Annotated in this window: 93 protein-coding genes, 2 tRNA genes, 1 other RNA gene and 9 pseudogenes (1 of these 105 cut by a window edge); 62 read left to right on the forward strand and 43 right to left on the reverse strand. The window is 60.5% G+C overall.

Annotated elements, in window-relative coordinates; translation table 11 throughout:
• A protein-coding gene (locus tag NVV94_RS03355) for a flavin reductase family protein (RefSeq protein ID WP_258445841.1) crosses the window boundary here: on the reverse strand, window positions 1-515 show its 5' portion. 1 nt of this gene lie to the left of the window's left edge; 515 of the gene's 516 nt are visible here — the first part of the coding sequence; the start codon lies at window positions 513-515; the stop codon is cut by the window's left edge — 2 of its three bases fall inside, at window positions 1-2.
• 221 nt (window positions 516-736) lie between these two features.
• Here NVV94_RS03355 and NVV94_RS03360 point away from each other — a divergent pair, with 221 nt between their 5' ends.
• From NVV94_RS03360 to NVV94_RS03425, 14 genes are all read left to right on the forward strand, one after another.
• Window positions 737-1,921: a flavin-dependent monooxygenase gene (locus NVV94_RS03360; protein ID WP_258445842.1), complete on the forward strand. Its 1,185-nt coding sequence runs from the start codon at window positions 737-739 to the stop codon at window positions 1,919-1,921.
• A 150-nt stretch (window positions 1,922-2,071) separates the two neighbouring features.
• Window positions 2,072-3,199: an LLM class flavin-dependent oxidoreductase gene (locus NVV94_RS03365; protein WP_258445843.1), complete on the forward strand. Its 1,128-nt coding sequence runs from the start codon at window positions 2,072-2,074 to the stop codon at window positions 3,197-3,199.
• A 613-nt stretch (window positions 3,200-3,812) separates the two neighbouring features.
• Window positions 3,813-4,397: a hypothetical protein gene (locus NVV94_RS03370; protein ID WP_258445844.1), complete on the forward strand. Its 585-nt coding sequence runs from the start codon at window positions 3,813-3,815 to the stop codon at window positions 4,395-4,397.
• Between the two features lie 95 nt (window positions 4,398-4,492).
• On the forward strand, window positions 4,493-4,882 hold the full coding sequence (locus tag NVV94_RS03375; protein WP_258445845.1) for a hypothetical protein: 390 nt from the start codon (window positions 4,493-4,495) through the stop codon (window positions 4,880-4,882).
• 416 nt (window positions 4,883-5,298) lie between these two features.
• The gene (locus tag NVV94_RS03380) at window positions 5,299-6,198 is read left to right on the forward strand and encodes a VOC family protein (RefSeq protein WP_258445846.1); all 900 of its coding nucleotides are present in this window, start codon (window positions 5,299-5,301) and stop codon (window positions 6,196-6,198) included.
• Window positions 6,199-6,209: 11 nt separating this feature from the next.
• Window positions 6,210-7,091: a CoA transferase subunit A gene (locus tag NVV94_RS03385; protein ID WP_258445847.1), complete on the forward strand. Its 882-nt coding sequence runs from the start codon at window positions 6,210-6,212 to the stop codon at window positions 7,089-7,091.
• Window positions 7,092-7,103: 12 nt separating this feature from the next.
• The gene (locus NVV94_RS03390; RefSeq protein WP_258445848.1) at window positions 7,104-7,907 is read left to right on the forward strand and encodes a CoA-transferase subunit beta; all 804 of its coding nucleotides are present in this window, start codon (window positions 7,104-7,106) and stop codon (window positions 7,905-7,907) included.
• A gap of 40 nt (window positions 7,908-7,947) precedes the next feature.
• Entirely contained in the window at window positions 7,948-8,820 is an 873-nt protein-coding gene (locus NVV94_RS03395) for an enoyl-CoA hydratase (protein WP_258445849.1), read from the forward strand.
• 2 nt (window positions 8,821-8,822) lie between these two features.
• Entirely contained in the window at window positions 8,823-9,890 is a 1,068-nt protein-coding gene (locus tag NVV94_RS03400; protein WP_258447610.1) for a nitronate monooxygenase family protein, read from the forward strand.
• A gap of 11 nt (window positions 9,891-9,901) precedes the next feature.
• On the forward strand, window positions 9,902-10,657 hold the full coding sequence (locus tag NVV94_RS03405) for an enoyl-CoA hydratase family protein (protein WP_258445850.1): 756 nt from the start codon (window positions 9,902-9,904) through the stop codon (window positions 10,655-10,657).
• Window positions 10,658-10,667: 10 nt separating this feature from the next.
• Window positions 10,668-11,834, forward strand: a complete 1,167-nt coding sequence (locus tag NVV94_RS03410) for an acyl-CoA dehydrogenase family protein (RefSeq protein ID WP_258447611.1) — start codon at window positions 10,668-10,670, stop codon at window positions 11,832-11,834.
• 10 nt (window positions 11,835-11,844) lie between these two features.
• Window positions 11,845-12,900 (forward strand): acyl-CoA dehydrogenase family protein, encoded by a 1,056-nt coding sequence (locus NVV94_RS03415; RefSeq protein WP_258445851.1) that lies wholly within the window; start codon window positions 11,845-11,847, stop codon window positions 12,898-12,900.
• A 25-nt stretch (window positions 12,901-12,925) separates the two neighbouring features.
• The gene (locus tag NVV94_RS03420; protein WP_258445852.1) at window positions 12,926-14,074 is read left to right on the forward strand and encodes an acetyl-CoA C-acetyltransferase; all 1,149 of its coding nucleotides are present in this window, start codon (window positions 12,926-12,928) and stop codon (window positions 14,072-14,074) included.
• A 55-nt stretch (window positions 14,075-14,129) separates the two neighbouring features.
• Entirely contained in the window at window positions 14,130-15,005 is an 876-nt protein-coding gene (locus NVV94_RS03425; RefSeq protein WP_258445853.1) for an SDR family oxidoreductase, read from the forward strand.
• A 72-nt stretch (window positions 15,006-15,077) separates the two neighbouring features.
• On the opposite strand, the gene NVV94_RS03430 is transcribed toward NVV94_RS03425, so the two are convergent.
• From NVV94_RS03430 to NVV94_RS03500, 15 genes and pseudogenes are all read right to left on the reverse strand, one after another.
• The gene (locus NVV94_RS03430; protein WP_258445854.1) at window positions 15,078-16,658 is read right to left on the reverse strand and encodes a hypothetical protein; all 1,581 of its coding nucleotides are present in this window, start codon (window positions 16,656-16,658) and stop codon (window positions 15,078-15,080) included.
• Between the two features lie 252 nt (window positions 16,659-16,910).
• Window positions 16,911-17,114, reverse strand: a pseudogene (locus NVV94_RS03435) (IS30 family transposase); the annotation flags it as partial.
• A 258-nt stretch (window positions 17,115-17,372) separates the two neighbouring features.
• On the reverse strand, window positions 17,373-17,651 hold the full coding sequence (locus NVV94_RS03440) for a hypothetical protein (protein WP_258445855.1): 279 nt from the start codon (window positions 17,649-17,651) through the stop codon (window positions 17,373-17,375).
• A 111-nt stretch (window positions 17,652-17,762) separates the two neighbouring features.
• A pseudogene (locus NVV94_RS03445) lies at window positions 17,763-17,966 on the reverse strand (transposase); the annotation flags it as partial.
• Between the two features lie 154 nt (window positions 17,967-18,120).
• The gene (locus tag NVV94_RS03450; RefSeq protein WP_258445856.1) at window positions 18,121-18,402 is read right to left on the reverse strand and encodes a hypothetical protein; all 282 of its coding nucleotides are present in this window, start codon (window positions 18,400-18,402) and stop codon (window positions 18,121-18,123) included.
• A 1-nt stretch (window position 18,403) separates the two neighbouring features.
• Window positions 18,404-25,744 (reverse strand): DUF637 domain-containing protein, encoded by a 7,341-nt coding sequence (locus NVV94_RS03455; RefSeq protein WP_258445857.1) that lies wholly within the window; start codon window positions 25,742-25,744, stop codon window positions 18,404-18,406.
• Window positions 25,745-25,767: 23 nt separating this feature from the next.
• Window positions 25,768-27,480 (reverse strand): ShlB/FhaC/HecB family hemolysin secretion/activation protein, encoded by a 1,713-nt coding sequence (locus NVV94_RS03460; protein WP_258445858.1) that lies wholly within the window; start codon window positions 27,478-27,480, stop codon window positions 25,768-25,770.
• A gap of 685 nt (window positions 27,481-28,165) precedes the next feature.
• Window positions 28,166-29,317, reverse strand: coding sequence for an acyl-CoA dehydrogenase family protein (locus tag NVV94_RS03465; RefSeq protein WP_258445859.1), 1,152 nt, complete (start codon window positions 29,315-29,317; stop codon window positions 28,166-28,168).
• Between the two features lie 18 nt (window positions 29,318-29,335).
• On the reverse strand, window positions 29,336-30,424 hold the full coding sequence (locus tag NVV94_RS03470) for an enoyl-CoA hydratase/isomerase family protein (RefSeq protein WP_258445860.1): 1,089 nt from the start codon (window positions 30,422-30,424) through the stop codon (window positions 29,336-29,338).
• 2 nt (window positions 30,425-30,426) lie between these two features.
• Entirely contained in the window at window positions 30,427-31,317 is an 891-nt protein-coding gene (gene mmsB, locus NVV94_RS03475; protein WP_258445861.1) for a 3-hydroxyisobutyrate dehydrogenase, read from the reverse strand.
• Between the two features lie 90 nt (window positions 31,318-31,407).
• Entirely contained in the window at window positions 31,408-32,916 is a 1,509-nt protein-coding gene (locus tag NVV94_RS03480; RefSeq protein ID WP_258445862.1) for a CoA-acylating methylmalonate-semialdehyde dehydrogenase, read from the reverse strand.
• 82 nt (window positions 32,917-32,998) lie between these two features.
• Window positions 32,999-34,711: an AMP-binding protein gene (locus NVV94_RS03485; protein ID WP_309304279.1), complete on the reverse strand. Its 1,713-nt coding sequence runs from the start codon at window positions 34,709-34,711 to the stop codon at window positions 32,999-33,001.
• Between the two features lie 219 nt (window positions 34,712-34,930).
• Window positions 34,931-36,181 (reverse strand): OprD family porin, encoded by a 1,251-nt coding sequence (locus tag NVV94_RS03490; RefSeq protein WP_258445863.1) that lies wholly within the window; start codon window positions 36,179-36,181, stop codon window positions 34,931-34,933.
• 176 nt (window positions 36,182-36,357) lie between these two features.
• Window positions 36,358-38,007 (reverse strand): cation acetate symporter, encoded by a 1,650-nt coding sequence (locus NVV94_RS03495; RefSeq protein ID WP_258445864.1) that lies wholly within the window; start codon window positions 38,005-38,007, stop codon window positions 36,358-36,360.
• A complete protein-coding gene (locus NVV94_RS03500) occupies window positions 38,004-38,333 on the reverse strand; it encodes a DUF485 domain-containing protein (RefSeq protein WP_258445865.1) in 330 nt (109 codons plus the stop codon). The genes NVV94_RS03495 and NVV94_RS03500 overlap by 4 nt, the downstream gene beginning before the upstream one ends.
• A 405-nt stretch (window positions 38,334-38,738) precedes the next feature.
• On the opposite strand from NVV94_RS03500, the gene NVV94_RS03505 reads away from it, so the two are divergent.
• On the forward strand, window positions 38,739-39,695 hold the full coding sequence (locus tag NVV94_RS03505) for a LysR family transcriptional regulator (RefSeq protein ID WP_258445866.1): 957 nt from the start codon (window positions 38,739-38,741) through the stop codon (window positions 39,693-39,695).
• Window positions 39,696-39,964: 269 nt separating this feature from the next.
• Here NVV94_RS03505 and NVV94_RS03510 read toward each other — a convergent pair whose 3' ends face one another.
• From NVV94_RS03510 to NVV94_RS03525, 4 genes and pseudogenes are all read right to left on the reverse strand, one after another.
• The gene (locus NVV94_RS03510) at window positions 39,965-40,306 is read right to left on the reverse strand and encodes a type II toxin-antitoxin system RelE/ParE family toxin (protein WP_258445867.1); all 342 of its coding nucleotides are present in this window, start codon (window positions 40,304-40,306) and stop codon (window positions 39,965-39,967) included.
• Window positions 40,306-40,581, reverse strand: coding sequence for a type II toxin-antitoxin system Phd/YefM family antitoxin (locus NVV94_RS03515; RefSeq protein ID WP_258445868.1), 276 nt, complete (start codon window positions 40,579-40,581; stop codon window positions 40,306-40,308). The genes NVV94_RS03510 and NVV94_RS03515 overlap by 1 nt, the downstream gene beginning before the upstream one ends.
• 49 nt (window positions 40,582-40,630) lie before the next feature.
• On the reverse strand, window positions 40,631-40,807 hold the full coding sequence (locus NVV94_RS03520; protein ID WP_258445869.1) for a DUF2220 domain-containing protein: 177 nt from the start codon (window positions 40,805-40,807) through the stop codon (window positions 40,631-40,633).
• A gap of 14 nt (window positions 40,808-40,821) precedes the next feature.
• Window positions 40,822-41,099: pseudogene (locus tag NVV94_RS03525) on the reverse strand (Arm DNA-binding domain-containing protein); the annotation flags it as partial.
• 591 nt (window positions 41,100-41,690) lie between these two features.
• Here NVV94_RS03525 and NVV94_RS03530 point away from each other — a divergent pair.
• Window positions 41,691-43,121: an amino acid permease gene (locus NVV94_RS03530; RefSeq protein ID WP_258445870.1), complete on the forward strand. Its 1,431-nt coding sequence runs from the start codon at window positions 41,691-41,693 to the stop codon at window positions 43,119-43,121.
• A 539-nt stretch (window positions 43,122-43,660) separates the two neighbouring features.
• On the opposite strand, the gene NVV94_RS03535 is transcribed toward NVV94_RS03530, so the two are convergent.
• Entirely contained in the window at window positions 43,661-45,388 is a 1,728-nt protein-coding gene (locus tag NVV94_RS03535; RefSeq protein ID WP_258445871.1) for a cobaltochelatase CobT-related protein, read from the reverse strand.
• A gap of 20 nt (window positions 45,389-45,408) precedes the next feature.
• Entirely contained in the window at window positions 45,409-46,389 is a 981-nt protein-coding gene (locus NVV94_RS03540; protein WP_258445872.1) for a MoxR family ATPase, read from the reverse strand.
• Window positions 46,390-46,605: 216 nt separating this feature from the next.
• Here NVV94_RS03540 and NVV94_RS03545 point away from each other — a divergent pair, with 216 nt between their 5' ends.
• Window positions 46,606-46,854 (forward strand): hypothetical protein, encoded by a 249-nt coding sequence (locus NVV94_RS03545; RefSeq protein WP_258445873.1) that lies wholly within the window; start codon window positions 46,606-46,608, stop codon window positions 46,852-46,854.
• Between the two features lie 132 nt (window positions 46,855-46,986).
• On the opposite strand, the pseudogene NVV94_RS03550 reads toward NVV94_RS03545, so the two are convergent.
• The 4 genes and pseudogenes from NVV94_RS03550 to thiS form a co-directional block, all read right to left on the reverse strand.
• Window positions 46,987-47,607: pseudogene (locus NVV94_RS03550) on the reverse strand (alanine--glyoxylate aminotransferase family protein); the annotation flags it as partial.
• Window positions 47,606-49,270, reverse strand: a complete 1,665-nt coding sequence (locus NVV94_RS03555; RefSeq protein ID WP_258445875.1) for a GMC family oxidoreductase — start codon at window positions 49,268-49,270, stop codon at window positions 47,606-47,608. The pseudogene NVV94_RS03550 and the gene NVV94_RS03555, both read right to left, overlap by 2 nt.
• A 254-nt stretch (window positions 49,271-49,524) precedes the next feature.
• The gene (locus tag NVV94_RS03560) at window positions 49,525-50,322 is read right to left on the reverse strand and encodes a thiazole synthase (protein ID WP_258445876.1); all 798 of its coding nucleotides are present in this window, start codon (window positions 50,320-50,322) and stop codon (window positions 49,525-49,527) included.
• Window positions 50,323-50,361: 39 nt separating this feature from the next.
• The gene (gene thiS, locus NVV94_RS03565; RefSeq protein WP_258447613.1) at window positions 50,362-50,562 is read right to left on the reverse strand and encodes a sulfur carrier protein ThiS; all 201 of its coding nucleotides are present in this window, start codon (window positions 50,560-50,562) and stop codon (window positions 50,362-50,364) included.
• A 299-nt stretch (window positions 50,563-50,861) separates the two neighbouring features.
• Here thiS and NVV94_RS03570 point away from each other — a divergent pair, with 299 nt between their 5' ends.
• From NVV94_RS03570 to NVV94_RS03610, 9 genes and pseudogenes are all read left to right on the forward strand, one after another.
• Entirely contained in the window at window positions 50,862-52,250 is a 1,389-nt protein-coding gene (locus tag NVV94_RS03570; RefSeq protein WP_258445877.1) for an aspartate aminotransferase family protein, read from the forward strand.
• Between the two features lie 234 nt (window positions 52,251-52,484).
• Window positions 52,485-53,951 carry a PLP-dependent aminotransferase family protein gene (locus NVV94_RS03575; RefSeq protein WP_258445878.1) on the forward strand — a complete coding sequence of 489 codons (1,467 nt, stop codon included), beginning with the start codon at window positions 52,485-52,487 and terminating at the stop codon, window positions 53,949-53,951.
• Between the two features lie 437 nt (window positions 53,952-54,388).
• The gene (locus tag NVV94_RS03580) at window positions 54,389-54,610 is read left to right on the forward strand and encodes a hypothetical protein (RefSeq protein WP_258445879.1); all 222 of its coding nucleotides are present in this window, start codon (window positions 54,389-54,391) and stop codon (window positions 54,608-54,610) included.
• Between the two features lie 57 nt (window positions 54,611-54,667).
• Window positions 54,668-56,428 (forward strand): sulfoacetaldehyde acetyltransferase, encoded by a 1,761-nt coding sequence (xsc, locus tag NVV94_RS03585; RefSeq protein WP_258445880.1) that lies wholly within the window; start codon window positions 54,668-54,670, stop codon window positions 56,426-56,428.
• A 146-nt stretch (window positions 56,429-56,574) separates the two neighbouring features.
• Entirely contained in the window at window positions 56,575-57,528 is a 954-nt protein-coding gene (locus tag NVV94_RS03590; protein ID WP_258445881.1) for a bifunctional enoyl-CoA hydratase/phosphate acetyltransferase, read from the forward strand.
• A 28-nt stretch (window positions 57,529-57,556) separates the two neighbouring features.
• Entirely contained in the window at window positions 57,557-57,856 is a 300-nt protein-coding gene (locus NVV94_RS03595; protein ID WP_258445882.1) for a DUF6506 family protein, read from the forward strand.
• Window positions 57,857-58,014: 158 nt separating this feature from the next.
• Window positions 58,015-58,826 (forward strand): annotated as a pseudogene (locus NVV94_RS03600) (transposase); the annotation flags it as partial.
• A pseudogene (locus tag NVV94_RS03605) lies at window positions 58,825-60,075 on the forward strand (reverse transcriptase domain-containing protein); the annotation flags it as partial. The pseudogenes NVV94_RS03600 and NVV94_RS03605, both read left to right, overlap by 2 nt.
• A 73-nt stretch (window positions 60,076-60,148) precedes the next feature.
• A pseudogene (locus tag NVV94_RS03610) lies at window positions 60,149-60,766 on the forward strand (transposase); the annotation flags it as partial.
• 69 nt (window positions 60,767-60,835) lie between these two features.
• Here NVV94_RS03610 and NVV94_RS03615 read toward each other — a convergent pair.
• Window positions 60,836-61,519: a hypothetical protein gene (locus tag NVV94_RS03615; protein WP_258445883.1), complete on the reverse strand. Its 684-nt coding sequence runs from the start codon at window positions 61,517-61,519 to the stop codon at window positions 60,836-60,838.
• A 281-nt stretch (window positions 61,520-61,800) separates the two neighbouring features.
• Between NVV94_RS03615 and NVV94_RS03620 the strand changes: the two genes are divergently transcribed.
• Together NVV94_RS03620 and NVV94_RS03625 are read left to right on the forward strand one after the other, a co-directional pair.
• The gene (locus tag NVV94_RS03620) at window positions 61,801-62,871 is read left to right on the forward strand and encodes a YeiH family protein (RefSeq protein WP_258445884.1); all 1,071 of its coding nucleotides are present in this window, start codon (window positions 61,801-61,803) and stop codon (window positions 62,869-62,871) included.
• A 104-nt stretch (window positions 62,872-62,975) separates the two neighbouring features.
• On the forward strand, window positions 62,976-63,749 hold the full coding sequence (locus NVV94_RS03625; protein WP_258445885.1) for a sulfite exporter TauE/SafE family protein: 774 nt from the start codon (window positions 62,976-62,978) through the stop codon (window positions 63,747-63,749).
• Window positions 63,750-63,830: 81 nt separating this feature from the next.
• Here the strand turns inward: NVV94_RS03625 and NVV94_RS03630 are convergent, their stop codons facing one another.
• Both NVV94_RS03630 and NVV94_RS03635 read right to left on the reverse strand, forming a co-directional pair.
• Window positions 63,831-64,478, reverse strand: a complete 648-nt coding sequence (locus NVV94_RS03630) for a c-type cytochrome (protein WP_258445886.1) — start codon at window positions 64,476-64,478, stop codon at window positions 63,831-63,833.
• A gap of 10 nt (window positions 64,479-64,488) precedes the next feature.
• Window positions 64,489-65,748, reverse strand: a complete 1,260-nt coding sequence (locus NVV94_RS03635) for a molybdopterin-dependent oxidoreductase (RefSeq protein ID WP_258445887.1) — start codon at window positions 65,746-65,748, stop codon at window positions 64,489-64,491.
• 600 nt (window positions 65,749-66,348) lie between these two features.
• Here NVV94_RS03635 and NVV94_RS26800 point away from each other — a divergent pair.
• The 4 genes and pseudogenes from NVV94_RS26800 to NVV94_RS03650 form a co-directional block, all read left to right on the forward strand.
• Window positions 66,349-66,468 (forward strand): annotated as a pseudogene (locus tag NVV94_RS26800) (epoxide hydrolase N-terminal domain-containing protein); the annotation flags it as partial.
• Window positions 66,469-66,540: 72 nt separating this feature from the next.
• Window positions 66,541-67,302: an alpha/beta fold hydrolase gene (locus NVV94_RS03640; RefSeq protein ID WP_258445888.1), complete on the forward strand. Its 762-nt coding sequence runs from the start codon at window positions 66,541-66,543 to the stop codon at window positions 67,300-67,302.
• 23 nt (window positions 67,303-67,325) lie between these two features.
• Window positions 67,326-68,545, forward strand: a protein-coding gene (locus tag NVV94_RS03645; protein WP_408733446.1) for an IS3 family transposase whose coding sequence is annotated in 2 segments (ribosomal slippage) — window positions 67,326-67,671 and window positions 67,671-68,545 — 1,221 coding nt in all. Because the reading frame shifts where the segments join, the coding sequence is not laid out codon by codon here.
• A gap of 344 nt (window positions 68,546-68,889) precedes the next feature.
• Complete coding sequence (locus NVV94_RS03650; RefSeq protein ID WP_258445889.1) at window positions 68,890-69,330, forward strand: pyridoxamine 5'-phosphate oxidase family protein; 441 nt, start codon at window positions 68,890-68,892, stop codon at window positions 69,328-69,330.
• Between the two features lie 286 nt (window positions 69,331-69,616).
• Here the strand turns inward: NVV94_RS03650 and NVV94_RS03655 are convergent, their stop codons facing one another.
• Window positions 69,617-70,276: a TetR/AcrR family transcriptional regulator gene (locus NVV94_RS03655; RefSeq protein ID WP_258445890.1), complete on the reverse strand. Its 660-nt coding sequence runs from the start codon at window positions 70,274-70,276 to the stop codon at window positions 69,617-69,619.
• A gap of 92 nt (window positions 70,277-70,368) precedes the next feature.
• Between NVV94_RS03655 and NVV94_RS03660 the strand changes: the two genes are divergently transcribed.
• Window positions 70,369-71,004 (forward strand): NAD(P)H-dependent oxidoreductase, encoded by a 636-nt coding sequence (locus NVV94_RS03660; protein WP_258445891.1) that lies wholly within the window; start codon window positions 70,369-70,371, stop codon window positions 71,002-71,004.
• Between the two features lie 480 nt (window positions 71,005-71,484).
• Here NVV94_RS03660 and NVV94_RS26805 read toward each other — a convergent pair whose 3' ends face one another.
• Window positions 71,485-71,862, reverse strand: a complete 378-nt coding sequence (locus tag NVV94_RS26805) for a DUF3987 domain-containing protein (RefSeq protein ID WP_408733447.1) — start codon at window positions 71,860-71,862, stop codon at window positions 71,485-71,487.
• A gap of 196 nt (window positions 71,863-72,058) precedes the next feature.
• On the opposite strand from NVV94_RS26805, the pseudogene istA reads away from it, so the two are divergent.
• Together istA and istB are read left to right on the forward strand one after the other, a co-directional pair.
• Window positions 72,059-73,574, forward strand: a pseudogene (gene istA / locus NVV94_RS03665) (IS21 family transposase).
• 20 nt (window positions 73,575-73,594) lie between these two features.
• Window positions 73,595-74,350 carry an IS21-like element ISPsy14 family helper ATPase IstB gene (gene istB / locus NVV94_RS03670; protein WP_258445892.1) on the forward strand — a complete coding sequence of 252 codons (756 nt, stop codon included), beginning with the start codon at window positions 73,595-73,597 and terminating at the stop codon, window positions 74,348-74,350.
• A gap of 337 nt (window positions 74,351-74,687) precedes the next feature.
• Here the strand turns inward: istB and NVV94_RS03675 are convergent, their stop codons facing one another.
• The 8 genes from NVV94_RS03675 to NVV94_RS03710 form a co-directional block, all read right to left on the reverse strand.
• Entirely contained in the window at window positions 74,688-74,936 is a 249-nt protein-coding gene (locus tag NVV94_RS03675; RefSeq protein ID WP_258445893.1) for an AlpA family transcriptional regulator, read from the reverse strand.
• 236 nt (window positions 74,937-75,172) lie between these two features.
• Window positions 75,173-75,563, reverse strand: a transfer-messenger RNA (tmRNA) gene (gene ssrA / locus NVV94_RS03680).
• Between the two features lie 86 nt (window positions 75,564-75,649).
• Entirely contained in the window at window positions 75,650-75,925 is a 276-nt protein-coding gene (locus NVV94_RS03685) for a hypothetical protein (protein WP_258445894.1), read from the reverse strand.
• A gap of 47 nt (window positions 75,926-75,972) precedes the next feature.
• Window positions 75,973-78,783 carry an FAD-binding and (Fe-S)-binding domain-containing protein gene (locus NVV94_RS03690; protein WP_258445895.1) on the reverse strand — a complete coding sequence of 937 codons (2,811 nt, stop codon included), beginning with the start codon at window positions 78,781-78,783 and terminating at the stop codon, window positions 75,973-75,975.
• Entirely contained in the window at window positions 78,780-79,451 is a 672-nt protein-coding gene (locus tag NVV94_RS03695; protein ID WP_258445896.1) for a lactate utilization protein C, read from the reverse strand. Before NVV94_RS03695 ends, NVV94_RS03690 begins: the two co-directional genes overlap by 4 nt.
• Window positions 79,448-80,905, reverse strand: coding sequence for a LutB/LldF family L-lactate oxidation iron-sulfur protein (locus NVV94_RS03700; RefSeq protein WP_258445897.1), 1,458 nt, complete (start codon window positions 80,903-80,905; stop codon window positions 79,448-79,450). Before NVV94_RS03700 ends, NVV94_RS03695 begins: the two co-directional genes overlap by 4 nt.
• On the reverse strand, window positions 80,902-81,726 hold the full coding sequence (locus NVV94_RS03705) for a (Fe-S)-binding protein (RefSeq protein ID WP_258445899.1): 825 nt from the start codon (window positions 81,724-81,726) through the stop codon (window positions 80,902-80,904). The genes NVV94_RS03700 and NVV94_RS03705 overlap by 4 nt, the downstream gene beginning before the upstream one ends.
• A gap of 150 nt (window positions 81,727-81,876) precedes the next feature.
• The gene (locus tag NVV94_RS03710; RefSeq protein ID WP_258445900.1) at window positions 81,877-83,565 is read right to left on the reverse strand and encodes a lactate permease LctP family transporter; all 1,689 of its coding nucleotides are present in this window, start codon (window positions 83,563-83,565) and stop codon (window positions 81,877-81,879) included.
• Window positions 83,566-83,815: 250 nt separating this feature from the next.
• Here NVV94_RS03710 and NVV94_RS03715 point away from each other — a divergent pair, with 250 nt between their 5' ends.
• On the forward strand, window positions 83,816-84,583 hold the full coding sequence (locus NVV94_RS03715; RefSeq protein WP_258445901.1) for an FCD domain-containing protein: 768 nt from the start codon (window positions 83,816-83,818) through the stop codon (window positions 84,581-84,583).
• A gap of 132 nt (window positions 84,584-84,715) precedes the next feature.
• Here NVV94_RS03715 and smpB read toward each other — a convergent pair whose 3' ends face one another.
• Window positions 84,716-85,198 carry an SsrA-binding protein SmpB gene (smpB, locus tag NVV94_RS03720; RefSeq protein WP_258445902.1) on the reverse strand — a complete coding sequence of 161 codons (483 nt, stop codon included), beginning with the start codon at window positions 85,196-85,198 and terminating at the stop codon, window positions 84,716-84,718.
• Window positions 85,199-85,375: 177 nt separating this feature from the next.
• Here smpB and NVV94_RS03725 point away from each other — a divergent pair, with 177 nt between their 5' ends.
• Window positions 85,376-85,810, forward strand: a complete 435-nt coding sequence (locus NVV94_RS03725) for a type II toxin-antitoxin system RatA family toxin (RefSeq protein WP_258445903.1) — start codon at window positions 85,376-85,378, stop codon at window positions 85,808-85,810.
• Window positions 85,803-86,117 carry an RnfH family protein gene (locus NVV94_RS03730; protein WP_258445905.1) on the forward strand — a complete coding sequence of 105 codons (315 nt, stop codon included), beginning with the start codon at window positions 85,803-85,805 and terminating at the stop codon, window positions 86,115-86,117. Before NVV94_RS03725 ends, NVV94_RS03730 begins: the two co-directional genes overlap by 8 nt.
• A 49-nt stretch (window positions 86,118-86,166) precedes the next feature.
• Here the strand turns inward: NVV94_RS03730 and NVV94_RS03735 are convergent, their stop codons facing one another.
• Window positions 86,167-86,706 carry an outer membrane protein assembly factor BamE gene (locus NVV94_RS03735; RefSeq protein WP_258445906.1) on the reverse strand — a complete coding sequence of 180 codons (540 nt, stop codon included), beginning with the start codon at window positions 86,704-86,706 and terminating at the stop codon, window positions 86,167-86,169.
• Window positions 86,707-86,803: 97 nt separating this feature from the next.
• Between NVV94_RS03735 and fur the strand changes: the two genes are divergently transcribed.
• Window positions 86,804-87,208, forward strand: a complete 405-nt coding sequence (gene fur / locus NVV94_RS03740) for a ferric iron uptake transcriptional regulator (protein ID WP_258445907.1) — start codon at window positions 86,804-86,806, stop codon at window positions 87,206-87,208.
• A 64-nt stretch (window positions 87,209-87,272) separates the two neighbouring features.
• Here the strand turns inward: fur and recN are convergent, their stop codons facing one another.
• Entirely contained in the window at window positions 87,273-88,949 is a 1,677-nt protein-coding gene (gene recN, locus NVV94_RS03745) for a DNA repair protein RecN (protein ID WP_258445908.1), read from the reverse strand.
• A 228-nt stretch (window positions 88,950-89,177) separates the two neighbouring features.
• On the opposite strand from recN, the gene grpE reads away from it, so the two are divergent.
• The 8 genes from grpE (at window position 89,178) to NVV94_RS03785 (ending at window position 99,552) form a co-directional block, all read left to right on the forward strand.
• Window positions 89,178-89,747, forward strand: coding sequence for a nucleotide exchange factor GrpE (grpE, locus tag NVV94_RS03750; protein WP_258445909.1), 570 nt, complete (start codon window positions 89,178-89,180; stop codon window positions 89,745-89,747).
• Window positions 89,748-89,848: 101 nt separating this feature from the next.
• Window positions 89,849-91,765, forward strand: coding sequence for a molecular chaperone DnaK (gene dnaK, locus NVV94_RS03755; RefSeq protein WP_258445910.1), 1,917 nt, complete (start codon window positions 89,849-89,851; stop codon window positions 91,763-91,765).
• A 192-nt stretch (window positions 91,766-91,957) separates the two neighbouring features.
• Window positions 91,958-93,082 (forward strand): molecular chaperone DnaJ, encoded by a 1,125-nt coding sequence (gene dnaJ / locus NVV94_RS03760; RefSeq protein WP_258445911.1) that lies wholly within the window; start codon window positions 91,958-91,960, stop codon window positions 93,080-93,082.
• A 13-nt stretch (window positions 93,083-93,095) separates the two neighbouring features.
• Window positions 93,096-93,899, forward strand: coding sequence for a 4-hydroxy-tetrahydrodipicolinate reductase (gene dapB / locus NVV94_RS03765; RefSeq protein WP_258445912.1), 804 nt, complete (start codon window positions 93,096-93,098; stop codon window positions 93,897-93,899).
• Between the two features lie 267 nt (window positions 93,900-94,166).
• A complete protein-coding gene (gene carA / locus NVV94_RS03770; RefSeq protein WP_258445913.1) occupies window positions 94,167-95,303 on the forward strand; it encodes a glutamine-hydrolyzing carbamoyl-phosphate synthase small subunit in 1,137 nt (378 codons plus the stop codon).
• A gap of 130 nt (window positions 95,304-95,433) precedes the next feature.
• Entirely contained in the window at window positions 95,434-98,655 is a 3,222-nt protein-coding gene (gene carB, locus NVV94_RS03775; RefSeq protein WP_258445914.1) for a carbamoyl-phosphate synthase large subunit, read from the forward strand.
• Window positions 98,652-99,128 carry a transcription elongation factor GreA gene (greA, locus tag NVV94_RS03780; protein ID WP_258445915.1) on the forward strand — a complete coding sequence of 159 codons (477 nt, stop codon included), beginning with the start codon at window positions 98,652-98,654 and terminating at the stop codon, window positions 99,126-99,128. Before carB ends, greA begins: the two co-directional genes overlap by 4 nt.
• 28 nt (window positions 99,129-99,156) lie before the next feature.
• Window positions 99,157-99,552: an MFS transporter gene (locus NVV94_RS03785; RefSeq protein WP_258445916.1), complete on the forward strand. Its 396-nt coding sequence runs from the start codon at window positions 99,157-99,159 to the stop codon at window positions 99,550-99,552.
• Between the two features lie 12 nt (window positions 99,553-99,564).
• Here NVV94_RS03785 and yhbY read toward each other — a convergent pair whose 3' ends face one another.
• Complete coding sequence (gene yhbY, locus NVV94_RS03790; protein WP_258445917.1) at window positions 99,565-99,873, reverse strand: ribosome assembly RNA-binding protein YhbY; 309 nt, start codon at window positions 99,871-99,873, stop codon at window positions 99,565-99,567.
• 100 nt (window positions 99,874-99,973) lie between these two features.
• Here yhbY and rlmE point away from each other — a divergent pair, with 100 nt between their 5' ends.
• From rlmE to pnp, 15 genes are all read left to right on the forward strand, one after another.
• On the forward strand, window positions 99,974-100,597 hold the full coding sequence (gene rlmE, locus NVV94_RS03795; protein WP_258445918.1) for a 23S rRNA (uridine(2552)-2'-O)-methyltransferase RlmE: 624 nt from the start codon (window positions 99,974-99,976) through the stop codon (window positions 100,595-100,597).
• 210 nt (window positions 100,598-100,807) lie between these two features.
• Entirely contained in the window at window positions 100,808-102,715 is a 1,908-nt protein-coding gene (gene ftsH / locus NVV94_RS03800; RefSeq protein WP_258447614.1) for an ATP-dependent zinc metalloprotease FtsH, read from the forward strand.
• Window positions 102,716-102,723: 8 nt separating this feature from the next.
• On the forward strand, window positions 102,724-103,575 hold the full coding sequence (gene folP / locus NVV94_RS03805) for a dihydropteroate synthase (protein ID WP_258445919.1): 852 nt from the start codon (window positions 102,724-102,726) through the stop codon (window positions 103,573-103,575).
• Window positions 103,576-103,591: 16 nt separating this feature from the next.
• A complete protein-coding gene (gene glmM, locus NVV94_RS03810) occupies window positions 103,592-104,929 on the forward strand; it encodes a phosphoglucosamine mutase (RefSeq protein ID WP_258445920.1) in 1,338 nt (445 codons plus the stop codon).
• Between the two features lie 66 nt (window positions 104,930-104,995).
• A complete protein-coding gene (gene tpiA, locus NVV94_RS03815; RefSeq protein WP_258445922.1) occupies window positions 104,996-105,751 on the forward strand; it encodes a triose-phosphate isomerase in 756 nt (251 codons plus the stop codon).
• Window positions 105,752-105,755: 4 nt separating this feature from the next.
• The gene (gene secG / locus NVV94_RS03820; protein ID WP_258447615.1) at window positions 105,756-106,139 is read left to right on the forward strand and encodes a preprotein translocase subunit SecG; all 384 of its coding nucleotides are present in this window, start codon (window positions 105,756-105,758) and stop codon (window positions 106,137-106,139) included.
• A gap of 36 nt (window positions 106,140-106,175) precedes the next feature.
• Window positions 106,176-106,261: transfer RNA gene (locus tag NVV94_RS03825), tRNA-Leu, on the forward strand.
• Between the two features lie 95 nt (window positions 106,262-106,356).
• Window positions 106,357-106,433 (forward strand) — tRNA-Met (locus NVV94_RS03830).
• A 141-nt stretch (window positions 106,434-106,574) separates the two neighbouring features.
• On the forward strand, window positions 106,575-107,033 hold the full coding sequence (gene rimP / locus NVV94_RS03835) for a ribosome maturation factor RimP (protein WP_166364506.1): 459 nt from the start codon (window positions 106,575-106,577) through the stop codon (window positions 107,031-107,033).
• Between the two features lie 59 nt (window positions 107,034-107,092).
• A complete protein-coding gene (gene nusA, locus NVV94_RS03840) occupies window positions 107,093-108,574 on the forward strand; it encodes a transcription termination factor NusA (protein WP_258445923.1) in 1,482 nt (493 codons plus the stop codon).
• 27 nt (window positions 108,575-108,601) lie between these two features.
• Window positions 108,602-111,106 carry a translation initiation factor IF-2 gene (infB, locus tag NVV94_RS03845; protein ID WP_258445924.1) on the forward strand — a complete coding sequence of 835 codons (2,505 nt, stop codon included), beginning with the start codon at window positions 108,602-108,604 and terminating at the stop codon, window positions 111,104-111,106.
• A gap of 122 nt (window positions 111,107-111,228) precedes the next feature.
• Entirely contained in the window at window positions 111,229-111,630 is a 402-nt protein-coding gene (gene rbfA, locus NVV94_RS03850) for a 30S ribosome-binding factor RbfA (protein ID WP_258445925.1), read from the forward strand.
• A 3-nt stretch (window positions 111,631-111,633) separates the two neighbouring features.
• Complete coding sequence (gene truB, locus NVV94_RS03855) at window positions 111,634-112,551, forward strand: tRNA pseudouridine(55) synthase TruB (RefSeq protein ID WP_258445926.1); 918 nt, start codon at window positions 111,634-111,636, stop codon at window positions 112,549-112,551.
• A 139-nt stretch (window positions 112,552-112,690) separates the two neighbouring features.
• Entirely contained in the window at window positions 112,691-112,960 is a 270-nt protein-coding gene (rpsO, locus tag NVV94_RS03860) for a 30S ribosomal protein S15 (RefSeq protein WP_258445927.1), read from the forward strand.
• A gap of 252 nt (window positions 112,961-113,212) precedes the next feature.
• Entirely contained in the window at window positions 113,213-115,318 is a 2,106-nt protein-coding gene (pnp, locus tag NVV94_RS03865) for a polyribonucleotide nucleotidyltransferase (RefSeq protein WP_258445928.1), read from the forward strand.
• Window positions 115,319-115,343 lie beyond the last annotated feature (25 nt).

Genomic DNA, 115,343 nt, shown 5'->3' on the forward strand with positions numbered 1-115,343 from the left:
TAGCCGGCTGCTGCGAGAGAGGGGGCGGGTGCAGCGGTCGTGGTGTAACTGCCGTCGAGATAGACCAGTGGGGTAATGGTGGCGCTGGTGTGAATCTGCAGGATGCGACCGATGAAGACAGTGTGGGTGCCGTAGCTGAACTGGCCGTCCTGGCGGCAGAGGATCGCCGACTGGGCGTCGCCCAGATACGGAATGCCTTGGGCACTGGTCAGCCAGTTGCCGCGGCCGAAGCGTGCCTCGCCCTTGATTGCGCCGCTGCACAGGTGCGCCAGGTCCTGTTGCTCGAGCCCAAGGATGTTCACGCAGAAGTCTGCACCGGCCTCGAGGGCGGCATGCGGCGAAGCGGTCTTGTTCACGCAGATCAGCAGCGATGGCGGCTCGGTGCTCAGCGAGTCGACCGCCGTGGCCGCCATGGCGAAACGCTCGGTGCCGTTGCTGGTGCTGATTATGGTGACTGACTTGGCCAGGCGGCGCATGGCCTGGAGCATGTCGGCTTTCAGATTGACGTCATTCATCGCACGGCCCTCTCGTTGTGCATGGAGTGGGATGAATTCTTGCAATGACGTCCAGCGGCAACATCGTCCGAGGGGACTAGTCGCCCCTCACAAGGGCACGCATGGTCCGTTTGAGGGATGTTCGCGCGTGCGTGCGTTGCTTGAATGCCGAGGTGGAGGCGAGCGCCGCCCCCGCTGCACGCGCGCCCCGGCGGACGGGGTGAACAGAGGAGAACAACAATATGCTCAACCAGGACCTGATTCGCCAGCGTCTGAGCCAACGTGCCCGCGAGCTGGTGCCGATCTTGCGTGAACGCGCCCCGCATGCCGCCCAGCTTGGTCAGCTATCGCCAGAGACAATTCGCGATTTCCAGGAAGCCGGTTTCTTCCGCATCCTCCAGCCGTCGCGCTGGGAGGGCTATGAACTGGAGCCCAAGGATTTCTTCGACGTCCAGATGACCCTGGCCGAAGGCTGCATGTCCTCGGCATGGGTGCTCGGGGTGGTGGCCATCCACAACTGGCAGCTCGCGCTGTTCGATGATCGCGCCGCCCAGGATGTCTGGGGTGACGATTCAAGCGTGCTGATTTCTTCCTCCTATATGCCGGTGGGCAAGGTCGAGCGGGTCGAAGGGGGCTTCAAGCTGAGCGGGCGTTGGGGTTTCTCCTCCGGCAGCAAGCATTGCGACTGGGTGTTCCTTGGTGCAATGGTGCCGCCAGAAGAGGCGGGCGGTGCACCGGATTATCGGACTTTCCTGGTGCCGCGCAGCGATTACCAGATTCTCGATAACTGGAACGTGATGGGCCTGGAGGCCACCGGCTCCCACGACATCCTGGTAGAAAACGCTTTTGTGCCCGAATACCGCACGCACCGCTCCCTGGACGGCTTCATGCAGAACAGTCCGGGCAACGCGGTGAACACCGCGCCGCTGTTCCGCCTGCCATTTGGTCAGATATTCGTGCGGGCGGTGTCGTCTTCGGCCATCGGTGCCCTGCAAGGCGCGGTCGATCAGTTCGTGGAGCACAACCGCGCCCGCGTCGGCGTCAACGATGGCCGCAAGATGCTTCAGGACCCGGCCGCGCAGACCGTGCTGGCCAACGCCATGGTCTGCGTCGATGAGTGCAAGACCGTATTGCACCGCAATTTCGCCCTGATGCTGCAACGCGCACAAAGCGGCGAGCCGTTGAGCATGCCGGAGCGGGTGAAGATGCGTTACGACTCGTCGCTGGTCGTCGACAAGTGCGCCAAGGCGGTCGCCGACCTGATGTTCAACAGCGGCGCCTCGACGATTTTCCGTAGCCACGCAATCAACCGCGCCTTCCGCGACATTCATACCGGCCGCGCGCATGTCGCCAACAACCCGGCCAAGTACGCCTGGAATCTGGGTGGTGTGAGCATGGGTCAGGACAGCAGCGACTTTTTCCTCTGAACCCAGGGCGGCGCCGCCAATGTGCGGCGTTGCTACCAAAACCAGCTAGTCCGTTTGCGTGATTCGAGCGCCCCGGCGATCCCCGAGCATGGTGGCAAGGCGTAGGTCTCAGGCGCCGACTGCGCATTCAATACAGAACAAGGATCAACCATGAAATTCTCATTGATTTACGAAGCCCAGACGGTGGACTCCAGTCGCGAAGGCGACCGCCGGATTTTCGATGACACCGTCGAGCAGGCCGTGCTTGCCGACAAGCTTGGCTTCGACACCTTCTGGTGCGTGGAGCACACCGCGCTGAGCAATTACTCGCACATGTCCGCGCCGGAAACCATGCTGGCCTTCGTCGCCGGCAAGACCGAGCGCATCGGCATCGGCCACGGCGTGGTCTGCCTGCCACCGGCAATGAACCATCCGGTGAAGGTGGCTGAGCGCATCGCCACCCTCGACCTGCTGTCCAAGGGCCGTGTGCACTTCGGCGTCGGCAAGGGCGGAACTCAACAGGAAGCCGGCACCTTCGGCTATGACCTGGCGACCCTGCAGCCGCAGATCGACGAAATGATGTACCTGATCCCGAAAATGTTCGTGCAGGACGAGATCGAGCACCACGGCGATTTTGTGCAGATCCCCAAGCGCCCGATCCATCCAAAGCCTTACCAGGACCCGCACCCGCCGATGTACCTGGCGTGCACCAACACCGAATCGCTGAAAAACGCCGGCGGTCGCGGCATGGGCGCCCTGGTGCTGGGCTTCGGTGGCCCGGAAGAAATCGCCAAAAAGGTCGAGGTGTACCACGAGGCCTGGGATAACCGTGACGAGAAGAAGCAGGTGGGCTTCCGTCCCAACCGCCACATCGCGGCCCTGTGCCCGGCGATCGTGCTCGATGACAACGCAGAAGCGCGGCGCATCGGTATCCGTGGCCAGCGCTACTTCATGGAGTCGCTGGGCTACTGGTACGGCGGTGGCGAGCGTCCGGACCCGGAGAAGTGGAAAGACGACACCTTCGTCGATGGCAACGGCCAGAGCGTGATCAAGTCACGCTTCGCCTCCGAAGAAGTCAGCGTCGACTTCTCCGACCCGACCATGGCCATGATGAACCCCAACCATGCCTACGGCACGGTCGAGGATTGCATCGGTTATGTGCAGCGTCTTGTGGATGCCGGGGCCGATGAGATCCTGTTCATCTGCCAGATGGGCACCGTGCCGCAGTGGGCGCAGTTGGAGACCCTGAAGAATATTGGCGAGAAGGTGATTCCTTACTTCCGTAATCAGCAGAAATAATGATTGAAGGCCCTTTGGGCCTTATCGCTGGCAAGCCAACTCCCACAGGTATTGCGTTTGGCATAAACCTCTGTGGGAGCGGGCTTGCCCGCGATCGAGTGCGAAGCACTCGCCATGCCACGCAAACGGGCCTTCATGGCCCGTTTTACGTTTCTCTCAGATATCCGTTTACATCCGTCAGATGGGGCTTTGCCACATTGGTCTCGCCCATGGTCCCGAACGATTATGAGTCATTCGTGAAGTCTGGCCGGTTTCGCGTCTGAACTTCGTGTAGTCCATTTCCCAAAGATGCAGCAGGGGGCTGCACCCCTAGCTCCTCCTTTGCACACTGGTCGCCCAACGATTCAATGAAGGTCCATACCTTGGCAGGGGAGTGCACTCAGTGGTGCAGAGGAGTTGCTAAGGGAACTTGCGGAGTAAATATTTTGGATTCTTTCTATCGGCACTACTTGGCTGAAAAAAATCATCCCATTGAAGATGATACTTTGGAGAAGGCGCTTGAAAGTTTTGAGGGGCGGCGCTGAAGTTTTCTTCGGATTTTATAAATGATGCAAAGCAGCGAGACAACTACAATCGCAACGTCAAGAGGGTTAAGGCTGAAGTTCTGGCTCAAGTGAAGTCTGGCAATGTTTCGGTGAAAGAGGCGGCGGAGCACTGCTACGAAATGCGAAACAAGATTATGGCTGAGGTGAGAGCGAAGACATCAAGGAGTGGAGTAGCCATCACGGAGCGAAAAAAGGTTGTCTCTCCTGCGCTAGAGCAATTGCTGGATGAGAAAGCTATCAAGAAATTTGGTAGAAGATTTGTTGAGCTTGGTGCTGAGCAGAAAAATTCAATTCACTATGAAATTGTTGAGTCTTCAGCCAGGCCGAACACTAAATATAATACGCTCAATAAAACGTTAAGGGTAACAGGTAAGGTGCTAATAGTAGTCACTATCACGTATGCCGTATACGACATCGCTAATGCTGAGAACAAGGCAAAAGAAGCTATAAAGCAGGGAGCTGTAATCGGCGGAGGGATAGCAGGGACGATCGCGGCGAATGCTGCAGTTTTAACGGTATGCGGGCCAGCAGCTCCGGTGTGTACGATTGCACTGCTGCTCGCTGGTGGTGCCTCGGCTGGCTGGCTCACATCAAAAGTATTGGATTCTTTTAATGATGAATTAGAGGAGTTTACTAAGTGGCAGGTTAAATAGCGGGAGTAGGGGTGGGTGTAGGCGGAGTAAAGTATTTTTAAATGGATAATGCAGGTTGGTTTATAAGGTGTGGAGGTGATTTTTAAGGGGGGGGTATGGATAATTCAATGTTGTTGGTGGTTTTGAAGTTGTCCTTGGTTTTTGGACCTTTATTTGTTAGTTTTATAGGGGTTGGTGTTAATTGCTATATTGCATGTCGTGATTTGGATGTGATACTTAATAATTTTAAGAATAGCTATGTCATAACCTCCTGCGGAGGTATGTGGGAGGGTGGTTCATTTTTTGCGCGCTGCATGTTGACTGCTATGATTTCCGGGGGGGTACTTTGGCCTAACAAACATATTCGTAATGGGTCGCTAGATCCAGAGGAGCTCGCTCGTTTGCCGGTCTCAATAAAGCTGCGCATGAAGTGGTCGGTAGGGCTCATGTTTTTCGGTCTTGCATGGCTGTTCGTTGTTGCTGTTATTGTTGAGTTTTTCAAATAGCTGGTCAGGGTATGCATGGTTGCCGTGCCGCAGTGGGCGCAGTTGGAGACGCTGAAGAAAATTCGCGAGAAGGTGATTTGTTACCTCCGCAAGAAGCAAGGCTGATCCAGCGGGCACCGTAAACCCTGTAGCCGCTGCCGAAGGCTGCGCTGGAGTCCCGCAGGGGCTCCTCAGCGATCTCAAGATCTTGCGCCTGCTTCGCACGCGAGCGCAGCCTTCGGCAGCGGCTACAGGGGTTATCTGCAATTCGAAACGGGCCTGTGATGGCCCGTTTTTACATTCCCCCAACCACCCATTCCCGCTAGTCCCATTGGACGATGTTGGCCCTGCCCAAACCCGCTTAAATCCCTCTCCATAAGGCCTCCCCGGCATTTGCCACGGGGCGGCTCGGCCTGTTCAAAGCGAGGAGTGCATCCATGGATATCCGTGGTCTGGGTTACGTCACCCTGTTATCCAGCGACCTGGCGCAGTGGCGCCATTACGCAAGCCAGGTGCTGGGCATGATGGTCATTGCCGGAGCCGACGAGCAAGAGCGGCTGTTCCTGAAAATGGACGACCGTGCCTACCGCATTCTGGTAGAGAAAAGTGACCGCGACGGCTTCGGTTCCTGCGGTTGGGAAGTGGCCGGCAAGGCTGCTTTCGAACAGGCCATCGCGGACCTGCAACAGGCCGATGTGCGGGTCGAGCGCGGTACGGCGGCGCAAGCCGGAATTCGTAAGGTCCAGGAGCTGGCCCATTTCAGCGACCCGGACGGCAATCGCCACGAGCTGTTCTGGGGCCCGCAGCAGGACTTCAGTCGCTTCGTATCTCCTGTCGGGGTCAAGGGCTTCGTCACCAACGAGCTGGGCATGGGCCATGTGGTATTGCCGGCACCAAGCTTCGAGCGTTGCCGAGATTTCTACGAGCAGGTGCTGGGCTTCGGCCTCTCGGACCTGATGAAAGTTCGTTTCACGCCGGACCCGGCAGAGCCGGAAAAGCGCATCCATTTTCTGCACTGCAATAACGGCCGGCACCATTCGCTGGCGATCTTCGAGTGCCCGATGCCGCACGGCTGCGTGCACATGATGGTCGAGGTCAACGCATTGGACGAGGTCGGCCGTGCGCTGGATCGCATGCACGCCAACGGCGTCAAGCTGTCGGCCACCCTTGGCCAGCACACCAACGATCAGATGGTTTCGTTCTACATGAAGACCCCTTCCGGGTTTGACCTGGAATACGGCTGCGACGGCCTGGTGGTCGACTGGAACCAGCACACCCCCTTCGAAAGCACCGTGGTCAGCCATTGGGGCCACGACTTCAGTGTCGGTCGCCAATGAGGATGATGAGTATGGACAAGCGAATGACCACGGCCGAGATGGTCGGCCAATTGCGCGATGGCATGACCATCGGCATCGGTGGCTGGGGCCCGCGGCGCAAGCCCATGGCCCTGATCCGCGAGATTCTGCGTTCGGATCTGAAGGACCTCACAGTCGTCGCCTACGGCGGTGCAGACGTCGGCATGCTCTGCGCTGCCGGCAAGGTGAAGAAACTGGTGTTCGCCTTTGTTTCCCTGGACTTCATCCCGCTGGAGCCGTATTTCCGCAAGGCCAGGCAGGAAGCGGCGATCGAAGTGATGGAAATCGACGAAGGCATGCTCCTGCTCGGCCTGCGCGCCGCCGCCATGGGCGTGCCGTTCATTCCGACCGCCGTGGGCCTTGGCACCGATGTATTGCGCCACAACCCGCAGATCAAGCTGATCGCCTCGCCCTACGCCGACGGCAAGGACTGGGTGGCCATGCCGGCGCTCAAGCTCGACGCCGCCTTGATCCACGTCGACCGTGCCGATGTGCGCGGGGTCTGCCAGATCACCGGGCCCGACCATTACATGGATGACCTGTTCGTAAGGGCCGCCGAGCGCAGCTATGTGACCTGCGACGAACTGGTCGACAGCGACTATTTCCACAGCGCCCCCGAACGTGCCCGCCAGGTGTACTGGGAGCGCAACCTGACCACTGCCGTGGCCCACGTGCCGGGCGGTGCGCATCCGTCTTCCTGTGCGCCGCTGTATGGCTTCGATGTGCCGCACTTCAAGGCCTACAACGCCTCGTCCCAGGCGCCGGAAGGTTGGCAGGCCTACGCCCTGCAATATGTCGACTGCACGCATGAACAGTACCTGGAAAAGGTCGGCGGCCTGGTTGCCATCCGCCAGCTTCCCCTGCCGGTTTTCTAAGCGAGTTTTGATATGACGACGCCTGCAACGACTTACAGCCTCGCCGAACTGATGATCTGCGCTGCCTCCGAGGCCTGGCGCGACGATGGTGAGGTGCTGGCCACCGGCATCGGGGTGATCCCGCGCCTGGCCGCTTCGCTGAGCATGCTCAGCAGCAACCCGCGATTGCTGATGACCGACTCCGAAGCCTACATGGTCGCCGAACCGGTGCCCCTTGGCGCGCGCAATGGCTATCAGCCCAAGCGTGACAGCTGGATGGGCTTCTCACGGATCTTCGACAACGTCTGGGGCGGCAAGCGTCATGCCCTGGTCGGCCCGACCCAGATTGACCGCTTCGGCCAGGCCAACATCTCCTGCATCGGCGACTACGCCAAGCCCAAGGCGCAAATGCTCGGGGTGCGAGGTTTTCCTGGCAACTCGATCAGCCACGCCAACTCCTTTTTCGTGCCCGGCCATAACCGTCGAGTCTTCGTCGACGGTGAGGTCGATATGGTCGCCTCGGTCGGCTACAACCCGGCGCGCCTGGCACGTGGCTGGTCGCTGGACGAGATCGATATCCGCCTGATCGTCACCGACCTGTGCGTACTGGATTTCCAGGGGCCGGACCGGCAGATGCGGATTCGCTCGCTGCACCCGGGCGTGACCGTGGCCCAGGTGCAGGACAACACCGGTTTCGCCCTGCATGTAGCGCAGGACTGCCCGACCACGCCAGCGCCGAGCGCAGAGCAATTGCAACTGATCCAGCGCCTGGACCCGCACAACCTGCGTGCCAGCCAGCTCAAAGACAACCCACCGGGCCAGCGCAACGCGCGTTGACGGTCGCCTGGGCAGTCCCGCCTTGCCGGAGAAACAACCGATGAGTGAGCAGAACAATAACGATGAGGCCGAGGTGGTGCTGTACGAAGTGCGTGGCGAGGTTGCCCTCGTCACCATGAACCGCCCCGGCTACCACAACGCGCAGAACTCGCGGATGACCTACGCACTGGACGCGGCCTTTCGCCGGGCCTGCGATGACGACGAGGTAAAGGTCATCGTCCTGCGCGGCGCCGGCAGGCATTTCTCTGCCGGACATGACATCGGCACGCCGGGCCGCGATGTGAACCAGTCGTTCGACCGCGCAAGCCTGTGGTACGACCATGTCGGCAAGCCCGGCGGCGAGTTTCTCTATGCCCGCGAGCAGGAGGTCTACCTGGGCATGTGCCGGCGCTGGCGGGAAATGCCCAAGCCGACCATCGCCATGGTCCAGGGCGCCTGCATCGCCGGTGGCTTGATGCTGGCCTGGGTCTGCGACTTGATCATTGCCAGCGAGGACGCCTACTTCGCCGACCCGGTGGTGCGCATGGGTATCCCCGGCGTCGAATATTTCGCTCACGTGCATGAACTGAACCCGCGCATCGCCAAGGAATTCCTCTTCCTCGGTGAGCGCATGCCGGCGCCACGGGCCTACCAGATGGGCATGCTCAACCGCGTCGTGCCCCGCGATACGCTGGAGCAGGAAACCCTGGCGATCGCCGGGCGCATTGCGCAGATGCCGCGCCTTGGCCTGCAATTGAGCAAGCAAGCGGTCAACAACGCCGAAGACTTGATGGGCAAGCGCGCGACCATGGACATGGTGTTCGGCCTGCATCACTTCGCCCATGCCCACAATGAGCTGGTCTCCGGCGACCGGCTGGGCGGCTACGACGCCAAGGCCATGGCCAGTTCGCAACGCAAGCAGGGTGAGGCATGAGCATGACTGTCTCTCTCAACACGCGACTGACCGAACTGCTGGGCTGCCGCTATCCGATCATCCAGACTGCGATGGGCTGGGTTGCCGATCCGAAACTGGTGGCGGCCACGGGAAATGCCGGAGGCTTCGGCTTCCTTGCCGGGGCAACTATCGAGCCCCATCGGATGGAAGCAGCAATCCTGGAAACCAGACGCCTGACCGAACAACCCTTCGGCGTGAATTTCCATATGTACCAGGCCAATGCCGGCGACATCGTCGAACTTGTCTTGCGTCATAGAGTCAGGGCGGTCAGTTACAGCCGTTCGCCCGGCAAGCAGATGATCGCTCGCCTCAAGGATGCCGGGGTGGTCTGCATTCCCACCGTCGGAGCACTGAAACACGCACAGAAGGCAGTGGAAATGGGCGCCGATGCCGTCACCGTGCAAGGTGGCGAAGGCGGTGGCCATACAGGCTCGGTGCCGACGTCGCTGCTGCTCGATCAAGTGGTCAAGTCGGTGTCGGTGCCGGTGGTCGCAGCCGGCGGCTTCAAGGACGGCAATGGCCTGGTCTCGGCCCTGGCCTTTGGCGCCGAAGGCATTGCCATGGGCACGCGGTTTTTGATGTGCGCCGACAGCCCGGTGCCGTCGGCCACCCTGGCGCGGTACCTGGCGGTCAAGGACCCGGCCGCGATCATCATCAGCCGAGCCATCGACGGCATGCCGCAACGGATGATCCGCAACGAATTATTGAACCAACTGGAAGCCAGCGGTGGCCTCAAGCGCCTGCTGCTGGCGTTCAGAAGTGGCCTGGCCTACCGCCGCCACAGCGGCATGAGCCTCGCGCAGCTGATCGCCAGCGCGCTGAAAATGCGCAGCAGCGGCGAGCTGACGGCCGCGCAAAGCATCATGGCCGCCAACGCGCCAATGGTGATTCAGAAGGCCATGGTCGATGGGCTTCCTGCAGAGGGCGTACTGCCTGCAGGGCAGATCGCCGCGAGCATCGACAGCTTGCCCAGCTGCGCCGAATTGATTGAACAGATCGTCCGCGACGCCGAAGCGCGCCTGGGCGAGTTGTGCCGTCGTATGTCGTGAAGGGGAAAGACATGAAACCATTTAGCGTCAGTATCGATAACGGCGTCGCGGAGCTGGTGTTCAATCGCCCGCCGGTCAACGCATTCAACTGCCAGGGTTGGGCCGATATCGCCAGCAGCATCGAAGAACTCGGCCGCGATGCCAACGTCCGGGTCATCGTTATCCGCGCCGAAGGGCGTGGCTTCTGTGCCGGGGTCGATATCAAGGAACTGGCCGCCGACGGCAACCTGATCGTCGCGGTGAACAAGGGTAACTACGACAGCTTCAAGGCCATTCACCGCAATCCGAAGCCGGTGATCGTTGCCGTGCACGGTTTCGTCCTGGGTGGCGGCATTGGTATCTGCGGCGCCGCTGACATTGTCGTTGCCTCCGAATGCGCAAGCTTCGGTGTGCCGGAAGTGGACCGCGGCGCCATGGGCGGCGGTGCTCACCTGCAGCGCTTGTTCCCGGTACAGAAGGTCCGCCACATGTACTTCACCGGCGAGATGATCGACGCCGCCGAAGCCTATCGCCTGGGCGCGGTCGAGCGTGTGGTCAAGCGCGAAGAACTGCGTGACGCCGCCCTGCAGATCGCCCAAAAGATCGCTGCCAAGAGCCCGGCCATGATCAGCCTGGCCAAGGAAGCACTGACCGGCATCGAAGACGGCAATCTGGAAGACAAATACCGCTGGGAGCAGGGCTTCACCCTCGAAGCCTACCGCTCGCTGGACTCTCAGGAAGCACGCGACTCGTTCGTCGAGAAACGCGATGCCAACTTCAACGGCTGAAGGCACCCCCATGGACCTGACTTATACCCCGGCCCAGCAGGCCTTGCGCGCCGAAGCGCGGGCCTGGCTTGCGGCCAATGTACCGGCGCAACCGCTGCAATCATTCGACACTGAACAAGGCTTTGCCGAACATCGCGCCTGGGAGGCCAAGCTCAACGAAGGACGTTGGGGCATGGTGACCTGGCCCACCGAACTCGGTGGGCGTGGTTGCGACCTGATCGAGTGGCTGATCTTCGAGGAAGAATACTATCGCGCCGGCGCCCCGGCGCGGGTCAACCAGAACGGCATCTTCCTGCTCGGCCCCACCCTGATGGAATACGGCACCGAAGCGCAGAAAGCCCGCTTTCTGCCGCGTATGGCAACGGGTGCCGACATCTGGGCCCAGGGCTGGTCCGAGCCGGGCGCCGGTTCCGATATGGCGGCTATCCGCTCCAAGGCCGAAAGGGTAGGTGATCACTATGTGATCAACGGCCAGAAGACCTGGTCGACTCGTGCCGTGTGGGCAGACTGGGTGTTCGGGATCTTTCGCACCGACCCCAACTCCCAGCGCCATCATGGCCTGACCTTCATCCTGGTGCCGCTCGATACCCCCGGTATCACGGTGCGGCCGATCCCGCAGCTCAACGGCCTGCCGGGCTTTGCCGAGATTTTCTTCGACGATGTGAAAGTGCCGGTGGAAAACGCCCTGGGTGGCGAAGGCATGGGTTGGCATGTGGCGATGTCCACCGCTGGATTCGAGCGCGGCTTGCTGCTGCGTTCGCCGGCGCGCTTCCAGGAAACCGCACGGCGCCTGGTGCAGCTGTATCAGGACAACCGCGAGCAGGCTGACCGCGACCCGGTCATTGGCGAGGCGGTGATGCGCGCCTGGCTGGATGCCGAAGCCTACACACTGGCCACCTACATGACCGCCTCGCAACTGGTGCAGGGCGGGAAGATTGGGCCGGAGTCCTCGACCAACAAGATCTTCTGGTCGGAACTTGACCAGCGCATGCACGACACCGCGCTGAGCATTCTCGGCCTGCGCGGCGAGCTGCTGCCCGAAGCACCGGCGGCCGGCGACGTCGGCCACTGGCTGGACGGTTTCCTGTTTGCCCAGGCCGGGCCGATCTACGCCGGCACCAACGAGATCCAGCGCAACATCATCGCCGAACGCATGCTCGGCATGCCACGGGCCTGAGGAACAGACCATGGACTTTAGTTTCAGCCGCGACCAATTGCTGTTCCAGGATAACGTGCGCAGCTTTCTGATCAACGAAGTCACTCCCGAGCGCATTCGCGAAATGTGGCTCAGCGACACAGGCCGTAGTGACGCGTTGTGGGGCCAGCTGGTGGAGCTGGGCCTGAGCGCGATGACCGTCCCTGAAGGCGACGGCGGCATGGGCATGAATGAGCTGGACTTTATCCTGCTCGCCCAGGAGTGCGGCTATGCCGGCCTGCCCGAGCCGCTGGTCGAGACCATGCTGATCGGTGTGCCGATGCTCGCAGGGCTCGAAGAACAGCACGCTGCGCTCAAGCAACAATGGCTGGCGCGAGTTGCCGAAGGCCGTGCGCGGTTGGCGGTTGCCGAGCCGGGTAACCCGCTGGTCAGCGATGCCCATGTCGCCGATTTGCTGTTATTGGCCCACGGTGACGAGGTGCATGCGGTGGAGCGCAGCGCCGTACAGCTGACCCGCAACTTGTCGGTAGACCCTAGCCGTCAGCTGTTCCAAGTGCAGTGGACGCCAAGCGCCGCCACCTGCGTGGCAACCGGCGAGCACGGCCGCCGCTTGTGGGCCGGTGCCTTCAACCGTGGCGCTCTGGGCAGTGCCGCGCAGCTGCTGGGCCTGGCCAAACGCATGGTAGACCTGGCGGTGGATTACACCTTCGAGCGCAAGCAGTTCGGCAAGCCCGTCGGATCGTTCCAGGCGGTCAAACACCTGATGGCCAATGTCGCGGTGCAGATCGAATTCGCCAAGGGGCCACTGTACCGCGCAGCTTATGCGGTGGCCGGGAATCTGGCAGAGCAGGCGGTGCAGGTTTCCCACGCCAAGCTGGCCAGCGCGGAAGCAGCGCTGCTGGCGGCCAAGAATGCCATCCAGGCCCACGGTGCCATGGGATACACCTGGGAAGTCGATCTGCACCTGTTCATGAAGCGCGCTTGGGCCCTGGACAAGGCCTGGGGTGATCGCGGCCGGCACAAGGCGCGCATCCGCGCCGCGCTGTTCGAAGGCAACCCGGCCCTCGGCGCCGGTTCGACTTTCTGACTCAATTACTTTCCCGAGGTAGACCATGCCTGAAGCTTACATTGTCGACGCCCTGCGCACGCCCACCGGGCGGCGCAAGGGCGGCCTGAGCCAGATTCACGCCGCCGACCTGGGGGCGCACGTCCTGCGTGCTCTGGTCGAGCGCAATGGCATTTCAGATGAAGACTACGACGACGTGATCTTCGGCTGCGTCGACACCATCGGTCCACTGGCCGGTGACATCGCCCGCACCAGTTGGCTGGCCGCCGGCCTGTCGCAGTCGGTGCCCGGCACCACCATCGACCGCCAGTGCGGTTCGTCCCAGCAGGCGGTGCACTTTGCCGCGCAGGCGGTGATGAGCGGCACTCAGGATGTGGTAATCGCCGGTGGCGTGCAGACCATGACGCAGATCCCGATTTCCTCGGCCATGACCGCCGCCGAACCCTTGGGCTTCAGCGACCCGTTCACCGGTTCCCAGGGTTGGGTCCAGCGTTATGGCGCGCAGCCGCCCACCCAGTTCCGCTCGGCGCAGATGATTGCCGAAAAGTGGGGCCTGTCGCGCGCCGATCTGGAGGTCTACTCACTGGAGTCCCATCAGCGTGCCCTGCGCGCCATCGAGCAAGGCCGCTTCGCACGCGAGATCGTGCCGCTGGCCGGTGTCGAGCATGACGAAACGCCGCGTCAGACCAGCCTGGCGAAGATGGCCGAGCTCGAGTTCCTGTTCGGTTGTGACCGGGTTACCGCAGCTGTTTCCAGCCAGACCTGCGACGCTGCCAGCGCCATGCTGATCGTGTCCGAAGCAGCGCTCAAACGCTACGGGCTGACGCCACGGGCGCGCATCCATCACCTGAGCGTGCGCGCCGAAGACCCGATCTGGATGCTTACCGCGCCGATCCCGGCCACGGCCTACGCGCTCAAGCGTGCCGGCATGAAACTCGACGATATCGACCGCGTAGAGATCAACGAAGCCTTCGCCTCGGTAGCCATGGCCTGGCTCAAGGAGACCGGCTACCCGCACGAGCAAACCAACGTCAATGGCGGTGCGATTGCTCTCGGCCATCCGCTCGGGGCCACAGGTACCCGACTGATGTGCAGCCTGCTGCATGAACTGGAGCGTAGCGGTGGTCGCTATGGCATGCAGACCATGTGCGAAGGCGGCGGGCAGGCCAACGTGACCATTATCGAGCGCTTGTGAGCTTCGCTCCGAGGCGAGTGCGCAAGCCAGAAAAACAAGTAACTGGAGAACGACAATGCAGATCTGCGAGAACCGCGTAGTGATCATCACCGGCGCCGGTGGCGGTTTGGGTCGCGCCTACGCGCTGGCCTTCGCGGCCGAAGGCGCCAAGATCGTGGTCAACGATATCAACAGTGAAGCGGCGCTGGCCGTGGTCGCTGAAATCCAGGGACAGGGCGGTGTGGCGGTTGCCAACAGCAACGACATCACCCGCTACGACGATGCCGCGCTGATCGTGCGCCAGGCCATCGAGACCTTCGGTGACCTGAATGTGGTGGTCAACAACGCCGGCATCTGCCGCGACCGCATGTTCGCCAGCCTCACCGAAGCCGATTGGGATTCGGTCATGGCCGTGCACCTCAAGGGCCATTTCTGCATCGCCAGCCATGCCGCGCGCTACTGGCGCGAGCAGGCCAAGGGCGGTGCCAAGCTGAGTGCGCGCATCATCAACACCAGCTCCGGGGCCGGCTTGCAGGGTTCCATCGGCCAGTCCAACTATGCCGCCGCCAAGGGTGGTATTGCGGCCCTGACGTTGGTGCAGGCCGCTGAACTGGGCCGCTACGGGATTACCGTCAACGCCCTGGCCCCGGCCGCACGCACCGGGATGACCGAGCAGGTTTTCGCCGATGCGATGAAAAAGCCGGAGGAGGGTTTCGACTACTTCGCCCCGGAAAACGTCGCGCCGCTGGTGGTCTGGCTGGGCTCGGAGGCTTCCCAGGCGGTCAATGGGCAGATGTTCGAGGTCGAAGGTGGCAAGTTGTCGATTGCCGATGGCTGGCGTCGAGGGCCGGAGCTGGACAACCAGGGGCGCTGGGCGGTGGGCGAGGTCGGTGCGGCTGTGGAGCAGCTGATGGCTCGGGCGGTCCCTGCGCAGAAAGTCTATGGCAGTTGATTGAAGTTTTTCGCCGGTATGGCGAGCCGCGCCGCCCGTGAGGGCAGCGCGGCTTTTTACTTTTACCCGGGGCTACTTTTCAGTCAGGCGTGGCTGTTCGCTCGCAGCGTTTGCGCCTTTGTCCCAGAGCGCGACCAGGCCACCGAAGGTGCCGACATAGGCAGTGCCATCCGGCGCCAGGGTGATGGGCGACCAATTATTGTCAAAGGCCTGGCCCACGCCGCTCAGGGCCTTGAATTGGGTTTTGCCGCTTTCGAAGTCCAGCGCCATCAGGTACCAGGCGTTCTCGCCTTCGGGCTGCGGCTCGTAGGTGTAGAAGTAGACCAGGCCGTTGGCCACCGACAGCTTGGGCACCACCGACGGCGAACGCTCGGCCGACTGCCAGACAAGGTCACACCCCGATTCGTCTTCGCGGATGTCGACACGGCTGATGCCCCCGCTGACCGCCTGCCAGTCCTTCTGCGCGAAGGCGCTGGTATAGCCGTGGTTGTTCTCGAGAATGATCGAGCGACCCCAGCCGATCGCTGAGTTGTCGGTCGCCGAGGCGCCTTTGCCGAACACCGGTATCTTGCAGATCAGACGGTCACCGGCAAAATTCTGCTCGCGACGATAGACCAGCAGGTTGATGCGCTCGTCGCTGTTGTCGGTGATGGTCACGTAGCGGCTGCCGAGCAGGGTCGGGGTGGTGCCGCTACCCTGATTGATGGCCCCGACCTTGCGCGCGGTACCCCGGTCGTAGGCTTCGCGCCAGCCTTGCACCGGCTTGCCGTCGGCATCGGCGGCGAAGCGGTACATGGCGTGGTCGGACACCAGATAGACGCCGTCGGCGGCGACCGACAGGCCATTCTGGATTTCTTCGCCGACCAATTGGCTGCCCTGGACCTGACCGGTGTGCGGGTTCAGCGTGCCGATGCGGCCACGCCGGGTTATCCACCAGATCAAGCCCTGGTGATCGGGCATGACCCCGGTGATGGGGTCGCACTCGCCTTTTGGAAACCAGGCGGTAGGGCGTGCGCAGTCGTGCGGGACCTTGTCGCTGAGGTCCCAGCTGTCGACTTCTTCGAAGACCCAGCGGCCTGTGCTGTCCTGGCGATGAGCGATGCGCTGGATGTGCTGTTCGGCATCGGCGATGACCACGCGATCCTGCTCATCAACATAGAAATAGGCGCCGGAGGTGTCGGCCATGATCTTGTCCGGGTCCAGGGTAATCAACGCATGGAAGGTGGACGGTCGCGGCGGCAGCGGGTAGCGCGCCAGCAGCTTGAGGGTGCGTGGCTCGAGCAACTGCAGCTCGAACTGCATCAGGTTGGCACACAGCACCACCAACCGGCCTTGGCTATCGAACGTGTGAATCGGACACATGCCGCCCGGCTTGCGGCTGCCGTCGCGGCTGTTCACCTGCATTTCCCGCCCCAGTGGCCCTGGGCCCGGGTGCGAGTCGGAGCTATAGCCATCGGCGTGCATGTAGCTGCTGCCGTTGGCGGCCATATACGGATTGGCGGGAATCGCACCGGTTAGCGGGTGGGCCGTGGCGGCGGCACCGATCAGCGCGGGTGCATTGCTCTCACTGGCCAGCGGCACGGGGTCATGCGGTTCGGAACAGGCGCTGAGCACGCCGAGCAGGGGCAGGGCAATCAGGAGTGGAGCACGCATCGAGGCCTCGCGATTTTATTGCTGGAAGGTTGTACGCAATACGCAATAAGCCGCAGCCGTGCCGTGCGGGCATCGGCTATTTGGACTAGCCATGCCAGGGCTTGGTGATGCCGGTGGGCGCTGTGTAAAAATCGGACGGCCTGCATGGGGAGGGCATCTTGTTTTTGTGTGGTGCAATTCAAGCTGCCGACCCATGCAGGTCACTTCAATTCCTATATTCTTGGGCAGTTGCATAAGCCGAGTGCAACACGGTTAATGAATTGAAGACGGCGCAGCATGATGGGTACTCATCACTTCTGTAATAACTTCAATTGGGCACTCGAAGCCAAAGCGTTTGTGAGGGCGCATATTGAGTTCGTATGCGATGGCGTCCAGCACCTCCTGACTGTGTATCGACAGGTCCGTGCCTTTGGGCAAGTACTGGCGAATCAAGTCATTGATACTCTCATTGCTGCCGCAAACCACCTTCAGTGTGTTTTCATACAATCTGCCCAGCTGATCTTCCCCCTCCAGTGCTGACCTACTTCCACCAAATACATAATTACCTTTTTCCAGATCATGACGCTTTAAACCTAGCCAAGCCTTGAGAAATCGTGGTCTGTCCCCTATTTCCTCTATTTCCTTGTCCCCTATTTCCTAATTATAGCGGGCAGATCACGACTGACCGACATTAAAAAACCGTGATCTGTCCCGATTACTATCTAATTTCAAATTTTATATATCTAAAAAAAACACAACTACATATAAAAATAACGCAAAACCGGCCAGCGCTGCTCGCCATTCGGGGTTTGCATCCTTACTCAGCCCTCCAGGAGCTATAGCAACCCTTCCACCTCTTAAATAATTATAAACACCCTGAGCAAACCATAGCTGGACCATCAGAATAGTAAAAAACCTTTTCCAACTCCCATCATATCGAGCAAAGCAATTCACCAAAGAAGCAAGAGCCAACGCCCCCCCCAAGAAAAAATCTATATTTATATAAAAAACCATTCATTTAATCCGCCTTAAATATTTCACCTGCCTTATCGACTAGTGTATCCCAAACACCCGCAACTCCCAAAACATTAGTAATGGCGGTTGCAGGAGCTGAGTGCAACACAGTTATTGAGTTGAAGGCGGCGCAGCATGATACATATCCATCACTTCTGTAATCACTTCAATCGAGCACTTGAAGCCGAAGCGTTTGCGAGGGCGAATATTGAGTTCGTATGCGATGGCGTCCAGCACGTCCTGACTGTGTATTGACAGATCCGTGCCTTTGGGCAAGTACTGGCGAATCAAGTCATTGATATTCTCATTGCTGCCGCAAACCACCTTCAGTGTGTTTTCATACAATCTGCCCAGCTGATCTTCCCCCTCCAGTGCTGACCAATTTCCGCCAAATACATAGTTACCATTAACAAACGCTTATATCTGAAAATATTTCCCTCGACATATAATGCTTGAAGCCAAATAAAATTTAGAATTCCAAAAAAAAGACTACCAGATAAACCAGTAAGGCGACACTTGCCAATATAGCCCGCCATACTGGATCTGCATCCTTCTCTAGCCCGCCCGGACCAATAGATACTCTTCCCCCTTTTAAATATCCGTAGATAGCCTGAGCAAACCACAACTGCACCACTAAAACAGTAAAGAACTTCTTCCAATCTCCACCGAATCTATAGAAGCAACTTGCCAGAGAAGCAGCAATCAGCACCCCGCCAAGAAAATTACTATACTTATGCAAAGCCTTGATCATATCAATCCGCCTTAAGCAGTTCTTTGGAACTATCGAAAAGTTTATTCCATGCCCCTGAAACACCCAATGCATTCGACACTTTTAAAGCATCACCTGCTGACATTCCTCTGGCAATGGCATAACGCTCAAATCCATCACTTAATATAGCGGTAGTTGACACCTTAGCAAGATCGCTTTTTAAATACCCGGATAGAAATGATGCAATTGTCGAACCACTCGACATCCCTGCAGATACCCCTCCAGTAGTGACGATTGCCCCTGCACTCAAAGCAGTTCCAAGATCCTCAATCATCTTTGTATCTGCGGCTTTAATCCAGCGCAGAGTGTTCGCATCACCGAAATCAATATTTGCACCTGTTGCTATACACTCGGCATTTCCACAAGACAGGAACCGGGGGCTATAAAAAACTCCTTCGATAGCAACGGGCACTCTGTAGCCACCATTTTCGTCCAAAGGATAGCCTGTCAGTCGATCCCTATTGCCAGTACCATTCTGAGCATATTTCGACCAGTCAGGCTGAGTTAGTGATGAAAAACCAGTCTCTGCCTCAAGAGTCCAAGTGTACGCATCGGTGCTCTGTTTTATATAGGCAATAATCTCTTTGTCTGCATCATTGAGGTTCTGAACAAAATTATTATCGCCCAAGGATATCCAATTACCATCATGGTCATAGATGCCTTCAGACTTAACCACCATATCGGTAGCTGGTGTAATATTCGTGCCCTTTATAGAAGATAGTCGGAGCTGTGCCGCTATTTCTTCGATGCTATATTTCCCGCCGCTCTCCTCAGCTAACTTGCGAGCCAATGCCTTCTCATCTGAGTGCAACTGTCTATTATAACGCTCGGCATTCCCCGCAATCCAACTTCCAGTCGCAGGGTCCCCGCCGCCAAGGGATCCAGCAAGAATACCGATTATCTGCGCTGCACCAACCTTGAATTGATCATCCGTGGCAAACCGCGCATCCAGGTATTTGCCCAGCGCATCAGTTGTGGCCTGCGTCAGGCCTTCGGTCGCAGCGCCTGCCAGAGCGCCCGTCGTGAAGTCCCCACCCTTCGCAGCCGACAGCGCACCACCCAGCAGTGCATGCATCAGGATTTTTGAAGCCGTACCTGGATCAACTTTCAAGTACTCGGCCAGATCACCCACTTGCTTGTTACCAAACGCAGCCGCTAAATCGAGCCCCTCCGATACCAGCGCAGTGCCCAGGTTATCCTTCAGGCTCCCGCCGTTGATGGCGGTGTTGATTCCCCCCGAAACCAGTACATGCGCACCGCTCCGCAATACGTTCTGACTGACGGTGTTCCAGTCCAACAGGCTCGATGAGAAGCCGGGATTATTGATTCCATTGCCATTGAGGATCAGCGCACCGTTCGTTTGCCAGCCCGAAACGTAACTGTCCAGGCCGTTCAAGGCGTACCCCGTCGCCCATTGAGTGGCATACCCTTTGATTGCATCACTACTGGTTGCAGCTTTGAAGCCCGCGCCAATGTCGCCGCCACCGTTGATCGTGCCCACCACGAAATTGCTGACGAGGGCTCCGCTCAAGGGACCAATGACCATACTGGCCACAATCGCAATGATGAGTGCCGGCGCGGCACCTAATCCTGAGTTTTCATATTTCCAGCTGTCGTGCACCTCTTTCACCAGACGCCAATCCACTTGGCCGTTCGCCTCGGCTTGCTTGATCCAGGCCAGTTGAGGCTCGGCCTCAACCATTGCATCAATCGCTTGGCTCACCGTCTGCTGATTGATTTCCTTTACATCTATCGTGACCTTGCCCGCAGCGCGAATCGCTAACTGCCCTTGCGCAAACATCTCTGTTTGTCGCAGCGTTTCATCGGTGCTGCCAATTCCCTTGGCACTGTTCCAAGCGAGGTCGCCCTTACTCTTCTCATGACTCTCCTGACGCAGATCCTTCACCCCCTCAAAGGTGATACTGCCGCCACTCTCCATGGTCAGGTCCTGGCCACTCTCCAGCTTCGCCACCTGGTAGCGCTGATCACCGCCACTCACGAGGGTCAGGTCACCGCCGCTCTTGATCTCGCTGCCGACATGGGTGAGTTGGGTGACTTCGTCGCGCTGGGTTTGCTTGCTGCCCCAGCCGCCGTTTTTCTGCAGGTCGTACAGCGTGTAGTCGCTGTTCTGTTCGGCGAGCAGGTTCAGGTGGTTGCCGGTGTAGATGTAAGCCTCGTCACCGGCGCTGATGTGGCTGGCGATCAGGGTGGTGTCGCGGCCAGCGATGCTGAGCACGCTGCCGCCCGCGCTGAATTGCGCGGCCTGCTGGCGGGTGTGGTTGTCTTCTTCGTGGAGGCGTTTCTTGCCGTCCTTGCTGCGGGTTTCGACGTTGTGTTCGTCGCCGGCGGACGCCAGGGTGATGTCGCGGGCCGCACTGGCGTTCAGGTCGCCTTCGGCCGTGGCGCGGCTGGCGACGAGGTTCAGGTCGCGGCCGGCTTCCAGGCTGAGGTTGCCGCCGCTGGTGACGCTGGAGCCGAGGTTTTTCACCTCCGTGGTGATGCTGTAGCGGTGGCCGCCGTTCTCGCTGGTGTGGGTCTCGCTGGCGTCGGTGACCGCCAGCAGGTTGAGGTCACGGCCGGCCGTTAGGCTGGCGTCGCCAGCGCTGCTGATCTGGCTGAGGTGTTTCAGGTCGCGGCCGGCACTCATCCGCAATTGGTCGCCGGCGCTGATCCGGCCGCCCGCGTCCACCAGGGTGCGCATCCCGGCGCCCTGGCTGACCTGGATGGCGCTGCGGTCGTTGATGATGTCGCCCTTGAGCGCGGTCAGGCTGACCTGGTTGGCGCGGATCTCGCCGGCCATGGCGTTGCGGATCGTGTCTTGCGCCAGCAGCGTGAGGCGTTCGTTGGCTTCGCTCAGGCCGCCCTGGAACAGGCTGCCGCCGGCGATGGCGCTAAGGTCATGGCTGGCGCGCAGGGTGCCGACGGTGGTCAGGTCGCCGCCGGCGATCAGGTTGAGGTCGCGGCCCTGGATCAGGCTGCCGCCACGCACGTTGCGCGATTCGGCCTGGGCCAGGTACAGCACCGGGGCCAGGACCTTCTGCCCCTCCACCACGCGCGCTTCCATCCAGACGATGTCGTGGGTCAGGGCCGCGACCTGTTCGGCGCTCAGGCTGACCCCCACGCTGAGGTTCAGGGCGCGCTTGCTGGCCAGGGCGTTGTCCATCAGGTAGCGGTACTGTTCGTCATCGCTGGTCAGGCCGGCGGCGAGGAAGCGCTGGCCGGTCCGGGCCAGCACGGCGTCGCGGATCAGGCGGGTTTCATAGTGGCCGTTGCCGAGGCGGCGCCAGGCAGCGTCGCTGTTGAAGTTGAGCTTGCCCAGCAGGTAGTCGGAACTCATGAAGTTCGGCAGCTGGGTGAAGCTCGGGTTGGTTTCGATCAGGTAACGGCCTTGCGGGCTCGGGTTGCGAACGAACAGACCGTATTCGCCCCTGGGCAGGCGGAAGCTCGACAAGGCGGTCGGGTCGATAGCGGCAAAGGGCACGCCGCTGAAGTCCACGGGCACGAAGCTGACCTGAATCGCGCCATCGGCGTCGACCCGTTCGATGCGCTGTACGTCCTTGGGCGCCTGGGCAGTGGTGCCGCTGCTCTGTTTGTTGAGGGTGATGTTGAGGCCGCCGACCTTCGCGCCGGTCTGGTCGTTGCCCAGCGTTCCGGTCAGCTGGGCATAGGTGTTGTCGTGCAGGGTGCCGTTCTGGAGGGTCTCGGCGACGTTCAGGTTGACACGCCCACCGGCCTGCAACGTGGCGGCGTAGACGGTGTTGCCGTTCTCGTTCCAGGTGGTGACATCGCTCATCAGGCTGAACAACGGCCCCTCGGAGCGTGCGACCAGTTCCTCGAAGCGGGCCTCGTCGAATTGGCCGGCGGCGACGGCGGCGTTGAAGGCCGGGACGTCGACGTACTCCATCTGGTCCCAGTCGGCGGTGGGGATTCTGCCCGGCGTACCGATTTCCACGATGTGGGTGCCGGAGCGCGAAGCGGCACCCTGGTTGAGCAGGCGGGTGGCGCTGATGTCGAGATTGCCGTTGGCGGCCAGTAGGCTGTAGCGGTTCTCGACGCGCCCGGCCTGGATGGAAAGGTTGCCGCCGGCGACCAGGCGCGAGGAGGGCGAGTCGGCGAGCACTTGCTCATCGAAGACTCTGGTGATGGTGATCAAGCCGCGCTTGAACGAGTCGTGCCCGCCGCAGTGCTGGCCACACACCCAACTCAAGGTGGCGCCCCCCAACCCTTTGCGGATCTGAAAGTCGGCCTTGGCGTTCTCCAGGCTCATGGCCTTGAGGTCCATGTTCCCTTCGCTTTCGAGGGTGCCGGACAGGTTGCTGAAGGATGCCGCCTGGCCGCCATCGAGGGCCGCAAAGCTGAGGTCGCCGCGGCTGTAGATATCGCCGTAGTCGTTGCTCAGGCTGTTGCCACGCAGCGCCATCGCCCCGCCACTGAACAGCAGGGTGTCTGCCGCATTGTTGATGCCGTTCGCCGCACTGAGGCTGACCTGGCCCAGCGCGCCGAGCGTGCCGCGATTGTCGATGCGCAGTGCCGACGCCGTGAGGTTGCGGTTGGCGACCAGTCGACCGAGGTTGTCCAGGTTGCCGCGCAGCGTCAGTTGGGTGTCGCCGGCGCTGGCCAGCCGACCATTGTTCTGGCTGAGGTTGTTGGCATTGACGGTCAGTTGCTGTTGCGCCGAAATCAGGCCGCTGTTGACCAGGTCCCCGCCAAGGGTAACGGCGAGGTTGCCGTCACTGAGCAGTTCGCCGGCGTTGCTCAGGCTGGCGGCGTTCACGTTCAAGCCGGTGGCGCTGGCGATGCGCTCGCCGACGCCCAGGGCGAGTGCCTGGCTGCTGGTGTAGGTCAACGCCCCATTGAGCTGCCAGCGCCCGACGCGGTTGACACTGCCCACCGTCCAGTTGCCGCTGCCCAGGCCAATAAGGCTGCCCTGGCTGCCTGCCAGGCTGGCAAGGTTCAGGCTGAACAGCCCTTGCCCGGCGTGCTGGGCCCGCCCGGCGATGTTGTTCAACTGACGGGCCTTGAGGTTGAACGCACGGCTGCCGATGTCGATCTTGCCGCCCTGGTTGTTCAGGTCACCGAGCAACTCGATCCGGCTCAAGTCGCCAGCCAGCGCCCGAACCTGGCCCCCGGCGCTGTTGTCGAGACTGCCACCGGTCAGTACCAGTTTATTGCCGGCTTCGATCAATCCGCCCTGATTGAGTACCCGGGTACCGGCAGCGAGCACCAGATCATTGCCACTGAGTTCACCACCGGCACGGTTATCCAGGGTCGAGCCGTCGAAGGTGATGCGGGTCTTGCCGAAGATCTTGCCGGCCTGGTTGGTCAGCCTGGCAATGGTCAGCTTGAGCTCACCCACCACGCTGGAGATCAGCCCGGCCTTGCCATCCAGGGCGCTGTTTTGCACGTCGCCGGCATGTACCGTGAGGCTGTCGCCCTGAAGCGTGCCGCCCTGGTTTTCCAGGGTGCCGGCGCCGAGTTCAAGTTCGGCGTGACCGCCGTTGGCCAGCATGAAGCCGTTCTGGTTCTGCACGGTGCTGCCGGTGATGAGCAAGCCGTCAGCGCCGGCGTTGATCTGGCCCTGGTTGCGGTTGTCGACAGTATCGGCCTGGATGTCCACGCGCTTGCCGCGCAGGGTGCCGCCCTGGTTGAGCAGCGCTTTGCCGGTCAACGTCAGTTGGGTTTTAGCCTGGACCTTGCCGTTGGCATTTTCGAGTTTTTCGGCGGCCTGGAGTCTGGCCTGGCCCTTGCCTGCCGCGATCAAGCCCGCCTGGTTGCCGATCTGGTCTGCCATGATGTCCAGGCTGTCGGCAATGATCGTGCCGTTGGCGTTGTTCAGCTCGCGGGCCACCAGCTTGAAGCTGCCATCGGCCACTTCAATGCGCCCCTGACGGTTGTCGAGGCTGTCGAGCGAAACGTCGGCGGCCTGGCCATCGCCAAAGCGAATCAAGCCCTGCAGGTTGATGACTGCCGGGGTGTTGAGCACCAGGCTGGTTTCGCCACGAATGCGTGCAGCCGGGCCCTGGTTGACCAACCTGGCTGCACGCAGGTGCACGGCATTGGCCTGGAGTACGCCGGCCTGGTTGTCGAGCAGCGGCCCGGCCTGCACCTGCAGCGTGCGGCTGGCGACAATGCTGCCGCTGTTGCTCAATGCCTGGCTGTCTAGCGTGACATCGCCGCTGGCGTTGCGGCTGTTGTCGGCATTGACGCCTGCCTCGATGACGCCCTGGTTGGTCAATTGGCCCTTGGCGGTCAGGACGACCTTGTCCCTGGCCACCAGGCTCTGCCGGTTGACCAGTTCCGCGGCGGTTTGCACGTGCAGTTGCGTCCCGGCATAGACCGGCCCCCGGGCATCGAGGCTGGCAGCCTTGACGTCGATGGCCGTGCTGGCACTGACCTTGGCCAGGGTCAACTTGCCGTTGGCATCGATCTGAATGTCCCCGGCACTGGCGGCCAGGTTGCCGTCCAGCTTCACACCGACACCGTGTTCGGTGCCCACCAGGCGGATCGCACCGACATGCATCCCGCCCAGGGCCGAGCTGTCGATGGCCAGGTGCGGCTTGGCGCTGCCGTCTTCGGCACGGGCGATTACGCTGAGGTTATCGGCACCGACGTCATTGCGCCCGGTGATGACGTTGAGCTTTTTCGCATAGAGATCAGCGTTGATTCTGGCGCTGCGGGTGATCAGGTCGAACTGGTCGATCTTGCTCGCATCGAGCCCGGCACCTTCGATGGCGATGTCGCCGCCATCCACTGCAAAGCGGTCCAGCCGGCCGTTGTCGATGATCGGTTTGCCCGTGCTCAAGGTCACCCGTGGCGTGTTGATGAAGCCACAGCCATTGCAGGTGATGCCGTGAGGGTTGGCGACGATGACCCGCGCCGCTTGCCCCGCGACTTCGGTGTAGCCGTTGAGCTGGCTGCGGTTGCTGCCGGTGACTTCGTTGAGGATCGTCGCCGCTGCCTGGCCCCTGAGGTTGGGGTTGCCGAGGATGATGCCGCCCAGCTCCGTCGCCTGGGTGCGGGCGGTGGCGTTGTTGAGGATCAGCCCATTGGCACCGACGTTGTAGTCCTGGAACTGGTTGTGCGAAAGCCCGCTGGCATTGGGCGCGGCGATGTTGACGATGGGGACGCCATTGGCAGCCTGGTCGATCCCGGTGCCCGGCCCGCTGATCGCGATAGCTTCGGCCTGCACCAGCAACGGCTGCCAGAACATGGCATTGGCCAGGATCAGCGCGATACCGCGCTTGGGCATTCCCCAAAAGCGTTCACGCGAAACAAGGGCCGCCGAAGGTTGGCGTGCCAGGAAGGCAAATTGACGGGCGTCCATGTCAAAGTCTCGAAACGTGGGGCTTAAAGAAAGAAATCCAGGCGGAAATAGATAGGCGCTTCGCGCTCGGTCAGTGCATCCGGCCGTTCCAGAGAGTGGGCAAAGGTCACGCTGGCGGCCAGGTAGCGGCCACGGGCGAACAGCTCCAGCGAGTTGCTGGAAACCCGGCCATGCTGGTCGCCGTTGTAGCGGTCGCCGCGAATCACACCCTGGTCGTAACCGAGGCTGCTGCCGTATTCGGCCAGTACCGGGCGCAGCCAGTCCCAGGTCACGGGGCGGGCCCAGCGCAGTTCGTTGCGCCAGTAGCCGCCGCTGTCCCCGGACAGTGCCTGGTCCTTGTAACCGCGCACCGAGGCTTGCCCGCCCAGGCTTATGCGCTGCGGGCTGTAGAGCACGTCTTCGCTGCGCTGGCCGGTGGCCAGGCTGGTGAAGCCGAAGGACTCGCCCAGCAGCTGAAAGCTTTGCAGGTAGCTGAGGGTGGCGGTGTACTTGCGATAGCGCGCAGTCGCCTTACCGGGGCCCGGATGACCATCGCCCTGGGCATCGAAGGCGCCGATGCCGTTCTGCAGACCCAGGTCAAGGTTGACGAAGGCATTGCCGATACGCCGACCGTGGTTGATGCCGAACTGGGCTTCGCTGATCCGGTTGCTGCTCAGGCGCAGCCGGTTTTGCTCAACGAAGTTGTTGGTGCGCAGCCAGGACAGCCCGGCGTTGAGCGCGGTTTTGCTGACGGCATCGCGATGGATCACCCGCTCGGCCTGCAGCTGGTGATTCTGGCTGTCGCCGGTCTGTTTGAAGTCAAAGCCGTTGGCCTGGGCCAGGGAGCGGTACTCGCTTTGGCTGTAGGTGTAATTGAAGTTCCACCAGCCCCAGGGCAGGTTGTAATACAGCAGGGCATTGTTGGAGCCATGCTGATGGTCGCTCTGGGCATCATGCCCGCCGCGCATTACCAGCTGATCGGCCAACCCCAGCGGGCTGTCCCAGTCCAGGCCAGCGCCCCACTGCTGCTCGCCGGTGCTCTGCTGGCCGCCGTTGCTGCGCGACAGCGAGGCGCGCCAGGGCTTTTGCGCGGCGTTCTTGACCCGCACATTGCTGCCGCCGACGGCGTCACCGGGGGTCAATTCCACCTGTGCCTTGTTGGACGGCAGGCGGTTGAGCTGGTCCACCAGTTGCTCGATCTCGCGCAGGTTGAGCAGCTCGCCCGTGCGGCCGGGAAAACTCATCGCCAGTTCCCGGGCCGACAGGCCACTGCCCTCGGCCCCCTCAAGGCGCTCGAGTTTGCCTTCGACCACCCGCACGCTCAGCTGACCGCTGGACAGCTCCTGCGGCGGCAGGTAGGCGCGGCTGGTCACCAGGCCTTTGGCAATGTAGTGATCGGTGATGACCTTGAGCAGTTCGTTGAGCTGGGCAACCTCCAGGCATTGCCCGGCATAGGGCCGGGTCAGGCGCTCACGGGCAGCGGGTTGCAGACTGTCGGCGCCCTTGAGCTCGATGGTCTTGATCAAAAGACAGTCGGTGTTGATGGGCGCGGCAGGTGCACTGGGGGCCGATGCCTTGCCGGGCAGCTCCTTGAGCTCTTCGAGTCGGCGCTGCTGCTCCTCGAGCAGGCGGTTCTGCCGGTCGCGGATCAGGTCCTGATCACCGGGTGTCGGCGCGGCCGCCACGTGGCTGATTGCCCCGAAAAATAGCACGGACACCCACACACTCACCCTCGTCCCTGGGCCGAGTAACGCCATGATCAATCCTTGGAAATATCCGCAAGAGGAAAAAAGAGGCGCGATATTGATGTGCCATTATTGCGGCGTCAATTTGCCGTCTTCCGATCGGCGTGCAGGAATTCTCCGAGAGTGGTCAGGCGTGAAGCCTGCGTGAGAAATTGGAGTGACGTTATCAGCGCTAACCGGCCCGGGCCAAAACGATCTAAAAAAGCCCGCCCGCCGCGTCGGACTTTTGCTAAAGTAAAGGTGTAGGTGAAGACGCAGACTGATGCGCAAGAAGGATAGCGAGGAAGCGAGGGGCACGTTCCTTAGGGTGCACGGCCAGATTGATTCAGGCCCCGATAGCCGTGTGAAGCAGAAGAACACAGGTTCTTCCTGTCAGAAGCCCAGTAAACCTTGTAAGCCGGAAACCAGCACCGGCCACCTACACCTGAACTCTCCCCAAAGCCCGCCCAGTGCGGGCTTTCTTATTTGTGCAATGCCTACTCCTGCTTTGCTCCTTGTAATGTCGAAACCCATTCGTTGGCCACAAAGTGGACCGACGGCAGGGTGGTGCTTGAACGTCAAGGACCGAGGGTTCCTCAAACATCATAAGGACCCAGTCGACCTTGCAGAGATTAACGATGAGAAGAGAAAGAAAAGTCGGCATTGCTGAAAATGATGCGGGCCAGCCGGACGCAGCGGGCGCGTCCGGCCGGAGGGCTCAGAGCACGTAGTGGACCAGCTCGCGGGCGATCAGCAGGCGCTGGACCTCGCTGGAGCCTTCGTAGATCTGAGTGATGCGCGCGTCGCGGTAGTAACGCTCCACCGGGTAATCCTCCAGATAGCCGTAGCCGCCATGGATTTGCATGGCACTGGAGCACACGCGCTCGGCCATTTCCGAGGCGAACAGCTTGGCCTGGGAGGCTTCTGACAGGCACGGTTGCCCGGCGCTTTTCAGGCGTGCGGCATGCAGTACCAGCAGGCGGGTGGCGTTGAGCCGGGTGTGCATGTCGGCGAGCAGGTTGGACACGCTCTGGTGCTCGATGATCGGCTTGCCGAACTGGACGCGCTCGCGGGCATAGCCGAGGGCGGCCTCGAAGGCGGCGCGGGCGATGCCCAGGGCCTGGGCGGCGATGCCGATGCGGCCGCCTTCCAGGTTGGACAGGGCAATGGCCAGGCCCTTGCCGCGTTCGCCCAGCAGGTTGGCCTCGGGGATGGTGCAGTTGTTCAGGGTCACCGCGCAGGTATCGGAGGCCTTGATGCCCATCTTGTGTTCGCTGCGGTCGACCACGAATCCGGGATTGTCGGTCGGCACCAGGAAGGCCGACAGGCCCTTCTTGCCCAGCTCCGGGTCGGTGACGGCGAAGACGATGGCCAGTTTGGCGCGCTTGCCGTTGCTGACGAACTGCTTGGCGCCGTTGAGTACCCACTGGCCGTCGCGCAGCTCGGCGCGGGTGCGCAGGTTGTGCGCTTCGGAGCCGGCCTGGGGCTCGGTCAGGCAGAAGCAGCCGATCGCTTGGCCACTGGCCAGAAGCGGCAACCAGCTGTCTTGCTGCGCGGGGGTGCCGTATTTCAGCAAGGGGCCGCAGCCCACTGAGTTGTGGATGCTCATCAGCGCACCGAGGGCACCGTCGCCGGCGGAGATTTCTTCCACCGCCAGGGCGTAGGCCACATAGTCGGTGTAGCTGCCGCCCCAGGTGTCCGGTACCACCATGCCCAGCAGGCCCAGCTCGCCCATCTGCGCCACCACGGCATCATCGATCCAGCCGGCCTTCTCCCAGGCCTGTGCATGCGGGCCGACTTCGCTGCGGGCGAAGTCGCGCGCCATGTCGCGGATCATGCGTTGTTCTTCGGTCAATTCGATATCGTGCATTGCGGAGTCTCCTGCCGATCAGGCGGTGCGTACGGGCTTGCCGGAGGCGGGGCGAAAGTCGTTGAAGAAGGCCTGAACCCGCGCAGGTACCAGCTCCGTCAGGGTTGGCGGGTTCCAGCGGGGGTTCTTGTCCTTGTCGATGATCAGGGCGCGTACGCCCTCCATCAGGTCGCCCTTGTCGAACCACTGATAGTCCAGGTGCAACTCCAGGGCGAAACAGTCGGAGAGGGTCAGGTAACGACCACGGCGCAGCAGCTCCAGCGTCGCGGCCATCGCCAGCGGCGAGCGACTGTCGAGCAGCTTGACCGTCTGCTCGGCCCAGTCGCGCAACTCGGGACGCTCCTCGCGTTGCAGCGCGGTGCGAATGGCCGGGACATCGGGCAGGGCGAAATATTCGTCGATCGCCTGGCGATAGGCCTTGAGCTCCGACCCCGCAATACGCTCAGTGGCAAGGCCGGTGAGCAGGTCTTGCAGGTCTTCGTCGGGCGCAGCGGTCCAGTTCAGGTGATCGAGGGCGGCATCCAGCTCGGCCAGCCGTTCGCTGGGCAGGCAGTAGTCGGCAAGGTCGGCATAGAGGGCATCGGCGGCACGTACTTGGCAGCCGGTGATCCCCAGGTAAATCCCCAGCTCACCCGGCAGGCGCGGCAGGAAATAGCTGCCGCCGACATCGGGGTAAAAGCCGATGCCGACTTCCGGCATGCCCATGCGCGTGCGCTCGGTGATCACCCGCAGCGAAGCGGCCTGGGCCAGACCCATGCCGCCGCCCAGGACGAAACCATCGAGCAGTGCCAGCACCGGCTTGGTGTAGCCGTGCAGGTACTCGTCGAGGGCATATTCCTCCTCGAGGAACAGCTCGTGCTGGTTGTCGCCGGCCTTGTGGCTGTCGTACAGCCTGCGGATGTCGCCACCGGCACAAAAGGCTTTTTCCCCTGCGCCGCGAATGGTCACGGCGACGATTTCAGGGTCCTGTTCCCAGGCCCACAGGTGCCGGCACAGCAGGCGCACCATGGGCAGGTCCAGGGTGTTCAGCGCGCTCGGCCGGTTCAGCGTCAGGTGGCCGACGCGGTTACGCACACTGGCCAGCACCGGGGCTTGCTGCTCGCTCATGCTCAGGCTTCTCCACGGAACAGGTTGATGATGGCGGAGAAGTCCAGGCTGCCGTTACCTTGCAGGCTGAAGGTCTGGTACAGCTGCTGGGCGGCAGCACCGAGCACTACCGGCTGACGCGCATGCCTGGCCGCTTCGGTGGCGAGGCCGAGGTCCTTGAGCATCAGGTCGGTGCCAAAGCCGCCGCTGTATCCACGCGAGGCCGGCGCGTTCTCCAGTACGCCCGGGAACGGGTTGTTGATTTCCGAGCTCCAGCAGCGGCCGCTGGAGGTATTGATGATCCCGGCCAGCACCTTGGCGTCCATGCCCAGGGCTACACCCAGGGCCATGGCTTCGGCGACGCCGACCATGGAGATGCCGAGCAGCATGTTGTTGGCGATCTTGGCCACCTGACCGTTGCCGATAGCGCCGCAGTGGACGATGTTCTTGCCCATGGCCGAGAGGATCGGTAGCGCCTGGTCGTACACTTCGACCGAGCCGCCGACCATGAAGGTCAGGGTGCCGGCCGCTGCGCCGCCGGTGCCGCCGGACACCGGGGCGTCCAACATCGGGTTGCCCTGGGCGTCGGCTTGGGTGGCCACTTCGCGGGCGCTCAACGGGTCGATGGTGGAGCTGTCGATCAGCAGCACGCCCGGCTCGACGTTGGCCAGCAGGCCGTCCGTGCCGAGGTAAACCTGCTTCACGTGGCCGGCGGTTGGCAGCATGGTGACGATGGCGTCGACCTTGGCCTTGGCCACGGCAGCCGGTGAGGCGGCGGCGCTGGCGCCGGCCTCGACCAGGGCAGCGACTGCCTGGGGAAAGGGGTCGAAGACGGTCAGGCTGTGGCCAGCCTTGAGCAGGTTGCGGGCCATTGGGCCGCCCATGTTGCCGAGGCCGAGAAATCCGATATGCATGATGGCTACCTTTTGCGATGGGGGATCAACGGTGCAGGAAAGTCGGCACACGCTTGCAGTCGGCCGGCGCCAGGCGCCGGCCGGCAGAGGTCATTTCAGGGTGATGGTGGTATTCACCGCGCCGCTGGTGTCGTCTTCGTCGAACCAGCGTTGGGTGACCGTCTTGGTCTGGGTGTAGAAGGTCACCACTTGCTTGCCGTAAGGGCCCAGGTCGCCCAGCTTGGAAGCGCGCGAACCGGAGAAGGAGAACAGCGGGACCGGTACCGGGATTGGCACGTTGATGCCCACCTGGCCGACGTCGATCTCTTCCTGGAAGTGACGGGCGGCCGCGCCGGAGCGGGTAAACAGGGCGGTGCCGTTGCCGTTCGGGTTGGCGTTGATGATCTCGATCGCCTCGTTCAGGTTGGCGGCGTGCATCACGCACAGCACCGGGCCGAAGATTTCCTCGCGGTACACGGACATTTGCGGGGTGACACCGGAGAAGATGGTCGGGCCGACGAAGTTGCCGTCCTGGTAGCCTGGTACGCTCGGGTTGCGTCCATCCAGTTCGAGCTTGGCGCCTTCCTCGATGCCGCTGGCGATCAGACTGCTGATGCGGTCCAGGGCGGCGCAGGAGATCACCGGGCCGATGTCGGTACCCGGCTCGGTGCCGCCATTGATCTTCAGGGTCTTGGTCCGCTCGATCAGGTCGGGCAGCCAGGTCTGCGCTTCACCGACCAGGATCACCACCGGCAGGGCCATGCAGCGCTGGCCGGCGGCGCCGAAGGAGGCGCCCAGCAGGTTGTTCAGGGTCTGTTGCTTGTTGGCATCGGGCAGGACGATGGCGTGGTTCTTGGCGCCCATCATGCACTGCGCGCGCTTGCCATTCTGGGTGGCACGGTTGTAGACATGGGTGCCGACCTTGGTCGAACCGACGAAGGACACGGCCTTGATGTCCGGGTGGTCGCAGATCAGGTTCACCGCGTCGACGCCGCCGTGGATGACGTTGAGCACGCCCTTGGGTACACCGGCTTCCAGGGCCAGTTCGACCAGGCGCATGGTCACCAGCGGATCTTGCTCGGACGGCTTGAGGACGAAGGTGTTGCCGGTGGTGATGGCCATCGGGAACATCCACAGCGGGATCATCGCCGGGAAGTTGAACGGGGTGATACCGGCGCACACGCCCAGCGGCTGCAGCAGGGTGTAGGTGTCGACGCCGTTGGCGACGTTGTTGGCCAGCTCGCCCATCTGCAGGTTGCCGATGGCGGCGGCGTGCTCGACCACTTCCAGGCCGCGGAACACATCACCTTCGGCATCGGGCAGGGTCTTGCCCTGTTCGGCGGTGAGCAGGGCGGCCAGTTCCTTGATGTTTTCGCGGATCAGTTGCTGGTACTTGAGGAAGATCCTGGCGCGGGCGCCGATCGGGGTCTTGCGCCAGGTCTTGAAAGCTTCCTTGGCGCTGGCCACGGCGGCGTCCATTTCCTCGGCGGTGGCGAAGGGCACGCGGGCCAGGACTTCCTGGGTGGCCGGGTTGACCACATCGCGCCACTGGGTGGTGCGCGACTCGACGAATTCGCCGTTGATGAGGAGCTTGACGCTTGGAATGCTGGAAGAGGTCATTTACGGGTCCTGCCTGCTTTCGTGGGTTCGAGTGAGGCCTCTCGGCGGGGTTGGCCGAGGGGCGGGTTTGATTCAGGTCGTTTCAGCCCTTGAGCTGCGGGAAGTCTTCTTCGAAGTACTCCTGCGCGCCGCGCGCTTCGCCCTGGCGGCGCTGCACTTCCATTTGCCGCAGTTCCACCCGGCGGATCTTCCCGGAGATGGTCTTGGGCAGTTCGCTGACGAACTCGATGCGCCGCACCCGCTTGTAGGGCGCCAGGTGCTCGCGGGCGAAAGCGAGGATGTTGCCGGCCAGTTCAAGGTTGCCGATGGCTTCATGGGCCAGGATCAGAAACGCCTTGGGCACGGCCAGGCGTACCGGGTCGGGGCTTGGCACCACGGCCACTTCCATCACTGCCGGATGCTCGATCAGCGCGCTCTCCAGTTCGAAGGGGCTGATGCGGTAGTCGGACGCCTTGAACACGTCATCGGCGCGGCCGACGAAGGTGATGTAGCCGTCCTCGTCGATCTGGGCGGTGTCGCCGGTACGGTAGTAGCCGTCACGCATCACTTCGGCGGTCTTTTCCGGGCTGTCCTCGTAGCACAGCATCAGGCCGAGCGGACGCACGTCCAGCGGCAGGGCCACTTCGCCTTCGTTGCCGGGCATGCCGTCGGGGTCGAGCATGGTCACCCGGTAGCCTGGCAGCGGACGGCCCATGGAACCGGGCTTGAGCGGCTGGCCGGGGGTGTTGCCGACCAGGGCAGTGGTTTCCGACTGGCCGAAGCCGTCGCGCAGCAACAGGCCCCAGGCGTGCTGGATCTGCTCGATGATCTCCGGGTTGAGCGGCTCACCGGCGCCCACCAGTTCGCGCAGGCGCAGGCGCTCCTTGTAACTGGCCAGGTCTTCCTGGATCAGCATGCGCCACACGGTGGGCGGCGCGCACAGGCTGGTGACGCCGTAGCGTTCGAGTACGCCGAGCAGCGCCGGGGCGCTGAAGCGCGCGACGTTGTGGATAAAGATGCAGGCGCCGGCGTTCCATGGCGCGAAGAGGCAGCTCCAGGCATGCTTGGCCCAGCCCGGTGAAGAGATGTTCAGGTGCAGGTCGCCCGGTTGCAGGCCGATCCAGTACATGGTCGAGAGGTGGCCGACCGGGTAGCTCTGGTGGCTGTGCAGCACCATTTTCGGCTTGGAGGTAGTGCCGGAGGTGAAGTACAGCAGCATCGGGTCGGTGGCCAGGGTGCGGCCTTCGGCTTCGAACTGCTCGGAGTATTCGCTGGCGGCGCTGTGCGGGGTCCAGTCGGCTGGCGCCGGGCCGACGCAGATGCGGCTGCAGCCTTCGCCCAGGCCGACGAACTTGTCCACATGGGCGCTGCCGACCACCAGGTGGCGAACCTGGCCGCGCTCGATGCGGTCGCTCAGGTCATCGGGGGTCAGCAGGGCGGTGGCGGGGATGACCACGGCGCCGAGCTTGAAGGCGGCCAGCATGGTTTCCCACAAGGCGACGTCGTTACCGAGCATCAGCAGGATGCGCTCGCCGCGGCGTACACCCAGGGCGCGCAGGTGGTTGGCTACCTGGTTGGAGCGCGCGGCCAGCTGCTGGAAGCTGTAGCGCTGCTCGCTGCCATCTTCTTCGACTATCCACAGGGCGTTGGCCTGGTTGCCCTCGGCCATGGCATCGAAGTAATCCAGCGCCCAGTTGAACTCGCTCAGTTGCGGCCAGCGGAAATCACGCACGGCAGTGGCGTAATCGGTGCGGTGGGCCAGCAGGAAGTTGCGAGCGGCGAGGAAGGGGCCGGCGGCAAGCAGGGATGGTTTCACGGTGGGTGCCCTTGTTTATTTTTGTCGGGACTGGCCTGGTTCATGACCAGGCGGTTGAGCCGAGTATAGGCAGGCGCAAATCAAATAAGAACACGCAAATAATCCGGTGCGTTGTGCAAAAAAGTCATAGGTGGAGTTCCACTTCGGCCGGGAAAAATGCACAAGGCGGGTGCCGCCCGCACCGTCAGGCGCTGCGAGCGACACCCGCCTTGCGGGGTATTACCAGAGCGCGAGCGTGTAGCTGAGGATCAGGCGGTTCTCGTTGAGGTCGCTGCCGAAGTGGGCGGTGCGCACCGTGGCGTTGCGCCACTTGAGGCCGAGGTTCTTCAGCGGGCCGTCCTGCACCACGTAGCCGATGTCGGTGTCACGCTCCCATTCACTGCCCTCGGGCGTGCCGGCACCCAGGTCGATGTTGTCGCCGGACAGGTAGCGGGTCATGAAGGTCAGGCCGGGAATGCCGAGCGCGGCGAAGTTGTAGTCGTAGCGTGCCTGCCAGGAGCGCTCGTCCTTGTTGGCGAAGTCGCCGATCTGCACGAAGTTGACCAGGAAGGCGTCGCTGCCATTGACATAGGCGAAGCCTGTATCGCCGCTCATGCGCTGGTAGCCGAGGCCCAGGGCATGGCCGCCGAGGGCGTAGGTGAACATGGCGCCGAGGGCATTGTTGTCGATGTTGCTGCTGCCGTCGTCGGTGGAGCGGGCGTAGCGCAGGTCGCTCTTGAGCGACTGGCCCTCGGCCAGTGGCAGCACATGGACCAGGTTGACCTGATGCTGGTGGTAGAAGTCGTCCAGGCCACCGTAGCTGTAACTCGTGTTCAGCCGGTCGTTCCACTGGTAGGCCAGGCTGGCGAAGTCGAAGGCGTCGCTGCGCGCCTGGCCGCTGACGATGCCCTTGGCGCCGGTGGTGGTGATCCCCATTTTCTCGTAGTCCGAGGAGTCGCGCTGGTTGACCCGATCCACACGCCCGGCATCGAAGGTCAGGCCCTTGAACTCCTGAACGTTCAGCTGGCCGCCGCGAAAGGTCTGCGGCAACAGGCGCGAGTCATTGGCCACCAGCACCGGCAGCTTGGGTGTCAGGGTGCCGAGCTTGAGCACGCTGTTGGAAGCCTTGAACTTGGCGGTCAGGCCCAGCTCGCCGTATTCGTCCTTGGCGCGCCTGGGCGCCTCGTTATCGCGCTTGAGCAGGCCGGAGCCGGCGCGATCGGGGCTGGAGTCGAGCTTGACGCCGAGCAGGCCAAGGGCGTCGACACCGACGCCGACCATGCCGTCGGTGTAGCCGGACTCGTAGCGCAGCAGGAAGCCCTGGGCCCATTCTTCCTGCTTGGACTGGGCGGCGCCAGCCTGACGGTAATCGCGGTTGAAGTAGAAATTGCGCAACTCCAGTTTGGCCTTGCTGTCTGCAAGGAAGTCCGCGTTGGCCTGGGCGGCAAGGCCGCTGCCGGCCAGGAGCAGGGTGAGGGTGGTGGGTTTCATTGCTTGCCTCTTGTTGTTTGTGTTGTTGCCAGCAAGCCGCTCCCGCGCTAGCCGGGGCCGGCGGCGGGAGGGCTCGGTAGGGTGCCTTGCGCCGGGCGGCGCAGGGCGGGCGTAAAAAAGCGCGAAGCAAAGGAGCGGACTCGCGCTCGGGGCGTCAGCCCCGGGAAAATGCAGTGTTAGTGACTGCTGGCCATGGCTGCGCCCAAACCGGTCTGGGCGCGGACAAACTGGTCGGCATAGGCGGCGCGCTCGCGGTCGGCGCGTTCGCTGCGGTCCAGCTTGGAGGCCACCACTATGACCAGGAAGGCCAGCGGCATGGAGAACAGCGCCGGCTGGTCGTAGGGGAAGAGCGCCTGGGCATGGCCCAGTACGCCGACCCAAACCGACGGCGAGCCGATCACCAGGGCCAGGGCGCTGACCAGGCCGGTCAGGCCGCCGTAGAGGGCGCCGCGAGTGGTCAGGCCACCCCAGTACATGGCCATGATCAGTACCGGGAAATTCGCAGAGGCGGCGATGCCGAACGTCAGGCCGACCAGGAAGGCGATGTTCTGGCCCTCGAACAGAATGCCGAGGGAAATCGCAACGATGCCCAGGCAGACGGTGGCGATGCGCGATACGCGCATTTCCCGTTTCTCGTCGGCGCGGCCCTTTTTCAGTACCGAGGCATAGAGGTCATGGGAGATGGCCGAGGCGCCGGCCAGGGCCAGGCCGGCCACTACCGCGAGGATGGTGGCGAAGGCCACGGCAGAGAGGAAACCGAGGAACAGGTTGCCGCCCACCGCCTTGGCCAGGTGCATGGCCACCATGTTGCCGCCGCCGATCATGGCCCCGCCGAGCTTACCGTCGACGAAGTACTGCGGATCGGTGCCGACGATGACGATGGCGGTGTAGCCCAGCACGCAGACCACCAGGAAGAAGAAACCGATGAACACCGTGGCGAACAGCACCGATTTGCGCGCCTCCTTGGCATTGGGCACCGTAAAGAAACGCATCAGGATGTGCGGCAGGCCGGCGATGCCGAAGACCAGTCCGAGGGACAGCGACACCGCGTTGATCGGGTCGGCCAGCAAGGTGCCCGGGCCCATGATCTGCACGCCGCTGGCATGTACCGCCACGGCCTGGGCGGCCAGCGTCTCGAAGCTGAAGTCGAAGCGGCTCAGGGCCATCACCACCAGGGTAGTGCCGCCGGCCAACAGCAGGACGGCCTTGGTGATCTGTACCCACGTGGTGGCGAGCATGCCGCCGAAGATCACGTACACCAGCATCAACAGGCCGACCACCACTACTGCGGTGCGGTAGTCGAGGCCGAACAGCAGCTTGATCAACTGGCCGGCACCGACCATCTGCACTACCAGATAGCAGCACACCACCGTCAGCGAGCCGAGGGCGGCGAAGCTGCGCACGCGGGTCTGATCCAGGCGATAGGAGACGATGTCGGCGAAGGTGTAGCGGCCCAGGTTGCGCAGGCGCTCGGCCATCAGAAAGGTGACGATGGGCCAGCCGACGAAGAAGCCGATGATGTAGACGAAGCCGTCGTAGCCCTTGGCGAACACCAGGCTCGACAGGCCGAGCAACGTGGCGGCCGACATGTAGTCACCGGCGATCGCCAGGCCATTCTGAAAGCCGGTGATACCGCCGCCGGCGCTGTAGAAGTCGGAGGCGGAGCGGGTACGTCGTGCCGCCCACCAGGTGATCAGCAGGGTGGCGAGGACGAAGACGAAGAACATGCCGATGGCGTGCAGATTGAGCGGTTGCTTCTCTGCAGTGATGGGCGCGGCGTTGGCCAGCAGGGGGCTGAGGGCGAGAAGGGCAATCAGGCGTTTCATGCGCGAGTCTCCTGGAGGATCTGCGCGCTGAGCGCGTCGAAGCGGGTGTTGGCGCTATGCACGTACCAGGCGGTGAGCAGCCAGGACAGCAGGATGATCGTCGCGCCGATGGGCATGCCGAGGCTGAGGTGACTGCCGTCGTACAGTGGCAGGTGCAGCCAGGCAGGCGCGAAGGCCACTACCATGATGAAGCTGTAATACACAGCCAGGACCGCGCCGCTCAGCGACCAGGCCAGCAGCGCGCGCTGGCGGGCGAGGCGCTGGAACTTGGGATTGGCCCTGACCTGTGCGCAGGTCTGGGCGTGGTTCGGATGGTCAGTCGTCATGGTAAGGCTCCGCATTTAGTTGTTTTTGTTTTCCGGCCTTTTGAAGGGCGTACGGGTACCCGGGCGACGACCCGAAGTGGGGCGCCACCTGAATGCTGGGGTGCTGGAGTCATTGCCGCCCGGGCGATCTTCCGGGGGCGAGGGGGCGGTGGAGGGTGCCGGCGCGGCACCGCTGCAGTGCGAGCAGCGGCTCGGGCCAACGGCGGAGAGGGACCGTGGCCCTGATAGCGCTGTTGCGGAGCTGCTTGTGTCCGGCGTGCAAGCCGGCGTTCTTCCATGCGCTCATGCTGTTAGCCCTGATTATTATTGGAGGGGCTTTCCTGGCTCGGAAACGACGCTAGCCAAGCTGGGTTGAGCGCGAGTATATATGGGCGTAATTCCAATAAGTATTGGTAGAAAAGCCTGATGGATATGCAAAAAAGCACAACGCAGGGCCAGCTGAACTGGGACGACCTGCGTTTCTTCCTCGAGGTCGCCCGTGCCCGCACCGCCAGCGCTGCAGCCCGCCGCCTGGGGGTGGACTACACCACGGTGTCACGCCGCATCCGCGCCCTGGAGCAGAGCCTGGGTGCCCTGCTGTTCGAGAAGTCGCGAACCTCGGGCTTCGTCCTGACCGTCGAAGGGCAGCGCTTGCTCGGCCACGCCGAAACCCTGGAAAGTACGCTGCTGGCGGCCTGCGAGCAGGTTTCCGGAACCACCGGGGGGCTCGCCGGGCACCTGCGCATCGGCTGTACCGAAGCCTTCGGCTCCTGCTTCGTCACCGCGCAGATGAGTCACTTCCTCGAGCACTACCCGAATATCTCGGTGGACATCCTGCCGGTGCCGCACTTCGTCAACCTGTCACGGCGCGAGGCGGACATCGCCATCACCCTGGAGCGGCCGGAGCGCGGTCCTTACGTGTGCTCGCGGCTGTGCGACTACCGCCTGCGCCTGTATGCGACGCCGGAGTACCTGGCCAATCATCCGCCGATTACCTGTCGCGAGGATCTGGCCGGCCACCCGTTCGTGACCTACGTCGAAGACCTGGCCTTCAGCTTCAAGCTGCTCTATCTGAACGACCTGCTGCCCGGCGCGCACAGCCGCCTGCGCAGTACCAGCGTCGTCGCCCAGTACCATGCAGCACTGGAAGGGCGTGCGCTGGCGATCCTGCCCTGCTTCCTCGCCGGCCCCGATCCGCGCCTGTGCGAAGTGCTGCCGGACGAGGTGGAGGTCACGCGGCAGTTCTGGATGTATTACAGCGAGGACCTGCGCAAGCTCAAGCGGATCACCCTGGTGGCCGACTACCTGCGCGCCTGCGCGGAGCTCAATCGCCCGCTGTTGATGGGGGAGTCGCGAGCGATGGCTTATTTGCCGTCGCTTTGAGGTGCGAGTGCGGGAAGCAGAACCATGCGGTTTTCGTTCGGGAGAGAGGCTGCCATTACGCGGTCATAACAGAGCCAAACCCATCAGACACAAAAAAGGCGCATCGAGCGTGTAGGGTTACTGGATTTAAGGCACAAAAAAAGACGTCCGTGGACGTCTTTAGATATGGATTTGGTGGCGGATGGTTGCCATCCCTAAAACCGGCTCGCTGGACTGATGAGCACTGGTGCGAAGCCCTGCGGGTTGTAGCCAAAATCGGAGCCGATGGGCTATGCACCCAGCAGCCTTCGCGCCAGCACTGACTGCATATCACGACGACCGTCGGCGATCAGGTAGATGATGACTTGACTGCCTGTAACACGGTAGATCACGCGGTAAGGCTTGAACGATGTTTGGCGGTACTCTTTGCTGCCCAGTGCGACCAGCTCTTTCGGGTAACTGCCACGCTCCGGAAACCGCGACAGGTTTTCCACAACCTCTATTAACTCGTCCAACACGTAGTTGGCGTTGGCCACACAGTCGAACTCGGAGATGTAGTCGTGAATGGCCTCCAAATCCTGCTCGGCACCCTCGGTGAGCAGGACTTCGAACTTGGCAGGTGCGCCTGCCATCAGGCCGTAGCCCGCTTGGCGCGCAGACGGGCAACGACGTCCGCCACAGGCTTGACCTTGCCAGCTGCAACATCCTGATTGCCTAGTGCCAGGATTTTCAACAGTGCCAACGTTTCCTGGGTTTCCTCGAACGAAGCCACATCCTGCAGGACCGCCTTGGCTTCACCGTTCTGGGTAATGACCAGGGGCTCACGCTGCTCAGCGAGGCGCGTAAGAACCTCGGCAGCGTTGGCCTTGAGGTAGCTGATCGGCTTGACTTGAGATGAGTAGCGCATGGCCGTGCTCCTGATTTTCACAAGGACCAAATATAGTTCTTTTATGGTCCTATGACAAGGGGCATGGATTGGCGTCGCTGCTTCCGAGAAGAAGCTGTTGAAGGCGATTGCCCAGCCAGTGGAAACCAATGTGTTCCTGCTCCAACCTAAGCCCCGCGCGGATGCGGTTGTCGCGTAAATCGTCGTAGAGGGCGCTCTCTTCGGGCGTCAACCTGTGCAAGTCCACCCGCAGGGGCTTGTCCTCGCTTCGATGCCATGTGCAAGCAGTTCTTGAGCTTCAACCGTTTTCTTCCTGGCTTGCGCAAGAGAGAGTTCAGGATAGGTCCCAAGTCCCATGTTGATTCGATTCTTGGTCACCGGATGTGGGTAGTTGAAATTCCACAGCGTCGAGCCATTGATTCTCACTCGCAATTGCAAGCCATCCCATCGCTGAGGACGTAATCCTTATCTTTCGGTTTTACAGCCTTGAGCTGGCGATCAGAGAGGCGGGTGGCTTGGGGCGCACATGGGTATTCCACAACATCGTTCGGTATTCCAAAAATTACCACTGAAGGGCTCGGAATACAGGTTTCGTAGATCTCGATGGCCTGTAAATCCTTGTATTTCCTGGATTTCAGGCACAAAAAAAGACGTCCGTGGACGTCTTTAGATGTTTGATTGGTGGGCCGGGGTAATCTGAAACTGTTACCTATCTATATGATTTAAACAAAATAATATTTTTTAAGCTCGGCTTGGAATACCTTTTGGAATGCCAGGCGATTGCTTGCTTACGGAGGGATGTGATTGGTTGGCACTTCGCCTCAAGGCGTTATTCACCTACTGGTTTTCAGTCTGTCGGATAGGTGGCCTACCGCCACAGCCTGGAGCTGGATCTGTCTTCGTCGTTGAACAATCAGGTTTTCAACGAACTACTCGCGCTGATCGCCCGCCGCCACCGAATGTCCCGGCGTGGCTCCAGCAGCGCGCCGCAATTGGTCCTAAAAAGTTCTGCACTCCCGGAAGACACTTCGCAGGCAGCCAGATTCGCTCCCCATACCATGAAGGATCGATGACCGACTGCTTCTGTACTGCCTTTCAACCTAAAATAATAACGAAATGGGGTGAGCAGCATGTCCGTACCTCAACAAACCCGATCGGAGAACTCCAACGGGGGCCTGCAATCGGGACTCAAGCAACGTCACATGGCCATGATCGCCCTGGGTGGTGTCATCGGTGCCGGGCTGTTCGTCGGCAGCGGCGTGGTCATCCAGTCTGCGGGGCCCGCCGCCCTGATTTCTTTTCTGGTCACCGGCGTACTGGTCATCCTGATCATGCGCATGCTCGGCGAAATGGCCTGCGCCATACCGACCGTCGGGTCCTTCTACGAATATGCACGCATGGCCTGGGCCGATCATCCACAGTCGAGCCAACTGGCCGGTTTCCTCACCGGCTGGATGTACTGGTATTTCTGGGTGATCGTCGTCGCCGTGGAGGCCGTGGCTGGCGCCTCGCTCATTCAGTTCTGGTTGCCGGACGTACCGGCCTGGACCATTAGCCTGACGCTGATGATCATTCTGACCTTCACGAACCTGGCCTCGGTTGCCTCCTTCGGCGAGTTCGAGTTCTGGTTCTCATCGATCAAGGTCGCGGCGATCCTGGTTTTTCTGCTTCTGGGCGGGCTGTATCTGTTAGGTATGTGGCCGACCGAAACCCACCACGGGCTGAGTTCGATGCTCAGTCACGGCGGCTTCATGCCCAACGGCATTGGGCCGGTGTTGACCGGCGCGGTGGCCGCGACCGGATTCTATTTCGGCGCGGAGATCGTCACCGTGGCTGCCGCCGAATCTGCCGATCCGGTACGCTCGGTCGCGCGGGCCACCAACTCGGTGATCACCCGCGTTCTGTTCTTCTATGTCGGCTCGATCCTGCTGGTGGTCACCCTGGTCCCCTGGGATTCGCCCGCCATGCTCACGCCTTATTCCAGCGCTCTGGCAGCCATGGGCTTCGGCTGGGCCGCGCACGTGATGAACGCCATCGTGCTAACGGCAGTGCTGTCCTGTCTCAATTCGGGCATCTATGCGTCTTCGCGCATGCTGTTCGCACTGACCAAACGCGGCGACGCACCGCGCAGCCTGGCCAAGCTGTCCCCGCGGGGCGTACCGCGCCGCGCGATCTTTTTCGGCACGCTGTTCGGCTATCTGTCGGTGGTCATGTCGTACATATCGCCGGACACCATCTTCGCCTTTCTGGTCAACTCTTATGGCACCGTGGCGATCTTCGTCTATGTGCTGATCGCCCTGTCTCAGCTGCGCTTGCGCGCGAAGCTGGAACGCGAGGCGCCGGAGAAACTCAAGGTTCGGATGTGGTGCTATCCCTACCTGACCTACGTCGCCATCTTTGGCATGCTCGGCATAGTCACCGGCATGGCCTTCATACCAGAGCAACGCATGCCTCTGGCATTGGGCGTAGCCAGCCTGGCGATTCTGCTGTTGGCGTTCATCAGTCGCAGCATCTGGCGGCGGATCAAAGGCCTGCCGGAGGTCGTACCGGTGAGCAGCTAGCCGTTGTGACTCGCTGGTTTTGTTAAGAAAAGTCGCCGCTCGGCGACTTTTCTTATTATCGCCGGGCGCCAGCCAACCGCGAGCAATGCCTTGATCGAAGCCTTCATGTCCATCGCCAACGTCTGACCTCAGGCGGGAGCCAAGCGGCTGCTGTAGATGCCGGCGAACACCTACGAAGAAAATGATGAACAAGGGCAACGGTAGAGCCGGTCGCCGGCTTTCGCCGGTGTTCGAAGTCGCAGCCCAGGCCGAACAGACGCGATAGCAGTACACCAAGGTTGAGGATTAGCAGGACCGCACCGACCACCGTCGTCGTCAGGCCCACCGAGCGAAAAAGTCTGCTCCACGGTGATGTGTATGCCGAGGTTTTCCCCTTCGCCCAGGATACGACGCTATTCAGGGCCACATCATGTCCACGGCTGGGGCAGAAAATAGAGTGCGCAAGTGCCCTGAAACTCTACGCCAGGGCGGTATTTGGCATTTTTTCAGGGCGTTTTTGCACGGCGTGCAGGGTGCCGCTGGGGAGGCATCATCGGGGGTCAGTGGCGGCCGTTGAGCAGACGCAGGATTTCGTCGAATACGGCATTGTCCAAGCTGCGCGACAAATCAAGCTCCAGGCTCCGGCGATAATAGGGGCTCAGGTCCAGACCGACGCCGAGGGCGTACAACTCGATGCTGCCCTCCTGCTCGATCTGTCGCGTCACTTGCTTGAGGTGCAGGTCGAGGATGTCCTGCTGGTTGGTCTGGTGGGTGGCGCTGTCCATCGGGCAGCCGTCGGAGATGACGATCAGGATGCGCCGTCGTGCGTCGCGCTGCAGCAGCCGCTGACGCGCCCAGAGGAGCGCCTCGCCGTCGATGCCCTCGCGAAAAAGGTCGGACTTGAGCAGCGCGGCAATGTTCGGCCGGGCGCGGCGCCAGGAAGTTTCGGCATCCTTGTAGACCAGATGGCTAAGCTCGTTGAGTCTTCCCGGATTGGCTGGCTGGCCCATGCCGCGCCAGCGCTTCAAAAGGCGCCCGCCATTCCATTGGCCGGTCGTGAAACCGAGGATTTCACTGCGAGCGCCAGCCAGTTCCAGGGCACGACTGAAGGCGTCAGCCAGCAAGGCGACACTCTCGATGTGGTTGCGCATGGAGCCGGAGTTGTCGATCAGCAGACTGACCAGGCAATCACTGTGCGGACGCTCTTGCTCGTGGCGAAAAATCTCGCGTTGCTCGGGGCTGATGATCAGGCGACTGAGGCGCCCGGCATCGATCTGTCCGTCGGTCTGGGCGAAGGCCCAGCCATCTCGACGAGGCGCTGCCAACAGGGCACACAAGCGCTTGGCCAGGCGTGGCAGATTGAGGCCCTGGCCAGCCAGGCGACGGTCCAGGCGCTGGCGCAGTTCGCGCAACAACTCGGGCAGTACCAGGCTGGCGGCGTTACGCTCGCAATCGTAGTCGCGGCTGAATACCTGATAAGTAAAGGCGTTGTTGCTGCCTCGTGGATTACCTTGGGCAGCACCGCTGTTGCTGACGTCACCCTCGCCATCCTGATCCACGTCCAGTAACAGGGCGAAGGCCAGATGAGTCTTTTCGGCGATTTCCGAGACCTTGCGCTCGTCGTTACCGAGCAGTTCGGCATCCAGTTGCTCGATCAGTTCCTGTGCCTTGGCGGCAATCAGCAGGGCATGCTCGGTAAACTCCGCCTGGTTATGGCGACAGTGGCGCATCAGACCGAAGGCCGCGCCGAAATGGCCGAGCAGGCTCAGGCGTGGCGCTTCAATGAGCATCTCCGTCTGTTCCCCGGCGCGGCCGCCACACAGCAGAATCCAGCTCATCTGCGCCAGGGTGAAGAGCAGCAGGCCGACATGTCCCTCGGTCTGCCCAGCGTCGAGAAACTGCTGGCTCCACTGCTCGAAGCGTTGCAACAGATTGCGCCGCACGCCGGGATGACAGTCGGCCACCAACGACTCGACGCGCAGTTGCTCGAGCAGTTCGAACACCAGACGCGCGATGGGCTGTGCCGGGAGAGCTTGGCGGACCAGCGCCGGATCACTGTGTTTCAAACGCAGCGCCAGGCTATCAGCCACCCCGCGCCAGGCTAGACTCTCATCGCGCTCGGGGTCTGGGTGCAGGTGCGGGGCGCGCACCGGGAAGTGCCGTTCCTGCACTTCCAGACGGCCGCCGCGGTAGCGTACGCGCCGCTCACCGGACAGTGCACGCAGTGTCGCCGCGCAGAGTTCCTCGAGTTGTTGCTGGCGTTTCTCGTGGCGTGGCGGCGGGTTCATGGTGGTCTTCCTGTGCGGGTTCAGGCCAGTGCCAGCAGGGGGAGCGCCGATTCGGCCAGCTCTTGGTCGAAGCAGCGTTGGTAGTATTCGGCGACGATTGGCTGCTCTGCTTCGTCGCATTTGTTGAGGAACGACAGGCGGAAGGCCAGCGCCGGGTCGCTGAAAATCTCCATGTTTTCCGCCCAGGAGATCACGCAGCGCGGCGACATCAGGGTCGACAGGTCTCCGCTGGCGAAGCCTTGGCGAGTCAGGTCGGCCACCGCCACCATCTGCGTCAGCAACCGTTCGCCCTGTCGGGCGAGCAGGTGCGGCACCCGCGCGGCGACTATCGCGACTTCTTCGGCCTGGGGCAGGTAGTTCAGAGTGGCGACTATGTTCCAGCGATCCAGCTGCGCCTGATTGAGCACCCGGGTGCCGTTGTAAAGCCCGTTCAGGTTGCCCAGGCCAACGGTGTTGGCGGTGGCGAACAGTCGGAACGAGGGGTGCGGATGGATCACTTGATTCTGGTCGAGCAGATTGAGCTTACCGTCGCGTTCGAGGATGCGCTGAATCACGAACATTACGTCCGGACGGCCAGCGTCGTATTCGTCGAAGATCAGCGCCATGGGCCGACGCAGTGCCCAGGGCAAGATGCCTTCCTGGAATTCGGTGACCTGTTTACCCTCACGCAGGACGATGCCGTCCTTGCCGATCAGGTCCAGGCGGCTGATATGACCGTCCAGGTTGACGCGCGTGCAAGGCCAGTTGAGCTTCGCAGCGACCTGTTCGATATGGGTCGACTTGCCGCTGCCGTGCAGACCTTGCAGCATCACCCGGCGATTGCGGGTGAAGCCTGCGAGAATCGCCAGGGTGACTTCCGGGTTGAAGCGATAGGCAGCGTCGATCTCCGGCACCTGCTCGTTTGGGGTGAGGAACACCGGTACGCGCATGCTGGAGTCGATACCGAACAACTCCCGGACAGGGACCAGACGGCTGGCAGGTTCGATGTTCAGGTCGGTCATGAATGTCGCCTTAGGGGCCGGGGTGGAGGTCGTGATTCTAGGGGCGTGGCCGGAGTTGGGGAGGGACCAGTTACCGGCACCCGATGCGGCCAGTGGTGGCTGGCGCCACGTTCGGGCGAAAACTGGCTCTATGGTCCAAGGCGGTGGCGGCTAAGGATGGTCCTGGTAGTAAAACGCCTGGCGGTTGCCGCCGAACAACCTTGAGAGGTCAATCAGATGTCCGCCGATACGCTGACGATCAAGCTGGACCCGGAACTCCTTGCGCTCTTTCGCCGCTACGAGGCGCATATGCAGATCACTCCGGAATATTACATCGACGAACTGCTGGCCAAGACCCGGCCGACCCTGCAGGCCGTAGTCGAGGCGTTGGACGAAGCCGCTGGCGACCCCGAGGTGCTGGCTCAGCTGTTTGGCCGCAGGATGGCCAGCCTGATGCAGCAGCAGAGCGATAAGGTCAGTGCCTGAGACCCACTCAGTGCCGGGTTCCTGCCCCATGTTGCACAAAAGGCGTACAACAGGCGCCCGTTTGAGGGTATGGCGATTCGTGGGCACGCCGGAGGTTGTCATCCTCCGCGAGCCTCAGCGAAGGTGGGTGGCTCAGCTGCGCATGACCTCGTCCAGCGCATGTTCGAGTGTGCTGACCGTGCGCTCGATATTGTGCAGCTTGTCGAGTCCGAACAGACCGATGCGAAAGGTCTGGAAGTCGGCCGGCTCGTCGCATTGCAACGGCACTCCGGCGGCGATCTGCAGGCCGTGCGCGGCAAATTTCCTGCCGCTCTTGATCTCGGCATCGTCGGTATAGCTGACCACCACGCCAGGGGCCTGAAAGCCAGCTGCGGCCACGCTCTTGATACCCTTGCCGGTCAATAGGGCGCGCACCCGGTCGCCGAGCTCCTGCTGTTCGCCGCGGACCTTGTCGAAGCCGTAGGCTTCGGTCTCTTTCATCACATCGCGAAAACGCGCCAGGGCATCGCTGGGCATGGTCGCGTGGTAGGCATGCCCGCCCTGTTCGTAGGCCTGCATGATCTGCAGCCATTTCTTCAGGTCACAGGCGAAGCTGCTGCTCTGCGTCTGCTCGATGCGCTTGAGGGCCAAGGGGCTGAACATCACCAAGGCGCAGCAAGGGGACGCGCTCCAGCCTTTCTGCGGCGCACTGATCAGCAGGTCGATAGCGCACTTCTGCATATCGACCCACAGCGCGCCCGAGGCGGTTCCATCAGGATGCGAACGTGCTCAGTGCAGGCGCCGGTACCGCCATGGTGTGCTGTGTGCGGGCGCTGGGTTGGAGGCAGTCTTCGAGAATCATCGTTGAGGCCTTTTCGGCAATCATCACCACGGGGACGTTTGTGTTGCCCGAGACCAATGTCGGCATGATCGAGCAGTCGACCACCCGCAGTCCCTGCACGCCATGTACACGTAAGCGCGAATCGACCACCGCGAGCGGATCGTTACCCATCTTGCAGGTGCCGGATGGGTGAAAGATGGTCGCCCCGTACTGACGGCAGAACTCGAGAATCTGTTCGTCGCTCTGGGTCTCGTTGCCAGGCCGGTACTCGCGGCGAATCAAACGCTTGAGCGGCCCGGTCTCTGCCAGCTTGCGGGTGTAACGCACCGCTGCAATCACTGTTTTGCGGTCCAGTTCGGTCGACAGGTAATTCGGCTGCATCGACGGCGGTTGCAAGGGGTCGGTAGAGGTGATGCGCACATAGCCACGACTTTCGGGGCGCAATTGGCAAACCGACATGGTGAAGCCTGAGAAGGGATGCACACTGCCGCCTGCAGAGTCGGCGCTGAGCGTACCGAAGTGGTACTGAATGTCGGGTGTACTGCTTTGCTCCAGCACTCGGGTGAACAGCCCGCCCTGATTGATGCCGATGGCCAGCGGTCCGCTGCGGGTCAGCAGCCACTGCAGACCCAGGCGCAATTTACGCAGCGGCGAACGCAGATCATCGTTGGTGCTGATCGGTTGGCTGCACTCGTAGATCAAGCGAATCTGCAAATGGTCCTGCAGGTTTTCACCCACACCAGGCAGAGCATGTACCGTCGCAATGTTGAATTTTTTCAGCAGATCCGCGGGGCCGACGCCAGACAATTGCAGTAACTGCGGTGATTGCAACGCGCCGGCGCTGAGAATCACTTCGCGGTTAGCACGTACGGTCAGCGACTGACCATTTTTTCGGTACTGAACGCCGACTGCGCGGGTGCCGTCGAAGAGGATTTTTTCGGCTTGGGCGAGCGATTCGATGGTCAGGTTCGGACGACGCTTGGCTGGGCGCAGATAGGCAACCGCAGTGCTGCAGCGCAAGCCCTTGCGTGTGGTCAGTTGGTAGTAGCCGACGCCTTCCTGATCACCGGTGTTGAAGTCCTGGATGTGGGGTACGCCAAGTTCTTTAGCCGCCCCGATGAAGCCTTCGGTGAGGGGATGCCGCGCCTTGATGCTGGACGCCGATAACGGCCCGTCGGTGCCGCGAGTGGGGCCAGGACCAAGGTCGTTGCACTCGGCGCGGCGGAAGTAGGGTAAAACTTCGTCCCAACCCCAGCCGGAGTTACCGGCGCTGGCCCAGGCATCGTAATCAGCGCGCTGGCCACGAATGAAGATGAGACCGTTGATTGAACTGCAGCCACCTAACACCTTGCCGCGCGGCCAGTAGATGCGCCGGTCGTTCATGCCGGGATCTGGATCGGTGTAGAAGCCCCAGTTGTAAACCGGGTGGAACATGGTCTTGGCGTAGCCTATCGGGATGTGGATCCACGGATACCGATCCGCAGGCCCCGCCTCGAGTAAGCAAACGCAGTATCGTCCGTTCTCGCTGAGTCTATTGGCCAGCACACAACCGGCTGAACCGGCACCGACAATGACGAAGTCATAGGCACGAGACATCCGAAATCCTCTTTTTATTTTAGTCGTGAACCCGATCTGCAGTGTCGAGGGTCATTGCCTGACGGCGCTGGCCTGCCATGCGCCCACGGCACGGAAAAGCCTTAACGACTTGATCGAATACATTCCCCAGTTGCAAGCTGCGGCCGTGCAACTGGCGCTTTCCTTTGCGTTGGAATCCTCCCGCGGTTGAGCATTCCAGATGACGCTGGGGCGTGCAGTTAGCCGCGCCTTGGCGCTGTTGCGCATTCGATCATTTACAGGAACAGGCCGCTCAACGGCGAGGAGGCGTCCCCGCTGAGCCGGCGCGGCATGCGTCCGGCCAGGTAGGCTTCGCGGCCGGCCTCTACCGCTTTGCGCATCGCCGAGGCCATGCGGATCGGCTCGCGGGCGCGGGCGATAGCGGTGTTCATCAGCACCCCGTCGCAGCCCAGCTCCATGGCGATGGCGGCATCAGAAGCGGTGCCGACACCGGCATCGACAATCACCGGGACCTTGGCGTTTTCCACGATCAAGCGGATGTTGTAGGGATTGCGGATGCCCAGCCCGGAACCGATCGGCGCGCCCAAGGGCATCACCGCCACGCAGCCAAGTTCCTCCAGACGTCGGGCCACCAGCGGGTCGTCGCTGGTGTAAACCATCACCTTGAATCCCAGATCGACCAATTGCTGGGCGGCGATCAGGGTTTCGCCGATGTCCGGGAAGAGGGTCTGGCTGTCACCGAGCACTTCCAGTTTGACCAGGTTGTGGCCGTCCAGCAGTTCGCGTGCCAGCAAGCAGGTGCGCACCGCATCCTTGGCCGTGTAGCAGCCTGCGGTATTGGGCAGCAGGGTGTAGCGCTCCGGCGCGATCACCTCGAGCAGGTTGGGCTGTTCGGCATCCTGGCCGAGGTTGCTGCGGCGCACCGCGAAGGTGACGATCTGCGCCGAGCTGGCCTCGACCGCCGCGCCGGTCTCGGTCAGGTCGGCGTAGTGTCCTGTGCCGACCAGCAGGCGTGATGCGAAGGCTTGGCCGGCAATGATCAGTGGATCGAGGATTGCGGTCGCAAGAGTCATAGAGTCTCCGGGGCGGGAATAGGGGTATGCAGGCGGCGATCAGCCGCCGCCGATGGCGTGCACGATCTCCAGGCGGTCGCCCTGCTGCAGACGCAGCTCGGCGTACTCGCTGCGCGGTACCACGTCGAGGTTGTACTCAATGGCCAGGCGCCGCTCTTGCAGCTGTAGCTGGATGAGCAGCTGCGCCAGATTGATGCCCACCGGCAACAACTGGGCCACCCCGTTGATCTGCACTTCAATCATCCAGGTTCTCCTGTCGGTGACGGCTATCGTGCTCGCAGGGTGAGGGGATTGGCGCAGCGCTTGAAGAGCCAGTCGTGGCTGCGGCACTAGTCCAGTGCGGTGATTGACGGCTGGCATCACGCGTGGGCAATAACTGGTTCTAACTGCGCGCGCTGCTTGTTCTTAGTTTCGTTTCCAGGGGTGGATCGGGCGGTGCTGCGTTGCGATGCCGAGTACTGCTCCTTCGTATGTCGGTGCCTGGAGCTTGTCTCCTGCCCGGTGACCAACAATAAAAATGCACCAGTCGAGAGGTAAGCATGAAAACAACAGCTCACGAGTACGATGCAGTCGAGGCGTTGGCCAGTGACCGCGCTCACGTCTGGCATCACCTGTCCCAGCACAAGCCGCTGGAGCAGAACGATCCGCTGATGATCGTCGAAGGCAAGGGCATGCAGGTCTGGGACATCAAGGGCAACGAATACCTGGATGCGGTCTCTGGCGGTGTGTGGACCGTCAACGTCGGTTACGGCCGCGAGAGTATTGCTGACGCGGTGCGCGATCAGCTGGTGAAGATGAATTTTTTCGCCAACTCCGCAGGCAACATTCCTGGTGCCTTGTTCGCCAAGAAGCTGATCGAGAAGATGCCTGGCCTGAGCCGGGTGTACTACTCCAACTCCGGTTCCGAGGCCAATGAGAAGGCCTACAAGATCGTGCGGCAGATTGCGCACAAGAAGTACGGTGGTAAAAAGCACAAGATTCTGTTCCGCGAGCGTGACTACCACGGCACTACCATTACTGCGCTGAGTTCAACCGGCCAGTTCGAGCGCAAGAACCAGTACGGTCCCTTCACACCGGGTTTCGTCGAGTTTCCACACTGCTGCGAATACCGCTCGCAGTTCGGTGAAGTGGCCGACTATGGCGTGCGCGCCGCCCTGGAGATGGAGCGAGTAATCCTCGCTGAAGGGCCGGATACCGTGGGTGCCGTGGTGCTCGAACCGATCACCGCTGGGGGTGGCGTTATCACGCCGCCGGAGGGTTACTGGGAGACCATTCAGGCGATCTGCAAGAAGTACGACATCCTCCTGCACATTGACGAAGTGGTCTGCGGTCTGGGCCGTACCGGTAAGTGGTTTGGCTATCAGCACTACGGCATCAAGCCGGACATCGTCACCATGGCCAAGGGGGTGGCCAGCGGTTACGCGGCGATCTCCTGCACAGTGACCACCGAGGAAGTGTTCGAAGCGTTCAAGGGTGAGGCCGATGACCGGATGGGCTACTTCCGTGACATCAGCACCTTCGGCGGCTGCACCGCAGGCCCGGCGGCGGCGCTGGAGAATATGCGAATTATCGAGGACGAGGGCTTGCTGGAGAACGTCACCCATATGGGCGAGTACTTCATGGGTCGCCTGCGTGAGCTGCAGGACAAGTATCCAATAATTGGTGATGTGCGCGGCAAGGGCCTGTTCTGTGGTCTGGAACTGGTCAAGGACCGCAAGACGAAGGAGCCGGTGCCGGAGAGCGTGCCGATTGCCATCGTCGCTGACTGCATGCGCCAAGGGGTGATGATCGGGCGTACTAACCGAAGCTTCGAGCAGTTCAACAATACCCTGTGCTTCAGCCCGGCGTTGATCGCCACACAAAAGGAGCTGGATGTGATCATCGCCGCCCTGGACAGCGCCTTTGGCCGCCTTGCAACTCATCCATAAAGTCATCCATAAAGCTTGCCAACCCTGAGTAGACCGGTCCCTTGGCTTCGTTGAGGGGCCGGTTTTGGTGTGTCTGCGGCGTTGTATGTCGAGCGCTGGATAGTCTTGCCGAGGTGTTGTTGCTAGTCTGCCTGGCAATCGCCGCGCTAGCGCTGTGCTGGCAAGAGCATTTTGAAGTGACTGGCCGAGTGGTGTGCGGTGCCAGCGCTTGTCGTTTGTTCAGTCGAGGCCGCTATGTTCCAGTTGTTCCATTTGTCCGCCGAAAAATCCACCAACCTGCAACAGCAACTGCGCGAGCAGATCGCCCAAGTGATTCTCAACGGCAATATTCCGCTCGACAGCCCGTTACCCTCTAGTCGCAAGCTGGCCAAACAGCTGAACATTGCGCGCAACACTGTGGTTCTGGCCTACGAACACCTGCTCGACGATGGCTACCTGCTGGCCCGTGAGCGTAGCGGCTACTACGTCAATCCGGATATTTTGGCTCGCAAGGTCGAGTCGCCGCGTGCGGACCAGGATGAGGCCGCCACCACCAAGCTGGACTGGTCGCAACGGCTCGTAATGCAACCCTCGCAGCAACGCAACATGAGCAAGCCACGGGATTGGCAGAATTATAAATACCCGTTTATCTACGGGCAGTTCGATCCGGCCCTGTTTCCGACCGCCAACTGGCGTGAATGCTGCCGCGACGCGGTAAGCATCCCGGCGATCCGTGACTGGGCCTCGGACCGCTTCGATAACGACGATCCCCTGCTGATGGAGCAGATCAGGACACGCCTATTGCCGCGTCGTGGTGTCTGGGCTTCGCCTGAGCAGATCCTGGTCACGGTTGGCGCGCAGCACGCCTTGTATATGCTGGCGCGTCTGCTGTTGCGCCCCGACAGCCTGATGGGCATTGAAGATCCGGGCTACATGGACATCCGCAATATCGCCATGCTCAACCCGTCGCGGGTTCAGCCGCTGGCGGTGGACAATTATGGCCTGGTACTGAGCGACGAGCTGAATGGCTGCGACCTTATCTACACCACCCCCAGCCATCAGTGCCCGAGCACCGTGACCATGCCCTTGGAGCGCCGCTACGAATTGTTGCAGCGGGCCAATGAGCACGATTTTCTAATCATTGAGGACGACTACGAAAGCGAGACCAACTTCAAGGGCAGCCCGATCCCGGCGCTCAAGAGTCTGGACAAGAATGATCGGGTGCTTTACGTCGGCAGCCTGTCAAAGACTCTGGCGCCCGGCTTGCGGGTTGGCTATCTGGTAGGTCCCGAAGCCTTGATCCGCGAGGCGCGGGCGTTGCGTCGACTGATGGTGCGTCATCCGGCGGCGAACAATCAGCGCTCGGTGGCGCTGTTCCTTGAGCGCGGTTACCACGATGCGTTGATCATGAGCCTGATGCGTGCTTACGAGGAGCGCCATCAGCAGATGGGCGATGCCCTGCGTGAGTACCTGCCGGAATCCTCCAAGGAGCCGAGCTTCGGCGGCTCCTGCTACTGGGTCAAGGGGCCCGACAGCCTGGATGCGCGACGTCTGCAGAAGGAAGCCGCCGACCACGGCATCCTGATCGAGCCCGGCGATATTCATTTCTTCGGTGAGCAACCGCCGCTCAACTACTTCCGTCTGGGATACTCGTCGATTACAGCCGATCGCATCCGTCCGGGGATCAAACTGCTTGCTGATCTCATCCAGCAGCTCAGCTAACAGACCCTTGAACACCACGACCCTCGGTTATGCAGCGTTGAGCCCACTTCGGCGCAGCATCCAAGGGTCAGCGAAGCCCACGAATTACCCATCTACAGCGCATCTTCCCCGCGCTTTTGCCTGACGATCGCTCGTTAGCGGTTTCAATGGTCTGCGAAGACCTCATTGCCGATTTTCGAAATTGCCCCCCGCGCCAATAACGGCGTGGGTTTGCGGCTTGTATGACGCCTGTCGTGCACCTGCCTGGGCCGTCTGTGCCTGCTGGCGAATCTGGACCCTGCTGGCTTAACAGGTGGTCTTCAACTGGTTCTATCTGCCACTTCCCCCCGGCTCCTACTCTAGCCCCAAGGCAGCCAGTCCTCGCTCCAAGGCGAACGAGAGACGGCTCGCTCGACTTGCCCCAAAACTCCATCACAACAACAACCGGAGAGATCGGCATGCGTAAAGGAGCTACACAGAGCAAGCCCCACGAGTTCCGCGCCGCCTGTGGTCGCATCGCCGCCCGCACCGAGATGAGCGTCAAGGTCAAGGAATCCCAGGCCAACGAACGTCGTCAACTGCGCCGCACCCCGTACCTGGCCATCGGCCTGAGCATTCATGTTGGACAGCGTGCCTGTCCTGAAGTGTATCCCTATGCGCCCATGCCGCTGAAAGGCTGAGCCCCGAGTAATTGGCGGCGCAGCCGCCATACCTTAAGCAACGAGAGGAATATCGATATGCCACGCATGACCCCCAGCGAAGCAATGGTTGAAACACTGGTTGCCAACGGCGTCACCGACGTCTTTGGCATCATGGGTTCGGCCTTTATGGATGCGATGGATATCTTCGCTCCGGCCGGCATCCGTTTTATCCCTGTGGTCCACGAGCAGGGCGCCGGTCACATGGCCGACGGCTTCTCCCGGGTCAGTGGTCGTCACGGCGTGTGCATCGCGCAGAACGGCCCCGGCATCACCAACTTCGTCACCGCCATCGCCGCTGCCTACTGGGCGCACAGCCCGGTGGTGGTCATCACTCCGGAAACCGGATCGATGAGCCAGGGCCTTGGTGGTTTCCAGGAAGCCCAGCAACTGCCGTTCTTCGAGACCATCACCAAGTACCAGGCCCATGTGCCGAATCCGGCGCGGATGGCCGAACTGACCGCCCGTTGCTTCGATCGGGCGATGCAAGAAAACGGTCCGACCCAGCTGAATATTCCGCGTGACTTCTTCTACGGCGATATCAACGTCGAGATCCCCACGCCGATCCGTATCGAGCGCAGCGCCGGTGGCGAGCAGAGCCTGGCCGAGGCAGCCCAGCTACTGGCGGCGGCGAAGAACCCGGTGATCATCTCCGGAGGGGGCGTGGTCATGGGCGACGCAGTTGAGGCCTGTAAAGCGCTGGCCGAATATCTCGGCGCGCCGGTGGTCAACAGCTACCTGCACAACGACTCTTTCCCGGCCAGCCACCCGTTGTGGTGCGGCCCGCTTGGTTACCAGGGCTCCAAGGCCGCAATGAAGCTGCTGTCGCGCGCCGACGTGGTCCTGGCTCTGGGGACTCGCCTGGGTCCATTCGGCACCCTGCCGCAACACGGCCTTGATTACTGGCCGAAGCAGGCGAAGGTGATCCAGATCGACTGCGACTCGAAAATGCTCGGCCTGGTGAAAAAAATCACCGTCGGTATCTGCGGCGACGCCAAGGCCGCGGCGGTTAACCTGCTCGGTCGTCTGGAGAACCTCGACGTACTGTGCCTGGAAAACAAGGGCGCGCGTGCCGAGGAAATCGCCAAGGAAAAAGCCGACTGGGAAACCGAGTTGAGCGGCTGGATCCACGAGAAGGACGAATACTCGCTGGAGATGATCAAGGAGCAGAGTGGCGAGGACGGCAATTACCTGCACCCGCGCCAGGTCCTGCGTGAGCTGGAGAAAGCCATGCCAGCCGATGCCATGGTCTCCACCGACATCGGTAACATCAACTCAGTATCCAACAGCTACCTGCGCTTCGAGAAGCCGCGCTCGTTCTTCGCCGCCATGAGCTTTGGCAACTGCGGCTACGCGCTGCCGACCATCATCGGTGCCAAGGTCGCCGCACCGCACCGCACCGCCATTTCCTACGCCGGTGACGGCGCCTGGGGCATGTCGATGATGGAAATCATGACCTGCGTGCGCGAAAACATCCCGGTCACCTCGATCGTGTTCCATAACCGTCAGTGGGGCGCGGAGAAGAAGAACCAAGTGGACTTCTACAACCGTCGCTTCGTCGCAGGTGAGTTGGAAAACCAGAGCTTCGCCGGCATTGCCCGCTCGATGGGGGCCGAAGGCGTCACCGTTGACCGTCTGGAAGACGTCGGCCCGGCGCTCATGGCTGCTTGCGAGGCACAAAAGGCTGGCAAGACCACGGTGATCGAGATCATGTGTACCCGCGAACTGGGCGATCCGTTCCGCCGCGATGCGCTGTCCAAGCCAGTGCGCTTCCTCGAGAAGTACAGAGACTACGTCTGAGTCGCCGGGTGACCGGTTTGCGCCGGACACCTACAGCCAGTGGCCTGTGTGGCGGGTTTAACTAGCCGCACAGGCCACCAGGAATACTGCAACGGCGCTTTCGGGCGTTGTTGCAGCTTCGACCGTGAACAAACAGGAATCCAAGCATGTTGAGCACTATTCCACCGGAATGCCCGGCGTTCCTGCTTGATCGGGCGAAAGCCCTGCCGCGCGTGGTCACGGCGGTGGTCAATCCGGTCAATCTGCTGAGCCTGAGCAGTGCCAAGCGGGCTTGCGATGAAGGGCTTATCGAGCCGGTGCTGGTCGGTGATCAGACGAAGATCCGTGCCCTGGCCGAAGAACTCGACTGGGACCTGCATGACCTGCGCGTGCTGCACGTCAGTGATGATGAACAGTGCGCCGAAGTCGCCTGCATGCAGGCTGGGGCCGGTCACGCAGAGGCTGTCATGAAGGGGCATCTGCACACGGATACCTTGCTGCGTGCAGTACTCAAGCGCGAAGTCGGACTGCGTACTGCCAGCCGTCTCAGTCATGTGTTTCATATGACTCTGCCGGGCAGCGACAAAGCATTGTCGATCACCGATGCGGTGATCAACGTGCAGCCTACGATCATCGACAAGATCCATATCGCCCGCAACGCCATCGAGCTGATGCACGCCTTGGGCTATGAGAAGCCGTGCATGGCGGTGCTGTCCGGTACCGAGGAAGTGACGCGCAGCATGCCGTCCAGCCAGGATGCCTGCGAGCTGGCCAAACTGGCGGCGCTCGGTGTCCTGGGCGACGCCTGCGTCGACGGTCCGCTGGCCTTCGACAACGCGGTGTCGCTGGAAGCGGCGCGGATCAAAGGCATTGGCGGCGAGGTAGCGGGCAATGCCGATATCCTGTTGGTGCCGAACCTGGAAGCCGGTAATTTTCTGTTCAAACAGATGGTGTATTTCATGAGTGCCACGGCCGCCGGCTTGGTGCTGGGCGCGCGGGTGCCGATCATTCTCACCTCGCGTGCCGACCCTTTGGAGGCGCGCCTGGCGTCCTGCGCTCTGGCTTCCATTTTTATCGATTATCATCGGCAGTCGCGCAGCCGCTTGCTGGCTGCTGGCTAAGCAACCCCAAGACCCAAGGAAAACCACGATGGCTGTGCAACGATATGGCTTTATCTTCAAGGCGCCAGGCATGCAGTTCCTCACCCACAACGGGCGCCTCGAGTCCGAAACCTTCGCCGCGACCCTGTGCGGCGTTGCGAGCGTCGAGGAAGCGGTGCTGGTGGCGCAGGAGTTGTTGACCCGGCATGTGCAATTGATCGAGCTGGGCGGCGCCTTCACCGAGGCCGAAGTCGAGCAGATCCGCACCGCCATTGACGACCGGATTCCAGTGGCCGCCGTGAAATACAGTCCCGAAACGCACCAGCGCCTGCAGCAGTTGTCCGCCTGAGGTGCGTCGCCTCGGATGATCTGCGGGCCTCAATCGCTGCGTAGCTTGGATGCATCCGGAAAATCGACTGATCTGGTCCCGGACCCCCGGTGTCAGGATAGTTGTCGCCTCTCCGGTTTTTCCTGAAAAAGCATATCGGGGGCGGAAAGAGACTGGTTGTGCCGTACTATTCACCTGAACGCAAAGCCGCATTGCTGAAGATGCTGCTTCCCCCGCCGAACCTATCAATGGCCGAGGTTTCCCGGCGTGAAGGGGTCAGCGAAATGTCTTTGTCCAACTGGCGCAAGAAGGTCAGTTCTGAAGGAAGCGCAGTGCCAGAAGACAAGCCACTCCCCGAGAACTGGTCTGCTGAAGCCCGGTTTGCTGTCGTCCTTGAAACCGCCGGTCTGTCGGAGCTTGAGCTGGGCGAATATTGCAGGCGAAAAGGTCTTTACCTCGAACACATCAACGCCTGGCGCCAAGCCTGTATCGCTGGCCAGCAGACCGTTCAGGTCCAGCAAAAGGTCGACCGCGAGCAAGCGCGCAAGGACAAGAAGCGCATCCAGGACCTTGAGCGTGAGCTACGCCGCAAAGACAAGGCGCTGGCCGAAACAGCCGCGTTGTTGGTGCTGCGAAAAAAGCTCAACGACTACTGGGGGACCGACAACGAGGACAACTGACGTCTTTGCCGGAACGGCAGTTACTCGTGGCGTGGTTGACCGAAGCCATCGCAGCAGGAACCAGAAAAGTCAGGGCTTGCCAGGAGGTCGGCCTGTCACTCAGAACCTTGCAGCGATGGACTGAAGCAGACGTTATCGAGGCCGATGCCCGAACGACCACCGTACGACCAGCGCCGCGCAATGCGTTGAGCGCGGTCGAGCGACAAGCGATCGTGGCGCTGTGCAACAGCCCTGCGTATGCCCATCTGCCGCCGAGCCAGATCGTACCGCGCCTGGCCGATCAAGAGCGTTATCTGGCGTCGGAGGCGACCCAAGGCCAATGGCAAGCAACGACCACTCGGCATCCCCACTCTGCGAGATCGTATTGTTCAACGGGCTATGCTGATGGCCATGGAGCCCATTTGGGAGAGTGAGTTTCACACGCTCTCGTATGGTTTTCGGCCTGAACGCAGTGTCCACCATGCAATTCGTACTGTGAAACTCCAACTCACAGACAATACAGAAACGAGGGGCCGCTGGGTCATTGAGGGTGACTTATCCAGCTACTTCGACACCGTGCATCATCGCCTGCTGATGAAAGCCGTACGCCGCAGAATCAGAGACACTCGTTTCATGGAGCTGCTGTGGAAAACAATCAAGGCCGGGCATATTGATGTCGGACTCTTCCGGGCTGCCAGTGAAGGAGTGCCGCAGGGTGGCGTTATATCGCCGCTACTGTCGAACATCATGCTCAATGAATTCGATCAGTACCTGCATGAACATTACCTGAACCAGAAAGCCCGAAAAGATCGGTGGTACTGGAACCATAGCATCCAGGTTGGTCGAAGCACGGCGATCAGAGAGAACTGGCAATGGAAGCCAGCCGTTGCTTACTGCCGATACGCCGATGACTTTGTGATCATCGTCAAAGGCACTAAAGCACAAGCGCAAGCCATCAGAGAAGAATGCCGGAGTGTGCTTGAAGACAGCCTGAAACTAAGGCTAAACATGGAGAAGACCAAGATCACTCATGTGAACGACGGATTTGTCTTTCTGGGCCATCGGATTATCCGCAAGCGTAACCCCTACGGCGATATGCGCGTGGTAACGACGATACCACAAGACAAAGCCAGAAGCTTCGCAGCATCACTGACGGCATTGTTATCAGGTAACTACAGTGAAAGCAAAATCGATATGGTTGAGTCGATCAACCGAAAACTGAAAGGCTGGGCGGCGTTTTATCAATTCGTTGATTTCAAAGCCAAAGTATTCAGTTATATCGATCGTGTCGTGTTTTGGAAACTGGCCCATTGGCTGGCTCATAAATACCGTTCCCGTATCAAGCCCCTGATGCGCCAATGGTGCAAAGCACCTAAGCCTGGCCAAAGTAAGACCTGGGTTTTATTTGGCAAGACTAATAACGGCAAGCTCAGTGGTGAAACACTGTATCGGTTAGTTGGGCAAGGCAAGAAGCTGTTCCGGTGGCGCCTGCCCGAAGGTAATCCCTACCTGAGGTCGGAACCCAGGAACACATGGACCTCGCGTTTCACTGAAGTGGCTATGGCGTTCGCCAGCGTTTAAACGGAGTGCATTGAAAGGTGCACGTCCGGTTCGGTGAGGAGAGGCAGGGAAATAGTCCGACTACGCCCTGCCTCTTACTCAACTGCCGTCACCGATACGCGGGAAGTATTACTACCTCTATCTGATCGAAGATATTTACAGCCGCAAAGCCGTGGGCTGGGAGGTCTACGAAGTGGAAAGCGGCGAAAAAGCCGCTGCGTTACTGCAACGCAGCGTGATCGGCGAGCAGTGTTTACGCGAACCGCTGGTGCTGCACTCGGACAACGGAGCGCCGATGAAATCGGTGACGCTTTTGAGCAAGATGTACGAGCTGGGCATCACGCCCTCGCGGGGACGACCGCGTGTCAGCAACGACAATCCCTACTCGGAGTCGTTGTTTAGAACGCTGAAATACTGCCCGCAATGGCCACAAGATGGCTTTGCCAGTTTGGACGCTGCACGAGCGTGGGTGAGGGATTTCATGCGCTGGTATAACCACGAGCACCGACATAGCCGTATCCGGTTCGTCACGCCAGCCGAGCGGCATCGAGGGCTGGACTATCAAGTGTTGGCCCGGCGACATGAGGTGTACGAACGAGCCAAGGAGAAAAAACCGGAGCGGTGGTCAGGTCGGACGCGTAACTGGGAGCCGATCGGTACCGTGTTGTTGAACCCGGATCGAGAGCAACAGGTCGAGAAAAGAGCGGCATAGTTAGACGGTTGACGCGACAACTACCTTGAAAAACGCCGCGGATTACATCTGGGCATACTGATTTTCTCTTTAGGGCGCGGTGGCGCAGCGTGCGTGAGCCATTTCAGCCTGCCAGGCGGCCAACACCCGTCGACGCCACCAGTCACTGCCTTCGATCAGTTGGCGGATCAGCGCCTGCTGATCCGCGTCACCGGCGAACTGCTGCGGACGCGGTAATACCGGCAGTTTGGGGAGCAGGGCCTGGTAGATCTGTAGCTGTTTGTCGATACTTTTCTGTGGTTCGCTGAGGCAGGGCAGTTGCGGTAACTGCGGGCACAGATAGAACAACAGCTGTCGGGTTGCCGTCTGCACTTGTTCGCTGGCGAACAACGCCAGATTGCACGCCTTGAGCAGCTCTGCGGCCAACGGCAGATCCTCGGTGCCACAGCTTCCGACGATTTGCCCCCAGCGTGGAGCCAACTCCTGGCGAATGAAGCCATCCAGGCGCGCGGCCAATTCATCCTCGCTAAAGCCATGAAAATCCAGCCCGAAGCAGTCCTTCAGAATGCGCAGATAGGTCTTGTCGACCAGGGTGCGGCCGGCGTTTTGCCAGCCTAAGCCGGCGGCCTTGGCCAGGTTGCCATAGAACTGCAACAGCAGGGCGTTCTCGCTGCTACGCGCGTCCATGCCCGAGGCAAACGCCGGATGCGGCTGTGGCCAGCTCTGACGCAGGCGTTCTCCGAGCTGGACGAGACGCAGGTGATCCAGAGTCATGTGATTTCTCCGCTTGGCAAAGCACGTGTTCAACGAGTCATTCGCAGACACCGCACGACGCTCGGCAGGGCCGCGGCCTGGCGCGTTGCGAAGGCATGCGCGCATGACTATAGGGGCTACTGCTGCAGCGTATTAGCACCAGCTGCCAGCTGCGCTCTGGGCCAAGCACGCAGGTGTCGGTTGGCCCCTACGACCGCCTTGACGTGGTCCTAATGGGGGGGCGGAGTTTTCTCTAGCATCGAAACCCAGTGATTTCATAACCACAGGGTGTAGCTGAGCACATGACAATAAAACAGCACCACACAATCCCCCCCGTGCACAGCCTGTCGCCTGACACGGCTCAGCCGTCGGCGTCCTGGTTAATACGCCGTCAGCAGAAACTCAACCTATTACTGCCGGGTATCATCGCCGCAATGATAGTCGCCGCCAGTGCCTCTTTCCTTTCCGAGCATTACGGTGCGCCGGTGATGTTGATGGCCCTGTTGCTGGGCATGGCACTAGGCTTCCTCTCCCAGGAGGGGCGTGCGGTCGCGGGTATTCGCTTCACCTCCAGCACCATCCTGCGTGGCGGCGTGGCGCTGCTGGGCATGCGCATCACCGTTGAGCAGATTCTCTCGCTGGGGGGGACGCTGATGGCGGTGGTGATCGGTGCAGTTTTCTTGACCATCAGTTTCGGCATCATCCTTTCTCGGCTACTCGGCCAGTCACGGGATCTCGGCATTCTCAGCGGCGGCAGCGTGGGCATCTGCGGCGCCTCGGCGGCGCTGGCAATTTCCGCGGTACTGCCGCAAGACAAGGATAGCGAGCGCAACATCATCTTCACTGTGATCAGCGTGACTGCGCTGAGCACCATCGCGATGATTGCCTATCCGCCGATCGCCCAATGGATCGGCCTGGACGCCCATCAGGCCGGGATATTCCTCGGCGCAACTATTCACGATGTGGCCCAGGTGGTCGGTGCCGGCTACAGCATGTCGGAGGAAACCGGAGATACCGCGACCGTGGTCAAGCTGTTGCGCGTGGCAATGCTGGTGCCGATCGTCTTCAGTCTGTCGTTGCTGCTGCGTAAGCGCGGTGATGGTGGTCCGCGCCCGGCACTGCCGTTGCCCTTGTTCATCATCTTCTTTGTGCTGTTTGTCGCCATTAACAGCAGTGGCGTAGCTTCGACGCAGGTGCAGGAGTTTGCCGGCGATGTGTCGCGCTGGTGTCTGGTTACAGCTATCGCCGCTCTGGGAATGAAAACCTCACTGAAGGCGCTGCTGGAAGTAGGCTGGCGTCCGGCGACCCTGTTAGTCAGTGAAACTGTGTTTCTCGCGACGTTGATATTGTTTGCGGTGAAGTGGCTGGGATGAGCCAGCGTCATGGGTGACTTGCATCGCCCCCGCCTGATCACCAGACTGCCGCCGACACGATAACTGTGCGGCGGCAGGCTGGCTTAACCAGCAATGGAGGCGGTATGAGCCTGCAAGTACATCTGATTTTTCTGTGTTGTGTGGCCCTGGCAACCGTAGCCCAGAGCCTCACCGGCTTCGCCTTCGGCCTGATCCTGATGGGCTTGGTCGCTTCCCTGCACATGGTGCCGCTAACTGAGGTAGCGGTGGTGATCAGTATCCTCACCCTGGGTAACGCCATGGGTACGCTGGGCGGGCCGAAACCGCAGTTGGACCGCGCGGTGCTGATGCCCGTGTTGATCAGCAGTCTGCTTGGCGTCAGCCTGGGAGTGTGGGGGCTCGACGCGTTGAATGGTAGCCAGCTAACCTGGCTTCGCCTTCTGCTCGGCATACTGATAGTCGCGGCCAGCCTCATGCTTGTGGTGCAAAACAAACCGAAAACGCAACTGTCCCGGCAGCCTTCGTTCTGGCTGGCCGGTGGCCTGTGCGGACTGCTCAATGGCTTGTTCTCCAGCGGCGGGCCGCCGATTGTTTATCACCTGTATCGCCAGCCTTTGGGCTACGAAATCATCCGCAATACCCTGATCACGGTGTTTGCTGCCAACGCGGCGGCGCGCCTTGGCCTGGTCGTAGCGCAAGGACAGATGCAACTGTCCACGTTGTTGTTGAGTGCCGAAGCATTGCCGTTGGTGGTGCTGGTCAGTTGGCTGGTCCGCCGTTATCCACCGAGGTTGTCGCCGCGTACGGTGCGTTGGCTGGTCTTCGTACTGATGGCGCTAGCTGGCGTCAGCTTGATCTGGGATTCATTGCCGGGGTTTTTGGCAGCAACCTCGGCATGAATGCTGACCGCGTTAGTGATGCAGACCAGCGACGCCTTCCCCAGTTGCCCAGGAAGGGGCCTGGCCGCGCCGGGACTGGGCTTAGTGGCGCAGTATGAACGTCGCCAGGGTTTGCAGATCCTCCGGGCTTAACTGCGCGTAAGGCGGCATAGGGATTTCCCCCCATTTTCCGGCACCGCCGCGCTGAATGCTGGACGCTATCTTGGCCAGTGCCTGCGGATCACTCCCATACTTGGCAGCGACATCGTGATAAGCCGGGCCTACAACCTTGTGATCAATCGCGTGGCAGGACAGACAGGCGTGGTTCTGGAGCAAAGCCATGGCGTCGACTTTTGCTACAGGCGCCGCCGAGAGCTGGCCCGCCGGCGGGTTCGAGGCAGCCTGCACATCGGCATCGCTCGCATGGGCACTACCGTAGGCCACCGCAAGGTAGGCGCCGATAATGTTCACATCCTGATCGCTGATCGGAGCGCCATACACGTGCTGCATCTTGCTCGCTTCTGCAGTCCACTGCGCCAGGGTCATGCCAGGAGGCTGGAAGTTGATGTAATCGGCAGAATGGCAGGTGGAACATTTCTGCTGGGCCAACGGGTAGCCAGGCAGAGCATTGGGCTTGAACACAGCCGTTTCGGGCGGCAAGGTGATCGATAGTGGCGCTGCGCTAACCATGGCAGCCAAACAAACCTGAGCCGCGCACAGCAAGGTGGTCATGCGTTTCATGCGTTTCATGCGGGCCCCCTCAGGCGACGGTCACGTGGCTGGTTTCTACGACGTGGCGGCGGTAGCCAGCGGGGTTCCAGTCGGCTCGCAGCGGTTGCGTCTCGCCCGCACTGTTACTGGCTCGCACCATTAACTGTGTGGCGCCCTTGCTGGTAAAGGTTATCGGCAGCGTCCACTCACGGAAGGAGAAACGGCCAAGGTCCTGCCCAAGCTTGGCTTCGCGCCAGGTTTTTCCGCCGTCGATCGATAGTTCCACCTTATTGACCCCAACGCCGCCGTCGAACGCAATGCCCTTGAGCACCACGTTTTTTTTCAGCGGCAAGACATCACCGTGCTTGATGCTGGTGATGAAGCTGCGTACCGGCAACTTGGAAATCGGCTGAGTCTTCGCCGCCGTGGTGCCGGGGGCGATGCAAAAACAATCGTTATCCGGAACACGGTAGCCTTTGGCCATAAAAAAGCCGTCATAGGTGTGGTCGACGACTTCGATCTCACTCAGGTGCTTGACCCAATACGTGCCGAAATAGCCTGGCACCACCAGACGTATCGGGTAACCGTTGAGGAATGGCAGGTCGGTACCGTTCATCGACCAGGCGATCATGGGCTCGCCATCCATGGCATGGCTGATGTCCAGGGCCTTGATGAACTCTGGCGTGCTCGGCAGCACTGGCTTATCGAGCCCACGGAATGTCACTTGCTTGGCCTCGGCTTTAACACCTGCCTTTTCCAACACCGCCTTGAGCGGCACCCCCACCCAACGGGCATTCCCCATCGAACCATTGCCCAGTTGGGCGCCGAACACGCGCGGCATAAAAAAACCACGGCTATTGCCGGAGCACTGATTGACAGCCACCACCTCTACCGGGTCGATGAGAGTCTTGAGTTCTGCAAGGGACAGCGACAGAGGCGTGTTGACCGAGCCCTTGATCGTCAATCGGTAGCTGTCCGGATCAATACTGGTAGGGAAATTGGCCAGGTGGTAACGCACGAAAAAGGCGTCATTCGGCGTGATGGGCCCTTCGTTGAACACAGGGAATGGCGTCTCAAGGTGCGGCGGGCGAGTGGTCACCAAGGTCAATGGTCGTTTTTGCGGGTATTGCACCAGCGGCCGTGGGCCAGCAGCAAAGGTCACTTCTTCGGCGGTTTCGTCGGCTGCCTTGGTTTCGTCGGCTGCCCTGGCCAGGCTTGCCAACGGAGAGGCCGCCACCGCCAGTGTGAAGGCATCGCGTAGAATGCGCCGGCGGCTCGGATTGCTGTTTTCTACAAAACTGAACTTCATTCTGCACTCTCTATGATTGTATTAATGAGATGCAATTGACAGCTTCCCGTCAGGGCCGCGAGGCATCGGGTAATTCCCCCATTTTTGATATTCACCAGAAATTGACATCAGGCCACCAGGGCCAACTTCTGTTTAGGGGTGATGCCTCAGAGGGCCATACTCGGACGCTTGTGACTGTACGTATAGATCCAGTTCATGCCTTGGTGTTGGACCTCAGCTAGCTCGCTGAAAGGTCATGAGCAATGCTGAATGAGGCATGTTCAATACTGCGCATACTGGATTTCAGGCACAAAAAAAGACGTCCGAGGACGTCTTTTTTTGTGGATTTGGTGGAAGGCGGTGTCCTTCGAACAGGTCCATCCAACAAGAGAATGTCCACGCTGAGAAGGATGACGGTGGACAGTGAGACTGGGGGGCCCTGCGGATCAAACCGCATTGGTATATTGAACGAGCCCCATGAAAGACAGGACACTGTTTCCCCCTTACGATAAGGGATAGGCAAACGGTTATGTTTATGACTAACAGCAACGATAAGAGTGGGGAGCTTTTGGGCCAGGAGCGGCCTGGGAGCAGGGGACTGACCTCCAGTACCTTAAACAGCTGCTTGCGTATTGGGCCGACGACTTCGATTGGCACGCACAAGAGCGCGAGCTGAACGCGGCCAATCAGTTCCGCGCCGGTCTCGACGGCATCCACATCCACTTCGTCCATGAGCGGGCCAGACGCGGGCACGGCATTCCGCTGATCCTGACCCACGGCTGGCCCAGCACGTTCGCCGAGTTGCTTCCGCTCGTGCCATTCCTGACCGACCCAGACGCCCACGGCATCGACGGTCCCGCCTTTGACGTCGTCATTCCTTCCCTGCCTGGTTACGGGTTCTCCGAGCGGCCCGCCCGGGTGGGTGTGAACTATCAGCACGTCGCCGGGCTGTGGCACCGCCTCATGCGCGGCCTGGGTTACGAGCGCTACGGGGCTCAAGGCGGAGATTTCGGAGCCGGGGTTGCCACGTTCATGGCGTTGAACAATCCCCAGCCAATAATTGGCGTCCACCTGAGTAATCTGGAGATAGCTCCTTACACTGGAACTGGGGCGCGGCCACTGTCCGCAGCGGAGAAAACCTATCGCGAGCGCAATGAGGCATTCTGGCAAGAGGAATATGGTTACAAGGCCATCCAATCCACGAAGCCCCAGACGCTCGGATACGGGCTGAACGACTCGCCGGCTGGGCTCGCCGCCTGGATTCTGGAAAAGTGGCGCTCCTGGGCCGATTCCCGCGGTAATCTCGATGAGCGCTTCTCTCGTGATTTCTTGTTGACCACGGTCACGCTCTATTGGGTCACGCAGACGATCACATCCTCGATGCGGGACTACTTCGACAACGACAACAGGCGGTTCCGAGTCACGCTCGGACCACAGGAGTTCGTCAACGTGCCAACTGGCATCGCTGTCTTCGCCAGTAATTTTGTCGATGAGGGAACACCTCCCCGAGAGTGGGCCGAACGCCTATTGAACGAGCCCCATGAAAGACAGGACACTGTTTCCCCCTTACGATAAGGGATAGGCAAACGGTTATGTTTATGACTAACAGCAACGATAAGAGTGGGGAGCTTTTGGGCCAGGAGCGGCGGCGCCGCTGGAGCCCAGAGCAAAAACTGGCCATGGTTCGCGAGAGTCTTGAGCCAGGGCAAAGCGTTTCGGTGGTGGCTCGGCGTAACGGCATCAATGCCAACCAGCTGTTCCTCTGGCGCAAGCTGTACCAGGACGGCAGCTTGTCGGCGGTCAGTGCTGGCGAAGCCGTGGTGCCTGCCTCGGAGCTGAGCGATGCGCTCAAGCAGATCCGTGAACTGCAACGGATGCTGGGCAAGAAAACGATGGAAGCAGAAATCCTCAAAGAGGCCGTGGAGATCGCCCGCTCGCGAAAATGGATTGCGCACTCACCCTTGTTGCCGGGGGACGACCAGTGAAGCTGGTCAGCGAATGTCTCGGTGTGGCGCGCTCGCAATTAACGGTTCGAATCAAGCAATCAGCCTTGCCCAAGGTACGGCGAAACAGGCCCGTGGACGACGCTGAACTGGTGGTTGAAATCCAGCAACAGGTCAGCGAGCTGCCCAGCTATGGCTACCGTCGTGTCTGGGGATTACTGCGTCGCGTACGTGAAACCCAGTTGCTGCCCGCGATCAACGCGAAGCGGGTTTACCGGGTCATGCGTGATCACAATCTGCTGCTTGAGCGTCGACTCAAACAGCCCGGCGTGCCACGTCGACACGAAGGCCGTATTGCCGTGAAAACCAGTGATACGCGTTGGTGCTCGGACGGCTTTGAGTTTCGTTGCGAGGACGGCGCCAAACTGAGCGTGACCTTCGCCCTGGACTGCTGTGATCGCGAAGCCATCGGCTGGGTCGCCAGTCCAACGGGATACAGCGGTGATGATATCCGTGACTTGATGCTGGAGAGCGTGGAAAAGCGCTTTGGCGACCAACTGCCCGCCACGCCGGTGCAATGGCTAAGCGATAACGGTTCGGCCTATACCGCCGAACAGACGCGCCTGTTTGCTCGGCAGATCGGTTTGCAACCGGTGACCACGCCAGTACGCAGCCCGCAGAGCAACGGCATGGCTGAGAGCTTCGTGAAGACGATCAAGCGTGATTACGTGGCGCACATGCCCAAGCCGGATCGAGAAACGGCGCTACGCAACCTGGCCATTGCCTTCGAGCATTACAACGAGGAGCATCCGCACAGCGCCCTGAAATATCGCTCGCCGAGGGAGTTCAGGCGCTTGGCCGCAGCATCAATTTAACGGGGAGTTGGTGTCCGGTTTTTTAGGGGCAAGTCCACCTATACAACGTGCGCCGGTGGACCCCGATGCCGAGCGGCGGGCACTTCGCCCCAGTCGAGGAGCCCGAGTTGCTCGCCCGCGATATCGCAGCGTTCTTCGCCGGTTTATGAGCCTGCACGCAGGTACCGGTGTAGTCGTTCCTTGAGATGAGGGACACTCCGCGGTCAACATAGCAGCGCCTGGTGAATACCGATGTCTGGCGCCGAACAACGTGTTGCAGCCGACACGCTCCGCTGCGCTTCGCGTGCGGCTGAACACAACCGTTGGGCGGCAGCCGAAAGCAACCACCAACCGAGGAGCAGGCTATGGCGTTCAAGCAAATGAGCGAGACGGAGGTCGATGATCTATTCAGTATGGAGCGGGTCATGCGCATCGGTTTCGAGGCAAACGGCGAGCGCTACCTCGTGCCCCTCGGATTCATCTGGCACGGCGGTGCCCTCTACGCCATGACGACTCATGGTCGAAAGACCGGAATGGCAGCGGCCAATCCCCAGGTATCCTTTCAGATCGACACTTCGGCCAGAACCAGTATCTTCAGCTGGCATAGCATTTCCGGCGAGGGTACGTTTGAGATCGTCACGGATTCCAAGGAACTCGAGGCGATCGCGCCTCTGCTGGTTGCTCGGTTTCCGGATATGCCGGACTGGATGCAGGCTGAGTACGCAGAGAAACAGGAGCAGGGCCACGTTGTCTTCGTCCGCATTCGTCCGTCGCAGATGACCGGCAGAAAGAGCGAGCCCGCGTAGCCTGGGTATCGAAGAAGCAGCCGCCCGCCGGTGAAAGGGCTCGATTCGTCCAGCGAGGTAGCCTGGATATCCCTCGGTGGGGAAAACCGCTTTGCGGGTTTTCCACCCTGCACGGAGTATCCAGGGCTGTAGGGAGGGCAACGCTTTTCTTGTCCACCGGCTTGTGTCAATGGCCGTTAAGGGTCGACTCCGGCCTGTCGTGACCGGCAGCACTCGACCCTTATCGGACGTTCGGTGCAACGTCGGATAGATGCGTACGCTAGCTGCTGTTTGGAATTCCGATTCACTAGTCGCCCTGCCTACCAGACTCGGCGACACCATGAGTACCGCGCGCGCTTCTGTCGACCATTGCGATGATCGTTTCGAAGAGTTCGTCCTGCGCCAGCTCGGGTGTAATTTCTCCGGTCGCGGCGGCATGGGACAGGGCCTCGGCCGCACCGAGCATCGCCCGAAGACCCGCAGGTGCGATAACACCCTCTCTGGTGAATGGGGAGAGGGCAATCCGACACTTGTTCATGAAGACCGCTTCGTACTCACGCTTGATCTTTTCAAGCTCCGGTGAACTGGCCAACGCCGCGATCACGCCGGGTATCTCGTTGCCTTGGAGAAGCACGCAGTTGACGTAAGACGACGCGATGACCGTAGCAGTGCTCGGCAAGGTGGGTTCGCTTGTCTGAAGCGCGGCGTCCATGAGTGCTGTCTGGCGTGCGTCGAATTCCTGATAGAGCGCCGCCAGCAGTCCAGGGCGCGTGCTGAAATGGTCATAAACCACGGGCTTTGTAACGCCCGCCTGCTCGGCGAGCCGTCCAAGCGTCAAGGCCTCCGTGCCTTCCTCCCGGACCAGCCGCCATGCGACGTCCAGCAGCTGACGTTGCCTCTCTTCTCTCGACAGGCGACGACGCGGCTGCACACTGGAAGGCTGTTCTCTTGTTTCGGTGCTTGACATGGCTATATACCAAAAGTAACTTACCGATCATAACTTACCAAAAGTATATAAGGCTCGCCTTTCGCCCTCAACCTGCAGCAGGAGTTTTCGACATGCACGCGCTCATCATTGTCGCTCATCACGATCCCAGGTCGCTCAGCCATAGCCTCGCTGCACATGTCGCTGAAGGCTTATCCCTGGCCGGTCCCGGCAACTCCTTCGAAATTGCGGACCTCTCGGCGCAAGCGTTCGACCCGCGGTTCACCGCGGCTGATCTCGCCGTCCATCACAGGGAGGCGCCGCCCCCCGCTGACGTTGCCGCCGAGCAGGCTAGGATTGATCGCGCCGATGCCCTTGTGCTGGTCTATCCCGTCTACTGGTGGTCGATGCCGGCGCTTCTCAAGGGATGGATCGATCGCGTGTTCGCCAATGGCTGGGCGTTCGACTTCAGTTCGGATGCCAAGCTGGTGAAGAAGCTTCGCCACCTAAGGGTTCATCTTGTCGGTGTCGGCGGCGCCGACGGGGGAACCTATGAGCGGCACGGCTATGCCGACGCCATGAAGACGCAGATCGACCATGGGATCTTTGATTACTGCGGCGCATGCGTCGTGACGTCCGAACTCCTGCTCGAATCGGAAACGCAGGATCCGACTGCTCATTTGGACACCGCGCGAGCTCTCGGTCGTAATCTCTTCACTGCATCCCAGCGATGCAGCAGTAAGGGTGCAGATCTATTTTCCATGGCCTGAATGTCCGCTCCTGGCCGATTTCTGCCCGTCGCCAAGGGCAGCAATCGATTGCTGCCCGAATGCAATTTCGCACATGTTGAACGATGCCCGATCAGCACCTGGGCCCGATACGTTCAAGTGATCTCGATAGCAGGCTCATGCCAATTACGGTCATAACCACGCATATGATTGGGCCTACGCTCATCAGCGGACGCCAGTACGACAGAAGCAATGGATAGCGGGAGAATTCTTGTTGAGCGTCAACCTCACTCATGATCGCCAGTTGACCGAGTGTCGTCGCTATCCCACCTGACAGAAGTACCAGCGTAGCACTGCCTACAAGGCCCCATGCCCACTCTGTGTGCCTAGATTCTTCTTGTAGAACGCCAACCTGTTTGTCTAACGGGAGCTGCACTTGAATTGCCGGTCGACTACGTCCAATTCGTGCCGACAGGCTCATGCCCAGCCGGCACAATCCCATAATCACAACAAAGAAAAAAACTACGCCATAGCCCAACGGTCCCATAGCTGCTCTCCCCGAGCAGCGTTCTTGTCACCACTGGCGAGAAGTTTTGTGGCTTTGCTCCTGGCGGCTTTGCGTTCTATATCGAGCAGTTCACAGGAGGCTTTGTGCTCGGATTCAGCCAGGCTGTACTGGTCTCGTCCTCTTGACTCTAAGGCGTCTAGGGGGCGCAGCGGCTGCTTGAGAGCTGGTGATTTCATCGTGGATGGTCGTCCAATGAGGACGCCCCATTGATTGGGGATGACCATCCAGTCGTCGTACTGTTTCGGGTGGATAGCAAATTTGCGGCCCACGACGGCACTGATAGCAACCACGAGCGCTACCCCTGCGGATTCCACGCGCACTTGGACACCCATTCCACGAACACTTGGACAGCGATTCCACGCTGACTTGGACACTCATTCCACGGCCACTTGGACACTGATTCCACGAGCATTTGGACACTGATTTCTCACTGATCCGCCCCATGCTCCAGCAGGCAGCGACGCAGGATTTTTCACTACCATCGACCTCTTTTATCGAAGCGAAGAGGTCGTCTTGGAGCGTTTATCCATGCGTAAAATCCGAGAGGTACTACGCCTAAAGTTCGACGCCGGCCTGTCCGTGCGCAAGATTGCCACCAGCCTTCGCATCAGCAGCGGCAGTGCCGGCAATTACCTGCATCGGTTTAACGCCTGCGGGCTGACCTGGCCGACGGCATTGTCGGATGCTGAACTGGAACGATGTCTGTTCCCGCCGGCGCCGACGGTTCCCAGCGATCAACGCCCGATGCCCGACTGGGCATGGGCTCATGCGGAGCTGCGCCGCCCCGGCGTCACTTTGGCCCTGCTCTGGCAAGAGTACCGACTCAGCCACCCGCAAGGCTTCCAGTACAGCTGGTACTGCGAGCACTACCGCCTCTGGGCCGCCAAGGTCGACGTGGTCATGCGCCAGGAACATCGTGCGGGCGAAAAACTGTTCGTCGATTATGCCGGCCAAACCGTTCCGGTCATCGACCGGCAGACCGGTGAAATCCGCCAGACCCAGATATTCGTCGCCGTCCTGGGCGCTTCCAGCTATACCTTCGCCGAAGCCACCTGGTCGCAGAAACTGCCCGACTGGCTGGGCTCGCACGCCCGCTGCTTCGCTTTTTTCGGCGGCACATCGCAGATCCTGGTACCTGACAATCTGCGCAGCGGCGTCACCAAGGCGCATCGCTACGAGCCGGACATCAACCCCAGCTACCGCGATCTGGCTGAGCATTACGGAGTCGCCGTGCTGCCCGCTCGCTCGCGTAAACCCAGAGATAAAGCCAAGGTTGAAGTCGGCGTACAGGTGGTCGAGCGCTGGATCCTGGCGGTCTTGCGTAACCGTCAGTTTTTCTCGCTGGGCGAACTCAACACGGCGATCGGCGTGCTGCTCGAACGCCTCAATCAAAAGCCCTTCAAGAAGCTGCCCGGCTCACGCCGCTCGGCCTTCGAGACCATCGACCAGCCTGCGCTACAACCGCTGCCGGAACACCCGTACGTCTACGCCGAATGGAAAAAGGTACGGGCGCACATCGACTACCACGTCGAGGTCGACGGCCATTACTACTCGGTGCCGTACCAGTTGGTAAAGCACCAGCCTCGAAGTACGCCTGACCGCGCAGACGGTGGAGTGCTTCCACGCCAACCAGCGCGTGGCCAGCCATCTGCGCTCGCTACATAAAGGCCGCCACACCACCCAGACCGAGCACATGCCCAAGAGCCACCGCGAACATGCGGAGTGGACGCCGCAACGGCTGATCCGCTGGGCAGAGCAGACCGGGCCGAACACTGCCGGCGTCATCGCCCACATCCTCGAACGCCGAATCCATCCTCAGCACGGCTTCCGTGCCTGCCTGGGCATCCTGCGCCTGAGCAAACAGCACGGCGAAGAGCGGCTGGAAGCCGCTTGCCAGCGTGCGCTGGCACTGGGCGCGTGCAGTTACAAAAGCCTCGAATCGATCCTGCGCCAAGGCTTGGAGCGATTACCGCTGGCTCAGCAGAACCTGCCGCTACTGCCCGACGAACACATCAATCTGCGGGGCCCCGGCTACTACCACTGACCTGAAAAAGGAGCATGAAAATGCTACCCAACCCGACTCTGGACAAGCTACAAACCCTGCGGCTGCACGGCATGATCAAGGCGCTTGGCGAGCAGCACGCGACGCCTGACATCAACGACCTCAGCTTCGATGAACGCTTGGGTCTGATGGTCGACCGCGAGCTGACCGAACGTGAAGATGCCCGCCTGACCACTCGCCTGAAAGCAGCCCGACTGCGCCACAACGCTTGCCTGGAAGACATCGACTACCGCAGCCCGCGTGGCCTGGACAAGTCCCTGATCCTGCAACTGGGCAGCGGCCAATGGCTGCGCGATGGCCTCAATCTGATCATCGGCGGCCCAACCGGCGTGGGCAAAACCTGGCTCGCTTGCGCGCTGGCCCACAAGGCCTGCCGGGACGGCTACAGCGTGCGCTACTTGCGCCTGCCACGTCTGATGGAGGAACTGGGCCTGGCCCACGGCGATGGCCGCTTCGCCAAACTGATGGCCAGCTACGCCAAGACTGACTTGCTGATCCTGGACGACTGGGGCTTGGCGCCATTTACCGCTCAACAACGGCGCGACATGCTGGAGCTGCTGGACGACCGCTACGGGCACCGCTCGACACTGGTAACCAGTCAGATGCCGGTGGACAAATGGCATGCGCTGATCGGCGATCCGACCTTGGGTGATGCGATCCTCGACCGGTTGGTGCACAACGCTTACCGCATCGAACTCAAAGGTGAATCGATGCGCAGACGCGCTACGAAATTGACTGTAACAGATACTTCAGACTAACAATGCAAACCTGCGTCGCTGCGCTCCGACTGCCTGTCCAAGTGGACGTGGACTAGGTGTCCAAGTGAGCGTGGAATGAGTGTCCAAATGCTCGTAGGCTGAGTGTCCAAGTGTCGTGGAATCCGCACTACCCCAACAAAATCTGGCGGGCACTGGGTGCGCTCAGCGACATCGCGGACATATTCCTGAAGGTCGGTTGGCAGTAGCGTGTCACGCCAGGCCATGACGCTCGGCAGGCCGCTTGGGAGGGTGGTGGGCGTAATGTCCGGACTCAGATATGAGGCAAGAGCCGGTTCGGGCATCTCTACCAAGAATGGTGGGAGTTGCTCGTGTGTGGTCATTGGTTATCTCGCTCTGCAAGATCCAGAGCGGCTTCGTCTCGCTCCCGAATTTTGCTCTCCAGCCAGGTCTCTACCTCCGCGACAACGAAATAGATGGCCACCTGTTTGCTCTGCCCGAATTTGATGGGGCGAGGAAAGCTGGGTTCGGTTTCGCGCAGCTTTTCCAGACCGGAGCGACTTTTGTCAAAACAGCGCTGCAGGGAGTTGTGACTGATCAGATATTTTTTGTGTGTATGTGTCGGCATGTGTGGGTCTCTGTGTGCAAAGAGACACCTATTCCATACCTTTTTTCCTACCTAGGCCGTCATTTCACGCAACAAAAGCGTCTGAAAAACGTTTGTTGGTGGGGGAGGCGGTGCGCGACTGAGCTAGTCGAGGTGAAGGCTGTCATTAAGCTGGCACAACCGAGCCAAAACAGCCCTATCAGGCACAAAAAAGGCACTTGCGATAAACGCTAAGTGCCTGATTTGTAACGCTTATTTGGTGGAGCCGGGGGGATTTGAACCCCCGTCCGCCAGTACTCCGCTGTCGGTACTACATGCTTAGCCGTGTCAACTGAGTTAACCCGCGGCCGCCCGACGGGCAGGGTGCTTTGGGCGAGTTGTGTAAGTTTTAGCCACTTCGTCCACAACGTACTACGCGGCGATCCTGTTCTATATGACAATCATTTTGGGTTTACAGGCATCCCCTGATGATTGCTGGAGCCGAAGCTACCAGAAGGGAGGGCTAGGCTGCTTACGCAGCGATAGCGTAGTCCCCGTAGGTTTCGTCATTGGCAACTATAAAAGTTGCAACAGTGGATTTACGAGTTCTGTTACCAACTCGGCATGCACCTAGAGTTTCGCTACCGGCGTCGAATCCTAATCGGCCCCGTGCCAGCTCTACAGAAGCAGCCAGCAAGCTCAGTGTACGCGAAAGTGGCGCACAAGGCCAACCCGAAGGTTGTCCTTGGCAAGGGTCAGCTCTTTTGGCCCTTTTGCCTGTTGAGCAGGATCTGGTTGGCCTTGGTGGTCTTCTCGATGCACGCATTTCTGTCGCCTTTGGCTTGGGCGGCCTCGGCTTCTTCCTTCAATTTCATCAATGCTTGCCTGGTCCCTTCGCTCATTGACAGTGTGCTGGCCATGGCGTCGTCAATGCGCTGAAGGTTTGAGGCGCACAAATCCCCGGCAGCGAAGACCGGGGAGGACAGTGTTGCAGCGGCAATGATCAATCCGCAAATCGCAGTACGCTTCATGTGAACCTCCTGAAGCGGTGATCGAAGAAGCTATATTTTACGCGTATTCAGACTGCGCGAGCGCGGGTCACCCGATCCACCAGATAGACCAGGCCGTGGTAGTCGATCCCGCCATGGTTGGACAGGCCGATTTCGCACGTTCGGCTGGTGGAGATACCTTCGCTGCAATACTGCACGGCGTCCTTCAGGCTGCGCAGGGCGTGGGCATTGAGTTGCGGGGTGGTGAAGCCCTTGTCGCCGGCGAAGCCACAGCAATGGATGCCTTCGGGTATCACCACCGTGGTGCTGCAGCGTCGGGCCAGGTCGATCAGGGCCTGGCTCTCGCCCAGATGCTGGGTGCTGCAGGTCACATGCACGGCGATCGGTTCTTTCTGCGGGGTAAACACCAGTTTGTCGAGCAAGTGCGTGCGGATGAACCGTACCGGGTCGTAGAGATCCAGGGGGCTGTCACCCAGGTCCTGGACCAGGCGCAAGGTGCAGGGGCTGGTGTCGCAGTAGATCGGGTCCAGGCCGCCGCGGCTGGCATGGAGCAGGGCGCCGATCAACTCCTGGCGCTTGTGCTCAGCCTGTTCGGCATAGCCCTTGGAGGCGAACGGTTGGCCGCAGCAGAGGCTTTCCGGGTTGTCGGGAAAGACCACCTGGTAGCCGGCCTTTTCCAGCAGGCCACGGGTTTTGTCGAGCAGTGACATCTGCTCGCGGTCCCCGGCCGCCGGGCCCATGACCCGCGACACGCAGGCTGCCAGGTACACCACGCGCGGTCGTGCATCCTGGCTCGGCGGGCTGAAGCGGATGGCCCGCTCCGGTTGCGGCATGGCGACCGTCCACTGCGGTATGCGGCCCGCCGAGGCCTTGCTCAGTTTCGCCGAGAGGCTGGCCAGGCGCGGCGCGCCGAGCAGCATGCGGGCGCCGTTGGCCACGTGCAGGGTAAAGCGTGCGCCTTGCAATGCAGTATCGAAGTGGCTGGACAGCCATTCGGCGGTTTTCAGGTTGTTGGCGGTGCGGCTGCGGAGTTTTTTCACCAGCTCGCCGGTATTTATGCCCACCGGGCAGCGTTGTGCGCAAAGGCCGGTAGCGGCGCAGGTGTCGATGCCCTGGTACTGGAAGTCGCGCTCCAGTTCGGCGGTGTCGATCCCGGTGCGTTTCTTCGCCTGGATATCACGCCACATGACGATGCGCTGGCGTGGGCTGAGCGTGAGCCCCTTGGAGGGACAGACCGGCTCGCAGAAGCCACATTCGATGCACTTGTCGACGATTTCGTCGGCGGCCGGCAAGGGCTTGAGGTTTTTCAGGTGAATTTGCGGGTCGTCGCTGAGCACCACATCCGGGTTGAGGATGCCGGAGGGGTCGAGCAGGCGCTTGAGCTGCCACATCAGTTGATAGGCGTCATGGCCCCACTCCAGTTCGACGAAGGGCGCCATGTTGCGTCCGGTGCCGTGCTCGGCTTTCAGCGAACCGCCGAATTCGACGGCCACCAGTTGCGCGACATCGTCCATGAAGGCCTGATAGCGCGCGACTTCCTCGGCGTTGTTGAAACCCTGGGTAAAGACGAAGTGCAGGTTGCCCTCCAGCGCGTGGCCGAACAGGATGGCTTCGTCGTAGCGGTGCTTGTCGAACAGGGCGATCAGGCGGTTCACACCGGCAGCCAGTTGTTCCACCGAGAAGGTGACGTCTTCGATAATCACCGTGGTGCCCGTCTTGCGCACGGCGCCGACTGCCGGGAAGGTGTCCTTGCGGATCGCCCAGAGTCGCGCGTTCTCTATCGGGTCTTCGGTGAAGTCGACCTGCTTCTCGACTGCGAAACCTGTCAGCGAGGCCATGATCTGCGCCAACTGCTCATGCAGCAATGGCTGCGATGCGGCGCGGGATTCGATCAGCAGGGCGCAGGCGTTGTCCGACAATTGCTGGACGAAGGCCGGCATGCCCGGCTTGTCCTGCACCGAGCGCAGGCTGCGGCGGTCGAGCAGTTCCACGGCCGAGACCGGCTGGCGCTTCAAAACGGTGACGGCGTTGCAGCAGGTTTCCACGTCGGGGAAAACGATCAGCGCCGAGGCCTTGTTCGGGTGATCGATCACCGTGTCGTAGGTGACGGCGCTGATGAAGCCCAGGGTGCCTTCGGAACCGACCAGCAGGTGGCTGAGGATATCCAGCGGCTCGTCATAATCGACCAGGGCATTGAGTGACAGCCCGGTGGTGTTTTTCAGGCGGTACTTGTGGCGGATTTTTGCGGCCAGTTCACTGTTGGCGCGGGTTTCGCGACCGAGGCGGGCGAGCTCATCGAGCAGAGCGCCGTGGCTGTCGCGAAAAGCGGCAACGCTGGCGGGATCTTCGGTGTCCAGGCGGCTGCCATCGGCCAGCACCAGGCGAATTCCGGCCAGGGTGTGGTAGGTGTTCTGCGCGGTGCCGCAGCACATGCCGCTGGCGTTGTTGGCGACGATGCCGCCGATCTTGCAGGCGTTGATCGAGGCAGGGTCCGGGCCGATCTTGCGCCCGAACGGTGCCAGCCAGGCGTTGGCCTGCGCGCCGATGACGCCGGGTTGCAGACGAATCTGCAGGCCCTGGCCACGTATCTCGCGGCCATTCCAGTTGTCGCCGAGCACGATCAGCACCGAGTCGCTGATGGCTTGCCCGGACAGGCTGGTGCCGGCAGCGCGGAAGGTCACCGAAACCTGTTCGCGGTGGGCAAGCTTGAGCAGGGCGACCACTTCCTCTTCGGATTCGACACGGAGCACCAGCTTGGGAATCAGCCGATAGAAACTGGCGTCAGTGCCGAAGGCCAGGGTCGAGGTCGGGTCATCGAAACGACGCTCGCGAGGGATCAGCCGTTCGGCTTCGCGGAGAAAACCAGCGGGTAGGCTCATTGGTCCTCCAGGATCAGCACCACCAGGTCTTTGGGCCCGTGCGCGCCATAGGCCAGAACCTGTTCGATATCGGCGGTCTTGGAGGGGCCGGATATCAGCAGGGCATTGGTTGGCATACCTTGCGCCCATTTGTGCTGTTGCTGAACCTGATAGAAGTTGTCCTGGATTTCACTGGCCTTGAGCAAGGCGAAATGCACGGGCGGCACCAGGCTCATCAATCGCGGTTCCTGCGGGGTCGGCCAGACGATCAGGCTGCCGGTGGCGGCGATCGCACCGAGGGTTGCGGTCAGGCTGGCCGGGGTGTCGTTGAACAGTTCGGCTTTCCATTCTTCCACGGGGCGGTCATAGGCCTTGAGCGTGGGCAGGCCAGAATGCTGCTGCCAATACTCGGTGACGCGCTGGCCGTGAGGCGTGCCCGGGGCAATCAACAGGCTGGGCAATTGGCGCTCGCGCAGCAGTTGCGCGAGCAACTGGGGCCAGTCCTGGCCGGTGCTCAGGTGGATCTCGGTATGCACCGCTTCCATCAGTTTGCGCAGTTGCGTAATGCGCTGCGAAGGCGGGTAGCTCCAGGGTTCGGTCACCAGCGCTTCGTCAAAATTGTCGGCCAGCGGGGTGGTGCCACTGAGGCTCTTGCGGAGCTTACCGAGGATATTCTGTTTGGCACTCATTTTTGATCTCCCTTCTTGCCCAGATGTTCGCGAGCCAGGTCGTGCAACGAGCGGGCGGCAAGTTTCGGGGCGCTATGATTCTGTGTCCAGGGGCCGATATTGCTCGGGGTCAGGCCGCGCAGGCGCGTGGCGAAAAAGCCGAAGAGCCGATACAGGGTCGGCGAACTGTTGAGGCGGGCCCAGGCATTCCAGATGAAACGCTCCTTGCGCGAGTACTTGCTGCCTTGGCCACGCATGACTTGGTTCGGACTGTCCGGGGCCTTGACGTTCTCTTCGCGCAGGCGTCGCAACAACGCCGGGATCGGGATCTTCACCGGGCAGACTTCGCCACACGCGCCGCACAACGAGGAGGCGCTCGGGTGGTCCGGGACCTTGGCCAGGCCGACCATGTGCGGGGTGATGATCTTGCCGATCGGGCCCGGGTAAACCTCGCCATAGGCGTGACCGCCAATGCGGGTGTATACCGGGCAGTGGTTCATGCAGGCGCCGCAGCGGATGCAATTGAGGGTCTGGCGCAATTCGCTGTCGGCGAAGGCCTGGCTGCGGCCGTTGTCGAGCAGCACCAGGTGCACTTCCTGCGGGCCATCGAGCTCATCGGCCTTGCGTGGGCCGGAGATCATGTTGACGTAGGTGGTGATCGGCTGGCCGAGGGCCGAGCGGGTCAGCAAGGAAACCAGCGGGACGACATCGCGCAGGTTCTCGACGACTTTCTCGATGCCGGTCACGGCGATATGCACCGGTGGCACTGTCGTCGACATACGCCCGTTGCCTTCGTTTTCCACCAACAGCAGGGTGCCGGTTTCGGCCACGGCGAAATTGACCCCGGAAACCCCGATGTCCGCTTCGAAGAACTTCTGCCGCAAGACCTTGCGACCGATCTGAATGAGTTGGTCGACGTCCCTGGTGTACTCCACGCCGAGTTTGTCGTGGAACAGGGACGCGACCTGACCGGCGTTCTTGTGGATAGCCGGCATAATGATATGAGAGGGCTTCTCGTGGTCGAGTTGAACGATGAACTCGCCCATGTCCGACTCAAGGCATTCAATACCCCGAGCTGCGAGGACATGGTTCATTTCCATCTCTTCGCTGACCATCGATTTGCCTTTGATCACTTGCCGCGCCTCGTGAGCCCGGATGATCGAGAGGACGAGGTCATTGGCCTCGTCCACCGTTTCCGCCCAGTGCACTTTCACACCGTTGCGGGTCAGGTTCTGTTCCAGTTGCTCGAGCAGGTCGGGCAACTTGGATAAAGCACGTGCGCGAATGGCATTACCCAGAGCGCGCAAATGCTCGCGTTCGTGAGCATCGCTGAAGGCCACGGCACGCTTGGTCATCAGCGAGTCCATGGCACTGCGAAAGTTGTTTCGCAGTTGCGAATCGCCCAAGGCTTTATGGGCCCTGGCGCGAAAATCTTCCTGTACCTCGACGGTCGGAATCAGCGTTTGTACGCTCATTGCCCACCCCCGGTACGCTGCCAGAGGAAGCTGGCCAGGTGTTGGCCGCGCAGTGCTTCGCGCTGTTTCTCAAGGGCCCCGTTGATGTTCATCAGGCAGCCACAGTCTGCGCTCAAAACCTGATGCGCGCCGGATTCTTTCAGTGCGCGGGTCTTGTCGGCGACCATCGCCCCGGAGATATCAGGCATACGGACGCTGAACGTCCCACCAAAGCCACAGCATTCGCTTTCATGGCTGTGTTCAACGCGCTCCACATTGCCCAGTTGTGCCAACAACGCACGTCCATGCAAGTGGGTGTTCATTTCCCGTCGTGCCGAGCAAGAGGTATGCAGCGCCACCTTGACTGGCTCGCCGCTGTCCTTGAACTGCACCTTGCAGACGTTGAGCAGGAACTCGGCCAGCTCATAGGTTCGGGCCGCGAGGGCCTGGACCTGTTTCAGTGTCTCCGGCTCGTCCTTGAACAAGTCGGCATAGTGTTCTCGGAGCATCCCGGCGCACGAGCCGGATGGCACCACGACCGGATAATCCCCGGCGAACAGCGCCAGCTGTGACCTTGCCACTTGCCGCGCCTGCTCGGTGTAACCGCTGGTGTAAGCCGGCTGCCCGCAGCAGCTTTGCCCTTGCGGGTATTGGACGGCAATACCCTCGCGCTCGAGCAGGTGAATCGCATCCATGCCCGCTTCGGGGTAGAACAGGTCCACTACGCAGGTGCCGAACAGGTACACCCGAGCAGGTTTCTCGCTGGGGTATTGGCGTGGCTGGGGCAGTGGCGGTGCGACGCGGGTCGCGTTGGGCACGGCGTTGTAAAAAAGCTCGCTCATCAGGCATTTCTCCGGGTGGTCCCGGTTATCCGTCCAGCGTGCTGCTGAAATATAAACACTTGAAGCTTTCAGCAGCCTTGCAGACCGGGGTGTTGAACAACTGACGCCGGACAGCCCGACGTCAGATTTTTTACATGGAGCCGTAGGCGATCAATGCACCAGCATCCCGGTGAACCAGTACGCCTGCGCCAGGGTGATCAGGCCGACGATGGTGGCAAAGAATAGGCTGTGCTTGAGGGTGAAGCGGAACAGATCGGATTCCTTGCCGACCAGCCCGGTTGCCGCACAAGCGACGGCGATCGATTGCGGGGAGATCATCTTGCCGGTCACGCCGCCGCTGGTATTGGCTGCAACCAGCAAGGTGTCGCTGACGCCGATCTGATGGCCGGTGGTGGCCTGCAACGAGCTGAACAGGGCGTTGGACGATGTGTCCGAACCGGTCAGGAACACGCCCAGCCAGCCGAGGAACGGCGAGAAGAACGGGAACGCTGCGCCCGTACCGGCCAGCACCAGCGCCATGGTCGAAGACATGCCCGAGTAGTTGGTGACGAACGCGAAGGCCAGCACCATGCCGATGGACAGGATCGGCCAGCGCAGCTCATAGAAGGTCTCCTTAAAAGTGGTAAGACCAGTTTTAAGGTTGATCTTCAGTACCAGCATCGAGATCAGCGCCGAGAAGAAAATCGCGGTACCGGTCGCCGAGATCGGGTCGAGCTTGAACACGGCGGGAATGGCCGTTGGCGCGGTTACGATCGGAGCGACCTTGATCACCATTTGGTCCAGGTGCGGGATCGCGAAGTTGAACACCCAGCCATACATCGAGCCGCCAGCGGCGAACAGGGCCTTGAAGGGCTTGAGGGTCCAGATGGTGACCAGCACGGTGAGAATCAGGAATGGTGACCAGGCCTTGATAATCTGGAACAGGCTGTAAGGCGAACGCGGGGTGGTGCGCTGCTGGCCGAAGCCGCCGGTGCTCTTCACTGCTGCAGCGCCGACGCTGTTGGCAACGATTTCAGGGGTACGCTTGGGCTGCCAGATTTTCAGGAACAGGGTCAGGCTCACCAGGCTGGCCAGGGCCGAGGTGATGTCCGGCAGTTCCGGGCCAATGAAGTTGGAGGTGAAGTACTGGGTCACGGCGAAGCTGAAACCGGCCACGAAAGCTGCTGGCCAGGTTTCCTTGACGCCGCGCAGGCCGTCCATCATGAACACCAGCCAGAACGGAACGAACATCGACAGCAAGGGCAACTGGCGACCGGCCATGGCGCCGATCTTGAACGCGTCGATACCGGTTACCTGGCCGGCGACGATGATCGGGATGCCCAGGGCGCCGAACGCCACTGGCGCAGTGTTGGCGATCAGGCACAGGCCTGCCGCGTACAAAGGGTTGAAGCCCAGGCCCACCAGCAGGGCGGCGGTGATGGCTACCGGCGCACCGAAGCCAGCAGCGCCCTCGAGAAATGCACCGAAGCAGAAGCCGATCAGCAGGACCTGCAGGCGCTGGTCGTCGGTGATCGACAGGACCGAGCTGCGAATGATCTCGAACTGGCCGCTCTTGACGGTGAGTTTGTAGAGGAACACCGCTGCGACGATGATCCATGCGATCGGCCAGAGACCATAGGCAAATCCATAGCCTGCGGCAGCGATTGCCATGTCGGCCGGCATCTGGAAGGCGAAGATCGCAACCAGGATGGACAGCGCCAGGGTGATGCTTCCGGCGACGTGACCTTTGAGGCGGAACACGGCCAGGGCCAGGAAGAAGAACACGATGGGGATGACTGCCGCCAGGGCGGACAGTCCGAGACTGCCGAGCGGGCTATAGAGCTGTTGCCAGGTTTGCATATGGGGTGGCCCCTGATTGTTGTTGGGTGCTCGATTTGATAAATTGGTAATACCAATTTACAATGTCGATGCGCTAGGTTAGAAGCCTTGCCATCGGTGTGTCAATTTGCCGGGCTAAAACTTTCGTCGGATGGGGTATTCGATGAGCTTCTGATCGGGTGATGAAAAGCCTTGCTGATGGGTGTGAGGCGGGGCGCGATAGGCGAGAATAGGGCGCCCCGTGGGTTGTTTCGTATGTGGAGAGTGAGCGATGAGTTTCAATCAGGTCCGCCAGCGCCGTTTGTCCGACGATATCGTCGAGCGGCTCGAGGGGATGATTCTTGAAGGGACGTTGAAGGCTGGCGAACGCTTGCCTGCTGAGCGGGTGCTCGCCGAACAGTTCGGGGTTTCACGCCCCTCCTTGCGCGAAGCGATCCAGAAGCTGGTCGCCAAGGGCATGCTGGTCAGCCGCCAGGGTGGTGGCAACTACGTGATCGAGTCGCTGGGCTCTACGTTCAGCGATCCCTTGCTGCAATTGCTGGAAAACAACCCTGAGGCCCAGCGCGACTTGCTCGAATTTCGCCACACCCTCGAAGGCTCCTGCGCCTACTACGCCGCCCTGCGCGCCACCGAACTGGATCGCGAGCGCCTCAAGGCGGCTTTCGACAGGTTGCAGGATTGCTATGCCCGAGCCGATGAAGTCGATCGGGCGGAAGAGGGTATCGCCGATGCCAATTTCCATCTGGCCATTGCCGAGGCCAGCCATAACGCTGTGCTGCTACATACGATCCGCGGGCTGTTCGACCTGCTCAAACGCAATGTGGTGACCAATATCGGCGGCATGTACAAACAGCGCAGCGAAACGCGCGACATGCTGATCGGGCAGCACCGCGAGCTTTACTTGGCGATCATCGAGGGGCGGGCGCAGGACGCGCGCGAGGTGTCCAGCCGGCACATTCTGTATGTGCAGGAGGTGCTGGAAGAGGCGCGCGAGGAAGTGCAGCGCATGGCGCGGGCGGAGCGGCGCAAGGGGTTGTAGCGTATTGCGACCGCTGTGCGGTCGAGCGCAGCCTTCGGCAGCGGCTACAAGAGCTCGGCTCACCACGTTCGGTGTAGCCGCTGCCGAAGGCTGCGCTCGGCCGCAAAGCGGCCGTAAAAGCGCTGGCCGACCTCAGTCGTCCTTGCCCTTGCTACGCACCGCACGCTGCAGCTCACGATCGGAATCGCGCTCGCGTTCGGTATGGCGCTTGTCGTATTCCTTCTTGCCTTTGCCCAAAGCAATCTCGCACTTGATCAAGTGCTTGCTCCAGTAAAGCGACAAGGCGACGCAGGCGTAACCTTTTTGCTGAACCGCGGCGAACAGCTTTTCCAGCTCGCGGCGGTTGAGCAGTAGTTTGCGGGTGCGTGTCGGGTCGGCGATAACGTGGGTACTGGCCGTGGTCAGCGGGGAGATATGGCTACCCATCAGCCAGGCCTCGCCATCCTTGAGCAGCACGTAGCTGTCGATCAACTGTGCCTTGCCGGCACGCAGACTTTTTACTTCCCAGCCGGCCAGGACCAGACCAGCCTCGAACTTGTGTTCGACGAAGTAATCGTGTCGCGCTTTCTTGTTTTGCGCGATGGTCCCTGTTGGGTGTTTCTTTTGTTTAGCCATAGGGGGCGCATTATATGCAGTCGTCGCGTTGTCGGCTACGGGCATGCTGCATGCTTGAGCCGCTTGAGTGAATCCCGGACAATGCGCTGCTGTTTTATCCGATTTTTCTGATGCGCTTATGTGGCGCCCATCGGCAACCCTGTAGTTTTGCCGCTCAGTTTTGGAAGTGACGCCTGCATGACAACGCATATTCAACGTTCGGCCTTGCTGCCTTACCCTGCTCAGGCACTCTATGACCTGGTCAACGACGTCGCTCGCTATCCGGAGTTTTTGCCATGGTGTTCTTCCACCAAGGTGCTCGAGGCCAGCGGCGAGCATATGCGCGCCAGCCTGGCGGTGGCGAAGGGCGGCCTCAGCCAGCAATTCGTGACACGTAATACGCTGGTTCCCGGGAACTCCATCGAAATGCATCTGGAGGAGGGGCCGTTCAGCCAGCTGCACGGCCTCTGGATATTCAAGCCCCTGGGGGAAAAGGCCTGCAAGATCAGTCTGGATCTGTCGTTCGACTATGCCGGGCCATTGGTTCGGGCCACCCTGGGGCCATTGTTCAATCAGGCGGCCAATACCCTGGTCGACGCTTTTTGCCAGCGAGCCAAGCAACTGCATGGCTGAGTCATTCATCGAGGTCGAGGTGGTCTTCGCAGCAGTCGATCGGCAATTGTTGCTGAAGGTGTCTGTGCCTGTCGGAACCACCCTGCGCGAAGCCGTCAGGATGTCCGGCATGGCTGGGCAGTTTCCGCAATGGAACCTGGACGAGTGCCCGGTGGGAATATTTGGTCGAGTGGTTGCCGAGCCGCAGGCTCATGTCGTTCAAGCGGGCGAGCGGATCGAGCTGTATCGACCGCTGCTCGTCGACCCCAAGGAGGTGCGCAAGTTGCGCGCCGCCAAGGCGGCCAAGGCCAAAGCCGCCAAGCTTTGAAACAGGCAACAAAAAGCCCGGCATGCCGGGCTTTTTTGTGTTCGCCTTGTTACTGCGGCGCAGTTTCCAGCGGTTCCTGGCTTGGGGCCGGAACCACTTCGACCTCGTCCACTTCGCGTTGGATCTTGTCCAGCAGCGAGCCGGGCTTGGCCGGGGCTTCGGGTTCGGGTTTCGCTTCAGGCTGCGCAGGCGTGGTCTCTGCCGGGGCTACCGTCGTGCTGGTTTCGCTACCGAGGATGGCTTCGTCTTTGCTGACACCCGGCATGAAATCGCCCGACAGGCCGGACAATTGGTCGCTATCATTAAAGAACACACTCATGCGTTCCTGCTGGCGCGGACCGCCACCTGGCTGCAGGCTGTACAGGTAATCCCAGCGATTGGTATGGAATGTATCGGCGATCAGCGGGTTACCCATGATAAACCGTACTTGCTTGCGGGTCATTCCCGGGCGTAATTGGTCTATCATGTCCTGCGTGACGACATTGCCCTGCTGGATGTCGATTTTGTAAACCCCGGGGAAGGAACAACCGGCGAGTGCGAGCAGACCCACGAAAGTGAGGCTGGTTAGCAAGTGCTTGGTGTTTTGCATCGGTGGGCGACTTCCACTATCTTGGCTGGACAACGTAAACCCCGATCATACCCGTATTAAGAGAAGCTGCGAAGCAGCATCGGCGAGAAAGCTGACCATGGTTGAAAATAGCGAACTACGAAAAGTCGGCCTCAAGGTGACCCTGCCTCGAGTCAAAATTCTACAGATGCTCGACTCGACCGAGCAGCGTCACATGAGTGCCGAGGATGTCTACAAGGCATTGATGGAAGCGGGTGAGGATGTAGGCCTGGCCACGGTTTACCGTGTTTTGACCCAGTTCGAAGCTGCCGGGTTGGTTGTGCGCCACAACTTCGATGGCGGCCATGCGGTCTTCGAATTGGCTGATGGCGGTCACCACGACCATATGGTCAACGTAGAGTCTGGTGAAGTCATCGAGTTCTTCGACAGCGAAATTGAAAAGCGTCAGAAAGAGATCGTCGCCGAACACGGCTTCGATCTGGTTGATCACAACCTGGTGCTGTACGTTCGCAAGAAGAAGTAAGCGTTAGCGCTGCTATCGTGCAGCCATCGAAGGCGACCTCAGGGTCGCCTTCGTGCGTTTTGCCTCAGCCGGTTTTTGCAGTAACGACCATCTTTTTGGCGTGGGCCAGGGATTCCTTGGTCAGATCGATGCCGCCGAGCATTCGCGCCACTTCCTCGACCCGTTCGTTCTTGCCCAGGCTGGAAACAGCGGTGCGGGTAGCATCGCTGCCGCGGACCTTGTGCACGAACAGATGGTGGTGGCCCTGGGCGGCTACCTGGGGCAAGTGCGTGACCGTCAACACCTGGCCGCGCTCCCCGAGCCGGCGCAACAACTGGCCGACGATCTCTGCCGTCGGCCCGCCAATACCCACGTCCACTTCATCGAATACCAGTGTTGGCACGCGTGAGGTTTGCGCGGTGATGACCTGGATCGCCAGGCTGATGCGTGACAGCTCGCCGCCGGATGCAACCTTGGCCAGGGCCTTGAGCGGTTGCCCAGGATTGGCGCTGACCAGTAGTTCGACCTGTTCCAGGCCATTGGGGAGCAATTCGTTGCCGCTGTTGGGGTGCAGTTCAATGCTGAAGCGCCCGCCCGGCATGCCCAGGCGCTGGATTTCCACCTCCACGGCCGCGGCAAGCTGGGTTGCCGCTTGTTGGCGCAGCCCACTGAGTTCGCGGGCTATTTCCTGATAGTGGCGAGCATAGGCTGCAAGCTCGTCAGCCAGGCGCTCGATGGACTCGTCATTGGCATTCAGGGTTTCGATTTCATCCAGCAGCTTCTGTTGCAGGCTGGCCACTTCGGTGGGGTGAATGCGGTGTTTGCGCGCCAGGGTATAAATGGTGTCCAGCCGCTCTTCGAGCTGCTGCAGGCGTGCCGGGTCTGCGTCGAAGTGGTCGAGGAAACGGTTGAGTTCACCGACTGCCTCTTCTACCTGGATCTGTGCGCTGGAGATCAGGTTGGCTGCCTCGCCCAGGGCTCCGGGTGCGTTATGCACGGCGGTGAGCCGGTTGAGGCTGACTGTCAGGGCGCTCAGCACGTTGCCTGAGTCGTTCTCGCTGCAATGATCGATGACTAGCCGGCAAATACCGAACAAGGCTTCGGCATTGGTCAGGTTCTTGTGTTCCTGCTCCAGTTGTTCCAGTTCATTCTCGCCGAGCCCGAGGTTTTCCAGCTCTTCAAGCTGATAGCTGAGCAACTGATGGCGGGCCCGCTGTTCGTCACCGGAGTTGGACAGGCGGTCCAGCTCCAGGCGTGTCAGGCGCCAGCGCTGTGCAGCCAGCTGCACCTGGCGGGCAAGGTCGGTCGCCCCGGCATATTCGTCGAGCAGGCGGCGATGGGTGTCGGTCTTGAGCAGGGATTGGTGTTCATGCTGGCTGTGAATATCGATCAGCAGCTCACCGAGCGCCTTCAGGTCGCCCAGCGGGCAGGGCGAGCCGTTGATATAGCCGCGCGAGCGCCCCTCGGCGGTGATGACCCGGCGCAATATGCACGGGCCGTCGTTGTCCAGGTCGCGCTCGGCCAGCCAGGCCCGGGCCTCGGGTATGTCGCCCAGGTCGAAGGTTGCGAGGATGTCGGCCTTGTCCGCGCCGGGGCGCACCACGCCACTGTCGGCGCGGTCACCGAGGGTCAGGCCGAGGGCGTCGAGCATGATGGATTTGCCCGCACCGGTTTCACCGGTGATGACGCTCATTCCGCGAGCAAGTTCGAGGTCGAGGTGTTCGACGATGGCGTAATTGTGTACGGACAGGTGCACCAGCATTGGGTGGCTCCCAGGCGTTAAGTCTGGTTATTTATACAGTGTTTTATTTGTGGCTGACAATGCCTCGACTTAGCTCGATTTGGTTATGACCAGGTTTTTTTTATTGCGCCTGGGCATGAAGCGAAATGGACTGCTTGTCACAAAGACCCTTGAACCTGAAATTTGCGACCCCATATAGCGGGCAGAAGCGCGAGTTCAGCTCGCTGACGTAATTGAAAGGAGAGATCTATGGCTGACGAACAGACTCTGGATACGCAGAATCCTGACGCTAATGAGGCTGCCGAAACCACTGGCGGTGACGACCTGGTCACGCGCGTACAAGTGCTCGAAGAACAGCTGGCGGCCGCAAAGGACCAAGCCTTGCGTGTAGCGGCTGATTTGCAGAACGTCCGCCGCCGTGCCGAGCAGGATGTCGAGAAAGCGCACAAGTTCGCTCTGGAAAAGTTCGCCGGCGACCTGCTGCCGGTCATTGACAGCCTCGAGCGCGGCCTGGAGCTGTCCAACCCGGACGACGAAAACATTCGCCCGATGCGCGAAGGCATCGAGCTTACCTTGAAGATGTTCCAGGACACTCTCAAGCGTTACAACCTCGAAGCACTGGATCCGCACGGTGAACCGTTCAACGCCGAACACCACCAGGCGATGGCCATGCAGGAAAGTGCCGAAGTCGAGCCCAACAGCGTGCTCAAGGTTTTCCAGAAGGGCTATCAGCTCAATGGTCGCCTGCTGCGCCCGGCCATGGTCGTGGTCAGCAAGGCTCCGGCGCCGGTTTCGCCTTCGATCGACGAGAAGGCTTGAAATCAGCCGAACGGCCCCCATTTAGGTGTCAAGCGTTTAAGTGCTACCGCAGTTAGCCACCACTGCTGCGGCAACCAAATTCAAGTTTCGGGAGAGTGAACATGGGCAAAATCATTGGTATCGACCTGGGGACCACCAACTCCTGCGTCTCCATTCTGGAAAACGGCAACGTCAAGGTTATCGAGAACGCCGAAGGCGCTCGTACCACGCCGTCGATCATCGCTTACGCCAACGATGGCGAGATCCTGGTCGGTCAGTCCGCCAAGCGTCAGGCTGTGACCAACCCGCACAACACTCTGTATGCAGTGAAGCGTCTGATCGGCCGTCGTTTCGACGAAGAAGTCGTACAGAAAGACATCCAGATGGTCCCTTACAAGATCGTCAAGGCTGACAACAACGACGCCTGGGTAGAAGTGAACGGCCAGAAAATGGCGCCGCCACAAATCTCGGCTGAAATCCTGAAAAAGATGAAGAAAACCGCCGAAGACTATCTCGGCGAAGCAGTGACCGAAGCGGTCATCACCGTACCTGCCTACTTCAACGACAGCCAGCGTCAAGCAACCAAGGACGCCGGTCGTATCGCTGGTCTGGATGTAAAACGCATCATCAACGAACCGACCGCTGCTGCTCTGGCGTACGGCATGGACAAGGCCAAGGGCGATCACACCGTGATCGTTTACGACCTGGGTGGCGGTACCTTCGACGTATCGGTGATCGAGATCGCTGAAGTCGACGGCGAGCACCAGTTCGAAGTACTGGCTACCAACGGCGACACCTTCCTCGGTGGTGAAGACTTCGACATCCGTCTGATCGACTACCTCGTGGACGAGTTCAAGAAAGAAAGCGGCATGAACCTCAAGGGTGACCCGCTGGCCATGCAGCGCCTGAAAGAATCCGCTGAAAAAGCCAAGATCGAGCTGTCTTCGAGCCAGCAGACCGACGTCAACCTGCCGTACATCACTGCAGACGCTACCGGTCCGAAGCACCTGAACGTGAAGATCTCCCGCGCCAAGCTGGAATCGCTGGTCGAAGACCTGGTTCAGCGCACCATCGAGCCTTGCCGCATCGCCATGAAAGACGCCGGTATCGACTCCAGCAAGATCGATGACGTGATCCTGGTCGGCGGTCAGACCCGTATGCCGCTGGTTCAGAAGCTGGTAACCGATTTCTTCGGTAAAGAAGCTCGTAAAGACGTCAACCCGGACGAAGCTGTTGCCATGGGTGCTGCTATCCAGGGCGCCGTACTGGCTGGTGACGTGAAAGACGTTCTGCTGCTCGACGTCAGCCCGCTGACCCTGGGTATCGAAACCATGGGTGGCGTGATGACTGCGCTGATCGAGAAGAACACCACTATCCCGACCAAGAAGTCGCAGGTGTTCTCCACTGCCGACGACAACCAGAGCGCCGTGACCATTCACGTGCTGCAGGGCGAGCGCAAGCAAGCGGCCCAGAACAAGTCCCTGGGCAAGTTCGACCTGGCCGAGATTCCGCCGGCTCCGCGTGGCGTGCCGCAAATCGAAGTAACCTTTGACATCGACGCCAACGGTATCCTGCACGTAGGTGCCAAGGACAAGGCGACTGGCAAGCAGCAGTCGATCGTGATCAAGGCCAACTCCGGTCTGTCTGAAGAAGAAATTCAACAGATGGTTCGCGACGCTGAAGTCAACGCCGAGGAAGACCGCAAGTTCGAAGAGCTGGCGAGCGCCCGCAACCAGGGTGATGCCTTGGTTCACTCGACGCGCAAGATGGTCGTCGATGCCGGTGACAAAGTGACTGCCGAAGAGAAAACCGCGATCGAAGCGGCCGTCGTTGCCCTGGAAGCTGCCATCAAAGGCGACGACAAGGCTGCGATCGATGCCAAGGTCGAGGAGCTGTCCAAGGTGTCTGCGCCTGTCGCGCAGAAGATGTATGCCGAGCAGGCGGAAAAGCCTGAAGCCGCTGCCAAACCTGCTGAAGAAGCCGGCAAGCACGATGACGTCGTCGACGCTGAGTTCGAAGAAGTCAAAGAAAACAAGTAAGTATTGCTTGTTGTCGGCCGGTTCACCGCATTCTTGCGGTGACTGGTAGGATGTCGCCGCGCGGGGGCTTGCTCCCGCGTTGGCGCGTCTGGAATACCCGAATTTTTACAGCATTTGACTGGGTTTCAATGCTGGCGGCACCCCGCGGAATGCGTAGAGGTTTGCCGAACGTCCTCAAGAGTGCAAAGACTTATGGCAAAGCGTGACTATTACGAGGTTCTGGGTGTCGAGCGCGGCTCGACCGAGGCTGACCTGAAAAAGGCCTACCGTCGCCTCGCGATGAAACACCACCCTGACCGTAACCCTGATGACAAGGCTTCGGAAGATAAATTCAAGGAGGCCAACGAGGCCTATGAAGTTCTGTCCGATGCGAGCAAGCGCGCAGCTTACGACCAGTATGGTCATGCTGGCGTAGATCCGAGCATGGGCGGTGGCGGTGCCGGTTTCGGTGGCGCCAACTTCTCCGACATCTTCGGCGATGTCTTCAGTGATTTCTTTGGTGGTGGTCGTGGCGGTTCTCGTGGCGGCGCTCAGCGCGGCAGTGACCTGCGCTACACCCTGGAGCTGAACCTGGAAGAGGCCGTGCGCGGTACCACGGTGAATATCCGTGTTCCGACGCTGGTCAACTGCAAGCCGTGCGACGGTTCCGGTGCCAAGAAAGGCTCTGCTCCGGTCACCTGCTCCACCTGTGGTGGTATCGGTCAGGTTCGCATGCAGCAAGGTTTTTTCTCGGTGCAGCAGACCTGCCCGCGCTGCCATGGCCAGGGTAAGGTCATCTCTGACCCTTGCGATTCCTGCCACGGCGAAGGCCGGGTCGAAGAGTACAAGACGCTGTCGGTGAAAGTGCCGGCCGGCGTCGATACCGGTGATCGCATTCGTCTCTCCGGCGAGGGCGAGGCAGGCACCCAGGGTGGCCCGACCGGCGACCTGTATGTGGTGATCAGCGTCCGTGAGCACGCGATTTTCCAACGCGATGGCAAGCATCTGTACTGCGAAGTACCGATCAGCTTCACTGACGCGGCATTGGGTGGTGAGCTCGAAGTGCCGACCCTCGATGGTCGGGTCAAGCTGAAGATTCCGGAAGGCACCCAGACCGGCAAGCAGTTCCGCCTGCGTGGCAAGGGTGTTGCCCCTGTGCGTGGCGGCGGCGCCGGCGATCTGATGTGCCGGGTCGCGGTCGAAACGCCGGTCAACCTGAATCGTCGTCAGCGTGAAATGCTGGAAGAATTCCGTGCTTCGCTGGAAGGCGACAGCTCGCATTCGCCCAAGGCCAGTGGCTGGTTCGAAGGTGTGAAGCGTTTCTTCGGCGATTTGTAAAAGGAAGTAGGGCATGCGACGTATAGCTGTGATGGGCGCTGCAGGGCGCATGGGCAAGACCCTGATCGAAGCAATTCAGCAAACGCCGGGCGCCGGCCTGACGGCTGCAGTGGATCGTCCCGACAGTACGCTGGTCGGCGCCGATGCTGGTGAATTGGCCGCGCTGGGACGTATTGGTGTGCCGCTTTCGGGCGACCTGGACCGGGTGGTCGATGAATTCGATGTGTTGATCGACTTCACGCACCCTTCGGTGACCCTGAAGAACCTGGCGTTCTGCCGCAAGGCTGGCAAGGCCATGATCATCGGTACCACGGGTTTCAGCGTTGAAGAGAAACAGCTCCTGGCCGAGGCTGGCAAGGAGATCCCGATTGTGTTCGCGGCGAACTTCAGCGTTGGCGTCAATCTGTGCCTGAAGCTGCTCGACACGGCGGCGAGAGTGCTCGGCGATGAAGTCGATATCGAAATCATCGAAGCGCATCACCGTCACAAAGTGGATGCGCCTTCGGGTACTGCCTTGCGCATGGGTGAAGTGGTTGCCCAGGCACTGGGGCGCAACCTGCAGGAAGTGGCGGTCTACGGTCGTGAGGGTCAGACCGGTGCGCGTGACCGGCAGACCATCGGCTTTGCCACGGTGCGTGCCGGTGACGTGGTCGGCGATCACACCGTGCTGTTCGCAGCCGATGGCGAGCGCGTCGAGATCACCCACAAGGCTTCGAGCCGCATGACCTTCGCCAAGGGTGCTGTTCGTGCGTCGCTGTGGCTCGAGGGTCGTGCGCCGGGTCTGTACGACATGCAGGATGTGCTCGAGCTGCGCTGAGAGCTGTTACACTGACGGGGTTCGGTGGTCGATTGCGCTACCGAACCCTCGGTTTATACCGCTTGGCGATGTCCTGTCGCATTCTCATGCCTTTCAGGCTCATTAGCGGTGGACCCAAAAAGCATTTTTCTGTAAGCTACAGCTTTAGTGTGTCCACTAAAAGCGCGCAGATAATTCGATGAAGAAGCGGGGTGACGTGTCTATACGTCATTCCGCTTTTTTGCAACCTGCGATCGCCCTTTCAGGCTTTATTTACGGGAGGTCTTCTTGACTAAGCCAGCCATACTCGCCCTTGCTGATGGCAGCATTTTTCGCGGCGAAGCCATTGGAGCCGACGGTCAAACCGTTGGTGAGGTGGTGTTCAACACCGCAATGACCGGCTATCAGGAAATTCTTACCGATCCTTCCTACGCCCAACAGATCGTTACCCTGACCTATCCGCATATCGGCAACACGGGTACCACGCCAGAAGACGCTGAGTCCAATCGCGTCTGGTCGGCGGGTCTGGTGATTCGCGACCTGCCACTGGTCGCGAGCAACTGGCGTAACACGATGTCCCTTTCCGACTACCTGAAAGCCAACAACGTCGTGGCCATTGCCGGTATCGACACCCGTCGCCTGACTCGCATTCTGCGTGAAAAAGGTGCTCAAAACGGTTGCATCATGGCGGGTGACAACATTTCCGAGGAAGCGGCGCTTGAAGCTGCTCGCGGTTTCCCTGGCCTGAAGGGCATGGACCTGGCCAAGGTCGTCAGCACCGAGAAGAGCTACGAGTGGCGCTCCAGTGTCTGGAACCTGAAGACCGACAGCCATCCGACCATTGAAGCGTCCGAGCTGCCGTATCACGTGGTCGCTTATGACTACGGCGTCAAGGTCAATATCCTGCGCATGCTGGTCGAGCGCGGTTGCCGCCTGACCGTGGTGCCGGCGCAAACGCCTGCCAGCGAAGTGCTCGCCCTCAACCCCGATGGCGTGTTCCTGTCCAACGGCCCTGGCGACCCCGAGCCGTGCGACTACGCCATCCAGGCAATCAAGGACGTCCTCGAGACCGACATCCCGGTGTTCGGTATCTGCCTGGGTCACCAGCTGCTGGCCCTGGCCTCCGGCGCCAAGACCGTGAAAATGGGTCATGGCCACCACGGTGCCAACCACCCGGTGCAGGACCTGGGCACTGGTGTTGTGATGATCACCAGCCAGAACCACGGTTTTGCGGTCGATGAAGCAACTCTGCCAGGCAACGTGCGCGCCATTCACAAGTCGCTGTTCGACGGCACCCTGCAGGGTATCGAACTGACCGACAAGAGCGCCTTCAGCTTCCAGGGTCACCCTGAAGCCAGCCCGGGCCCGAACGATGTGGCGCCGCTGTTCGACCGTTTCATCGACGCCATGGCCAAGCGGCGCTGATTGCGCGCCTTGAAAATGTAGCGCGAAGGCGCCCGAGGGCGGCCCCGGTAAACCCGGCGGTCCCCTTCGGCTGCCTCAGAGATTGATCAAGACGGCTTGCCGACTGACCTGCGGATTTGAGTGACAACCCATGCCAAAACGTACAGACATTAAAAGCATCCTGATTCTTGGTGCTGGCCCGATCGTAATCGGCCAGGCCTGTGAATTCGACTACTCCGGCGCCCAGGCTTGCAAAGCCCTGCGCGAAGAGGGTTACCGCGTCATCCTGGTGAACTCCAACCCGGCGACCATCATGACCGACCCGGCCATGGCTGATGCGACCTACATCGAACCGATCAAATGGCAGACCGTTGCCAAGATCATCGAGAAAGAGCGTCCGGACGCACTGCTGCCGACCATGGGTGGCCAGACTGCCCTGAACTGCGCCCTGGACCTGGAGCGCGAAGGCGTCCTCGAGAAGTTCGGCGTGGAAATGATCGGCGCCAACGCCGACACCATCGACAAGGCCGAAGACCGTTCGCGTTTCGACCGGGCCATGAAGTCCATCGGCCTGGAGTGCCCGCGTTCGGGTATCGCCCACACCATGGACGAGGCCAATGCGGTCCTCGATAAGCTGGGCTTCCCGTGCATCATCCGTCCGTCCTTCACCATGGGCGGCACCGGTGGCGGCATTGCCTACAATCGCGAAGAGTTCGAAGAAATCTGCGCCCGCGGCCTGGACCTGTCGCCGACCAAGGAACTGCTGATCGACGAATCGCTGATCGGTTGGAAAGAGTACGAGATGGAGGTGGTCCGCGATAAGAAGGACAACTGCATCATCGTCTGCTCGATCGAAAACTTCGACCCGATGGGCGTGCACACCGGCGACTCGATCACCGTCGCTCCGGCCCAGACCCTGACGGACAAGGAATACCAGATCCTGCGTAACGCCTCCCTGGCGGTACTGCGCGAGATCGGCGTTGAAACCGGCGGTTCCAACGTACAGTTCGGTATCTGCCCGGACACCGGCCGCATGGTCGTGATCGAGATGAACCCGCGTGTTTCGCGTTCCTCGGCACTGGCCTCGAAAGCCACCGGTTTCCCGATCGCCAAGATCGCTGCCAAGCTGGCAGTGGGTTACACCCTCGACGAGTTGCAGAACGACATCACCGGCGGTCGTACCCCGGCGTCCTTCGAGCCGTCGATCGACTACGTCGTGACCAAGCTGCCACGATTCGCCTTCGAAAAATTCCCGAAAGCCGATGCCCGCCTGACCACTCAGATGAAGTCGGTGGGTGAAGTCATGGCCATCGGTCGTACCTTCCAGGAGTCCCTGCAGAAAGCCCTGCGCGGCCTGGAAGTCGGTGTCTGTGGTCTGGACGAGAAAGTCGACCTGGCCAGCCCTGACGCTGCGAGCATTCTCAAGCGCGAGCTGACCGTACCGGGTGCCGAGCGTATCTGGTACGTGGCCGATGCGATGCGCTCGGGCATGAGCGTGGACGAAATCTTCGCCCTGACCATGATCGACCGCTGGTTCCTGGTGCAAATGGAAGACCTGATCAAGGAAGAGGAGAAGGTCAAGACCCTCGCCCTGTCCGCGATTGACAAGAGCCTGATGCTGCGCCTCAAGCGCAAGGGCTTCTCTGACCAGCGCCTGGCCAAACTGTTGGGTATCACCGACAAGAACCTGCGCCGTCATCGTCATAAGCTGGAAGTCTTCCCGGTCTACAAGCGCGTCGATACGTGCGCGGCGGAATTTGCCACCGACACCGCCTACCTGTATTCGACCTATGAGGAAGAGTGCGAGGCCAACCCGTCGACCCGCGACAAGATCATGATTCTGGGTGGTGGTCCGAACCGTATCGGCCAAGGTATCGAGTTCGACTACTGCTGCGTACACGCCGCACTGGCGCTGCGTGAAGACGGTTACGAGACCATCATGGTCAACTGCAACCCGGAAACCGTCTCCACCGATTACGACACCTCCGACCGCCTGTACTTCGAGCCGCTGACTCTGGAAGACGTGCTGGAAGTGGTTCGCGTCGAGAAGCCCAAGGGCGTGATCGTACAGTACGGCGGCCAGACCCCGCTGAAACTGGCTCGCGCCCTGGAAGAAGCCGGCGTACCGATCATCGGTACCAGCCCTGATGCCATCGACCGCGCAGAAGACCGTGAGCGCTTCCAGCAGATGGTTCAGCGCCTGAACCTGCTGCAGCCACCAAACGCCACCGTGCGCAGCGAAGACGAAGCCATTCGCGCTGCGGGCGTCATCGGTTATCCGCTGGTGGTGCGCCCGTCCTATGTACTGGGCGGTCGCGCCATGGAAATCGTCTACGAACTGGACGAGCTCAAGCGCTACCTGCGCGAAGCGGTCCAGGTGTCCAACGACAGCCCGGTGCTGCTGGACCACTTCCTCAACTGCGCCATCGAGATGGATGTGGATGCGGTCTGCGACGGCACCGACGTGGTGATCGGCGCGATCATGCAGCACATCGAGCAGGCTGGCGTTCACTCCGGTGACTCGGCGTGCTCGCTGCCGCCTTACTCGCTGCCGGCCCATGTTCAGGACGAAGTCCGCGACCAGGTCAAGAAAATGGCCCTGGAGCTGGGTGTTGTCGGCCTGATGAACGTTCAACTGGCCCTGCAGGGCGACAAGATCTACGTGATCGAAGTCAACCCGCGCGCTTCCCGTACCGTGCCGTTCGTGTCCAAGTGCATCGGCACCTCCCTGGCGATGATCGCTGCCCGTGTCATGGCCGGCAAAACCCTGAAAGAGCTGGGTTTCACCAAGGAAATCATTCCGAACTTCTATAGCGTCAAGGAAGCGGTGTTCCCGTTCGCCAAGTTCCCCGGTGTCGACCCGATCCTCGGCCCGGAGATGAAGTCGACCGGTGAAGTGATGGGTGTCGGCGATACCTTCGGTGAAGCGTTCGCCAAGGCCCAGATGGGCGCCAGCGAAGTCCTGCCGACCGGCGGCACTGCATTCATCAGCGTGCGCGACGACGACAAGCCGCAAGTGGCTGGCGTGGCACGCGACTTGATTGCCCTGGGCTTCGAAGTGGTTGCCACTGCCGGTACCGCCAGGATCATCGAGGCGGCTGGCTTGAAAGTGCGTCGTGTGAACAAGGTGACTGAAGGTCGTCCGCACGTGGTCGACATGATCAAGAATGACGAAGTGTCGCTGATCATCAATACCACTGAGGGTCGTCAGTCGATCGCCGATTCTTACTCGATTCGTCGTAACGCACTGCAGCACAAAATTTATTGCACCACCACCATTGCTGCCGGTGAAGCCATCTGCGAAGCGCTCAAGTTCGGTCCTGAAAAGACCGTGCGTCGCTTGCAGGATCTCCATGCAGGACTCAAGGCATGAATAAATACCCAATGACCGTCCAGGGCGCTCGCGCCCTGGAAGAAGAATTGACTCACCTGACCAAGGTCGTTCGTCCGAAGCTCAGCCAGGACATCGGTACCGCTCGCGAGCTGGGTGACCTCAAGGAAAACGCCGAATACCACGCTGCTCGCGAGCAGCAGGGTATGGTCGAGGCGCGTATCCGCGATATCGAAGGCCGGCTGCAGAACGCGGTGGTGATTGATGTCACCAACATCGAGCCCACCGGCAAGGTGATCTTCGGTACCACGGTCGAAATCGCAAACGTCGAAACCGACGAGCGTCTGAAATATCAGATCGTCGGTGAAGATGAGGCTGACATCAAACTCGGTAAGCTTTCCGTTGGCTCGCCCATCGCCCGTGCCTTGATTGCCAAGGAAGAGGGCGATGTGGTGGCGGTGAAAACGCCAAGCGGTGTAATCGAGTACGAGATTGTCGAAGTCAACCACATTTAGAAAACGGCGCCCGCTGCAGGTGGGCGCGATGATCTGGCAGCTGACCCAGGTACTCTGGGTCGGAGGCCTGTGGGTCCTGCACTTCGGTTTGTTGCCTGCATTGGCGTATGTTGGCCTGGCACCCTTGCTGGTTGAGGATGTCGGACGGCAGGTCAGTATGTTGCTGGTGGCTTTCGCCGCGTTCTGCGGTGGCCTGCAGGCGCTGGTGCTGGTTCAGGCCAAAGGATTGTCCAGCCTGTGGCGGGACATGCGAGGACAGTTGCTGTTGATGGCGATGGTGGCCATTGTCGCGTACTTCGCGCTGTATGCCGGGGTGCCGCAAGCGTTGCGCTGGCAGCTGTTCTGCTATCTGGTTCTGGGGCTCACCGGCCTGTTGCTGGTGTTGCAACCGGTACCGGGCAGGGCGCGCCTGGCGCGCCACTGAACGGAGCCAACATCACTTGTAGCGATGGATGTTCGACAGCTGCTTGTTAGGCTGTGGGTTGCGGCGGTAGATCAGCGCCATCTTGCCGATGGTCTGTACCAGCTCCGCGCGACCGGCCTTGCACAGCTCGGCAGTCGCGGCGGCGCGGTCTTCCCGATCTTCCATGCTGATTTTGATCTTGATCAGCTCGTGATCAGCCAGGGCGCGTTCGAGTTCGGCGAGAACGCCTTCGGTCAGTCCATTGCCCGCCACAATCAGAACCGGTTTCAGGTCGTGGCCAATGGATTTGTACTGTTTCTTCTGCTCGTTAGTGAGCGGCATAATCTGACCCTTTGTCTGATTCTGTAAAAATGGCGGCCATTTTACCCGAGGGCCCGTGGATCCGCCCAGTTAATCACGACCCTTATCATCGAGGTGCCCAGTGGCGCGTTCCAAGACAAGCCTTGGCTGGCTGAAAGAACATTTCAACGATCCTTACGTCAAAAAGGCGCAAAAGGATGGCTATCGCTCGCGTGCGAGCTACAAATTGCTGGAAATCCAGGAAAAGTATCGCTTGATTCGTCCCGGAATGAGCGTTATCGACCTGGGCGCAGCACCGGGGGGCTGGTCGCAGGTGACTAGCCGTCTGATCGGCGGTCAGGGCCGCCTGATTGCTTCGGACATCCTGGAAATGGACAGTATTCCGGATGTCGCCTTCATCCAAGGCGATTTCACCCAGGATGAAGTGCTTGCACAGATCCTCGAGGCGGTAGGTAATTCGCACGTAGACCTTGTGATTTCCGATATGGCCCCCAATATGAGTGGTACGCCCGCCGTGGACATACCCAAGGCCATGTTCTTGTGTGAGCTGGCTCTCGATCTGGCGACCAGGGTGCTCAAGCCGGGCGGTGATTTCCTGATCAAGATTTTCCAGGGCGAAGGGTTTGACGTATACCTCAAGGACGCTCGTCAGAAATTCGACAAGGTCCAGATGCTCAAACCTGACTCTTCGCGGGACCGTTCCCGCGAGCAATATCTGTTGGGGCGTGGATTTCGCGGCCAGTAAGGCGTCAGGCCGGCGACTTGCAGGGCCGGCGATAGTTTTTTCAATGGCGTGGCCTGCCAGACATAAACCAACATCGTGTAGTCTAGGTTTCACAAAGGGTTACAGACGGCGCCTGCATATGTGTAGGTTATGTAGTAAGTTAAGCCGGTGAATATCATGCGAAGCACGCTGCACGGGTAGCTTGCTTCAGAGGGTAGCGAATTGAACGATATGGCAAAGAACCTGATCCTGTGGCTGATCATTGCGGCTGTCCTGGTGACGGTGATGAACAACTTCTCCAGCCCAAACGAACCGCAAACCCTCAACTATTCTGACTTTATTCAGCAGGTCAAGGATGGCAAGGTTGAGCGCGTGGCGGTCGATGGCTATGTCATCATCGGCAAGCGCACCGATGGCGACAGCTTCAAGACCATTCGCCCGGCGATCCAGGATAACGGCCTGATCGGCGATCTGGTCGACAACCATGTCGTGGTCGAAGGCAAGCAGCCTGAACAACAGAGCATCTGGACCCAGCTGCTGGTCGCGAGCTTCCCGATCCTGGTGATCATCGCCGTGTTCATGTTCTTCATGCGGCAGATGCAGGGCGGCGCCGGTGGCAAGGGCGGGCCGATGAGCTTCGGCAAGAGCAAGGCGCGTCTGCTTTCCGAAGATCAGGTCAAGACCACGCTGGCCGACGTGGCCGGCTGTGACGAAGCCAAGGAAGAAGTGGGCGAGCTGGTCGAGTTCCTGCGTGATCCGGGCAAGTTCCAGCGCCTGGGCGGTCGTATTCCGCGTGGCGTGCTGATGGTCGGTCCTCCGGGTACCGGTAAAACCTTGATAGCCAAGGCCATTGCCGGCGAAGCCAAGGTGCCGTTCTTCACCATCTCCGGTTCCGATTTCGTCGAAATGTTCGTCGGTGTCGGTGCCAGCCGTGTTCGTGACATGTTCGAACAGGCCAAGAAACACGCGCCATGTATCATCTTCATCGATGAAATCGACGCCGTCGGTCGCCATCGTGGTGCTGGCATGGGCGGTGGTCATGATGAGCGCGAGCAGACCCTCAACCAGTTGCTGGTAGAGATGGACGGTTTCGAGATGAATGACGGCATCATCGTCATCGCCGCAACCAACCGTCCGGACGTACTCGACCCTGCGCTGCTGCGTCCGGGCCGTTTCGACCGCCAGGTCGTGGTCGGGCTGCCGGATATCCGTGGTCGTGAACAGATCCTCAAGGTCCACATGCGCAAAGTGCCGGTAGGTGACGACGTCGCACCGGCGGTCATCGCGCGCGGTACTCCGGGCTTCTCCGGTGCCGACCTTGCCAACCTGGTCAACGAAGCGTCGCTGTTCGCTGCTCGTGGCGGCAAGCGCGTCGTGGAGATGAAAGAGTTCGAGCTGGCCAAAGACAAGATCATGATGGGCGCCGAACGCAAAACCATGGTCATGTCCGAGAAAGAAAAGCGGAACACGGCTTTTCACGAAGCGGGTCACGCCATTGTCGGTCGCGTCGTGCCTGAGCATGATCCTGTCTACAAGGTGTCGATCATTCCGCGTGGCCGGGCCCTGGGTGTGACCATGTTCCTGCCCGAAGAGGATCGTTACAGCCTGTCCAAGCGTGCGCTGATCAGTCAGATCTGCTCGCTGTACGGTGGTCGGATTGCCGAAGAGATGACCCTGGGCTTCGACGGTGTCACCACGGGCGCCTCCAACGACATCATGCGGGCCAGCCAGATCGCTCGTAACATGGTGACCAAGTGGGGCTTGTCCGAAAAGCTCGGCCCGCTGATGTATGCCGAAGAAGAAGGTGAAGTGTTCCTGGGTCGCAGTATGGGGGGGCAGCATGCCAGCCTGTCGGCAGAGACAGCCAGGCTGATCGACTCGGAAGTGCGCAGCATCATTGACCAGTGCTACGGCACGGCCAAGCAGATCCTGACCGAAAACCGCGACAAGCTCGATGCAATGGCTGATGCGTTGATGAAGTACGAAACCATCGACGCCGAGCAGATCGACGACATCATGGCGGGCCGGGCTCCGCGTGAGCCGCGCGATTGGGAAGGTGGTTCGGGTACAGCGGGTACACCGGCTGCACAGGGTGATCGCTCGGAAACCCCGATCGGTGGTCCAGCTGCCCAACTCTAAGGTTAGACATGACATCTGAGCAGTACCCAACCCGGTTGCCTTGCGGCAACCGGGTTCTTGATTTGGCCCATACGCATGTGATGGGCATCCTTAACGCCACGCCTGATTCCTTCTCCGACGGTGGTCGCTTCAGCCAGCTCGATGCTGCCTTGCGTCATGCCGAAGGCATGGTTGCAGCCGGCGCCACCCTGATCGATGTCGGCGGTGAGTCGACCCGGCCGGGGGCGCGAGTGGTTTCTCCACTCGAAGAGCTGGAGCGTGTTGCGCCGCTGGTCGAGGCGATCCATCGGGAACTCGATGTAATCATTTCGGTCGATACCTCAACGCCTGCGGTCATGCGTGAGACGGCCCGGCTCGGTGCCGGCCTGATCAATGACGTCCGTTCGCTGCGACGCGATGGCGCGCTGGATGCGGCGGCCGCGACTGGCCTGCCGGTGTGCTTGATGCACATGCTTGGCGAGCCCGGTGACATGCAGGACAACCCGCAGTACGACAATGTGACTGCAGCGGTTGCCACCTTCTTGCGCGAGCGTATGGACGCGTGCGCCAGTGTTGGTATCGAAGCGGACAGGATCATCCTCGATCCCGGGTTCGGCTTCGCCAAGACGCTGGCCCATAACCTAAGCTTGTTCAAGCATATGGAGGCGCTCCACGGGTTGGGGCGGCCGCTGCTGGTGGGTGTTTCGCGCAAAAGCATGATCGGGCTGGCCCTGGGTCGCCCGGTAGACGAGCGCTTGTATGGCGGGTTGGCACTTGCGGCCCTGGCAATGACCAAGGGTGCGAAGATTCTTCGCGTTCATGATGTCGCCGAGACGGTCGATGTAGTACGGATGATCACAGCAGTTGAATCAGCCGAATAAGAATGATGGAGCATTTATGAGCAGAAAATATTTTGGTACTGACGGCATTCGCGGTCGTGTCGGCCAATACCCGATTACTCCTGATTTCATGCTCAAGCTGGGTTGGGCCGCAGGTATGGCCTTTCGCCGTCTGGGGGCCTGCAAGGTGCTGGTCGGCAAGGACACGCGTATCTCGGGCTATATGTTCGAGTCCGCCCTGGAGGCCGGGCTGTCTGCCGCAGGCGCCGACGTCATGCTGCTGGGGCCTATGCCGACACCGGCCATTGCCTACCTGACCCGGACGTTTCACGCCGAGGCGGGGATCGTCATCAGTGCTTCGCACAATCCTCACGACGACAACGGCATCAAGTTCTTTTCAGGCCAGGGCACCAAGCTGCCGGATGAAGTCGAGCTGATGATCGAGGAGTTGCTCGATACCCCGATGACCGTGGTCGAGTCGAGCAAGCTCGGCAAGGTCTCGCGCATCAACGACGCAGCTGGCCGCTACATAGAATTCTGCAAGAGCAGTGTGCCAACCAGTACCGATTTCGCCGGGCTGAAACTGGTTGTCGACTGCGCGCACGGTGCCACCTACAAGGTCGCGCCGAGCGTATTCCGCGAGCTGGGCGCCGAGGTTACCGTGCTCTCGGCCCAGCCCGATGGCCTGAACATCAACGAAAAATGTGGCTCGACCCACATCGAAGCCTTGCAGGCTGCTGTTCTGGTAGGTCATGCCGATCTCGGGATCGCCTTTGATGGTGACGGAGATCGTGTACTCATGGTCGATCACACCGGCGCCATCGTCGATGGCGATGAGCTGCTGTTCATCATTGCTCGCGACCTGCACGAGCGCGGCAAGCTGCAAGGTGGGGTGGTCGGTACGCTGATGAGTAACCTGGGCCTGGAACTGGCCCTGGAAGAGTTGTCGATCCCCTTCGTGCGGGCCAAGGTCGGTGACCGCTACGTGATCGCCGAGCTGCTCGAGCGCGATTGGCAGGTCGGCGGCGAGAACTCAGGGCATATTCTCTGTCTGCAGAACACCACCACCGGTGATGCGATCATCGCTGCGCTGCAAGTCTTGCTGGCGATCAAGCGTCGCGGCGAGACATTGGCCCAGGCTCGTCATGGCTTGCGCAAGTGTCCGCAGGTGCTGATCAACGTTCGCTTCGGCGGCGGGGTCGACCCGGTCGAGCATCCGGCGGTCAAGGAAGCTTGCGAGCGCGTGACCGCAGCGATGGCGGGCCGTGGCCGGGTGCTGCTGCGCAAGTCCGGAACAGAGCCGCTGGTGCGTGTCATGGTCGAAGGTGACGATGAAAGCGTGGTCCGTGGCCATGCCGAAGCACTGGCAAAACTGGTAAGTGAAGTTTGCGCCTGATTTTGGCTTGCCAGCGTTGATTTGGTTGGGTAACATCTGCGCCCACTTTGACCGACGAGGTACAGCATGCGTCGCCCTATGGTAGCTGGTAACTGGAAAATGCACGGTACCCGCGCCAGCGTCGCTGAGCTGATCGAGGGCCTACGTAATCTGGCCCTCCCTGGCGGTGTTGATGTTGCGGTATTTCCGCCTGGCTTGTTTATCAATCAAGTGATTGAAGGCTTGCAAGGCAAGGCGATCACCGTCGGAGCCCAGAACTCCGCGGTTGAGCCGATGCAGGGCGCCCTGACAGGTGAGATTGCACCGAGTCAGTTGGTCGATGCAGGGTGTGGATTGGTTTTGGTCGGGCATTCCGAGCGGCGTCAGTTGATTGGCGAAAGCGACGAAGTGCTCAACCGCAAGTTTGCAGCAGCCCAGGCTTGTGGCTTGAAGCCGGTGTTGTGCATAGGGGAAACCCTGGAGCAACGCGAGGCAGGCAAGACTCTTGAGGTTGTCGGGCGTCAGCTTGGCAGTATCATGGAGGAGCTGGGGGTAGAGGCGTTCGTCAATGCGGTGATTGCTTATGAGCCAGTATGGGCCATCGGCACCGGACTGACGGCCACGCCGCAGCAAGCTCAGGATGTACACGCTGCCATTCGTGCGCAGCTGGCAGCAGAGAACGCAGAGGTCGCCAGGAATGTGCGGCTTCTATACGGCGGCAGCGTGAAGGCGGCCAATGCGGCTGAGCTGTTCGGCATGCCGGATATCGATGGGGGGCTCATTGGTGGAGCTTCCCTGAATGCAGATGAATTCGGTGCGATCTGTCGCGCCGCGGGAAACTGAAAAAATGCTGGAAACAGTCGTAGTCGTTTTTCATCTGCTGGGTGCGCTGGGCGTAGTAGCTCTGGTTTTGCTGCAGCAGGGTAAAGGTGCGGACGCTGGCGCGTCTTTCGGAGCAGGTGCATCAAATACTGTGTTCGGAAGCCAAGGTTCCTCTACCTTTCTTAGTAAGTTTACTGCTATACTTGCCGCCAGTTTCTTCATAACCAGCTTAGGGTTAGGTTACTTTGCTAAAGAGAAGGCTCACGAGCTGACTCAGGTGGGTTTACCAGATCCGGCAGTGTTGGAAGTACCGAAGCAAAAACCGGCAGCAGACGATGTGCCGGTGCTCGAAGGGCAAAAGACCGAAGTGAACACCACTGACGTCCCAGGGGCCCAAGAGCAAAAGTGATCCTCTGAGGAGGGCCACTGTTTCAAACGTAGTATTGCCGAGGTGGTGGAATTGGTAGACACGCAACCTTGAGGTGGTTGTGCCCATAGGGTGTAGGGGTTCGAGTCCCCTTCTCGGTACCAATTAACAAGATAGCCCGCTGTTGCGGGCTTTCTTGTAGGTGGAGGTTAGATTGACCCTGAGAGGGATCGGTCGTATACTTCCGCCCCAGCTTTGTCGCGGGGTGGAGCAGTCTGGTAGCTCGTCGGGCTCATAACCCGAAGGTCGTCGGTTCAAATCCGGCCCCCGCAACCAGTTTTAGCGGAGCCCCTTCTCAGGGGCTTTTTGTTAGCTGGACACTTTATAGCGCCGCTTTCGACGGCGTTTCAGGGATGGGCGCTTCGCCCATTTTTTTTTATTTACACAGCATGCAAAAACATGCACGAGGGGGTTCAGGTGTCGAGCAAGCTAGAACAGTTGCAGGCCTTGTTGGCCCCGGTGGTCGTGGCCCTTGGCTATGAATGCTGGGGTATTGAGTTTTCAGCTCAAGGTCGCCATTCACTATTGCGTATTTATATCGATAAAGAAGGCGGTGTGCTGGTGGATGACTGCGCCATCGTCAGCCGTCAGATCAGCGGTGTTCTGGATGTTGAAGATCCGATCTCCGTTGAATACACCCTCGAAGTTTCCTCTCCTGGCATGGAACGTCCGCTGTTCACGCTTGAACAGTTTGCCAAGTATGCCGGCGAACAAGTGAAAATAAAGCTGCGCTCGCCCTTCGAAGGTCGACGTAACTTTCAGGGCCTTCTCCGCGGGGTGGAGGAGCAGGATGTCGTGGTGCAGGTTGAAGACCACGAGTTCCTGTTGCCGATCGATATGATCGACAAGGCCAACATAATTCCCAGTTTTGACTGAGACGTGCCAGATACTGCGGATCCCGCGGATCCAATGGCTTGCGAAAGGCGAGGCGTACGATGAGCAAAGAAGTACTGCTGGTTGTTGAGTCGGTATCCAACGAAAAGGGTGTACCGGCGAGCGTGATTTTTGAAGCGCTGGAAGTGGCCCTGGCCACAGCGACCAAAAAGCGTTTTGAAGATGAAGTCGACTTGCGTGTGGAGATCAATCGCCACACTGGTAACTACGAAACCTTCCGTCGCTGGGCTGTGGTCGAAGATGAAGATCTGGACGACCCGGCCATCGAATTGGCGGTTGACCAGGCCCAGGAGAAACAACCTGGCGCAGTGGCCGGTGATGTGGTCGAAGTCAAGATCGACTCCATCGAGTTTGGTCGCATCGCTGCACAGACCGCCAAGCAGGTCATCGTGCAGAAGGTCCGCGAAGCGGAACGCGCTCAAGTGGTCGACGCCTATCGCGAGCGCCTGGGTGAAATTATTTCCGGCACGGTGAAAAAGGTTACGCGTGACAATGTCATCGTTGACCTGGGCAACAATGCCGAAGCCCTGCTGGCGCGTGAAGATATTATTTCTCGCGAAACTTTCCGGGTTGGCGTGCGTGTTCGTGCGCTGCTCAAGGAAATCCGCACCGAGAACCGCGGACCTCAGCTGATTCTGTCGCGTACTGCGCCAGAAATGCTGATCGAACTGTTCCGCATCGAAGTGCCGGAAATTGCTGAAGGTCTGATCGAAGTGATGGCGGCATCCCGTGACCCGGGTTCGCGCGCCAAGATCGCTGTTCGCTCCAAGGACAAGCGCATCGACCCACAGGGTGCCTGCATCGGTATGCGCGGTTCGCGCGTCCAGGCAGTGTCCGGTGAGTTGGGTGGCGAGCGTGTGGATATCGTCCTGTGGGACGACAACCCTGCGCAGTTCGTGATCAACGCCATGTCTCCAGCTGAAGTGGCGGCAATCATCGTTGATGAAGATGCCCATGCAATGGACATCGCCGTCGGCGCGGACAATCTGGCCCAGGCTATTGGTCGCGGCGGTCAGAACGTACGTCTGGCCAGCCAGTTGACCGGCTGGACCCTGAACGTGATGACCGAATCGGACATCCAGGCCAAGCAGCAAGCTGAAACCGGCGACATCCTGCGCAACTTCATCGACGAGCTGGAAGTCGACGAAGAGCTTGCGCAGGTGTTGGTCGACGAAGGCTTCACCAGCCTGGAAGAGATTGCCTACGTACCGTTGGAAGAAATGCTCAACATCGAGGGCTTTGACGAAGAAATCGTCAACGAGCTTCGCGCTCGTGCCAAGGATCGCTTGTTGACTAAAGCCATCGCTACTGAGGAAAAGCTGGCAGACGCCCATCCAGCCGAAGACCTGCTCTCGCTTGAGGGTATGGACAAGGATTTGGCGATGGAACTGGCGGTGCGCGGCGTAATTACCCGCGAAGACCTGGCCGAGCAGTCTATTGACGATCTGCTCGACATCGACGGCATTGACGATGATCGTGCCGGCAAGTTGATCATGGCCGCCCGAGCCCACTGGTTCGAGTAAGTAGGCGCGGCCTGAGGAGAGAAGTGCATGACGCAAGTCACGGTGAAAGAATTGGCCAAAGAGGTCGCCGCACCGGTAGAGCGCCTGTTGCAGCAGATGCGTGAGGCAGGTCTGCCGCACACCGACGCCGGACAAGTTGTGACCGACAATGAGAAGCAGGCTCTGCTGGCTCATTTGAAAAGCAGCCACAAGGCTAAAGTGGAAGAACCGCGCAAGATCACTTTGCAGCGCAAGACCACTAGCACCCTGCGTGTTGCTGGCAGCAAAAGCATCAGCGTAGAAGTACGCAAGAAGAAAGTATTCGTTCAGCGCAGCCCGGAAGAAATCCAGGCTGAGCAGAAGCGCGAGCTCGAAGAGCGCCGTGCAGCAGAGAATGCAGCCCGTCAAAAGGCCGAAGAAGAAGCCCGCGTGCGCGCCGAAGAAGAGGCACGTCGCCAGCCTTCGACGCCTGCACCGGCACCGGCCGCGGCCGCGGCTCCAGCACCGGCTCCGGCCGTTGCCGCGCCTGTGGTCGACATTGCGCCGGCTCCGGTTGCCGATCGCAAGAAAGACGAGCCACGTCGCCCGGACAAACCGCGCAACGAAGACGCCCGTCGTGATGGCGATCGCAAGAACGCCCCGCACCGTGCTTCGGTCAAGGAAAAAGAGAAGGTTCCGGCCCCTCGTTCGGCTCCGCGTACCACCGACGAAGAAAGCGATGGCTTCCGTCGTGGCGGCCGTGGCAAGTCCAAGCTGAAAAAACGTAACGCCCACGGTTTCCAGAGCCCGACCGGCCCAGTGGTTCGTGACGTACAGATCGGCGAGACCATCACTGTCGGCGATTTGGCCGCGCAGATGTCGGTCAAGGCTGCCGAAGTCATCAAGTTCATGTTCAAGCTGGGTACTCCGGCCACCATCAACCAGGTACTGGATCAGGAAACTGCCCAACTGGTTGCTGAAGAGCTGGGCCACAAAGTGACCCTGGTCAGCGACACGGCCCTGGAAGATTCCCTGGCCGAGTCCCTGAAGTTCGAAGGCGAGGCTGTTGCCCGTGCGCCGGTCGTGACCGTAATGGGCCACGTTGACCACGGCAAGACCTCTCTGCTCGACTACATCCGTCGTGCCAAGGTAGCGGCTGGCGAAGCCGGCGGCATTACCCAGCACATCGGTGCGTACCACGTTGAAACCGACCGTGGCATGGTGACGTTCCTCGATACCCCGGGCCACGCGGCGTTTACCGCGATGCGTGCCCGTGGTGCCAAGGCGACCGACATCGTGATCCTGGTGGTTGCAGCGGACGACGGCGTGATGCCGCAGACCGTTGAAGCCGTTCAGCACGCTCAGGCCGCCGGTGTTCCGCTGGTCGTGGCAGTGAACAAGATCGACAAGCCGGGCGCCGATCTCGATCGCATCCGCAGCGAACTGTCGGTTCACGGCGTGACCTCCGAAGAGTGGGGTGGCGACACTCCATTCGTGCCGGTCTCGGCGAAGATGGGTACCGGTGTCGACGAACTGCTCGAAGCCGTCCTGTTGCAGGCTGAAGTTCTCGAACTGACCGCCACGCCGTCGGCTCCTGGCCGCGGTGTCGTTGTCGAATCGCGCCTGGACAAGGGTCGTGGCCCGGTTGCCACCGTGCTGGTTCAGGACGGTACCCTGCGCCAGGGCGACATGGTACTGGTCGGTTCGAACTATGGCCGCGTTCGCGCCATGCTCGACGAAAACGGCAAGACCATCAAGGAAGCAGGTCCGGCCATTCCGGTCGAGATCCTGGGCCTGGACGGTACGCCGGACGCTGGCGACGAGATGAGCGTGGTTGCCGACGAGAAGAAAGCCCGTGAAGTGGCTCTGTTCCGTCAAGGCAAGTTCCGCGAAGTCAAGCTGGCCCGCGCTCACGCCGGCAAGCTGGAAAACATCTTCGAGAGCATGGGTCAGGAAGAGAAGAAGACGCTCAACATCGTCCTCAAATCCGACGTCCGTGGCTCGCTGGAAGCTCTGCAGGGCGCTCTGAACGGCCTGGGCAACGAGGAAGTGCAAGTGCGCGTAGTGGGCGGCGGCGTCGGTGGTATCACCGAAAGCGACGCCAACCTGGCACTGGCCTCCAATGCAGTACTGTTCGGCTTCAACGTGCGTGCCGATGCCGGCGCGCGCAAGATCGTCGAGCAGGAAGGTCTGGATATGCGTTACTACAACGTGATCTACGACATCATTGAAGACGTCAAGAAAGCCCTGACCGGTATGCTCGGCAGCGACGTTCGCGAGAACATCCTGGGCATCGCCGAAGTGCGTGACGTGTTCCGTTCGCCGAAATTCGGTGCGATTGCCGGTTGCATGGTTATCGAAGGTGTCGTGCACCGTAACCGTCCAATCCGTGTACTGCGTGAAGACATCGTTATCTTCGAAGGCGAGCTGGAATCCCTGCGCCGCTTCAAGGATGACGCTTCCGAAGTACGTGCCGGCATGGAGTGCGGTATCGGCGTGAAGAGCTACAACGACGTCAAGGTCGGCGACAAGATCGAAGTCTTCGAGAAAGTCCAAGTGGCTCGTACGCTCTGATTTGCGAGCTCGAGGAACCTGGTGGAATGCATATCGGCACTCCAGTGCGGTTCTAAACGCAACGCCCGGTCCGGCTTCCAGCCTGGCCGGGCGTTTGCCGCTTCTAGTTACAGGTAATAAACATGGCAAAAGAATATAGCCGTACCCAGCGCATTGGCGATCAGATGCAACGCGAACTGGCGCAACTGATCCGCCGAGAAGTGAAGGACCCACGCGTAGGCCTGGTCACTATCACTGCAGTGGATGTCAGCCGTGACGTTGGTCACGCCAAGGTGTTCATCACCGTGATGGGTCAGGAAACTGCCGAAGACATCAAGCAGAGCATCAAGGTGCTCAACGCGGCAGCGGGTTTCCTGCGCATGCAGTTGGGCAAGGAAATGAAGCTGCGCAGTGTTCCCCAGTTGCACTTCCATTACGATGAAAGCGTGACTCGCGGTGCCCATTTGTCGGCACTGATCGAGCGCGCGGTGGCTGAAGACAGCCAGCATCAGGACGCTGATTCAAAACCAGACGCCGAGGTGTAAGCGGTGGCTCAGGTCAAGCGTATTCGTCGTAACGTCAGCGGCATCATCTTGCTCGACAAGCCGTTGGGGTTCACCTCCAACGCAGCCTTGCAGAAGGTTCGCTGGCTGCTCAATGCCGAGAAGGCCGGCCACACCGGCAGCCTCGACCCGTTGGCCACCGGCGTGCTGCCGCTGTGCTTCGGTGAAGCGACCAAGTTCTCTCAGTACCTGCTCGATTCCGACAAGGGCTACGAGACCGTCATGCAGCTGGGCATGACCACCACCACGGCGGATGCCGAAGGTGAGGTTTTGCTGACCCGCGAGGTGACCGTTGGTCGTGAGGATATCGAAGCTGTCTTGCCACGCTTTCGTGGTCAAATCAGCCAGATACCGCCAATGTACTCGGCGCTCAAGCGTGACGGACAGCCACTTTACAAGCTTGCACGTGCAGGTGAAGTAGTGGAGCGCGAAGCGCGTTCTGTTACTATTGACCGCTTGGAATTGCTCGACTGCGAGGAAACTCGCGCACGGCTGTCGGTAGGCTGCTCGAAAGGCACCTACATCCGTACGCTGGTCGAAGATATCGGCGAGCAATTGGGTTGCGGTGCTTACGTTGCGCAATTGCGCCGTACCCATGCCGGCCCTTTCACGTTGGCCCAGACGGTCACGCTCGAAGAGCTTGAACGCGTCCACGCAGAAGGTGGCTTTGAGGCGGTCGATCAGTTTTTGATGCCCTCGGACAGCGGTCTGCAGGATTGGCCACTGCTCCAGTTCTCCGAGCACAGTGCGTTCTACTGGCTGCACGGACAACCGGTAAGAGCCCCGGACGCGCCGAAGTTTGGCATGGTGCGGGTGCAGGATCACAATGGTCGTTTCATCGGTATCGGTGAAGTGAGCGAAGACGGGCGCATCGCGCCACGTCGCTTGATTCGGTCTGAATGACCGAACCCTGCGGTGTCACCACCACAGGGAAAGAGGATGGCTGTTAGTAGGCACGGTCACTCCTCACTTTTAAATACAGGGAACTATCCCTGGCCTATTGGAAACCGTTCATTCGGTTCCCTTGATTGGAGAAGCCCACATGGCACTCAGCGTTGAAGAAAAAGCTCAGATCGTTAGCGACTACCAGCAAGCCGTTGGTGACACTGGTTCGCCAGAAGTGCAAGTTGCACTGCTGACCGCCAACATCAACAAGCTGCAAGGTCACTTCAAGGCCAACGGTAAGGATCACCACTCCCGTCGTGGTCTGATCCGCATGGTAAACCAGCGTCGCAAGCTGCTGGACTACCTGAAAGGTAAGGACACCACTCGTTACAGCGCCCTGATCGGTCGCCTGGGTCTGCGTCGCTAATAGCGCCCTGGCCAGTGGTGTGCGCGGCGTGCTGCATTCGTCGACTCTGGCGCCTGGCGCCAGGGTCGATGAGCATCCCGCGCGTATCTATGAGGTTGGTTGTCTGTCGTGCTTGAGCGCTTTTGCGCCAAAGCAGGGCAGGCTTCCAGCCTCAAGTTTTATCTGGACGGTCAAAGGGGCCGAATCCCCTGTCTGCCCAAGAATTTCGCAAGAAACCAGTTCCCCCAGAGCCACTAAAGAAGGTAGGAAACCGTGAACCCGGTAATCAAGAAATTCCAGTTCGGTCAATCGACCGTCACCCTCGAGACGGGCCGTATTGCTCGTCAAGCCTCCGGCGCCGTATTGGTCACCGTCGACAACGACGTCACCGTGCTGGTGACTGTGGTCGGCGCCAAGCAGGCTGATCCAGGCAAGGGCTTCTTCCCTCTGTCTGTGCACTACCAGGAAAAAACCTACGCTGCCGGCAAGATCCCTGGCGGTTTCTTCAAGCGTGAAGGCCGTCCTTCCGAGAAAGAAACCCTGACCTCGCGTCTGATCGACCGTCCGATCCGCCCGCTGTTCCCTGAAGGCTTCATGAACGAAGTGCAGGTCGTCTGCACCGTCGTTTCCACCAGCAAGAAAACCGATCCGGACATCGCTGCGATGATCGGTACCTCGGCTGCCCTGGCGATCTCCGGCATTCCTTTCGACGGCCCGATCGGCGCTGCGCGCGTTGCTTTCCATGAAAGCACCGGCTACCTGCTGAACCCGACTTACGAGCAGCTGGCCGCGTCCAGCCTGGACATGGTCGTTGCCGGTACTTCGGAAGCTGTATTGATGGTTGAATCGGAAGCCAAAGAGCTGACCGAAGACCAGATGCTGGGCGCCGTACTGTTCGCCCACGACGAATTCCAGGCTGTTATCCAGGCTGTCAAAGAGCTGGCCGCCGAAGCTGCCAAGCCAACCTGGGACTGGGCTCCTGCGGCCGAAGCCACCGACCTGCTGGGCGCTATTCGTGCCGAGTTCGGCGAGGCGATCTCCCAGGCTTACACCATCACCGTCAAGGCCGACCGTTATGCCCGCCTGGGCGAGCTGCGTGACCAGGTTGTTGCCAAGCTGTCGGGCGAAGAAGGCCAGCCATCTTCCAGCGACGTCAAAGCCGCGTTTGGCGAAATCGAATACCGCACCGTTCGCGAAAACATCGTTAACGGCAAGCCGCGTATCGATGGCCGTGACACCCGCACTGTACGTCCGCTGAACATCGAAGTCGGCGTTCTGCCAAAAACCCACGGTTCGGCACTGTTCACCCGTGGCGAAACTCAGGCTCTGGTAGTCGCGACCCTGGGTACTGCCCGTGACGCACAGCTGCTGGACACTCTGGAAGGCGAGAAAAAAGACCCCTTCATGCTGCACTACAACTTCCCTCCGTTCTCGGTGGGCGAGTGTGGTCGCATGGGCGGTGCTGGCCGTCGCGAAATCGGTCACGGCCGTCTGGCCCGTCGTTCGGTTCAGGCCATGCTGCCTGCTGCCGACGTGTTCCCGTACACCATCCGCGTGGTATCGGAAATCACCGAGTCCAACGGTTCGAGCTCCATGGCTTCGGTTTGTGGTGCTTCCCTGGCTCTGATGGACGCTGGTGTGCCGATGAAGGCGCCAGTTGCCGGTATCGCCATGGGTCTGGTTAAAGAAGGCGAGAAGTTCGCTGTCCTGACCGACATTCTGGGTGACGAAGACCACCTGGGCGACATGGACTTCAAGGTAGCCGGTACCGCCAAGGGCGTCACCGCGCTGCAGATGGACATCAAGATCAAGGGCATCACCGAAGAAATCATGGAGATCGCTCTGGGCCAAGCCTTGGAAGCGCGCCTGAACATCCTCGGTCAGATGAACCAGATCATTGGTCAGTCCCGTAGCGAACTGTCGGAAAACGCTCCGACCATGATCGCGATGAAGATCGACACCGACAAGATCCGTGACGTCATCGGTAAAGGCGGCGCCACCATCCGCGCCATCTGCGAAGAAACCAAGGCTTCGATCGATATCGAAGACGACGGCTCGATCAAGATCTTCGGTGAAACCAAGGAAGCTGCAGAAGCTGCTCGTCAGCGCGTGCTGGGTATCACTGCAGAGGCTGAAATCGGCAAGATCTATGTCGGTAAGGTCGAGCGCATCGTGGACTTCGGTGCTTTCGTCAACATCCTGCCGGGCAAGGACGGTCTGGTTCACATCTCGATGCTGAGCGATCAGCGCGTAGAGAAAGTGACCGACATCCTGAAAGAAGGCCAGGAAGTGGAAGTGCTGGTACTGGACGTGGACAACCGCGGCCGTATCAAGCTGTCCATCAAGGATGTGGCTGCAGCCAAGGCTTCGGGTGTTTGATCACTGAAGCTTGCTGAAAAAGAGG

The organism is Pseudomonas sp. LS1212, assembly GCF_024741815.1.
Lineage (GTDB): Bacteria > Pseudomonadota > Gammaproteobacteria > Pseudomonadales > Pseudomonadaceae > Aquipseudomonas.

What these genes read in the sequence shown, in the direction of transcription:
- NVV94_RS03735 (WP_258445906.1), bottom strand. Translation starts at nt 86,706, where the DNA reads ATGCAAAACACCAAGCACTTGCTAACCAGCCTCACTTTCGTGGGTCTG.
- NVV94_RS03540 (WP_258445872.1), bottom strand. Translation starts at nt 46,389, where the DNA reads ATGACCGACCTGAACATCGAACCTGCCAGCCGTCTGGTCCCTGTCCGG.
- NVV94_RS03440 (WP_258445855.1), bottom strand. Translation starts at nt 17,651, where the DNA reads ATGGTTTTTTATATAAATATAGATTTTTTCTTGGGGGGGGCGTTGGCT.
- NVV94_RS03365 (WP_258445843.1), top strand. Translation starts at nt 2,072, where the DNA reads ATGAAATTCTCATTGATTTACGAAGCCCAGACGGTGGACTCCAGTCGC.
- NVV94_RS03555 (WP_258445875.1), bottom strand. Translation starts at nt 49,270, where the DNA reads ATGTCTCGTGCCTATGACTTCGTCATTGTCGGTGCCGGTTCAGCCGGT.
- fur (WP_258445907.1), top strand. Translation starts at nt 86,804, where the DNA reads ATGGTTGAAAATAGCGAACTACGAAAAGTCGGCCTCAAGGTGACCCTG.
- nusA (WP_258445923.1), top strand. Translation starts at nt 107,093, where the DNA reads ATGAGCAAAGAAGTACTGCTGGTTGTTGAGTCGGTATCCAACGAAAAG.
- NVV94_RS03465 (WP_258445859.1), bottom strand. Translation starts at nt 29,317, where the DNA reads ATGCACGATATCGAATTGACCGAAGAACAACGCATGATCCGCGACATG.
- NVV94_RS03785 (WP_258445916.1), top strand. Translation starts at nt 99,157, where the DNA reads ATGATCTGGCAGCTGACCCAGGTACTCTGGGTCGGAGGCCTGTGGGTC.
- NVV94_RS03415 (WP_258445851.1), top strand. Translation starts at nt 11,845, where the DNA reads ATGGACTTTAGTTTCAGCCGCGACCAATTGCTGTTCCAGGATAACGTG.
- NVV94_RS03685 (WP_258445894.1), bottom strand. Translation starts at nt 75,925, where the DNA reads ATGAAGCGTACTGCGATTTGCGGATTGATCATTGCCGCTGCAACACTG.
- NVV94_RS03580 (WP_258445879.1), top strand. Translation starts at nt 54,389, where the DNA reads ATGCGTAAAGGAGCTACACAGAGCAAGCCCCACGAGTTCCGCGCCGCC.
- NVV94_RS03455 (WP_258445857.1), bottom strand. Translation starts at nt 25,744, where the DNA reads ATGGACGCCCGTCAATTTGCCTTCCTGGCACGCCAACCTTCGGCGGCC.
- NVV94_RS03360 (WP_258445842.1), top strand. Translation starts at nt 737, where the DNA reads ATGCTCAACCAGGACCTGATTCGCCAGCGTCTGAGCCAACGTGCCCGC.
- NVV94_RS03480 (WP_258445862.1), bottom strand. Translation starts at nt 32,916, where the DNA reads ATGACCTCTTCCAGCATTCCAAGCGTCAAGCTCCTCATCAACGGCGAA.
- rpsO (WP_258445927.1), top strand. Translation starts at nt 112,691, where the DNA reads ATGGCACTCAGCGTTGAAGAAAAAGCTCAGATCGTTAGCGACTACCAG.
- NVV94_RS03375 (WP_258445845.1), top strand. Translation starts at nt 4,493, where the DNA reads ATGGATAATTCAATGTTGTTGGTGGTTTTGAAGTTGTCCTTGGTTTTT.
- NVV94_RS03535 (WP_258445871.1), bottom strand. Translation starts at nt 45,388, where the DNA reads ATGAACCCGCCGCCACGCCACGAGAAACGCCAGCAACAACTCGAGGAA.
- NVV94_RS03515 (WP_258445868.1), bottom strand. Translation starts at nt 40,581, where the DNA reads ATGCGCTACTCATCTCAAGTCAAGCCGATCAGCTACCTCAAGGCCAAC.
- NVV94_RS03575 (WP_258445878.1), top strand. Translation starts at nt 52,485, where the DNA reads ATGTTCCAGTTGTTCCATTTGTCCGCCGAAAAATCCACCAACCTGCAA.
- NVV94_RS03690 (WP_258445895.1), bottom strand. Translation starts at nt 78,783, where the DNA reads ATGAGCCTACCCGCTGGTTTTCTCCGCGAAGCCGAACGGCTGATCCCT.
- yhbY (WP_258445917.1), bottom strand. Translation starts at nt 99,873, where the DNA reads ATGCCGCTCACTAACGAGCAGAAGAAACAGTACAAATCCATTGGCCAC.
- NVV94_RS03705 (WP_258445899.1), bottom strand. Translation starts at nt 81,726, where the DNA reads ATGAGCGAGCTTTTTTACAACGCCGTGCCCAACGCGACCCGCGTCGCA.
- carB (WP_258445914.1), top strand. Translation starts at nt 95,434, where the DNA reads ATGCCAAAACGTACAGACATTAAAAGCATCCTGATTCTTGGTGCTGGC.
- NVV94_RS03380 (WP_258445846.1), top strand. Translation starts at nt 5,299, where the DNA reads ATGGATATCCGTGGTCTGGGTTACGTCACCCTGTTATCCAGCGACCTG.
- NVV94_RS03395 (WP_258445849.1), top strand. Translation starts at nt 7,948, where the DNA reads ATGAGTGAGCAGAACAATAACGATGAGGCCGAGGTGGTGCTGTACGAA.
- NVV94_RS03530 (WP_258445870.1), top strand. Translation starts at nt 41,691, where the DNA reads ATGTCCGTACCTCAACAAACCCGATCGGAGAACTCCAACGGGGGCCTG.
- NVV94_RS03460 (WP_258445858.1), bottom strand. Translation starts at nt 27,480, where the DNA reads ATGGCGTTACTCGGCCCAGGGACGAGGGTGAGTGTGTGGGTGTCCGTG.
- NVV94_RS03725 (WP_258445903.1), top strand. Translation starts at nt 85,376, where the DNA reads ATGACAACGCATATTCAACGTTCGGCCTTGCTGCCTTACCCTGCTCAG.
- NVV94_RS03595 (WP_258445882.1), top strand. Translation starts at nt 57,557, where the DNA reads ATGGCTGTGCAACGATATGGCTTTATCTTCAAGGCGCCAGGCATGCAG.
- NVV94_RS03385 (WP_258445847.1), top strand. Translation starts at nt 6,210, where the DNA reads ATGGACAAGCGAATGACCACGGCCGAGATGGTCGGCCAATTGCGCGAT.
- NVV94_RS03500 (WP_258445865.1), bottom strand. Translation starts at nt 38,333, where the DNA reads ATGACGACTGACCATCCGAACCACGCCCAGACCTGCGCACAGGTCAGG.
- NVV94_RS03700 (WP_258445897.1), bottom strand. Translation starts at nt 80,905, where the DNA reads ATGAGCGTACAAACGCTGATTCCGACCGTCGAGGTACAGGAAGATTTT.
- secG (WP_258447615.1), top strand. Translation starts at nt 105,756, where the DNA reads ATGCTGGAAACAGTCGTAGTCGTTTTTCATCTGCTGGGTGCGCTGGGC.
- NVV94_RS03450 (WP_258445856.1), bottom strand. Translation starts at nt 18,402, where the DNA reads ATGATCAAGGCTTTGCATAAGTATAGTAATTTTCTTGGCGGGGTGCTG.
- NVV94_RS03495 (WP_258445864.1), bottom strand. Translation starts at nt 38,007, where the DNA reads ATGAAACGCCTGATTGCCCTTCTCGCCCTCAGCCCCCTGCTGGCCAAC.
- NVV94_RS03660 (WP_258445891.1), top strand. Translation starts at nt 70,369, where the DNA reads ATGCACGCGCTCATCATTGTCGCTCATCACGATCCCAGGTCGCTCAGC.
- smpB (WP_258445902.1), bottom strand. Translation starts at nt 85,198, where the DNA reads ATGGCTAAACAAAAGAAACACCCAACAGGGACCATCGCGCAAAACAAG.
- folP (WP_258445919.1), top strand. Translation starts at nt 102,724, where the DNA reads ATGACATCTGAGCAGTACCCAACCCGGTTGCCTTGCGGCAACCGGGTT.
- greA (WP_258445915.1), top strand. Translation starts at nt 98,652, where the DNA reads ATGAATAAATACCCAATGACCGTCCAGGGCGCTCGCGCCCTGGAAGAA.
- NVV94_RS03505 (WP_258445866.1), top strand. Translation starts at nt 38,739, where the DNA reads ATGGATATGCAAAAAAGCACAACGCAGGGCCAGCTGAACTGGGACGAC.
- NVV94_RS03650 (WP_258445889.1), top strand. Translation starts at nt 68,890, where the DNA reads ATGGCGTTCAAGCAAATGAGCGAGACGGAGGTCGATGATCTATTCAGT.
- tpiA (WP_258445922.1), top strand. Translation starts at nt 104,996, where the DNA reads ATGCGTCGCCCTATGGTAGCTGGTAACTGGAAAATGCACGGTACCCGC.
- NVV94_RS03490 (WP_258445863.1), bottom strand. Translation starts at nt 36,181, where the DNA reads ATGAAACCCACCACCCTCACCCTGCTCCTGGCCGGCAGCGGCCTTGCC.
- NVV94_RS03620 (WP_258445884.1), top strand. Translation starts at nt 61,801, where the DNA reads ATGACAATAAAACAGCACCACACAATCCCCCCCGTGCACAGCCTGTCG.
- NVV94_RS03560 (WP_258445876.1), bottom strand. Translation starts at nt 50,322, where the DNA reads ATGACTCTTGCGACCGCAATCCTCGATCCACTGATCATTGCCGGCCAA.
- NVV94_RS03545 (WP_258445873.1), top strand. Translation starts at nt 46,606, where the DNA reads ATGTCCGCCGATACGCTGACGATCAAGCTGGACCCGGAACTCCTTGCG.
- NVV94_RS03730 (WP_258445905.1), top strand. Translation starts at nt 85,803, where the DNA reads ATGGCTGAGTCATTCATCGAGGTCGAGGTGGTCTTCGCAGCAGTCGAT.
- NVV94_RS03470 (WP_258445860.1), bottom strand. Translation starts at nt 30,424, where the DNA reads ATGAGCGAGCAGCAAGCCCCGGTGCTGGCCAGTGTGCGTAACCGCGTC.
- NVV94_RS03715 (WP_258445901.1), top strand. Translation starts at nt 83,816, where the DNA reads ATGAGTTTCAATCAGGTCCGCCAGCGCCGTTTGTCCGACGATATCGTC.
- dnaK (WP_258445910.1), top strand. Translation starts at nt 89,849, where the DNA reads ATGGGCAAAATCATTGGTATCGACCTGGGGACCACCAACTCCTGCGTC.
- NVV94_RS03425 (WP_258445853.1), top strand. Translation starts at nt 14,130, where the DNA reads ATGCAGATCTGCGAGAACCGCGTAGTGATCATCACCGGCGCCGGTGGC.
- istB (WP_258445892.1), top strand. Translation starts at nt 73,595, where the DNA reads ATGCTACCCAACCCGACTCTGGACAAGCTACAAACCCTGCGGCTGCAC.
- NVV94_RS03590 (WP_258445881.1), top strand. Translation starts at nt 56,575, where the DNA reads ATGTTGAGCACTATTCCACCGGAATGCCCGGCGTTCCTGCTTGATCGG.
- NVV94_RS03570 (WP_258445877.1), top strand. Translation starts at nt 50,862, where the DNA reads ATGAAAACAACAGCTCACGAGTACGATGCAGTCGAGGCGTTGGCCAGT.
- NVV94_RS03675 (WP_258445893.1), bottom strand. Translation starts at nt 74,936, where the DNA reads ATGCCGACACATACACACAAAAAATATCTGATCAGTCACAACTCCCTG.
- NVV94_RS03630 (WP_258445886.1), bottom strand. Translation starts at nt 64,478, where the DNA reads ATGAAACGCATGAAACGCATGACCACCTTGCTGTGCGCGGCTCAGGTT.
- glmM (WP_258445920.1), top strand. Translation starts at nt 103,592, where the DNA reads ATGAGCAGAAAATATTTTGGTACTGACGGCATTCGCGGTCGTGTCGGC.
- NVV94_RS03695 (WP_258445896.1), bottom strand. Translation starts at nt 79,451, where the DNA reads ATGAGTGCCAAACAGAATATCCTCGGTAAGCTCCGCAAGAGCCTCAGT.
- NVV94_RS03655 (WP_258445890.1), bottom strand. Translation starts at nt 70,276, where the DNA reads ATGTCAAGCACCGAAACAAGAGAACAGCCTTCCAGTGTGCAGCCGCGT.
- mmsB (WP_258445861.1), bottom strand. Translation starts at nt 31,317, where the DNA reads ATGCATATCGGATTTCTCGGCCTCGGCAACATGGGCGGCCCAATGGCC.
- NVV94_RS03625 (WP_258445885.1), top strand. Translation starts at nt 62,976, where the DNA reads ATGAGCCTGCAAGTACATCTGATTTTTCTGTGTTGTGTGGCCCTGGCA.
- NVV94_RS03390 (WP_258445848.1), top strand. Translation starts at nt 7,104, where the DNA reads ATGACGACGCCTGCAACGACTTACAGCCTCGCCGAACTGATGATCTGC.
- NVV94_RS03615 (WP_258445883.1), bottom strand. Translation starts at nt 61,519, where the DNA reads ATGACTCTGGATCACCTGCGTCTCGTCCAGCTCGGAGAACGCCTGCGT.
- NVV94_RS03635 (WP_258445887.1), bottom strand. Translation starts at nt 65,748, where the DNA reads ATGAAGTTCAGTTTTGTAGAAAACAGCAATCCGAGCCGCCGGCGCATT.
- rbfA (WP_258445925.1), top strand. Translation starts at nt 111,229, where the DNA reads ATGGCAAAAGAATATAGCCGTACCCAGCGCATTGGCGATCAGATGCAA.
- infB (WP_258445924.1), top strand. Translation starts at nt 108,602, where the DNA reads ATGACGCAAGTCACGGTGAAAGAATTGGCCAAAGAGGTCGCCGCACCG.
- grpE (WP_258445909.1), top strand. Translation starts at nt 89,178, where the DNA reads ATGGCTGACGAACAGACTCTGGATACGCAGAATCCTGACGCTAATGAG.
- xsc (WP_258445880.1), top strand. Translation starts at nt 54,668, where the DNA reads ATGCCACGCATGACCCCCAGCGAAGCAATGGTTGAAACACTGGTTGCC.
- dapB (WP_258445912.1), top strand. Translation starts at nt 93,096, where the DNA reads ATGCGACGTATAGCTGTGATGGGCGCTGCAGGGCGCATGGGCAAGACC.
- NVV94_RS03710 (WP_258445900.1), bottom strand. Translation starts at nt 83,565, where the DNA reads ATGCAAACCTGGCAACAGCTCTATAGCCCGCTCGGCAGTCTCGGACTG.
- NVV94_RS03510 (WP_258445867.1), bottom strand. Translation starts at nt 40,306, where the DNA reads ATGGCAGGCGCACCTGCCAAGTTCGAAGTCCTGCTCACCGAGGGTGCC.
- dnaJ (WP_258445911.1), top strand. Translation starts at nt 91,958, where the DNA reads ATGGCAAAGCGTGACTATTACGAGGTTCTGGGTGTCGAGCGCGGCTCG.
- NVV94_RS03430 (WP_258445854.1), bottom strand. Translation starts at nt 16,658, where the DNA reads ATGCGTGCTCCACTCCTGATTGCCCTGCCCCTGCTCGGCGTGCTCAGC.
- NVV94_RS03400 (WP_258447610.1), top strand. Translation starts at nt 8,823, where the DNA reads ATGACTGTCTCTCTCAACACGCGACTGACCGAACTGCTGGGCTGCCGC.
- NVV94_RS26805 (WP_408733447.1), bottom strand. Translation starts at nt 71,862, where the DNA reads ATGGGTGTCCAAGTGCGCGTGGAATCCGCAGGGGTAGCGCTCGTGGTT.
- NVV94_RS03405 (WP_258445850.1), top strand. Translation starts at nt 9,902, where the DNA reads ATGAAACCATTTAGCGTCAGTATCGATAACGGCGTCGCGGAGCTGGTG.
- recN (WP_258445908.1), bottom strand. Translation starts at nt 88,949, where the DNA reads ATGCTGGTGCACCTGTCCGTACACAATTACGCCATCGTCGAACACCTC.
- NVV94_RS03410 (WP_258447611.1), top strand. Translation starts at nt 10,668, where the DNA reads ATGGACCTGACTTATACCCCGGCCCAGCAGGCCTTGCGCGCCGAAGCG.
- ftsH (WP_258447614.1), top strand. Translation starts at nt 100,808, where the DNA reads ATGGCAAAGAACCTGATCCTGTGGCTGATCATTGCGGCTGTCCTGGTG.
- NVV94_RS03420 (WP_258445852.1), top strand. Translation starts at nt 12,926, where the DNA reads ATGCCTGAAGCTTACATTGTCGACGCCCTGCGCACGCCCACCGGGCGG.